Raw genomic sequence first — 102,306 nt, 5'->3', positions numbered from 1 at the left:
CCTCTCTCCGGCCTGTCTGCGGCGCGTGCCATAGGAACTGAAAACAAAGTTTGTAAAGCACGTTTGAGACTGCGACTAAGTCCACATCGTCATCGCGAGCGCAGCGTGGCGATCCATTGCTGCCAAAAAGTGAACTACAGAGTGCCACACATGGATTGCCGCGGCGCTAAAAGACGCGCCTCGCAATGACAGTGCACGGGTTTGTTTTACCTTTTCATATCTGAAGATGGCACGGACTTGGGGCCCCTGCGTAGAGCCGAGCACCGTAGTGCTGGAGGGGGAAGACGGCCATGGACGGCCGGCTTAGCCTTGTTGCGCCAGGGACGGCGCATCAAGGCGACCCCGGAAGCGCGAGGAGCGCAGGGAACCGGAAAGCGTTTTTTGCTTTCCGGCGCGGAGGTGGGGCTGGGCTTGATGAACAGGGATGTTCGAATGCCGCGGGCACATGGATGTGCAGGAGCGGCCTTTTGGTTACTCACGTGTGCCCGCTGTATCGGTATTTCTTTGCCCAAACAAAGAAAAGTGACTCGCCCGGCAAAGCGAAAAGGGCAGCTGAAATTCACCACGGCAATTAACGATCCTTCCTGCTTTACGGCAACCCATACCTCGCCAGCCCAACAAAAAGACAAAAAAATACCCGCACAAGGCGGGTATTTTTTGTTCCGAAGAAACTCAGGCTTATTCAGCCGGAGCCTCCTGGTTGCCGGCAGCGTCCTGCGCTTCTTCCGCCAGAGCTTCCTTGATGGAGAGCTTGATGCGGCCGCGCTGGTCCACGTCCAGGCACTTAACACGCACAACCTGACCCTCTTTCAGATAGTCAGTCACGTTGTTTACGCGCTCTTCAGCGATCTGGGAGATGTGTACCAGACCGTCCTTGCCAGGCAGGAAGTTAACGAATGCACCGAAGTCCACAATGCGCACTACGGTACCTTCGTAGATCTCGCCGATCTCGGCTTCGGCAGTGATCTCGCCGATGCGGGCCAGTGCAGCCTGCAGGGACTCGGTGCTCTCGCCGTAGATCTTCACAGTGCCATCATCGTCGATGTCGATGGAAGCGCCGGTCTCTTCGGTGATGGAACGGATAGTCGCACCGCCCTTACCGATGATGTCGCGGATCTTGTCAGGATGAACCTTGATGGTTTCAAACTGGGGTGCGGTATCGGCAACGGTGTCACGAGACTTGTCGATGATCTTGTTCATCTCGGCCAGGATGTGCAGACGGGCGTGCAGGGCCTGCTCCAGGGCGATTTCCATGATCTCTTCGGTGATACCTTCGATCTTGATGTCCATCTGCAGCGCGGTGATACCGTCGGAGGTACCGGCTACCTTGAAGTCCATGTCGCCGAGGTGATCTTCGTCACCGAGGATGTCGGTCAGTACCGCAAAGCCGTTCTCTTCTTTTACCAGACCCATAGCGATACCAGCCACAGGAGCTTTCAGCGGAACACCCGCATCCATCAGCGCCAGGGAGGAACCACACACGGAAGCCATGGAGGAAGAGCCGTTGGACTCGGTAATTTCACTCACTACACGGATGGAGTAAGGGAACTCGTCTTCTTTCGGCAGCACAGCCGCTACACCGCGGCGGGCCAGACGACCGTGGCCGATCTCACGACGGCCAGTGCCACCCATACGACCGGCTTCACCTACAGAGTAGGGAGGGAAGTTGTAGTGCAGCATAAACGGATCGCGACGGGAGCCTTCCAGCGCATCGATCATCTGTGCGTCGCGGGCAGAGCCCAGGGTCGCAACCACGATGGCCTGGGTTTCACCGCGGGTAAACAGTGCGGAACCGTGGGTCTTGGCCAGTACGCCAACTTCCACCTGGATAGGACGTACGGTCTTGGTGTCACGACCATCGATGCGCGGCTCACCGGCAACAACGCTCTGACGTACGGTTTTCTTCTCCAGGTCCTTGAAGGCGCCCTTGATTTCGTCAGCGGCCAGGGTCTCGGTCGCCAGCTGAGCAACCGCCTGGTCACGCAGCTCGCCAAGACGGTTGTAACGGGCCATCTTGTCGGTGATGCGGTAGGCTTCTTTAACAGATTCGCCAAAACCACTGCTCAGAGCCTGGGTCAGCTCAACATTCTCGGCTTCAGGAGTCCACTCCCAGGCTGGCTTGCCGGCATCGCGTGCCAGTTCGTTAACAGCCTGTACAACAGCCTGCAGCTCCTGGTGAGCAAACAGTACCGCTCCCAGCATGATATCTTCCGGCAGCTCTTTCGCTTCGGATTCCACCATCAGTACGGCGTCCTGGGTACCGGCTACCACCATGTCCAGCTCGGACGTTTGCAGCGCGCTGTAACCCGGGTTCAGCAGGTAGCCGTCGGCCTCAGTGTAACCCACACGGGCGGCACCGATCGGGCCGTTGAACGGAATACCGGAGATGGCCAGTGCCGCGGAAGTACCAATCATGGCACAGATATCCGGATCAACGTCTTTGTTGGCGGACATCACGGTACAAACCACCTGCACTTCGTTCATGTAACCGTTAGGGAACAGGGGACGAATAGGACGGTCGATCAGACGGGAAGTCAGGGTCTCTTTTTCACTTGGGCGGCCTTCACGCTTGAAAAAACCACCGGGGATCTTGCCGGCGGCATAGGCCTTCTCAATGTAGTGTACGGACAGCGGGAAGAAGTCCTGATCGGCTTTGGCACTCTTGGCGCCCACCACGGTACACAGCACTTTGGTATCGCCCACAGAAGCCATGACAGCGCCAGTTGCCTGACGAGCGATACGACCTGTTTCCAGGGTTACGGTATCTTTACCGTATTGAAAGGTTTTAATGACGGGATTCACGACATTTTCCTTATTAGCTTTTTGCTTTTGCTTACGTTTACTTTCGATTAAATAGATTCAGATCTGGATTTCCCAGTCGCCTGCCCTTGCAGGACGATCTGCTGAAATAGACGGCCCAAAGGCCCCATTTCCTGAATTTTCCTGAATTATTGCTACGCCAGAGTCCTGCGGGCCTGTGCGATCTGTACTTACGGACAGCCCTCTTTACCTGCTGCCCCTGACCGCTGGTTCGCGCCCTCTCTGCTGGCGGCTTGAGAAAAAAAAGTGCCCGCATACGCGGGCACTGGGTATCGCTTAGCGACGCAGACCCAACTTCTGGATCAGGGCGGTGTAGCGACTGGCGTCCTTACGCTTCAGGTAGTCCAGCAGCTTACGACGCTGGTTTACCATGCGGATCAGGCCGCGGCGTGAGTGGTGATCCTGCTTGTGGTCCGCAAAGTGGCCCTGCAGCTTGTTGATGTTAAAGGTCAACAGAGCTACCTGAACCTCAGGGGAACCGGTATCACCTTCCGCTTGTTGAAAATCTTTTACGATTTCAGCTTTTTGAGCAGCACTCAGTGCCATAGTCTTTTCCTCAAATTAATATGCCTTGAAACATCCAGCCGGGCCCGTGCATATTTACAGGCCGGCTAGTATTGGGGTTTTGGCGGCAAAAGCCTCCATTTCCACCAATTCTGTCGTGGTCAGCTAGCTGCTGACCACCAGACGTTTGGGCGCCACACGACCTTCATCGTCCAGTACCCCAACGCCCAAAAAATCACCACTTTCGGCGAAGACACGCACCATATCACCTTCCTGCCCCAGGCGGTAGACCTGCGGGTCCATTACCGGATTGCCCTGGCGGAAGTAATAAGCCGAGTCCTCCAGCAGCGTCAGTGCCGGCAGCTCCTGCACCGGGGTATCCACCGGCAACAGGTGATGATCCAATACCTCCGCCAGCTGCTCACCGCGCTCCTCGCGCAGGTCATCCAGCTCCAGCATATCCGCCTCGGTGAAGGCGCCGGCCTGGGTGCGATGCAGCTTAACGACATGAGCGCCAACCCCCAGGGCCTTGCCCAGGTCTTCCGCAATGGAGCGGATGTAGGTGCCCTTGCTGCAGTGGATATCCAGATCCACCTGCGCCTGCTCGCCGCCACGGAAATCCAGCAGCTCGATGCTGTAGACCGTGACCGGGCGCGCTTCGCGCTCAATCTCTATACCCTGGCGGGCCAGCTTGTAGAGTGGCTCGCCGTTGTGCTTCAGCGCCGAATACATGGGTGGCACCTGCAGGATATCGCCGATAAACGGCTGCAGTGCCTGCCACACCTGCTCGCGGGTTACACCTGCGGCACTGACCGCGTCCAGCAACTCACCATCGGCATCGCCGGTGGTGGAGAAGGCTCCCAATTGATAGGTGGTGCGGTAGCGCTTGTCCGCGTCCAGCAGGAACTGGGAGAACTTGGTCGCTTCGCCGAAGCAGAGGGGCAGCACGCCGGTCGCCAGGGGATCGAGGGCACCGGTGTGCCCCGCCTTGGCAGCAAACAGCAGGCGCTTGGCCTGCTGCAACGCATCGTTGGACGTCATACCGGTCGGTTTGTTCACTACCAGCACCCCGTTAACGGGGCGACCGCGGGCTTTTCTGCGTGCCACCAGCTACCTCTCCGGCCGACTCAGTCAGCCGCGCTGTCGTCGTCACGATCGCCGGAAGCGGCGCGATCTTCACGCATCGCCTTGTCGATCAGGTTGGAGAGCTTCTGGCCACGCACGGAGGTGGTGTCGTAGATAAAGTGGAGACGCGGGGTGGTGCGGATATCCAGCTCCTTGGCCAACTGGCTGCGCAGGAAACCCGCCGCCTTGTTGAGGGCTTCTTCCGCCTCGGCACACTCCTCGTCCGACTCCTTACCGACAAAGGTAACGTAGATCCGGGCTATGGACAGATCGCGACTGACACTGACGTCATTGATATTCACCATACCAATGCGGGGGTCACGCACCTCGAACTGCAGCAGCTGGGCAAGGATGCGCTGAATCGCATCCCCCAGCCGGTCAGTACGCTTGAAATCACGGGCCATAACAACGCTTACCTCAGGGACGCGCGCTTACAGCTCGCGCGCCACCTCTTTCACGTCGAAGACTTCGATCTGGTCGCCGACTTTTACGTCGTAGTCTTTCACGCCGATACCACACTCAACACCGTTACGGACTTCATTGACGTCATCCTTGAAGCGACGCAGGGACTCCAGCTCGCCTTCGTAGATCACAATGTTGTCACGCAGTACACGGATAGGCTTGCTGCGGTAGACAGTACCCTCGATCACCATACAGCCGGCCACCTGGCCAAACTTCGGTGAACGGAATACTTCGCGTACTTCGGCAATACCGACAATCTCTTCCACACGCTCGGGCTCGAGCATACCGGAGAGAGCGCCTTTCACTTCATCGATCAGCTGATAGATGATGCTGTAGTAGCGAATCTCGACCTCTTCCGCCTCGGCCAGCTTACGGGCGCTGTTGTCAGCACGTACGTTAAAGCCGATAACAATGGCGCCGGAGGTCAGGGCCAGGTTGATGTCGTTCTCGGTAATACCACCGACACCGGTAACCACCAGGTTGACCTGCACCTCTTCGTTGCCCAGATCGATCAGCGCCGCCTGGATAGCTTCCAGGGAGCCGCGTACGTCGGTCTTCAGAATAACCGGCAGCACCTTCTTCTCGTTGGCGCCCATGTTGGCGAACATGTTCTCCAGCTTGGCGGCCTGCTGACGCTGCTGGCGCTGCTCACGGGCTTTTTCAGCGCGGTATTCGGCCACTTCACGAGCCTTACGCTCGTTGGGCACGATTACAAACTCTTCACCGGCTTCCGGCGGATTATCCAGACCCAGCAGCTCCACAGGAGTGGATGGACCGGCCTCTTTCACGGACTTGCCGCGTTCGTCGGTCATGGCACGCACACGGCCATAGCTTTCGCCGGCCAGCATGATATCGCCACGCTGCAGCTCACCAGCCTGCACCAGTACCGTGGCAACAACACCGCGGCCTTTGTCCATGCGGGATTCCACCACCACACCGCGGGCAGGAATGCCCACAGGCGCTTGCAGCTCCAGCAGTTCGGCCTGCAGGGATACCGCTTCCAGCAGCTCGTCGATGCCCTGGCCGGTGTGTGCAGAGACGTTTACAAACTGCACATCACCGCCCCACTCTTCGGGGATAACATCTTTGGCTGCCAGTTCGTTTTTAACACGATCCGGATCCGCCGCTTCCTTGTCGCACTTGTTCACGGCAACAACAATCGGCACACCGGCGGCACGGGCATGCTGCACGGCTTCTTCGGTCTGTGGCATAACACCGTCATCGGCGGCCACCACCAGGATTACCACATCGGTACACTGGGCACCGCGGGCACGCATGGCGGTAAACGCGGCGTGGCCGGGGGTGTCGAGGAAGGCGATCTCGCCCTTGTCGGTTTTCACCCGGTAGGCACCAATGTGCTGGGTAATACCACCGGCCTCACCGCTCACCACTTTGGTGTTGCGGATGTAATCCAGCAGCGAGGTCTTACCGTGGTCAACGTGACCCATAACGGTAACCACCGGCGCACGGGGCTGCATTTCACCTTCGCTGACGATGGTTTCGGCCAGCGCCTCTTCCACTTCGTTGCCAGTGACGAGAACTACCTTGTGACCCATCTCTTCCACCACGAGCGTCGCGGTTTCCTGATCGAGGATCTGGTTCATGGTGGCCATGGTGCCCATCTTCATGAGGGTCTTAACCACTTCGCCTGCTTTGACTTTCATGCGTTGGGCCAGTTCAGCCACGCTGATATTTTCTGGGATCTGTACTTCGTGCACCATCTTCGCCGTCGGGCGCTTGAACCCGTGTCTGTTAGAGAGTTTCAGCGACGGACGTGAGGACTTGCGGGATTGACCATCGTCACCCTCTTCCTCATCCAGGTCATGCAACAGTGCCGCCTTGTTAGTTTTCTTGGAACCGGTTTTCTTGGGAGACTTAGGTCCCTTCTTGCGCTGCACACTGTCGTCATCGTCTTCGGTCTCGACAACGAGCTTCTCTTTCTTCTTACCGTGCTTGCCTTTCTCTTCTTCCTGCTGGGCTTTCAGTGCGCGGGCTTCGGCCTCGGCGCGCAGCTCGGCGTCGGTGAGGTTCTCTTCCTCGGCCTTGGCCTTGGCTTTTTCTTCCGCCTGCTGACGTTTCAGTTCGCGGGCTTCTTCCTCAGCCTTGCGGCGCGCTTCCATGGCAGCAACGCGAATGGCTTCAGCGTCATCCACAAAGGTCGGCGCGTCGGCAGCAACAGTCTCTTCGACTACCGGCTCAACCACAGGCTCAACAGCCGCGGCCACAGGCTCTGGCTGTGCCGGTGCTTCGACCAGGGTCTCTTCAGCCACAACTTCAGCATCCGCTGATGCGGTTTCAGTCTTGACGTAAGTGCGCTTCTTGCGCACTTCGACATTTACAGTCTTGCGTGCAGCACCACTACCGGTTTTCAGGGTCGTGGTGGTTTTGCGCTTGAGGGTAATTTTCTTCGGCGCACCAGCCGCTTCACCGTGGCTGGTTTTCAAAAAGGCCAGCAGTGTCTGCTTCTCTTCATCGGATACCAAAGCATCCGCTGAGCTGTGCTTGAGGCCGGCTTCTGCCATTTGTTTCAGCAGGCGATCCTCTGTGGTGCCTACCGATTTAGCGAGTTCGCTAACGGTTACTTCTGCCATGATCTGTCCTCAATCCTCGTGTTACTCAGCAGCGTCGCTCTGCTCATCTGCAAACCACGGTTCGCGAGCTTTCATGATCAATGCGGCGGCACGTGTTTCATCCATACCTTCAATGTCCAGCAGGTCATCCACGGCCTGCTCGGCGAGATCGTCCATAGTGGCGATACCGCGGCTGGCCAGCAGATAAGCGAGGTGCTTATCCATGCCTTCCATTGTCAGCAGGTCTTCTGCCGGCTCTGCGTTGTCCAGCTGCTCTTCTGACGCCAGTGCCTGGGTCAGCAGTGCATCCTTGGCCCGTGAGCGCAGTTCTTCTGCGATATCCTCATCGAAGCCATCGATGCTCAGCATCTCTTCCATCGGTACGTAGGCGATCTCCTCCAAGGAGGTAAAGCCTTCGTCCACCAACACACCGGCAATATCTTCATCCACGTCGAGCGCATCCATGAAGGTCTGCATGTAGCTGCCGGTTTCCTCTTCCTGCTTGGACTGCCAGTCGTCAACGCTCATGACGTTGATTTCCCAGCCGGACAGCTCACTGGCCAGACGCACGTTCTGGCCGCTGCGGCCAATGGCCTGGGCCAGGTTGTCCGGCTGTACTGCCACATCCATGGAACCGGTATCTTCATCCACCACAATGGATTCGATCTCGGCGGGCGCCATGGCGTTAATCACAAACTGGGCAGGGTTGTCGTTCCACAGGATGATATCGATACGCTCGCCACCCAACTCGTTGGAAACCGCCTGCACACGGGAGCCGCGCATACCCACACAGGCACCGACCGGGTCAATACGACCGTCGTTGGTGTGTACGGCAATCTTGGCGCGGGAACCGGGGTCGCGGGCAGCGGCACGCAATTCGATCACCTGCTCGGAGATCTCCGGCACTTCAATCTTGAACAGTTCGATCAGCATCTCCGGGCAGGAGCGGCTCAGGTAGAGCTGCGGGCCACGGCTGTCTGGACGCACATCCAGCAGCAGGGCGCGCACGCGGTCGCCCATGCGGAACACTTCGCGGCCCACCAGCTGGTCGCGGGGCAGCAAGCCTTCGGCATTGTTGCCGAGGTCCACAATAATGCTGTCGCGGGTAACTTTCTTCACGGTGCCGCTGACCAGCTCACCGAGACGATCGCGGTACTGCTCAACAATCTGCTGACGCTCGGCGTCGCGCACTTTCTGCACGATCACCTGCTTGGCGGTCTGCGCAGCGATGCGGCCGAACTCAACGTTCTCCACCACCTCTTCGTAGACATCGCCTACCTGCAGGGACGGATCTTTCTCTGCCGCCTCTTCGGTGGTGAACTGGGTTCCCAGCAGAGCCAGGGTGTCATCATCAACCACTTCCCAACGACGGGTGGTAACGTAATCACCGGTCTTGCGATCAATCAATACCTGAATGTCGGCATCTTCGTCGTAGCGCTTTTTGGTGGCTGCAGCCAGCGCCTGCTCGATGGCTTCAAAGATGATGCCGCGATCGACACCCTTCTCGTTCGAAACCGCCTCTGCAACCAACAGAATTTCTTTGCCCATGTGTAAGCCTCGTTCACCTGAAGCGAGCCAATTGGCTCTTAACTGATCGCAGCCTGCTCCGGCCGCTACTTCATTACTGCGAACAAACCCCTGTCGTCCTTAAAAACGGGGGATTATGTTTGCCTTGTCAATCAACTCGATGGGGAGCATGTATTCATGATCCTCCACCACTACCAGCACTTCGTCTTCTTCGACGCCGCGCAGGATACCTTTGAATTTTCTCCGCCCTTCAAACGCCGAACGCAGCTTGATCTCCACCTGCTCTCCGGCAAAGCGTGCAAACTGCTCCAGGGTATAAAGCGGACGGTCCATGCCCGGGGAAGAGACCTCAAGGGTGTATTCACCCGCGATCGGATCTTCCACGTCGAGTACACTGCTCACCTGGCGACTGACGGACTCGCACTCTTCCAGGCCTACGCCAATTTCAGGGCGGTCAATGTACAGGCGCAGGGTACTGTGGCGCCCCTGGGTGAAGTACTCCAGCCCCCACAGCTCACAGCCCAGTGACTCAACCACCGGGGTCAGCAGTTCAACCAACTGATCGTGCTTAGATGCCATGCGTTCAACCCTGTGTGCACAAACAAAAAATGGGCACGAAGCCCATCCAATACTGCGATCACAGCTCCGCTGGGATCATTGCAAGCTCCTTCGCAAGAGCCTCCACCGGCTGACGGCAGATACGAAAAAGCCCCTGAAAAGGGGCCTGTTCGAAGCACCCGATCCGCCTGGACCGAGCGCAGAATGTGGTAGCGGGGGCAGGATTTGAACCTACGACCTTCGGGTTATGAGCCCGACGAGCTACCAGACTGCTCCACCCCGCATCAACAACTTAGCGAGGTATATCTCCTCAACCAAGGCCGCAAATTATAGAGACCAACCCCAGAGTGGTCAACCCCTAAATCCTTAAAACTACAGTGTTTTTACATTTTCGGCGGCACCAACCACGGCATCACCGGGGCGAGCGCCCGGAGCGACTGCGTGCAGGGCAGGCAGCCGCTCCCGCAGCTAATTACAGGTGGCGCACGGAGTCGATTTCGTACTCCACTTCGCCACCCGGGGTGATGATCACCGCAACGTCACCCTCTTCCTTGCCAATCAGGCCACGGGCGATGGGGGAGTTGATGGAAATCTTGTTGGATTTCACGTCCGCCTCGTCGTCGCCAACGATCTGGTAGGTCTTCTCTTCTTCCGTATCCACGTTGATGATCACCACGGTAGTACCGAAGATCACCTTGCCGGATTCCGGAATCTGGGAGATATCGATCACCTGGGCATTGGAGAGCTTGCCTTCAATCTCCTGGATACGCCCCTCACAGAAACCCTGCTGTTCGCGGGCCGCGTGGTACTCAGCATTCTCTTTCAGGTCACCGTGCTCACGGGCCTCGGCGATAGCCTGCACAATACGCGGGCGATCAACTTTCTTCAGGCGTTCCAGCTCGGTGCGCAGGGCGTCCGCGCCCTGCTTGGTCATTGGAATCTTGCTCATCCTTTTACTCTCCCGTGCAGCTCCTGCAGGCTACGCACCTTGTGCTGCTGGCCGGAACGAATGGCCATGCACACAGCCGCCGCACCGGCGATAGTAGTTGTAAAGTAGACACTGTGGTTCTCGGCGCTGCGACGGATAGAAGCGGAGTCGCGGATCGCCTGCTTGCCTTCAGTGGTATTAATGACGATATCGATCTCGTCATTCTTGATCATGTCGACGATGTGAGGGCGCCCCTCCATCACCTTGTTGACCATTTGTACCGGCAAGCCCTGCTCACCCAGATACTTGGCGGTGCCACGGGTGGCGACCAACTGATAGCCGAGATCCACCAGCTCTTTGGCCACCGGCAGCAACTCTTCCTTATCGAAGTCTCGCACACTGACAAAGACCTTGCCGGATACCGGAATTGGGTCGCCGGCACCCAGCTGGGCTTTGGAGTAAGCCTCGGCAAAGGTATCACCCACACCCATCACCTCACCGGTGGACTTCATCTCGGGACCAAGAATCGGGTCAACCGCAGGGAACTTGTTGAAGGGGAATACCGCCTCTTTGACGCTGAAGTAATCCGGCACCACTTCCTGGGTGAAGCCCTGCTCTTCCAGGGATTTGCCGGCCTGCACCAGCGCTGCCACTTTTGCCAGCGAAGTGCCAATGCACTTGGAGACAAACGGCACGGTACGGGAGGCGCGCGGGTTCACTTCGATTACGTAGATCTCACCGTCCTGATAGGCCAGCTGCACGTTCATCAGACCGATAACGCCCAGCTCTACCGCCATCTTGCGCACCTGCTCGCGCATCTCGTCCTGCACATCTGCAGGCAGGGAGTAAGGTGGCAGGGAACAGGCGGAGTCACCGGAGTGCACACCACACTGCTCAATGTGCTGCATGATGGCACCGATGACGACGGTCTTGCCGTCAGACACTGCATCAATATCCACCTCGATGGCGTTATTGAGGAAGTGATCCAGCAGCACCGGCGCATCGTCGGACACCTGTACAGCCGTACGCATATAGTGGCGCAGCTCGTCTTCCTTGTAGACGATCTCCATGGCACGACCACCCAGTACATAGGAAGGACGCACCACCAGCGGGTAACCCACCTGCACCGCCATGCGCACCGCTTCTTCGGTGGAACGCACGATGGCGTTGGATGGCTGCTTCAGATCCAGGCGCATCAGCATCTGCTGGAAGCGCTCACGGTCTTCGGCGCGGTCGATCGCCTCAGGCGAGGTACCGATAATCGGCACACCTTCGGCCTCCAGAGCACGAGCCAGTTTCAGCGGCGTCTGGCCACCGAACTGTACGATCACACCCTTGGGTTTCTCTTTACGCACGATCTCCAGCACATCTTCCAGGGTCACCGGCTCAAAGTAGAGACGGTCGGAAGTGTCGTAGTCGGTGGAAACTGTCTCGGGGTTACAGTTGACCATGATGGTTTCGAAACCATCTTCGCGACAGGCCAGGGCGGCATGCACACAGCAGTAGTCAAACTCGATACCCTGACCAATACGGTTGGGACCGCCACCCAGCACCATGATCTTGTCACGGTCGGACGGGTTGGACTCACACTCTTCTTCGTAGGTGGAATACATGTAAGCGGTGGAGGTTGCGAACTCGGCTGCACAGGTGTCCACGCGCTTGTAGACCGGGTGGATACCCAGCTTGGTGCGGTGTGCACGCACGGTTTTTTCGCTAACACCCAGCAGGGTCGCCAGGCGCTTATCGGAGAAGCCCTTGCGCTTGATGCGGAACATCATGTCAGCAGTGATATCACCCAGTGGCATGGCCGCCAGGCGCTGCTCTTCCTTCATCAGGTCTTCGATCTGCACCAGGAACCAGGGGTCGATAGCAGAGACTTCGAACGCCTCTTCCACACTCATACCAGCACGGAAGGCGTCCGCCACAAACCAGATACGCTCGGCGCCGGGAGTGGAGAGATCGCGACGGATCTGCGCCATGGCGTCGTCGGAACTCAGGTCAACCTTGGGCTCAAAGCCGGCAGAGCCCACTTCCAGGCCGCGCAGGGCTTTCTGCAGGGACTCCTGGAAAGTGCGACCGATGGCCATCACCTCACCCACAGACTTCATCTGGGTGGTCAGGCGGGCATCGGCATCGCCGAATTTTTCAAAGGTGAAACGCGGCACCTTGGTAACCACGTAGTCGATGGAGGGCTCGAACGAGGCCGGGGTCGCACCGCCGGTGATGTCGTTCTGCAGCTCATCCAGGGTGTAACCCACCGCCAGCTTGGCCGCCACCTTGGCAATGGGGAAGCCGGTAGCCTTGGAAGCCAGCGCCGAAGAGCGGCTCACGCGGGGGTTCATCTCGATCACCACCAGACGGCCGTTTTCGGGATTCACCGCGAACTGCACGTTGGAGCCACCGGTTTCCACACCGATTTCACGCAGCACCGCCAGTGAGGCGTTACGCATGATCTGCAGCTCTTTATCGGTCAGGGTCTGGGCCGGTGCCACGGTGATGGAGTCACCGGTGTGCACACCCATGGGGTCAAAGTTCTCGATGGAACAGACGATGATGCAGTTGTCGTTCTTATCACGCACAACCTCCATCTCGTACTCTTTCCAGCCCAGCAGCGATTCGTCGATCAGCAGCTCGTTGGTGGGCGACAGATCGAAACCGCGGTTACAGATCTCTTCGAACTCTTCCCAGTTGTAGGCGATACCACCACCGGAACCACCCATGGTGAAGGAGGGGCGGATAATGACCGGGAAGCCGTACTTCTTCGGTACTTCCAGTGCCTCTTCCATGGTGTGCACGATGTCGGCGCGGGCACACTCAAGGCCGATCTTCTTCATCGCCTTGTCAAACAGGTTGCGGTCTTCCGCCTTGTGGATGGCTTCCTGGGTGGCACCGATCAGTTCAACGTCGTACTTCTCCAGTACACCGTTGTCGTGCAGCGCCAGCGCACAGTTGAGTGCAGTCTGGCCGCCCATGGTAGGCAGGATGGCGTCGGGACGCTCTTTCTCGATGATCTTCTCTACCGTGCGCCATTCGATGGGCTCGATGTAGGTGGCATCGGCCATGGTCGGATCGGTCATGATGGTGGCCGGGTTGGAGTTCACCAGAATGACCCGGTAACCCTCCTCGCGCAGTGCCTTACAGGCCTGGGCGCCGGAATAGTCGAATTCACAGGCCTGCCCGATCACAATCGGACCAGCTCCCAGAATCAGAATGCTTTGGATATCAGTTCTTTTTGGCATTGTGCTCTCGCTTGACGCTGAGTGTGGAGCCCGCAGCGGGCGTCAGCTCCACAAAAGTATTCTCTGTAACCCTTGTTGTTGCCCGATCCGCGCTTAGCGGCGGGCTGCCATCAGCTCGATAAAGTGATCGAACAGCGGCGCCGCATCGTGCGGACCGGGGCTGGCCTCAGGGTGGCCCTGGAAGCTGAAAGCCGCCTTGTCGGTGCGATGAATGCCCTGCAGGGTGCCATCGAACAGCGACTTGTGGGTGGCTTTCAAGGTGGCTGGCAGAGACGCCTCATCCACCGCAAAACCGTGGTTCTGCGCGGTGATCATCACGGTACCGTCTTCCAGGCTCTGCACCGGGTGGTTACCACCGTGGTGGCCATGACCCATCTTCACGGTTTTGGCACCGGAGGCCAGGGCCAGCAGCTGGTGACCGAGACAGATACCGAATACCGGCACGTCGGTCTCCAGGAGTTCAGTGATCGCGGTGATGGCGTAGTCACAGGGCTCCGGGTCACCAGGACCATTGGAGAGGAAGACGCCATCGGGGTTCATGGCCAGCACTTCGGCGGCGGTGGTTTTAGCCGGCACAACCGTCAGGTCACAACCGCGATCCACCAGCATGCGCAGGATGTTGCGCTTCACACCATAATCGTAGGCCACAACCTTGTAGGGCAGTTGCTCGGGAGTCACAAAACCCTTACCCAGCTGCCAGCTGCCCTCTTTCCAGTCATAGGCTTCAGCGGTGGTCACTTCCTTGGCCAGGTCCAGGCCCTTGAGGCCACCGAACTCTTTCGCCGCCTTGAGCGCCGCCGCCTCATCGAGGTCGCCGGCCATGATGCAGCCGTTCTGGGAGCCCTTGTCGCGCAGGATACGGGTCAGGCGACGGGTATCGATATCGGCAATGCCGAGGATATTGTGCTGCTGCAGGTAGGCATCCAGGGTCTGCTGGGAGCGGAAGTTGCTGGCCAGCAGGGGCAGGTCGCGAATCACCAGACCGCGGGCCCAGATCTGACCACACTCCTCGTCCTCACTGTTAGCACCGACATTACCGATATGGGGGTAGGTCAGGGTCACAATTTGCTGGGCATAGGATGGGTCGGTGAGGATCTCCTGATAACCGGTCATGGCGGTGTTGAACACCACCTCGCCGGTTGCCAGGCCGTCAGCGCCGATGGCGCTGCCGCGAAATACACTACCGTCTTCAAGCACCAGAATGGCGGGTCTTTGGGCACCAGTGGTCAAGTCAGCCTCCTAGGGAATGACAAGCGTGTTGCTGCGTTAAAAGCCCCTAGTGGCGGGCTCTTACGCATGTTTAATTCTGTTTCTTCAGACCGAGAGCTGCTGCCGCGCGAGTTCGCACGGGTCCGGGCAATATCTGCCATATCAATTAACTGAAAGTTGGAATTTCCCGGCGTCAAGTTGCAAAAAAGCGAGATGAAACCGCTGGCTTCACCTCGCTTAGGGCATTTTGCGTCTTACTACCAGAAGACCGGTGTCTCCGCTGCACCGATCAGACTCGCTTAAGCGACTTGGCCAAGATCGATCTGAGGCGCGATTGTACGCGATACGGACAGCCACTGTCCAATCCGGAATCCCCCTGAATGCCCCAAAACCGACCCCCGAAAAACCCCACAAAGTGAGTGCTTACCCGGGGGCAGGAGTACGCCTTCGCCTCAGGGGGCCATCAGGCACCGGCCCGGCACAGCGACAACCCGGAAGACGGCCTGCCGCAGCGCGCAAGGAGAGGGTTACAGGCCCAGCACGTCCTGCATGGAGTAGAGACCTGCGGGGCGATCCGCCAGCCAGCTGGCGGCACGTACTGCACCACGGGCAAATGACATGCGGCTGGAGGCCTTATGGGTAATCTCCACCCGTTCACCGTCGGCCATAAACATCACCGTGTGATCCCCCACCACATCACCACCGCGGACGGTGGCAAAACCGATGGTTTCACGCTGGCGGGCACCGGTCTGGCCTTCTCGACCGTAAACCGCCACTTCGCGCAGGTTACGGCGCACACCGGCCGCTACCGCTTCACCCATGGCCAGCGCAGTACCGGAGGGAGCATCCACCTTGTGACGGTGGTGCGCTTCGTAGATCTCGATGTCGTAGTCGTCACCGAGGATTTCTGCCGCCTGGCGCAGCAGCTTCAGGGTCACATTCACACCGGTGGAGAAATTGGCGGCCTTGCACAGTGCCGTGGCGGCCTGGTTGGCCAGCAACTCCTGCTCCTGCTCCGGGGTGAAGCCGGTGGTACCAATGACGATCTTCTTGCCCGCTGCCGCACAGGCAGCAGCGTTGGCCAGGGTCGCCGCCGGCGCGGTGAAATCGATCAGCACGTCAAAGTCATTAATAACGGCATTGATGTCGCCAGCGATGGTGACGCCGTTTTTGCCCAGGCCGGCCAGCTCGCCGGCATCCGCTCCCACCAGGGAGCTGTCGGGACGCTCCAGTGCCGCGGTCAACTCGGCACCATCTGCCAGCGCTACCGCCTCAATCAGGGTCTTGCCCATACGACCGGCGGCGCCGGTCACTGCAATTCTTACCATCGCTTGTTCTCTTTCTGTTCAAGGCGCACCCCCACCCGGGCTGCGACGACAATAATGGCCTTCAGAAACGACAAAGGCGCACACAGGGCGGAAGTTTACACGAAGTAAGCCCCCGGTTGTGTACGCCTTGCCAGATCCCTTGCGGATAAGGGTGTTACAGCTTCATATCGCCGAAGAAGTTTTTCATGCCCTCAAACCAGCTGTTCTGCTTGGGGGAGTTCTTGTCACCCTCCATAGAGGCCTTGAACTCCTTCAGCAGATCCTTTTGCTTGTTGCTGAGGTTGACCGGCGTCTCCACCATCACCCGGCACAGCAGGTCACCCGGGGCACCACCGCGCACCGAGGTCACACCCTTGTTGCGCAGGCGGAACAGCTTGCCGGTCTGGGTCTCGGCCGGCACCTTGAGTTTGACCCGTCCGTCCAGGGTGGGCACATCAATCTCGCCACCCAGGGCGGCATCCACAAAGTTGACCGGCACCTCGCAGTAGAGGTTGCGACCATCCCGCTGGAAGATCTCATGCTCTTTGACCGACACCTGCACATAGAGGTCGCCGGTGGGGCCACCGTCCACACCTGCCTCACCTTCGCCGGAAAGACGAATACGATCGCCGGTATCCACACCTGCAGGCACTTTCACCGACAGGGTCTTGGTCTCTTCGACCCGGCCGTGGCCATGACAATCGCCACAGGGGTCCGTAATGATGGTGCCTTTGCCGCGGCAGTTGGGGCAGGTCTGCTGCACCGAAAAGAAGCCCTGCTGCATGCGCACCTGACCGATACCGCCACAGGTGGTACAGGTCATCGGCTTGCTGCCGGACTTGGCACCGCTGCCATCACAGGTCTTACAGCTGACCAGGGCCGGCACCCGGATCTTGACGGTGGTGCCGCGCACGGCATCCTCCAGGTCCAGCTCCAGGTTGTAACGCAGGTCGGAACCACGAGCCGGGCCACCGCGACCAGCACGGCCGCCGCCCCCACCACCAAAGATGTCGCCGAAGACGTCACCAAAGATGTCACTGAAGCTGCCGGCACCACCACCAAAGCCGCCACCACCAAAGCCACCGGCCTGCTGGTCGACTCCCGCGTGACCGTACTGGTCGTAGAGCGCACGCTTCTGGGAATCCCCCAGCACCTCGTAGGCTTCGGTGGCCTCCTTGAATTTCTCCTCGGCCTCTTTGTCATCCGGGTTGCGGTCCGGGTGGAACTTCATGGCCACCCGGCGATAGGCCTTCTTCAGGTCCTTCTCGGATACCTCACGGTCAACTCCAAGTACTTCGTAGTAATCGCGCTTCGACATAGATCAGTTACTTCAGGGCAAATGGTTTAACGTTCTTCTGGTCAGCGGCGCATGCTCAACACAAACGGCAGCCACTGACACGGCGACGGGAGACCGGGTTTCCGGCCGCAGCCGGACGCCCTGCGCCTCCCGTTTAGCTCATCAGATGAGCGGGTTTTGCTGACCGCGCTTACTTGTCGTCTTTGACTTCTTCGAACTCAGCGTCGACCACACCGTCATCAGCCGCACCGGCATCCGCCTGGGCAGCACCCTCGGCCTGGGCTGCCTGTTCGGCATACATCTTCTGTGCCACAGGGCCGGTCGCCTCGGTCAGTTTGGTGCTGGCAGCTTCCATCGCCTCCTTGTCGCTACCCTTCACCGCCTCTTCGGCTTCGGCCAGGGCAGCCTCAATGGCAGACTTCTCGTCGGCAGTCACCTTGTCGCCAGCCTCTTCCAGTGTCTTTTTGGTGGCACTGATCAGGCCGTCGAGGGTGTTGCGGGCGGTTACCAGCTCCTCGAACTTCTTGTCCGCCTCGGCGTTGGCCTCGGCGTCCTGCACCATGGCTTCGATCTCCTCGTCGCTCAGGCCGGAGGAGGCCTTGATGACGATGGACTGCTCTTTGCCGGTAGCCTTGTCTTTGGCGCTTACGTTGAGAATACCGTTAGCGTCGATATCGAAGGTCACTTCAATCTGTGGCATGCCACGGGGTGCCGGAGGAATGTCTGCCAGGTCAAAACGGCCCAGGGATTTGTTCTGTGCCGCCTGCTTGCGCTCACCCTGCACCACGTGAATGGTTACCGCGGTCTGGTTGTCGTCAGCAGTAGAGAACACCTGCGACTTCTTGGTCGGGATGGTGGTGTTCTTCTCGATCAGCGGAGTAGCCACACCGCCCATGGTCTCGATACCCAGGCTCAGCGGGGTTACGTCCAGCAGCAGTACGTCTTTTACGTCACCGGCCAGTACCGCACCCTGGATAGCAGCACCCATGGCAACCGCTTCGTCAGGGTTCACGTCACGGCGCGCTTCCTTGCCGAAGAACTCGGCAACCTTCTGCTGCACCATTGGCATGCGGGTCTGACCACCCACCAGGATAACGTCATCAATGTCGCTGACAGAGAGGCCGGCATCGGCGATCGCCTGCTTCACAGGACCCATGGAGCGGATCACCAGCTCTTCCACCAGGGACTCCAGCTTGGCGCGGGTCAGCTTCACCACCAGGTGCTTGGGACCAGTGGCATCCGCAGTAATGTAAGGCAGGTTCACTTCGGTCTGCTGGGAAGAAGAGAGCTCGATCTTGGCCTTCTCGGCCGCTTCCTTCAGGCGCTGCAGGGCCAGCGGATCGTTGTGCAGGTCGATGCTATTGCTCTTCTTGAACTCAGCCGCCAGGTACTCGATCAGGCGCAGGTCGAAGTCTTCACCGCCAAGGAAGGTGTCACCGTTGGTGGCCAGCACTTCGAACTGGTGCTCACCATCAACGTCGGCAATTTCAATCACGGAGATATCGAAGGTACCACCACCCAGGTCGTAGACGGCGATGGTGTGGTCACCCTTGGCCTTGTCCATACCGTAGGCCAGCGCCGCAGCGGTTGGCTCGTTGATGATACGCTTCACTTCCAGACCGGCAATCTTGCCGGCGTCCTTGGTGGCCTGACGCTGTGAGTCGTTGAAGTAAGCCGGTACGGTGATGACAGCCTCGGTGACTTTTTCACCCAGGTAGTCCTCAGCGGTCTTCTTCATTTTCTTCAGCACTTCGGCAGAGATCTGTGGTGGCGCTTTCTTCTCGCCCTTCACCTCAACCCAGGCGTCACCGTTGTCAGCCTGGGCGATACCGTAAGGCACCATGGAGATGTCTTTCTGCACCACGTCATCGGTGAACTTGCGACCGATCAGGCGCTTCACCGCGAACAGGGTGTTGGTAGGGTTGGTTACGGCCTGACGCTTGGCGCTCTGACCTACCAGGATTTCGTTGTCGTCAGTAAAAGCGACAATGGAAGGCGTAGTGCGATCGCCCTCTGCGTTTTCGATCACCTTGGGCTTGCCACCCTCCAGTACAGATACACAGGAGTTGGTGGTACCCAGGTCGATGCCGATGATTTTGCCCATTTCGATATTCTCCGGAAATGTTCGCGGTAATCTGCGTGGCGGGTGGCGGGCCTCTGCCCGGGCCTCTCCGCCGGTTGTCTTCTATATAAGTGCGGTGCCGGCTATTTCAACCCCCACCACACAAAGGTTACGGTTATTTTTCAGTGCAGCCTGTGGTTACAGAATCAGTCAGCTGCTTTGGCTACCACCACCATGGCCGGGCGCACCAGGCGACCGTGCAGGGTGTAGCCTTTCTGGAACACATTGATCACGGTGTTGGGCTCTGCGTCCGGCGCCGGCACCATGGCCATAGCCTGGTGCAGCTGTGGATCGAACGGCTCTCCCACCGGATTCACTGCCTCAACCTTGTGACGCGCCAGGGTGTCCTGGAAGGACTTCAGGGTCAGCTCAACACCTTCCACCACCGGCTTCAGCGCTTCATCCACTTCAGCCATGGCCTCCAGGGCGCGTTCCAGGTTGTCGACAATGGGCAACAGGTCGTTCACCAGCTTCTCCTGGCCGAACTTGTGCGCTTTCTCGATATCCTGCTCGGCACGACGGCGGGCGTTTTGCGCCTCAGCCTGCGCCCGCAGGGCCTGCTCCTGGGCCTCTGCCAGCTGTGCTGCCAGGGTCTCCACTTCAGATACTTCGCCCTCTGCCGGGGCCTGCTCTTCCGCAGCCGCAGCCGCTACTTCTTCCACTTCAGGGGTGGTCTGCTCTTGATCTGACACCTTGCTCTCCGTCTTTACCTGAATGAGTCATGAGATCTGACGCCTGATATGGGGACAGTTACGCACCTTTCAAGCCCTGCAGTGACGATTGCATACACAGAAAAAATACTGTACATATAAACACTGTATATTAAACCACTACTTTGCTGTCCTCACGGATACTTTGCCCGCCCTCACGGAAGGAGCCCGCCATGCTGACTCACCTCAGCGTACAGAACTTCACCCTGGTCGACCTGCTGGAGCTGGAACTGCAGCAGGGCATGACCGTCATCACCGGCGAGACCGGTGCCGGCAAGTCCATCCTGCTGGATGCGCTGGGGCTCACCCTCGGCGACCGGGCAGAATCCGACCGGGTGCGACAGGGCCGGGAGCGGGCAGACATCTGTGCCACCTTTAACGTCAGCGACATCCCCGCAGCCCAGGCATGGCTTGATCGCCACGACCTGGACAGTGGCGAAGAGTGCCTGCTGCGCCGCGTGGTGACCCGCGACGGCCGCTCCCGCGGTTACATCAATGGCCAGCCGGTGCCGCTGGCACAGCTGAAAGAGCTGGGGGAGAAGCTGATCGACATCCACGGCCAGCACGCCCACCAATCCCTGCTGCGGAAAGACAATCACCGCCACCTGCTGGACGACTACGCCGCTCACCCGCAACTGCTGCAGACCACCCGTGAGCGCTACCAGGTGTGGCAGAAGGCACAGCAGGCGTTTGAGCAGTGGCGCGACAACGCCGAAGAGATCACTGCCCGCACCCAGTTACTGCGCTACCAGCTGGACGAGCTGGAAGCCCTGGCGCTGGAGCCCGGTGAGCTGGAGAAACTGGAACAGGAACAGCGGGAGCTGGCCTCCGCCGAGACCATCCTGCAGGCAGGCCAGGGCGTGGTGCAGATGTGCGAAGACGACGAGGCGGGCCTCACCAGCGCCATCAGCCGCGCCCTGCAGCAACTGCACCGCCTGCGCGACAAGCCCGACGCCCTGCAAATTGCCGAGGATCTGCTGCAGAGCGCCCAGATTCAGATTCAGGAGGCCCAGCACGAGCTGACCCTTTACATAGACAGCTTCGAAATGGACCCCCAGCGGCTGGCCTGGATCGATGAACGCCTCGGCAGCTGCTACGACATTGCCCGCAAACACCGCATCGATACCGGTGAACTGCTGGCCCTGCAGCAGTCCCTGACCGAGGAGCTGCAACAGCTGGGTGGCGACGAGCAGCAACTGGACCAGCTGGAAGAGGCCGCCCGCCAGGCCCGCGCCAGCTACCTGGAGAGCGCGGAAAAGCTCTCCGGCAAACGCCGCCTGGCGGCGGAGCGACTGCAGAAAGCCATCAACAACCAGCTGCAGGCGCTGGCCATGAAGAATGCCGTGCTGGCCATCAGCCTGCAGAGTAACGCCGGTCAGCCAGGCAGCCACGGCATTGATGACATCGAATTCCTGATCAGCACCAACCCCGGCCAGAAGCCCAAGGCATTGGCGAAAGTGGCCTCCGGCGGTGAACTCTCCCGCATCAGCCTCGCCATTCAGGTGGTAACCGCGCAAAGCTCCACCACCCCCACACTGGTGTTTGACGAAGTGGATGTGGGTATTGGTGGCGCCACCGCCGATGTGGTGGGCGAGCTGCTGCGTACGCTGGGGGAACAGGGCCAGGTGCTGTGTGTAACTCACCTGCCGCAAGTGGCCAGCAAGGGCCATCAGCACCTGCAGGTACGCAAGGAGTCAGATCAGGCGTCGGCACAATCCACCCTCACAGCGCTGGAGGGGGATGAGAAGATTATGGAGATTGCCCGCATGATGGGCGGCCTGCAGATGACCAAACAGACCATTGCCCACGCCCGGGAGATGCTGGAGCTGGCGGGCTGAGGCGCCGCCAGCCGGGGATCAGGCTCAGCCTGCGGCTTGATCCTGCTCTGCCGAATCCGGTGTCACAGCGGCCGCTTCCTGATCGCGACGGGGGTACTGCTCCGGATCGATAAACATCAGTTTCAGGGTGAGCTGGTTTTTGGTACCGCGCTCGATACCCAGCACCATGACATTAAACTGCTCGCCAATGCGTACCACGCCAGGCTGATGCACCAGCAGGGTGTTCTGCTGCTGGTTGGACATAATATTAAGGTCACGACGGGCACGCATGGTGTTGCCGATCTGGTTGAGCATCCCCTGCAGGGCCGCCCGAAACGCCGGGAAACCAAAGCCCGGGCCACGGAACTCGGAGTAATCCAGCTCCAGTGACAACGGCATCTCCATCACCGGCTGCTCGGCACCCTCGGCATCTTTGCGGTTGAGGTTCATGGCGCCGACCGAAATACGCTTGCCGGACTTGAGATCCTTTAACAGCGTCTTGGCCTTGGCCTCTGGCTGCTGGAAAAAGCCCTGATGCAGAATACGGCAGGCCAGATCCAGAACCTGGACCAGATTGATGTTGATAGCGGGCTGGGATTGGGCTTGAGCCTGTTCACTCATGGTGGGGATACCTCGGTACATCGCATAATTATTATTGTGAGTTGCACCTGCGCCGCAAGGCACAGGTCAAAATCAGTCAGGCCTTACTGTAACGGGCTTTTTCGGGTGAGAAAAGGGATTTTGCGACGCTGACGATGCCTCAATCGCACACTACAGGGAGTGGCGCGCCAACCCCGGGGGCCGACGCCGGCGGACATCAATAAGGCAGGTTACTTCCTGGGTTTAACGTAGAGAACAAGGCTGTGGCCGCTGATCTCGTAGCCGTGCTCGGCCGCGATCTGCTCCTGCAGGGCCTCGATTTTTTCGTTGTGGAACTCGATTACCCGGCCAGTCTCCACACACACCATGTGGTCGTGGTGATCACCGCGCTCCAGCTCAAAGACAGAGTGGCCATCGTCAAAGTTGTGGCGCACCACCAGCCCGGCGGACTCAAACTGGGTCAGAACCCGGTAAACAGTAGCCAGGCCCACGTCCTCATCGGCCTCCATCAGCTGCTTGTACACATCTTCAGCACTCAGGTGACGCTGCTCGGACTCCTCCAGCATCTGGAGAATCTTTACCCGCGGTAAGGTTACTTTCAAGCCGGCTTTGCGCAGCTCCTGGTTCTGGTCTGACATGTATTCCCCTGCTGTCGGTTATTTTTCCCGAAGTTCCAGGCTGGATCCCGGATTTTCCCGTGACCCTTCTCAGTCGAAAGGCAATTCAGGTATTATCCCCTCTCATTTTCGCTTGTGGAACCCCTGCCATGCAAAAACACGCAGTACGACTCCTGTTCGCCATGTCATTGATATTGCTGGCCGGATGTCAGTACTTCCAGTTCCCAGGCGTGTACCGGATCGATATTCAGCAGGGCAACATCATTACCCAGGAAATGATTGATCAGCTGAAGCCCGGCATGACCCGCCGCCAGGTGCGCTATGTCATGGGCAACCCCATGATTGAGGATACGTTCAATCCCAATCGCTGGGATTATTTCTACACCATGACCCCGGCCAAGGGTGAAACCACCAAGGAACACCTCTCCATCTTCTTTGATGGCGATGTCATGACCCACTTCAGCGGCGACTTTGTGCCCGGCAAGGCCAGTACCCAGAGCGCCTCCAGCGAAGGCGCTAACTAAGCACCACCGAGCCCTGAGCGCTTACTCGGCTTTGGCAGCGCGCTTGCGACGCGCCTCTTTCGGGTCAGACTGCAGCGGACGGTAGATCTCTACCCTGTCCCCCTCCTGCAGCTCGTGCTCATTGGCCTTCTTCAGGCCTTTGGTACCCAGCGCCTGGCCGAAGATACCCATCTTGGCGGTATCGTAGTCGATCTCCGGAAACTCCTTCTCCAGCCCGGAGCGGCGTGCAGCCTGCAGCGCGGTGGTACCCGGCTCCACCAGCAGGGCGACGATCTTCTGCTTGTGAGGCAGCGCATAGGCCACTTCGACTGCAATCATTTCAATATCGGACATAAGAATTACCTCTGGCCGGCCGCCGGCCCGTAAACCCATTTGGCACGCTGACACAGACCATCCACCAGGTCATTGGCCACCGCATCCAGCCAGCGCCCTGCGGCCTTCGCCACCAGGCCGCCGCTGAGCTCAAACTCCAGCTTCAATGAGACCTTGCAGGCCCCTTCGGTGAGGGAGAGAAATGACCAGTTGCCGGTCAGGCGCCGGAACGGCCCCTCCACCAGCTGCATCTCCATCAACACAGGCGGGGTCAGCTGATTGCGGGTGGTGAAGCTGTAGCGCATGCCCAGCTTGTTCAGGTCCAGCCGTGCCACCAGGGTGTTTTCATCCCGTTCCAGCACCTCAGCGCCGATACAGCCGTCCATATACTGCGGGTAGGCTTCGATGTCGTTGACCAGTTCAAACATCTGCTGGTCGGAGAACGCCACCAGGGCGCTGCGCTGAATCTGTGTCACTCGCTCATGCTCAATTGCCATTCTGGCGGTGGATTGTAGTGACTCCCCCCTGAGCTGCCAAGCGCCTCCGGCTCCTGAACTGGCACTGCAGGGCGCATCGTTGCTAGTATCAGGGGAGTGATTCGGGGGAATAAAGAGAACAACAATGACAGCAACTCGTGAACATTTCGGCTCTCGTCTGGGCTTTATCCTGGCCGCCGCCGGCTCCGCGGTGGGCATCGGCAACCTGGTGGGCTTTCCGGTCAATGCGGTAAAGAACGGGGGCGCAGCCTTCCTCTTTATCTACGCCCTGTTTGTGGTGGGCATCTGCCTGCCAGTCATGCTGGCGGAACTGGCCGCCGGGCGCGCCAGCCAGCGCAACCCGCTGGGCGCCTTCCGCCACTTTGCCGGCCACAGCCTGTTTGCCACCGTCGGCGGCTGGCTCTCCCTGATCACCCCCTACATGATTGCCGTGTTCTACTCTGTGATCACGCTGTGGGTGCTGGGCTACCTGGTGGCCATTGTCAGCGGCGACCTGCAGCAACTCAGCGACCCAGCCTATTTCGGCCAGTTCATCAACTCGCCGCAGGTGTTCCTGTTTATGGCCCTGATCGCGCTGATTGTCGGCGTCATCCTGCACTTTGGTGTCAAACAGGGGATTGAACGTGCCGCCAAGGTGATGATGCCCATGCTGTTTGTGATGCTGGTGGGCATGGTGATCTTTGTGCTCACCCTGGACAACGCCATGGCCGGGGTGAAGTACTACCTGATACCGGACTTCTCCAAGATCAACGCACAGGTGATCAACGGGGCCATGGGGCAGGCGTTCTTTTCCCTCTCTCTCGGCATGGGCATCCTGATTACCTACGGCTCTTATATGGAGCGCAACAACAGCATTCCCGGTTCCGCCAAGATGGTGGCCCTCACCGATACTGCCGTGGCCTTTACCGCCGGCCTGCTGGTGATCCCCGCCATCTTCTCCTTCGACCCCGGCACCAACGCCGAAGAGCTCTCCACCTCCAGCGTGGCACTGGTCTTCACCTTCCTGCCCAAGATCTTCCTCGCCATGCAGTCCAGCGTCGGCTACTTCGGGGCCAGCGTGGCCGCCGCGGTGTTCTTCCTGCTGGTGCTGTTTGCCGCCCTCACCTCGCTGGTTTCCATTATCGAGGTGTCACTGGCCGGGGCCATGGACCAGAACTCCATCAGTCGCAACAAGGCCCTGGCCTGGGTGGGCGGCTCCATGGTGGTGGTGTCGATCGCCTGCGCCGTCTCCTTCGGTATGGTGCCGTTTTTCACCGGCTTCACCCACTACGCCGGCATCGACAAATCCTTCTTTGATGTGGTGGTGGATGTCTTCTACGACACCATCCTGCCACTCAACGGCTTGATGGTTTGCCTGCTGGTGATCTACCGCTGGCGCAAGGAAAACTTCAACCGCGAACTGGAAGTCGGGGAAACCAAATACAAGGGCACCCTGCTGGAGCGTTATACCGACCTGGCCCTGGGCACCTTTATTCCGGTGATCCTGCTGCTGGTGTTTATCAACACTGTGCTGGCCAAATTCTTTGCCATCCACATAATCTGATGCCTTGCGCCACCCGCCCGCCGCGGGTGGCAAACAACTGTATCCCGCGCCCCGCCTTGCCGCTATAATCCGCCGCCATGTCGAAGAAGAAAGCCAAAAAGCCTACGGGCACCACCATCGTTCTCAACAAGAAAGCGCGTTTTGATTACGAGCTGTCGGACCGCTATGAGGCCGGCATTGTGCTGATGGGTTGGGAAGTGAAAAGTCTGCGTGAAGGCAAGGTCAACATTGTCGACACCCACGTGCACTTCAAAAACGGGGAAGCCTGGCTGCTGAATGCGCTGATTACCCCACTCAATACCGTCTCCACCCATTTCGTGATCGAGCCCAATCGGCCGCGCAAGCTGCTGCTGCACGATAAAGAGATCGTCAAACTGCAGCAAGCCGTAGAGCAGAAAGACTACACCTGTGTGGTCACCGCCATGTACTGGAAGGGCCATCTGGTGAAGTGCGAAATTGCCCTGGCCAAGGGCAAGAAGATGCACGACAAACGCGAGACCGAAAAGCAGCGCGACTGGAATCGCGAGAAACAGCGCCTGTTCCAGAAGCAGACCTGACCGCGCATCGCGGCCGGCCTGCCCGGTCGCACCCTCCCCGTTACCACAGCACCCGCAACGCCACTGCCACCAGCAGCAAGGCAAACACCCTCTGCAACAAGCCTCCATGGGCACGCAGTCCATCCAGTACCCGCGGCCGCGACACCAGCATCACCACCACCACGTACCAACCGGCATCCACACCCGCCGAGACCGACGCCATGGTCAGCTTCTGCAACAGCGGCATTTGGGCTGTAAGGAACTGGGTGTAGACCGCCAGAAAGAACAGCGCCAGCTTGGGATTGAGAAACGCCGTCAGGAATCCGGTTAAGGCCCCGCGCCGGCGACTCAGTGTGGCCTCCCCCGCCTGCCCATAGTCCACTGGCGCCCGCCAGCTCTGCCACGCCAACCACAACAGGAAACCGGCACCGATCCAGCGCAGGCCGTCGTACAACCAGGGCGTCTGTGTCACCAGCAACGCCAGCCCAACCGCCGCCAGCAGGGCGTACACCCCCACCCCGACACCGTGGGCGATGGCGGCCACCAGGCCCTGCGCCTTACCGCCCTGCAGCGTCTGGCCGATGATTACCGCCAGGCTCGGCCCGGGGCTTGCGGCTCCCAGCCAGCAGAGGCCGGCCAGGGTCAGCCACTCTATCCAGGACATACCAATGATTTCTCCAAAAAATTGCCGCCCTGAATGGCCGGCAGAAGATTGTCTTGTACAGGCGTCGCCGTGCCTGAACCTGCTTTGGGTGGATGGTAAACCTTGATCGCAGAAGCGACGTAGGGCAACAGATCGCCCGGGGGACCGGGCTCCTACAATGGTGCGACACCACGGCGTAGGAGCGCAGTGGCCCAGACCATCCTCTCTTCCTGCGGTGCAGGAATTCACCTTATCCTCTGCGCGATCTTTTATATCCCTTGAAGCAAGTCCTTTAACCCTGCATCGGGATCTATCTACCAATCCGCACAACCCACAAAAAAGGGGCCCGCAGGCCCCTTTCGCTTGCCGCTTCTGTATCAGAAGCTCTTGCGTACCGTTACACCCAAGGTACGCGGCTGATTGGTAGCGAAAGCCAAGCGTGCACTGCCACCACGTTCACGATCCAAGGAGAGATCCGCATTCTCGTCCGTGACGTTGTTCATGTACACCGACATTTCCAACGTATCGTAGATCAGACCCATGTTCAGGTTCAGGATCGCGTAGGCGTCCAACTCAAGATCCAGGCTGGTTACTTCGTCACCGGTTGCTCCGCCATAAGGTAATTCAGACGTGAAATCACCTGCACCACTCACCTGATCTCCTGGCTGGGTTATACGATCACCCACATACTGCACAGAAGCAGATACCCAGGAGTCATCAGCGCGCAGGATTGGCTTCAGGAAGGTGTAGGTACCCGAGAGAGATAGCTGCACTTCTGGCACAGATGCCAAACGATTGCCATCTTCGATACCACCTAAAACGTTGCCGTTAACGTCCCGGACCGTGGAGTCAAATTCCGCTTCCAGCACGCTACCGGAGAATGCCAGGTAGAGCGCGTCGGTCAGCTGCGAACCTAGCTCGAATTCAATACCCGCAGTGTGCGCATCCGGAACGTTTACTGAAACCCGTGAAGAGCAGGATCCCGCATCCAAAGTCGCTTGCAGATCAGAAATATCAGCATAGAAAGCAGCAACATTGAGCGAGAAGTCGCCCCAGTTACCCTTCATCCCGACCTCGTAGTTCCACATGGTTTCGTCGTCATAGGTGGGATTGCCACCATAAGTGGCCAAATCCTCAGGTTCACACAACGGGGCGTTCAACGGATCATTTACCCCGCCAAGTCGAAAGCCCTGTGCCACCTGCGCATTCAAAACAACTTCATCATTCAAATCGTAGCTAGCCAACACCCTCGGGGTGAAGCCATCAGAAGTAGTGTCATCGACCTGATCATTCTGATTCGAGAAAATACCTCCAGTCGTGAAACGGCGGGACTCCTCAAAGTCATACCAGCGCCCACCCACCGTCATATGCAATCGTTCGGTGATATCAAAATTCACCTCCCCAAAGACGGCAAACTGCTCAAGATCAAACGGATAATCTGCATTATAAGGCGAGTCCGCAGGAAAACCGTTCGCAACGCTGGCCGAAGTGTTCGCACCCAATTTGGCATCCACGAATGCATCGTAGCCTGGGGTTGGCAGTCGCTGAGAATACTCTCGAGTGGTATCAGAATAGAACACACCAACCAACCACTGGAAAGCCCCATCATAATCGGAGCTTAAACGGATCTCCTGCGTGAACTGTTCAAGGTCTGTAGTGTCGAGCAGGTTGGAGGGCAACAGCACGGAGGCAACGTCTAAATCCAAGGGCCTGATGCTAATGCTTCCGGTCAAGGCGCTGGCATCACGACTTACCAGAATCTCTCGCTCGGTATAGCTGGAGATGGAGGTAATATCCACCGAACCAAGACTCCACTCCATCACCACATCAGCAATCATGGTTTCATCTTCGAATGCCTCGTCCAGCAGCAAATACTGCTCACGCTCATCAAAGGTAATGGCCGGGCGGGTGGTGGTGTAGGGGTTGGCGTAGAGGTTGTACACCTCCTGACGGTTGAAGCCATCCATCTCGATCTTCTGGTACACCACGCGCGGGGTGATGGAGAAGTTATCGGTTGGCTCCCAGGTCAGGGCGATACGACCGCCACTGCGGTTACCGTCGTTGACATCCTCTTTCTTGCTGCCGTTTTCACCCAGTGCATCGATAAAGCCGGCGTACTCGGTGGTGTAGCCCACCACGCGCAGGGCCAGGGTCTCGGTCAGCGGCAGGTTGTACATGCCTTTCAGGTGGCCACCCTCTTCACCGTCGGTGACCGTATTCAGGTTGGCTTCGATCATGCCCTCAGGGCCGTCAAAGCTCGGCTGGTTGGTGATGTAACGTACGGTACCGCCCATGGAACCGGAACCAAACAGGGTGCCCTGTGGGCCGCGCAGGGTTTCCACACGGTTGAGGTCAAACAGGTCCAGGTCGGGGGTGAACAGTGACAGGGAGATCACGCTCTCGTCCAGGTAGACACCCACCTGCTCTTTCACACCCGGCTGGTCGCGCACGATCTGGCCGGCAGAGACACCACGGATCGCCACCTGGCTCTGGCCGGGGCCCAGGTTCTGGATGGTCAGGCCGGCAACATTGCGGGACAGGTCTTCCAGGCTAGTGGAGCCGGAACGCTGGATATCTTCCTGGGTCTGGGCGTTGATCGAGAAAGGCAGATCCTGAATGGTAGCCTCGCGCTTGGTGGCCGTTACCGTCACCTCCTCCAGAGCAGGACGGTAGGGACGAACGGTGGTTTCGTCCTGGGCAACGGCACTGCTTGCCACTGCGGCGATACAGGCAGGCAACACCGCTTTACGAAAACAAGGCATCTGCAAACCACTCAAGGCTTTACGAGATTGGGACATGGGTCTCTCCGCTGGTTATACGCTCTCCCCTGACGGCCGCTGTTATAGGATGCTTGTTACGGCTGCGGACAGTAGCAGAGCTGTTTTTATGTCGGGTTGTAACACCTGAAGCCTAGACCAATACCGGAGAATTGATCACAGGGACGGCAGCCCCCACCACAAAAACAGCTCTTCCCCCCGCCCGGGGCGAAAAAAGGCGGCATTAAAACGAACAATGCGCCAAAATAAAAATAACTGTTCGTTATATCAAACACCCAAATCCATATCTGAAATTAAAGACTTGAACCACCCCCGACTCTCAAAGCACAATATTCAACCGCTCGGCGGCATCCGCCTCATCGTCTGACTTTGCTGGAGCTCATGGCTCAACAGCTCCAACGAACAGAATTTTTTACATGGCATCCAGAGAACAGTTTTCCTCCCGTACCGGCTTTGTGATGGCCGCTGCCGGTTCCGCCATCGGCCTTGGCAACATCTGGGGTTTTCCCACCCAAACCGCCAGCAATGGCGGCGCCGCCTTTGTGCTTGTCTACCTGCTGATGGCCTTTTGCCTGGCCTACCCGGCACTGATGGCAGAGCTGATTATCGGCCGCCACGCCCGCGCCAACATCGTTACCGCCCTACGCTACATCGCCCCCAACAAAGCCACCCGCTGGCTCGGCACCTTTGTCGGCGGCTGCGGCGTGGTGGTGGCCAGCCTGATCCTCAGCTTCTACACCATTGTGGCCGGCTGGATGCTCGCCTACCTGGGACAATCCATCACCGGGCTGCTGAGCTGGCAAAGCGCCAGCGACTGGCTGGTGACCTTCAGTTTTCCCCGTAACCTGGCGACCGGCGGCCTGTTTATGATCCTTACCATCGCCATTGTGGGTAAGGGTGTAAGCGGGGGTATCGAGAAGTGGTCCACCCGCCTGATGCCCATGCTGCTGGCGATCATGGTGCTGCTGATTGTCTATGTGATGACCCAGCCCGGCGCCATGGCCGGCCTGCGACTCTACCTGCTGCCGGACCTCAGCCACCTTGAGCCCAGCCTGATCGTGGACGCCCTCGGGCAGGCGTTTTTCTCCCTCTCCCTGGGTGTGGGCACCATGCTGGTGTACGGCTCCTACCTGAGTGAAAAAGAGAACCTGCCGTCGCTGGGTGCGACCGTGACGCTGGTGGATTCCGGGGTGGCGTTTATTGCCGGACTGCTGATCCTGCCGGCGATCTATGTGGCCCAGGCACACGGCGCCGACATCTTCGATGCGCAGGGCAATCTCTACGCTGGCCCCAACCTCATCTTCCAGGTGCTGCCCGCTCTGTTCGATTCCATGGGCACCATCGGCCTGGGGGTTGCCCTGGCCTTTTTCACGCTGATGTCCATCGCCGCGCTCACCTCTTCCATCTCCATGCTGGAGGTGCCGGTATCGCTGGCCGCCGAAGAGACCGACCTCGGTCGCCCCAAAGCCACCCTGCTGATTGGCGGGCTGGTGTTTGTGGTGTCGGTGCTGATCATGCTCAACTTCGACACCCTGTTCGACTTTGTCATCACCCTTACCACGGTCTACAGCCAGCCCATACTGGGACTGATGCTGTGCATCTTCGTAGGCTGGATCTGGCACCGCGACAACCTGCTGAAAGAGATCAAGGCCGGACACCCGGAGATCGAAGGCACCTGGTTCTGGCGCATCTGGCCCTTCTACGTCAAAGCCTTCTGCCCGGTGCTGATTCTCGCCATCGTGATACCGAGCTTTACCTGATATCACCCATACAAAACTCCGGCAGCCTGCAACAGACTGCCGGAGTTATTCCAGAGCACGAATCCAATCAGAGTTTAGCCGCGAATGACGACGGCGAGCGACAGTTACAGCGCCGGCGCGTGCAGACAGACTGCCTCGCCACCCTGGCAAAACGCCACCCGCCCACCAAAACGCCCTTCGATAAAGTCGCAGAAACTGGCCAGCAGTTCCGGGTCGTAACGCTCGCTGGTGTCCACCAGAATCTGCAACGCCTCAGAACTGGAAACGCCCTTGTGATAGGGACGATCCATAGTGACCGCGTCGTACACATCCCACAGCCGCATGATGCGGGCATAAAAGGGAATATCGTCGCCTTTGCGCTTCTCCGGGTAGCCGGTGCCATCAAAGTTTTCGTGATGGTAACGGACGATGCCGGTAATCCGCGGGTCCAGGTTCAGGGGTGCCAGCAGCTGATAGCCCAGCTCCGGATGCTGGCGAACCAGCTCCATCTCGGTGGCAGTCAGCCGTGCCGGCTTGTTAAGAATATGTTCGTTGATGGAGAGCTTGCCCAGATCATGAATACTGGCCCCAATGCGCAGTATCTGACGCTCTTCCCCGGTACAGCCAATGTGCTCGGCAAATTCACTGATACCTGCCGCCACCCGCTGGTGGTGCTCATTCAGCACCGGGTCACGACCTTCCACAATCCCACTGATAAAGACGGATATACTCTCGAGCACTACCTCTGCCCCCCAAATTCATCCGACATCCCTATCGCACTGTCATAGAACTACAGGCGGCATAAAGCCATACCTGCTATATGCGTTTATCTTATAGAAGACCCCCAAATCGGGTTTTGATCCAGCGCATGGAAGCTCTTTTTTTGGCGCCGAAATAGACCAAAGTCGGGGATGCCATCATCCGCCCGCTGTGTTGTCGCGTACTTCCCACACTCCCGCCCGTTACTGCCCACACGGAGAAGCCTCCATGACCCGACTGCTGCTGCACACCCTCACCCACCAGCGCCAACTGCAGCTGGTGCTGGAATCCTTCGAAGGCTGCATCTACCAGGCCTACCTGAAGCGCGACATCGGCGAACAGCTGATCTGGACCGACCCCCACACCCCGCTCAAAGCCCGCTCCCTCACCGACCTGCGTGAACGCCTGCAGGGGCTGGACATTGCCAGCCTGCAACTGCGCCAGCGCAGCGCCTACGACGAGATGGTGGGACAACCGCCCAAGGGCGATAACACTCTGCTGATCCCCCTCAGTCTGCAGCAGTGGGAACCCGTCCCGGCCAGAACTGTCTGAGCAGCAGGCAAAGCGGTTGAAATCCGCCCAGCCGCCCCAATATTTGGGGAAGAGACTGTTTAGAGGTGACGATAAAGCCTATAATCCGCTCTCTTGAGAATTCGGGGCCGATTTGGATTCGACGCCGGTAACAAAACCTCAGGTGCATGTCGTGATGGCAACCAATCACGTTAATCCAAAGTTGCACATTATTAGTTGCCAACGATGACAACTACGGTGCTCAACTGGCTGCGTAAGTAGCCCTTTGAAACACCATCTAGTGGTTCGCCGCTAGCGGTCCTTAACAAGGTGCCTGTACCGCGTTACTGACTGTCATATAGAACAGGATCGCCGTGAAGCCTGCCTGGGGTGGATCAGCTAAATTCTTATCAGGATCGCCTGCTACGTCTTGGCCACTGGGCTGTAGCGGGTTAAACCAAATAGTGGAACTAAGCATGTAGACCCTAAGGCGGAGTGCTGACGGACGGGGGTTCAAATCCCCCCGGCTCCACCAAATGAATAAGGCCACCCTCGCGGTGGCCTTTTTTATTTGGCCGTGCCCGGTGGGTGAATAATCCCCCGGGTTCAGCCGCAGCAGGTGCAACCTGCGGAGACGACGCCCGCAGGGCGCCCCGAAGGGGTGGCACGCACAGCGTGTCATCCAATCCCCCGACGCACTAACCGTTGGCACTTACTCTCCAGTAACAACCCGTCGCGGTGGCCTTTTTTATTTCGCCGTGCCCGGTGCGTGAAGAACCCCCTCGGGTTCAGCCGCAGCGGGTGCAACCCGCGAAGACGACGCCCGCAGGGCGCCCCGAAGGGGTGGCACGCACAGCGTGTCATCCAATCCCCCGACGCACTAACCGTTGGCACTTACTCTCCAGTAACAACCCGTCGCGGTGGCCTTTTTTATTTCGCCGTGCCCGGTGCGTGAAGAACCCCCTCGGGTTCAGCCGCAGCGGGTGCAACCCGCGAAGACGACGCCCGCAGGGCGCCCCGAAGGGGTGGCACGCACAGCGCGTCATCCCCCCCCAACACACTGCGCACCTGCACCATCTCAAATTAGAACTTCCGGTGTCCTTTTTGATTGACTGTGCCCGGTTGGTGAGTGCCCCCCCCCGCAGAAACGACGCCCAGGAGACACCCCGTAGGAGCGCAGTCCCCTGCGCGATCTTTTTTAATCACCGCACGCCGCCTCCGCCCCCCGCCAACCAAACACCTCAACATCCATTAAGTTTGGTGGAGCCGGGGGGAGTTGAACCCAGGCCCCAATAAAGGTGGCCTTGCCGGAACGACAATTGCCAATAGCGAGCGATTTCTTCAGGCATCCCGCACAGGCGGAAAACAGGCATCACCCCACAGCGTGGGCTTACTCTCCATCATGATTTGCAGCATCTCAACCACGAACTTCTCCAGAAACGCCACACAATCTCGTATCTGCTCCCGATTCATGGCACTGTCCCAAGTGGCGCCACCGTGCACCAGCTGATTACGCAGCACATAGATCCGGGAAAAGATAATGGCCAGGGTGTCCGGCGTATTCTGCGCAGCCAGGGATGCATTAGCGGCCCGTTTGGTGCCTGCCGCTCGCTTTTGCCACGTATCGCGGTCGATATTACCGCGCTGGAACTCCCAGAAATCGGCGTTGACATAGGGGTTGTCCAGCAACACACGGATACTTTTGGGGAACTCGCTCCACACCAGTGTGGAAAGCCGCTTATCCTCGTCCAGGTCGCACAGCTTTTTGAAGAAGTCTCCGAATATGGCCCGTTCGCTGGTACCGCGCTGGGTGTCGACAATCTCGGTGGCATAAGCCGCATTAAAGGCGATCCAGAGAAAGATAAAACGGCCATCGGCGTCGTCGCACTGCTCTGCCCGGTTGAGCCAGCTAAGCGCCCGGTGTATACGCAGGCTAAGATTCAGGTGTTGCTGATCACGGATGCTGCGGTGGAGCTCCTTTAAAGTGCTGTACATTCCCAAGACACATTTTCTCCCTGTTATGTAATGCAATGCCGGCCTAACCCGCCGTCAGCCCCTGTGCTAATTGGGTATCCCGGTGGTAAGTAACCATCAGGTTTTGGGTGGCACGGGTAAAGCCCACATACAAACGGTACCCGCTATTTACCGTGCCCTTGCATCATCAGCAGAAGGTTTACTACTCTTGCCGCCGGACACCAGGAATCGGGCAGACTCTACTAAAGCATACTCATTGGCTCTGGCAGCGGCTTTGCGCTTCTCTTTTTCCCGCAAATAGCGTTCCTGCTGATGCAGCACAAACTCAAGCACGAGCCCCAGGCCGGCCGCTATCAGGCCTGTTTCCTCCAGCGCCAACCAGGCGCCCTCGACCAGCAATATTCGTAAGAGGTTGTTTAACCAGCTGTAGGAGAACAAGCGAGCTTTCAAAAGCAGCCTGCCAGATCATCCCCGGTCACAGTATCTGCGGCTACTACTGCATCACTCAGATCAATCTTGTTACTGAGCAGGCTGTTTAGCTGCAAATCGAACGACTTCACCTCCGGGTGCAGAGCCATCGGAATGTAGACGTTAACTGGCTTGGTCTGGCCAATTCGATACACTCGATCAGTAGCTTGCGCCTCTTTTGCGGGGTTCCAGTGCCGTTCCAGGTGGATAACGTTGTTGGCCCCCACCACCGTAAGGCCAACACCCGCAGCAATTGGCGACATGACAATAGCTCCAAACCCTGGCTGTGATTGAAAACGATCAATAATCGATTTACGCGTTTCGTTATCCTTTTTGGTAGGAACAGCCTTGGTTTCTCCATTGATAATTTCAACAGGAACCTTGAACAAGGTAGATACCAACGTACAAACATAGGCCTGAACTGATTTTGTGGTCGCAAAGATCAGTACTTTCTCCTCTCTCTCCTTAATTTCATGCAGGAGTTTGACCATCGCCGAAATCTTTGAGGATATCTCTGCCTGTTGCAGAAGCTCTTTTACGGAGCCGGCCGGGCGGAAACTGCCAGAAATATCCGGGTGAATACTGGTGATCTTGAGATTGTGCAGGCTGGGCAGGATAAGACCACGCTTGTCATCTGCTGTGCTGGATTTCACGGCCTGAACGATATCGTCATAACACGACAGTTGCCTTCCGTTCATCACACCGGCCAGGCGATCCATGTATTGTTCATTTACCGCAGCCTTGTCTCCGGAAAATACCCGTTTCTCAGGCAACCCTTTCAGTTTCTCGGCTTTCGTTCTTCTCAGCATGTAGTCGCCAACGGCGGCACGCAGCGACTTGCCAACGTCGATCTTAACTCCAGAGCCATCACCTTCAGATGCATCCAAAATCGGCTGAATATAGGTCTCCCGAAAGCTCTTCCAGGATCCAAGCAACCCGGGTTCCGCTGTATCAAACAAACACCAGAAATCCTTCAGTGAATTCTCCACGGGAGTCCCCGTAGCCAGTAATTTAAAGTCCGCCTTAAGGCCCTTTGCAGCTCTGGTTGCCAGCGTGTTCGGATTCTTGATGTTTTGGGCTTCATCGAATGCCACTATGCCCCAATCAACCCGACTGAGGGAAAACTGGTAGTCTCGAAGGGTCTGGTAGGTCGTTAGCACCAATCGACCAGGCATATCGAGCCGGTCAGAACCGTATACACTCCCAATTTTCAACGAATAGCGAATTGAGTCCTGGTCTTCAATCCGGTCTCCCGCACTAAACTCCTGCTGGGTTTCCCTACCCGCTCCGGTGACTCGAAATTTGCTCATATCTCCGCCGGACTGCAGTACCACAATGTCGGCAAACGGCGATTTATTAAAGGTCTCGTCCACTTCGACCTGCCAGTTCTCCAGCAGGCTAAGTGGGGCAACAATCAGGGTTGGCTTTTCCGGCAAGCCCGAACTGCGTTTGCGCCTATTCCATTCGGCAACAGACACTAGGGTCATAAATGTTTTTCCGAGGCCCATATCATCAGCCAGCAAAGCGCCACTGCTTTCACCACGCTCCTCGACTATGCCAAGATGCGCCAGCAGCCACTGAATACCCTCCTCCTGATGAGGAAAAGGCGTTCGTTTCAGATTGCCTATTTCAAAAGATTGAGCGGCCAAATCAAGTCCCATCACCCGGGCATCTTTCTGAAACTCAATATCTTCGTCATTGGTGTCGATGGCCACTACGGCCTGCTCAGTTTCCGCCCTGCCCGGGCCCGGTTTATCACCCTCAGGCTCATCCTCCGGATAGTCGTCTCGATCCTGACCCGGTTTATCGATAATTCCGGATTTGATTTTGTCGATCGCGCCCTTGACTCGGACGCCATCAGAGATATCGAACTGCTTGCCATCAAAGTCTATAATTTCAGCCCCTTTTGCTTGGGCATCTTCAATGAGCCTCTCAAGCTCAGCCAGGCTCTCATCAGAATCAATGAGCGGCGCAATACTTTCTATAGGCTCCGGTTCGCCACTATTGGCCGAAAACCAGTCAACACCCGATTTTTCCACATCGCCAAAGTACCGATGAACAAATCGCTCAGCCCCATGAACCCTTAACGAAAAGCCAGTATCAAGGTCAATCAGGGCTGCATTCAGGTAAGCGGTGGGTGATCTTAGAAAGTTTGCGACCTGTGATTTCGGGATTCGTCGATTGGTGAGAATTTCCTGTGCCGCATTCAACCGGGCCTCATTCAACAGTACAAATCGGTTCTTCACTCTGAGAATGCAGTGATCTTCACCGGGCTGCATTTGCCCCAGCCGAGATTGAATATCCGCAATATTGATACCGGAACCAAACGTTGGAGTTAACAAAACATCGCCATTCGGCAGTTCTTCGAGGGACACACCAACAGATTCCGGGCTGCTCAATTCGAGATTGTTAAAATGCGCCAGATCGATAGGCATGCCCGATTTTTTCGCGACCTGAAGCTGCAGAATCAGCCAGTTATTTTCATATTCCCCGCGCTTTTCCGGCGGTAACTTGCCGTGGTTCTCTACCGCGTTCAGAGCGCGATACTCTGCCGCCGACAGTCGGTAGACCTCACCTTCGGCCACCTTCAGAAACGGGCCAAATAGAGCCGCAGAAGGAATATGACCACCGTCGCCAAGCGTTAATTCGACATTGACAGAAAAGTCCGCATTGGCTGTGTTGCCTCGAATATCTGCCTTGAACTTACCTTTACTGAATGCGGGAAGCTCAAACAGCGTGAAAAAATCATCTTCCAATTCGGGCACAGTCGCGGAAGGAATGGTAAAGCCGTTAGAGTTTCTGTCAGCCAAATTCTGCTCTACCAACGCCTTAAGGTAGGCGAACTGCATACCGAACAACGGGTTAGTCATGGCATGACTTTCTGGATCGGAGATAACCTTTGAAGGAATTAAGAAGTCGAGACCTTCATAAGGATCTATCGACCAAGAGATCAGTTCATGGATAGCCGGGGATTTAAACCTCTGAATAAACTCTCTAATACGCATACTAACTTGCTCCAAACTTAGACTTGTATGTCCGATACTTAGATGGAGCAATTAGTTTCCCTACGTCCAACTTCAAATTAAACTTTGCCAAATGACTAATCACTTTATTCTGCCAAGTTAAGTCTGGGTTATGAGCTGTTTCCATCAATCCTCCATCACGCTGAAACTGCCACAGATAGAACTCTGCCAAACCAACGCCTAAGTCTCTCGAGTTAAAGACATCAATAGAGTAATCCGTGATTCCTGGCTTCTCAGGCAGCTTATTCATCACCCTTATTGAAAAGCTGTGAGTCCCTTCAACCATATGTAGGCCATTTTTAAGCTGTAAGTAAATTACAGACGCCTGCCCCCCCTTTACAAGGGCGTATGATGGAAGCTTTTCTTTCTTGTAGTTTTTCTTTAAATAGCTTTCAGCTGAACTCGTGAGAAAAAGGCGAGACTCATAAACGGCTTCCTGTTCGACCAATCCCTCCATAAAGGTTTTTCTTGGAGCAAACATTCTCTCCATAGCATCATTTCTATCATCTTTGGCACTTTGCTCCAAAACCCCAAGAAAAAGAGCAAGATCAAACCGGCTCAACCATCCTCGCATCAATGCAATGCGCTTATCACCGATAATAGACCACCACTGCTGGTAGCTGGCGCTCGACTTGGGCACCCTGGGGTCGCCAGCAATCGTCAGGATGGCGTTTTGCCATGCTTGACTGATAACCTTACCTGCCGATCGATCAATCAGAATTTCAATGATCGAGTGGCCCAGCAACTTTCCCTCAGCCGCAGGAGCATTCACCACGTCAGACTTAACCACTTCCTTGAGTACCGGGTGATTCTCACCAACCTCCATAGTTCTCAAGGTTTCCAGATAATATTGATAGCGACAAAGTTTGATATACCGCCCGTCAGCAAAGCCGTTAAGGCCCAATTTTCTCAAGGCCGCATCGAAATCAATTCCGTTTTCCCTGGCAAAATTGACCACTTTGGAAGGTCCGGACACAGAGAAAATAATCTCCGAGAAACGTGAATAGCGGACCAGATCACTGGTATTGTTATCGCCTCCAAGACCAGCCAGCTGTTCGCGTAAAAAATCACACCAGTCACCCAAGGCCCTTCCTTCAGCCAACAGATCAAATCGCTCCAGAAACGCCCTTATCAGCTGCATCAGGGAAAGCTTGGTCATCGGCCGTCTTGGCATCAACAGGCGACCCAACAGGTTACGGTCTACCCTCGCCAGCTGGCAAAAGTCATCTGAACTGACTAGCAGAAAGGTGCATGCCCGAACATCAACAGGTGTTGTTATCTCCTCAAGCCAATCGGTTCCGGCTCCAGCCATAACCATGGCTAACAAACGCCGGCAGGCGACCTGAAAAGTATCAGAGTTCATTCCCGCACCTTTCGCAATAGCCACAACCACTTTTTCAGCCGCAACGATCTTGTCAAAATCCGTCTCTTTCCATTCAGAAAGCTTGATATCAAGGAATGGCAGTTTAATAGGCACTTAGCTTTTCTCTTATATCTACAGATTTCGCTAACTTCACAGTAAACCTGATATCAATACGCCGATTCATTTTGAGAGACTCAAGACTATCGATTCTACCGCGCGGACAAACATCTTGATTGTCTACATCAGGGCTTGCATTCGAGCAAGAAACAGGACGAGTTTCTGCATAACCACTGACAGAAAATAGCTTTTTCCCTACGTGATTTTTCAACTCATCAAGCCTGGAGCCCTCAGGCATTTCACTATTCCAATAATCCCAAACAGATATAGCTCGAAAGGTTGATAGCCCCCAATTCCCTTTAATTGCCTGATTACTGTAGGGAGCACGATCCGTATGACCTTCAACAAATACCGTATCTAAATACTTCCACCTATTCTCTTTTCTAATACTCTTATATATTACCTCTCCTATTGCCAACGCATTCGCCAAAGACCTTTTGTCGTCCGGAAGGTTGAAGCTTCGCTGCCGAAACGACAGAACATCATTGGGTATGCGAATGACCGTATCGTTTTCACTGAGCTTAACAGGTATTTTCATGCTATTAAGTTCGCCAACAATATCCTTAAGAATATCTCGTCGAACCTGTTCGGCCCTCGCGAGCTCGCTCATATCCTCCTGAATTTTCTCTTTTAATTGAGTCAACTCAAGCACCAGTGCAATAGCCGCCAGGACAAAAATCACCAGCAGTCCCGCCATAATGTCAGAGAAAGAGATCCAGTATGGATTCTCCTCGTCCACCTGATGACTGCTGTAACGACTACCCAGGTTTCTCATGACGGACTACCAACTCTATGCGATGAAACCTTACTGTCCATTTCATCCACAACACTGCTCAATGTGCGTACAGCATCGGTCATTGACGAGATATAGCTATTGGTCTGCTCATTCCAGGTGTTTAGTCTATTGACTGTTTGCGATTGAACTCTGTCTGCATAGTCAGACAATAGATCCGCAACCTGTTTTTCAAGCGCCGCCACATGATTTTGCAACGATTTCCCGAGCGCATCGAAATGGCTGTTGACTGCAGAAAATCCGTGTTCTGCTTTAGTCGCCGCGTCGCCAAGTCTGCTTGAAGCTTGTCCGATCTGCTCGCCAGTGCCTCTCAGCTCACTGACGACCTCATCGAACAGGGCCGCAGTCTCGGCATTTTCCTTGGTAATCGTGTCGGCACTGTCTATGGCCTGGGCAAGCTGATCACCCAATGTATCTATAGCAGTTTTAATATTGCTGGAAAGCAGCCCCAACTGTACCGATCCCGCCTTCAGCTCTGAGGCAGCACCCTGCATGGCGCTGGTGGCTGTTTCGTGACTGGAAGCAAGCCTCTGGAACCTGTCTGTCAGCGCCGACAGCCCCGATAGCAATTCGGTATTCTGTGCTTTTTGTGCGCTCAAGATATCCTCTATTCCCTGAGTCACGCGCGCCTGGTCCTCCTGAAAGCCTTTCAGCTGGCCCTGCAAGAGCTCTTGACGGGCAATTTCCCGGGCTTGCTGTTGTTCCAGCTGTCCAGTCAACTCGCCCTGAACGGCTTTGAGAGTCTCTGCGTTCTGCTGAGCAAGCAGGTTCAGCTGTCCCTTGAGCCCGCTCATAAACTCCTGCAGGTTACTGGTCATTTGAGCCTGGCGCTCTGCTTCTCTTTGATTCTGAGTATCCAGTTGCGCCTGTATCGTGCTATTTACCTGAGACAGCGCATCTGCATTCTGGGTCATCATGCTACTGATCTGGGATTCCATACTATCGGCAAAGCTTTGCATGCGCTTTGCCATCTCACCGGAAGCCGATGCCATATCCTGGCTTGCCTGCTCCATCATAGCTTTCTGGGCATCACCCGCAGAGCCAACCCCCTGCAGAAAGCGATCCAATAACGACTCCAAAGCCTTTTCCGAGCCAGAGTGGGCATTGTTTACCAACTGCTCTACCGCTGGCCCAAGAATCGTATTCAGACTTTGAGCAAGGCTATCGCTGATAACTCCTGATGCCTCGCGCATCGCCTCCTGCATCTTGTTACCAATTTTTTCATCCAACTCAGCCAATCTGTCATTGCTCTGCCGGGTGAAATCTTCAATATGAGCAAGACTTTGTTCTGCGGTAATTCTGGGGTACAGATAATCGACGTCGTTCTGAAAGGAGGCGATAGACGACCGAATATTCCTCTCTAAAAACTTTTCGAAGAAGTTAAAAGCCACACTGGTGAACACGCCCCACACAGATGTCATAAAGGCAATAGAAGCCCCGCCTATCATCCCGAAAATACCGTGAGTGAGCTCGTCAACCTTGGCTTGTTCAGGATCAAGGTCACCAAGTGGGCCAAGACCCAACTGCAAACCAGCGAAAGTACCAATAACACCAATAGCAGTTAGAAAGCCCGGTACCGCCGCCAGCAGTCGGTTCTCAGTCAACCCCCGCGCTAACGTGTGGGTATTGAAAAAATGTGCGGCATCCAACGTATTACACAGGCGCTGCTTTTGAGGGATATGGACCAGAGATTCATCAAATTCCCGCCAAAGCCGTCCATATCCAGGATGCTTCATGGCAGCATTGGAAAGGTCTCTTCGTTTCTCCAGCAGCTGGTCAAGAGTCAATCCTTTAATCAGATTCTGGTAAAACCTGAGGTGAGATCGAGCCCTGAAGTAGTTAATAAGCGACAAACTAACAAAGGAAAGCGCCATTACAAACAACAGAGCAACGAACAGCGCGCTAAGGCCTTCTGGTGACGTTATATCCCCGTTCATCAACCGGGAGAACTCCGGCCACAGATTTATCAAACTGTACGATGTGGAACTCATTAAACTATCCTTACTACACAAAAATCGCTTAGCGGCCTTTCAACGTGCCTGTCATACAGGATCGCATAGTGGCCGGTTATTTTTTATTGGTTGACCTGAAGAAAGAAAACAACCAGATACTGTTCCTGCCGACCTATTCGTTACCATTCAAAAATTTGTTCAAGCGTTGGGCAATCAACTGCCGCCGTTCGTGCATAAACTGCAGGTAAGCATCCTTTTGCAGCAATTCCGGGGCCAGTGGCACACACTGAGCGTCAAACATCGCAGGGCCGTGCTCCTTGCTCAGAGTAAGCAAGTAATCGTCCGGAGCCTTATCCCGAATGCGGCGGTTGGTTTTACCACCGATAAAGCTGAGGTTGGCTATATCGTTGATTTGCTTGTTCTCATAGCTTCCCTTTAAGTAGGCCTGCGGAAAGATATGGTGAAACTGGAGTTTGTGGCTGCTGCCCTGATGTTTGAAATCGATGGCGAGTCTGGAGTGCCAGTCGCGGGCACCATCGTGACGAAACGCCAGAAACATGGTTTTGAAATAACCGCTGCGCTGGGAGCGGCTTACCAGATCATCCGCTTCGATCTCTACGCGGCCAAACTGTTGCTTCAGGTTATCAATCAGGCCCGCAACACCCAGACCGCGGCGGAGCGCACCCAGATCCTGATCGAGCATGCTTTCTGATGAACCCCGGCTGTAGCGTCCTTTGGCGTTGGCTGCCAGGAACCAGCGGCGTAATCCGGCTTCTGTCTCACCATCCATCTCGTAGCCGTGCTGCTCGCCATAAACTGCCAACAGAATCAGAAAGTAAGGCGATGACAGCAGCGTTGAGGAATCCACCCCGATATTGCTGCGCAGGTAGTTGATGGCGTATTCAAGGCCGCTTTTGGCTCTTTCCCATCCGTCCTGCAGCCTTTCCAGGCTGAGACTGTTTACTGTCAAAAACCGGCTTTGCCCGGTTGCAAAGCAGACCAGAGTTCTGACAAAGGTACCGATCTCTGAATCAAAGCCCCGATCGGCACACCCTGCCTGAAAGCTTTCGAAGATTTTGAGGGAGTCACGCCATTTCGCCGTTATCTGGGCCAGCGCCAAGTCTGAGCCACGCAGTTTGGCACCCAGCGAGTTTACCCGTACAAAGATCTCGGTTACCTCTTCGTAGGAGAGGGTGCGCTCCAGAATATCGAGCCGGTATTCGTAATTGACGATGCTCTTCAACTGGCGCAAGCGGGTCTGGTATTTCTCCAGACGCGGATCATCAAAGCTGGTTATGCCCACCTGTTTGAGAATTTCGGTTTCCGATTCGCTCTTGAACACCTCGGTCACAGACACCCAGTGCGGCAAGCTGGCGATCTTCTTGCTGCCCACCACAAAGGTCATCTGATCCAGTCTTTTCTGGATCTCATCATCGGATGCGTCGTGCTCGTCTTCCAGCAGCTCGTCATCCCCCTCGCCTTCATCCACCTCAGTGACCAGCGTTAGTTTGTCCGGGTGCTCCAGATTGAACAGAATATCGATAGGTTTCTTGCGGCCGCGCACAGAAACCGGCTCCCCCCGAATCACAGACGAGAGACTGGTCAAACGCTGCTGACCGTCGAGTAGCAGCTTGTTGGTGGCGTAAGGGCTGGACTGCTGGGTGACCGAGAAGTCCCGCTCGGGCACTTCCATATCGGTTTCCCACAACAGGATGGCTCCGCTGGGATAACCCCGGTAGAGACTATCTAACAGATCCCGCACCCGCGGTGCACGCCACACATAGCGGCGCTGCATTTCCGGTAAACGAATTTCGCCGCGCTCGATCATGCCGACGAGCTCGCTGACTTTTGCCTGAGACTTGGCCACCTGTGCTTCCTTCTATCTGCAATCTGTTCTGGTGTTAATCACACAGTGTTATCGGTTGAACACCACGTTAAAGTAACCATCCACACTTTTCTGAATCCTGAGCTCGTCGCCCGCTTGCGGCTGATGCATTCGGTAGAACTCCCGCACCGCACTGCGGTTTCTGAGTATGCGTTTGGACCCATCGATATCGCTGAGCACCGAGCTTTCGAGGCCGTGGAATTGCCACTGCACTTGTTCACCGGCTTCGTGTTTGTTTTTGCCACCCCAGACAGATTCCGGGAATAGCTCTGTGTGACGCGGGATGTAGAAGTGGGCGTTGTTGATGTTGCCCTGGGTCAGGGCTATACGCAGTTCTTTGGTGGCACTGCCCCTCTCTTCAATCATTGCGTCGCTTTTGCCGTTCACACTATTGTTACCGCGGTTTTCCGGCTCGTTTTTCATACGTTTGAAGGCATCGGCAGACTGCTCGACTTTATCAACGGCTTTAGCACGCTCCATCGTCATTTGAGTGAGCGAGTCGCCGGCACTGACGGGTATGCCTTCAAGTTGCTTTTGAATACCTTCGATAGCGGCCTGATCCAGCTGCACCCAGGTCACAGCGCCGCTTTTGTGTGCATAGGGCACTGACTTTGGCAGCGGTTGAATCTCGCTCAGCTCCCAGGCGTACCACCATTTGTAATCTGGTCGAGTAAAGAGACTCGAGCCGACGCAGTGTTTGTGCACCGTATCGGCCAGACCAGCCATATCGTAGGGGCCGGAGACGCCGGTTAAATTGGCCACACCCACTACCTGACCACTGCCTTTGCGAATCAGGGCAAAGGCACCGCGATGGGAGGTGTGCTTGGAGCGCATCTCCCAGACTTTTTCGCCATTGAGGATCTTGCTGATCCATGGCTCGTCGATAATTAGCGCTTTTGTTATTTGCATGGGTGCTGTCCATTTCATTTTATTCAAGGGTCATTTTGATCAGCTGGTAATTTCGGGGTTTATAGGTTGGACTTCTCTGCCCTCCCCTATCAATCTTCCCACATAAAAATCAATGACTCCGACCCCATTGATATCCCATTGATCCTGACCCCATTGATCCCATAAAAATCAGTGACTCTGATCCCAATCATCCAGCGCATGAGAAAAGGCCTTTTGACTAATGGACTCAAAACTATCACTACCCATGCTTATTGAAGTAAAATTCCTTTCACATAACCGCTCATACTTTTGATAGATATACGAGAATTTCAGCTGGCGATCTAACGGTGGCATCGGAATTTTCAATGATTTTAACTTTTCAGCAGTTAAGTGTGAAAATGTGACTTCTGAAACAGAATCCGAAAGACCACCAAGCCTAGCCATCCAAAAGAAATACTCCTGAACATATTCAGAGGTTAATACTTTTGAATTCGGCCGAATTCTATGTAAAGCTTTTTGGAAGTAGCAATCGTTAATATTATCCCTCCAGATAGCACACCTCCCCACCTCGCCGCCCTCGCAAACGAGAAGATCTCCATTTTTCAGGTTAAACTTCTTTACTTCATCGGTGTTGAAATCCATTTCTAGAAGGTCATTAAGATCAAAACTCCGCCACCTGACATTTGCGTTACGCAGGTATTTTTTAGGCGACCTTCCCTCTTTGGCTTTTTGGGATAGCATTTTTCCCAGCTGTGATTCAACAACCTCTCCTAACCTTTTAACTTCCCACCCTTTCGGATTAGTCACCGGATCACCAAACATATGCAGAAACACGGCGCGGAGGAATTCGTCGGCGAGCTGGATGGCTTGCTGGCGTTTGCGGCGGATGGCGTCGGCTTTGTCGAGGGTGGCGGCGATGCGTTTTTGTTCGGTTAGGGGTGGGAGGGGGATTTCTAACCCTCGAAGTACATCTAAAGTAATACCTTTAACTGTCGCTCCCTTACCCTGCTTCCCAATAAATTCGGACTTCGACTCCAAGAAACGAAGCAGATAAGGCTTAGAAAGCTCACTTTCATCTTTGACGATTAATGCCTTTAGATCCTGGTTGATCGCCATATCCACTTTGTTTACGGCCACTTTCCCAAGAGCCATACGAGTTGGAACAATGATATTTCCAGCAGGAATGACATTGGTCGCAGATTTTTTTACACCGACGTCAGTTATGTAATCAGCAGTTGTGTGTAATTCGCTAGATTTAAAATCTTTTACCGATGCCCAAGGAATCGTCCCTCCCCAAAACTCAGGATTATCTTTACTTGGTGTTCCACCACCAACAATTTCAACCAGCTCCCCCAGCTGCTTTTTCACAGCATCCCCTCCAACTCATTCAGGTCAGCCAGAATCTCGCTTTCCAATGCCTTGAGCTTTTTCAGGATTGCCTTGGGGTCTTCATACTGCTCCTCGTCGTACACCACCTCTTTGTAGCGGTTGATGGAGAGATCGTACTTGTTGACGGCAATATCTTTGGCATCAACAACGAAGGCCTTTTGGGTTTTGTCTTCCCATGGCAGAAATGGATTCCCGCCTGCGCGGGAATGACTGAGGTATTCATCGACCGCCTTGCGGTATTGCTTCCACTGGGCAATGGCATCCGGCAGGTCGTTGCTGCCCTCCCCTTTTAAGGGGGTGCGCTTATCATCCAATGAGTAGCCATCAGCCTGCAGGTCGTAGAACCAGACCCGCTCGGTGGTGCCGCCTTTGGTAAACATCAAAATCGCGGTACTGACCCCGGCATAGGGTTTAAATACCCCACTGGGCAGGCTGACGATGCCTTCCAGCTGGTTGTTTTCGATCAGCTCCTGGCGCAGTTGCTGGTGGGCTTTGGAGGAGCCGAACAGCACCCCATCGGGCACGATCACGGCGGCGCGGCCGCCAAGCTTGAGCGCACGCAGAATATGGGCCACAAACAGCAGTTCAGTTTTTTTGGTTTTGACCAGCCCCAGTACATCGGGGTTGGTGTTGGTCTCGTCCAGGCTGCCCTTGAAAGGCGGGTTGGCCAGGATCACATCGAAGAAGTCCTGCTCCTGCTGTGGGTAGTGCTCTTTGATGGATTTGCTCAAGCTGTCCTGATAGAGGATGTTGGCGCCGTTCACACCGTGCAGGGCCATGTTCATACTACTCACTCTGAGCATGGTGGTATCGAAATCGAAGCCCCAGAACATCTGTTTGTTGATGTGGTCGCGGTAGGGTTCCAGCAGGTCGCCGCTGTAGTGGGTGTTGCCGTCTTCGTCTTGCCAGGTGCCGCCTTCGGCCTCGGAGCTGGAGTAAACCCGGTTGAGGTACTCCATGGTGCGGGCGAGGAAGCCGGCGGTGCCACAGGCGGGGTCGCACACGGTTTCGGTAGGCTGCGGGTCGGCCAGTTCGATCATGGCGTCGATGATGTGGCGCGGGGTGCGAAACTGGCCGTTGATACCGGCGGTAGTGAGTTTACTGAGCAGGTATTCGTAGATATCGCCCTTTACATCGCTCTGAGTGAGGGGCAATTCGTCCACCATCTCCAGCGCTGACACCAGTACGGATTCGTTTTTGATCTCCAGGTCGGCATCCTGCATGTATTCGCCGATGTGGCCCAGCGCTTCAATGGCGGTGCCCTCTTCGCCCAGACCATCCTGATCATCGGACTTCTGCCCCAGCGTGGCGAAAAACGGGTAGACCTCGCTCTTCAGGTGCTTGTGCAGCTCCTTGCCGCTGAGGTTTTTAAAGTTCTTCCAGCGCAGCAGCTGGCCTTGCGGCGTATCGGGGAAGATGCGATCCACCGCCTTGCCAGTACGGGCCGCCTTGCGCTCGGCCACCTCCTCCTGCATGTCGAGCATGCGGGCAAACATCAGGTAGCTGATCTGCTCGATCACGGTTAAGGGGTTGGTGATACCGCCGGTCCAGAATTTTTCCCAGAGTTTGTCGATATCGTTGCGGATTTGGCCTGTTAGCATTTTGTCTCTCTAAGTTACCGGGTGCAGCTGTGGCTGCACCTTGTTGTATTTGGTGATTTCGCCCCTCAAGGGCGGGGTTCGTTCTTTAAAAAGGGTTTAAGCACTGCAATCAATTCACCCACATCGTCGGGGGTGAAGACGCCATCAATCCCCTCCGGCGAGACACTGTTAAACGGTGCCTCGTAGAGTTTGTCCACCACGATGGAGCCGTTCTGGGCGATGAAGTTTTTCAGCAGGTTCATAAAACGCACCTGTTGGGCGGTGAGGCCGGGGTGGGCGTGCAGGAACCCTTTGAAGTGGTCCTCGATGGCTTGCGGGTCGAGGCCGATGAGCTCGCGCACGGTGAGGTGCAGTTGATCGGCGGTGCGGCCGTAGAATTCGTTGAGGGTCTCCAGGCTGACGCCCGGATGGCTGGTGAGTATGGCGGAGGTGAGGGTTTTCAGCTCCGCCTCGGCTATGGCCTCTCCCTTGCGGATCTTTTGCAGGGTGGGGTTGGCGGCCACCATGTTGTCCAGAATCTCTTTCAGGCGGCGGCGGTAGAGCATGGCCTCGTTGGCGCCGGCAATGACTACCTTGCGCTCGGTTTCCTGAATGCCAGTGTCACCGGTACGGGTGGCTGGCATATCGTATAGACCACCGCCGCCAGACTGGCGATATTTCATGATGCCGCGCAGCTCTTTGCGGGTGTGTTCCAGCTTGTCGATGGTGGCGTTGTGCCAGAAGTCGGCGCTGCGCACTTCGGCAATGGTGGCATCTTTCTGGCGTACGGCCTGAATATTGATCGCCAGTTTATCCAGCTCCGCCAGCAGCTGATCACGCCCATCCTCGAAGCAGCTTGCCTGCTCCACCAGACAGCGCTGGATACTGGCCATGAGCTTATCCAGCTGGGTGGCGTGCTTGTCACTCAGTACCCGGGCTGACATCAGCGGCGCAATGGTGTTGGCCAGCAGGTGCTGGGTCTTGGCGTCCAGCTTTTTCAGCAGGTCGGTTTGCTGCAGCTGATGGACCGAACGCAGCTGGCGACGGACGGCGATGCTGTTTTCGGGCAAATCGTTGATATCCGCCCGCAGCAGCTCAATGGCGGCATCGAAAGCCTGGGCGTGATTGTGCTTGAGTGCGGCCTGCGCCATCTCCAGGCGGGCTTCGAAGGTAGTTTGTAGCAGGGATTTACCGCTGGTGTCTTCGGGCTCCTTGTATTCCTGCTCGAAGAAGTCGAAGTTGCCGTAGTGATCGAAGATGAGGAATTCGGTTTTGGGCTTGCCCGGGCCAAACAGGTTGGGACGCAGGCGCGTACCGCGACCGATCATCTGCCAGAACTTGACCCAGGACTTCACCGGCTTGGCGAACACCAGGTTGACCACCTCAGGCACGTCGATACCGGTATCGAGCATGTCCACCGAGATGGCAATGCGGAAGTCGTTATCGGGCTTTTTGAACTCCTTTATCAGGCTCTCCACATGGGGAATGGCGTTATGGATGACCTTGCACACCTTGGTGCCATACTGGGGATAGAGCTTGCAGAACAGCTTTTCCAGATGCTCGGCGTGATCCTGCCGCTGGGCAAAGACAATGGTTTTGCCCACCAGGGAGCCGGTTTCATCCTTGATACCGTTGTTGATCAGGTTTTCGAGGATGATGCGGTCGGTATCTTCGCTGAAGATTTTGCGGCCGATGTCCTTTCCGGCAATGGTGGTATTTTTGGCCTCGTCTTCCCCCAGATCCTCTTCCAGCTGCTTCTTTTGCTCGTCCGACAGCTGACTGTAGTGAATGCCGTCGCGCAGAAAGTCGGTGGTGAGGTCCTTCACCCGGAATGGCACCAGGTAAGGGGGATCGTTGTTGATGGCGGCGTCCAGCCCAAACTCGAACGTGGGATCGGTGGTTTCGCAATCGAACATATCGAATGTGTTGCGGCTGATGAACTTGACCGGGGTAGCGGTCAGGCCTACCTGCAGGGCATCGAAGTAGTCGAACAGGTCGCGGTACTTGTTGTAGATACTGCGGTGCGATTCATCGGCGACGATCAGGTCGAAAAAGCCCACATCCAGTTGGGTAAAGCGGTTCATCATGCCCGGGTAGGTAGCGATGTAGACACGGGCGGTCTGGTCGATCTTGTTGGTTTCACCAATGACACAGCGTGGCTCGGAGGGCAGATTCTGCTTGAAGGCGTCATCGGCCTGCACCCGCAGCTCTTTGCGGTCACAGAGGAACAGCACCCGCTTGGACCAGCCGGTGCGCAACAGCAGCTCGGCCAGGGCAATGGCAACCCGGGTCTTGCCGGTACCGGTGGCCTGAATGATCAGTGCCTTGCGGCGCTGCCCCTGGAAATGTGCGGCCACCGTCTTGATGGCTTCGATCTGGTAGGGGCGATCGGCAATGCTCAGTTCCGGATTGAAGCGCTCCAACTCGGGCTTGCGGTAGCTGCGCTGGTAAATGACGTATTCGAGGCTGTCCTTGCTGTAGAAGCCATAGACCGGACGATAGGTGTTGTACTGCTTGTCATCCCAGATAAAGGTTTCGTAACCGTTGGTGTAGAAGATTACCGGCCGTTGATAGCCCATGTTCTCCAGAGCATCGGCGTAAAGGCGCGCCTGCTCCCGACCGGCCTGCAGATTGGTATTGCCGGACTTTTTCGCCTCCACCACTGCCAACGGCTGGCCGTTGTCGCCCCAGAGGACATAGTCCACATAGCCCTTGCCGGAGCGGTTATTTGGGAAGGTAACTTCCACCTCTTGCCCAACCTGTTCGGCATCAGCGATATCCCATCCAGCCTGCAGTAGCATGGCGTCGATCAGTAGGGCACGGGTCTTGGCCTCGTTCCACTGCAGGCTGTCGGCCACCTTCTGGCTTTGCTGCTGGCGCTTCTGCTGGTCGGGTTTGGCGGGTGCATCCAGCTTATCGAGATTTCTGGTGCGTTCCCGCTCCAGCTGCTCCATCACCCTTTCGAGCTCGTCCTGCTGTTGCTTCAGCTCTCGCTCGTAGCTGGAAACGGACTTTTGCAGTTGAGCCAGCTGGGCAGAGGGGTCTTTTACCTCCTGAAAGGCAGGGATATCCGCTTTGCCCTTGCTGTAGTACTTAATGGCCATGTACATGGCCAGCTGGTGCGCGGTACCCAATGCCACCTGGGCATTGCGCAGCTCACCCTCGGCACCATGAGCCGCATCGTTACCCTGAATGCGCAGGAAGTTGATCTGGTGAATGAGCGACGTGCTGACACAATCCTGGAACACCGGACTTTTGACCAGCTCGTAGAAGCTGGATTCCGGCAGGCGTGGCAGCACTTCTTCCTTATAGATGGATTTGGTCAGTTCTTCCGCGAAGCTGCGCAGGCGGGTCAGGGCGCTGCCCGGATCGATGTGCAGGACGGCCTCGGCCAGACCTCCCAGGTTGGCCAGGATGTCGTTCTCGGGGCGGAGAAACTCAAAATTGGTCGATTGCATAAAAATAATTCTGTCCATGACAGCCCTATAGCGAAGGCTGTGCCAGTTTTACTGGTCGTCGCTGGTGATTCCCAGTTTTTCCATTTGATTGCTGAGCGTCTGATAATTGCCGAACCCCAACAATTCCGCTGCTCTGGTCTTTTTGCCCTTCGCAAATACCAGCGCCTGGCGGATATATTTACGCCTTAAATCATCACAAATCTCTTGCAAATCAATACCCTGAGACCAATCTATCGGAGTATCGGTTGCAGATTGCTCGGGCATGGCGATCAGCGCCGAACGGATATCCTCTGCACTGATGTTTTCCCCCTCGCTCCAGATGGCAGCCCGAAAGATGGTGGAGTGAAGCTCACGCATATTGCCCACCCAAGGGCGCGAAAGGATAATATTTCTTGCTTCTACAGAAAACTTTTTACCCTCAAGGCTGGTGTCATCCTTCTGCAGGGAGTCCAGAACGGCATCCATCAGCAAGGTCAGATCTCCCTCCCTCTGTCTCAAGGGCGGCAAGTGCAAGACGCCTACTGCGACCCGGTAGAAGAGATCCTCACGAAAACGCCCTTCGGCCACCTCGGCCATCAGATCTTTATTGGTCGCACAGATGATCCGCACATCGACCGCCTGCTCATCTGCGGCTCCGACAGGCGTTATCACTCCCTCCTGCAAAGCTCGCAGCAAACGCACCTGTACGGACGGCTCCAGCTCACCGAACTCATCCAGAAACAGAGTCCCGCCATCAGCCTTCTTAAACACCCCCTGACGATCCTGATGCGCGCCGGTAAAAGCCCCTTTCTTATGGCCAAAGAGCACGGAATCCACCAGCTCCGACGGGATAGCGCCGCAGTTGAGCGCGACAAAAGGACTGGCAGACCTGGAGCTGGCATTGTGAATAGCCCTGGCAAAGAGCTCCTTCCCGGTACCGGACTCCCCATATATCAATACCGGTACCGCCTTGGTGGCCAATAGCGACGCTTGGCTGATCAAACGCTGCATCACCGGGGTTTGTGTAACAATGTCATCAAAAGCGGCATCAGCAGGCGCCCTGGATAAAGACAAATCCCACAGGCCTTTGGACGAAATTTGATCAGCAGCAGGCCGGTACTCAGCAGAAATATGAAAGGGAATATGGACTTGCTCGACCCCGGCCTCTTTTGAGCTCTGCCAGAGGGTCGCTTGCGGGAATTGGGTTTTGCATAGCAACACCCAAACGGCGTGCATAACCGGAGTGCCAGGGCTGAGCAGGACGTGGATTTCATCCCCGCGTTCATCCATCCGGCCCAGCTGACTTTTCGCGGCGCGATAGATATCACCGTAGTGGACGGGAGAGGAGAGCTGAACCGGGGTATAGGTTACGGGCAGACCTGATTGCTCACTGAGCCACTTTACGTAAGGAGCCGCAGGCAAGCTTCGCTCATCAATCAGCAACTCAACCCGCTCAAATGACTCGGCCAGAAGAGTAGACAATATTGGCCCTGCCGATTCTGCTCCCGGCTCCATACCGTCCAAATCGCGCCTACCAACCCAGGCTGTTATCGCCTTGGCCACCCTGCCCCCTCAAATTCCACAATTATCGTAATGCTTTAGACTTAAGCCGTTAAAGATAACAAGCGGGGTGCCAACGCGCTAATAATGGATAGTTTAGTGATGTTAAGGATCTATTCCGCACAACAGGCAGCCATTCACGAACAGATGAAAACGCAATCAGGTTATGCAAAAGCGGCACACATAGCTCAACAATCAACCAGCCATTTGATCAATCAAACGCTAGCCGATTTACCAATCGAAGTAGACTAGCTGGTGCTTCGGGCAGGAAGGTTCAGGCAACCCAAATAGCCAACCGCTTTTAATAGGGGGCACTTTTGGGGGCATAAATCTAGATTGAAAACTATTTATACTGATAAATCATATAGTTACAAATAGTATTCAGTAGACCCCGGCCACCACTCCAAAGTACGAATAGCTATGGTCTTCCTTGTAGTGATTCAGGAGAGGCTCCCGCTGCAGACAAAATCAGCATCTCCAATTTGCAGGTCAGTAGAATCCCCATTAGATTCTTCATTAACCAATGTTTACGGCCATTGATTCAAAGGGTTACAGAAAAACAGTGCCCAGTCCTCTCCTTGGCGCCATCACTTCTAGGCGAGTGAAGGCGTAGCGCTTTCACCGCCCTCTCACTCCCAACCGCTTCATCAACCGCAACAAATTACTCCGGTCCACCCCCAACTCCCGTGCCGCGGCCGCCACATTAAAACCGGTTCTCCGCAACGCGGCTTCAATCACCTGCGCCTGGAAGGCGTGGGTCTGGCTGGTCAGCGAGCCACCACCGCTCGCAACGGGTGCGGGCGCACTCTCCTCAAGACTCTCAGCCGACACATCACTCAAGTCCAGATGCCGCGCGCCGATCTGCACCAACCCGCCAGCAGTCGGCGTACGACTGGCCTTGAGGGCAGCACGGCTGAGCAGGTGCTCCAGCTCGCGCACGTTGCCGGGCCAGCTGCAGCTGAGCAGTGCACGGCGCGCGGCATCGTCCAGCAACAACTTGGGAATATTGAGGCGGTGCTGGTCACGCTCCAGAAAGTACTCTGCCAGCTGGAGTACGTCATCGCCGCGTTCGCGCAGTGCCGGTACCCGCAACGGGAATACACTTAGCCGATGGTAGAGGTCGGCGCGGAAGCGCCCTGCTTCCACCTCTGCTTCCAGATTACGATTGGTGGCAGCAATGATACGCACATCCACCTTGATGGCGTGGTCGCTGCCCATGCGCTGCACTTCGCCCTCCTGCAGGGCGCGTAGCAGTTTGGCCTGCAGCGCCAGCGGCAGCTCGCCCACTTCGTCGAGAAACAGGGTGCCGCCGTCGGCCAGTTCGAAGCGGCCGGCGCGGGCCTCGGTGGCGCCGGTAAAGGCGCCCTTGGTGTGGCCGAACAGCTCGGCTTCGGCCAGGGTCTCGGGCAGGGCGGCGCAGTTAATCTGTATCAGGGGTTGGTTGATGCGGCTGGATTTCAGGTGCAGGCGGCGGGCGATTAACTCCTTGCCCACCCCGGTCTCACCTTCGATCAGCACCGTCAGCGGGGTGGCCGCCACCACATCCACATCGCCCAGCAGGCGCCTGACCACGGCGCTGCTGCCAATAAACTCCGATGCCCCCAACTCGCGGTTCAGCTCGGCGGTGACCTGATGGCCGTGGCGCAGCTGCTGCTGCAACTGTTCGATACGCTCGGCGGCGGTGATCACCGCCTGGGTAAGGGTGATGGCCATGTCCTGCTGGCGCGGCGCCACATTTTCAAACTGGCCCGGCTGCACGGCGTCGAGGGTAATCACACCCCAGGGCTTGTCGTCGATGTAGATGGAGACTCCCATGCAGTCGTGCACATGCAACTGCTGGTCGGGCACATACATCAGGCCGTCGTAAGGGTCAGGCAGGTCGGAGTCGGCGTCGAAGCGCAGCAACTGGCGACTCTCCAGGATGGCCTGCAGGCGCGGGTGCTGGGTGAGCAGGAAGCGGCGACCGCGGGTCTCCTCCCTCAGGCCGCTGAAGGCCACCGGCCGCAGGACATCACCATCGAGCCGCAACAGGCCGATGGCATCGCAGGGGATGGAGTGGCGAATCGCTTCCAGCAGGCGCCGGTAACGCACCTCGGCGGGCAGGTCGCGACTCAGGTCTTCAATAACGGTGATGTAGTGTTCGAGGCTCATGCGGTCAAAATTACCACATCGATGTCAAAATGACACCTCTCAGCGAGGTGTCATTTTGACATCATAATTTTAAAAACCTAATAATTTCATGGGGTTAATGGTTGGCACAAGAATTGATTTATTACCGCGAAAGGAGTGTCAGAAGCTCCGGGGTCACACCCGGTCGCTGCGCTCCCCACCATAACAACCAGAGGAAGACCCTATGCTCAGTGAAGCCCAGATTGCCATCATCAAAGCCACCGCCCCGGTTGTCGGTGCCCACGCCCGCGACATTACCGAACACTTCTACCCGTTGATGTTCTCCCGCTACCCGGCGGTAAAGGCCTACTTCAACCAGACCCACCAGCAACAGGGTTCGCAGCGCCAGGCGCTGGCCAATGCACTGGTGGCCTACGCCACCCACATCGACAAGCTGGAAGCGCTGGGCGATGCGGTGAGCCTGATTGCCCACAAGCACTGCTCCCTCAACATCCTGCCGGAGCACTACCCCATTGTGGGCGAGTGCCTGATGGAAGCCATCGGCGCCGTGCTGGGCGACGCCGTCACCCCGGAGATTGCCGACGCCTGGGGGACTGCTTATCAACAACTGGCGGATATTCTGATCGGCGTGGAAGAGCAGATCTACCAGAACCACAGTGAGCGCCGCGGCGGCTGGCGCGGTGAGCGGCAGTTCCGCATTCGCGAGATTACCGCCGAGAGCGATGTGATCGGCAGCTTCTACCTGGAGCCCTGCGATGGTGAACAGGTGATCGACTTCCTGCCGGGCCAGTACGTTGGCCTGCTACTGACCATCGACGGCCAGAGTGTGCGCCGCAACTACAGCCTCTCCAACGCCCCGGGTAAGAAGTGGCTGCGCATCAGCGTCAAGCGCGAGGACGACGGCCTGGTCTCCGGCTACCTGCACCAGCACGCCCGCGTGGGTGACGTGGTGACCCTGACCGCCCCCTGCGGTGACTTTGTACTGGACACCTCCAGCAGCGCACCGCGCCGCCCACTGGTGCTGGTGACCGGTGGCGTCGGCATTACCCCAGCCATGAGTATGCTCGACAGCTGTGTGGCCAGCGGTCGCCCCATCGTCTTTGTGCACGCGGCCATCAACAGCAGTCACCACGCTTTTGCCAGCCATGTGGAGCAACTGGCCGCGCAGCACGACAACCTGCGCAGTGTGGTGATTTATGAAAAGCCGCTCCCCGGCGACCAGCCCGACGCCGTGGGCTTTATCAACACCCATCTGCTGGCGGAGCTGTTGCCGGAGGATCGCAACGTGGATCTCTACTTCCTCGGTCCCAAGCCGTTTATGGCCTGTGTTAACCAGATCGCCGGCGACTTGCAGATCCCTGCGGAGCAGCGTCACTATGAGTTCTTTGGCCCTGCGGCTGAACTGAGTGTGCAGGAAGCCGAGGGCGCTATTGCCTGAACCCGGAGTCGCCATGACAGACACCGCCAACCGCGCTAACACCACCAGCACTGTGCCAGTCCCGTTTCTGCGGCTGGCGTTCCGGCCGCTGTTCTGGCTCGGCGCGCTGTTCAGTGTGGTGGCGGTCGCGCTCTGGTCGCTCCACATCGCCCTGGGTATGCCACTGACGCCCTACGGCGGCAGTTACTTCTGGCACACCCATGAGATGCTGTTCGGTTTCGTGGCGGCGATCATGGCGGGCTTTCTGCTGACGGCGGTACAGAACTGGACCGGGGTGCGCAGTCTCAACGGCAAGCCATTGGCGGCACTGGTGCTGATCTGGCTGCTGGGACGGGTGGTGATGCTGGCGCCAGTGGCCATGCCGCAGGCGCTGGCCATTGCCATCGACCTGCTGTTCCTGCCGTTAGCGGCGCTCTGGCTCACCCGCCCCATCATCAAGACAAAGCAATGGCACAACATCCAGTTTGTGCCGATCCTGCTGCTGATGGCGGTGCTCAACGGCCTCTCCCACCTGTCTCTGCTGCAGCCTGCCAGCAGCAATTTGCTGAACTCGGGTTTTGTGGGGATTGCCCACAGCATGATTCTGCTGGTGGCGCTGGTGATGGTGATTATGGGCGGCCGGGTGTTCCCGATGTTTACCGCCAACGGTACCGGCACACCGCGGGTGGCGCCCCTGCCCTGGCTGGAACGACTGGCCATCGCATCGATACTGGCCAGCGTGGTCGTCAGCCTGCTGCCCGCCGATACCTGGGCAGCACTGCAGGGCACACTCTTTTTGCTTGCCGGCCTCAGCAACATTGCGCGCGCCTTGCGCTGGCGTCCGCAGGTAACGCTGCGGGTACCGCTGGTGTGGTCGCTGCACCTCAGCTACCTGGCCATGTGCCTGGGGTTGATACTGTTGGGCCTGGTGGCGTTCGGCATACTGCAGCAGGCCTCCATCGCCTACCACGCCATCACTGTAGGCGGCATGGGACTGATGATCCTGTCGATGATCTCGCGGGTCTCCCTCGGCCACAGCGGCCGCCCCATTGTTGCCAACCGTGCCGTCACCCTGTCACTGCTGCTGATGGCGGCGGCCTTTATTACCCGCGTCACTGGGCCCCTGCTGGCCACGCATTATGAGTGGGTAATCCTGCTCACGGGAGCGCTGTGGGTAGCCGCCTACGGCCTGTTTACCATCACCTATTCCAGGTTGTTGTTTTCGGCGCGGGCGGACGGCGTTACCCACTCCTGACGTCCGGCATGAAAACCAGCGAATACTCCTACCTACTCGCACTAACCACGGGCTTACCCGCCTGGCGCGGACGCTTGCGCTGCACCAGCAAGGCATTCTTCAGCTCTGGAGGATAAGCCTCCACAGCGGCCTTCAGCAGCGCTTTCAGCGGCTCCAGAAATGGGTAGCGAGGGTTCAACTCGTAATTCCTGACCTTGCCGATGAGCTGGCTAACCACCACGCCGTCAGCCTCCAGCCGTGCCAGTTGTTTCTGCACAGGATTGGTGGCAGCGCCGTAAAAGTCGGCTATCGCCTTGCTGTAACCACTGCCACGCAAAAGCAGGTAAATCAGGACACTCTCCTGGCTCTCTGCGCGCAGAATCCCTTTCAGTATGAACATAACACCTCCATACCACTTAGTGGCCAACATGTACCATATTATGATTTATATAAACCAAATTATGGTACATAAAGAAAGACTCCTACAGTAAGGCTTCTTTGATCCGGATAATCTGCAATACTCAGTTAACCACCCTAACCACCGCCAACACCGGCGAGGATCGGCAATGCGCTACAGACGCTGGCCACTGTTAGCCCTGATACTGCTGTTGCTGGCCGGCTGCAGCAGCACCACCTTTATCTACAACCGCCTCGACTTTTTTATCCCTTGGTACCTGGGGCGTTACGTCGACCTCAATCACGAGCAGGACCAACATCTCGACGAGCTGCTGGACCCGTTCCTGGTGTGGCACCGGGACGAGGAGCTGCCCGCCTACCTGGAGTGGCTGGATCGAGCCGGGGAGCAGTTGAAGCAGGAGATTACCGCGGCACAGCTGGCCGAACTGGGCGGTGAAATCCAGCAAGCCTGGGGCCGCATCGAAAGCCGCGGGCTGGAGTGGATGATCACGCTGGGAGAGACGCTCAGCGACCAGCAGATGGCGGAGTTTATGGCCGAGCTGCGACAGCAACAGGTGGAGTACGCGGAGGATTTCGACCGCAACGACGAGGATTACCGCGAGAATGTGCGGGAAAACCTGGAAGGGTCCATGGAGAAATTTCTCGGCCAGTTGAACGGCGCCCAGGAGCAGATGCTGGACCGGGCTGTGGCCCAACTGCAGCGCTCCGACCAGGTATGGCTGGCGGAGCGGGCGCGCTGGCTGGATCTGCTGGATCGCATACTGCAACGCCAGCCCGGCTGGCAGGATGAACTGCGCCACGCCGTCGCCACGCAAGGGGAGTTCTATTCAGCGGAATACCGGGCCGTCTATCAATACAATTCAGAGGTGCTTTACGGGGTGATTGCGGAGGTGCTCAACAGCCGTAGCGACAAACAGGAGCGGCACCTGCAGCGCAGTCTTAAGAAGCTGCGCAAGGACCTGCTTGCACTGCAGGAGAAATGACCGCCCCACTGCCGTCCGTTACATGCCAAACAGGCTCTGCAGCACCGCCTCATTGCGTTGCACCGCCGCCTTGTCTTCCGCCGGGGTATCGGCGATGGACTTCAGGGTGGCCAGGCTCTGCTGCAGTATCGCTTCCATGGCCGCCTTCTGCTCCGGGGGGATGGCGTTGCTGTCGAGCATCGCCTCCAGCTGCCGGATCTGTGGCTCCATGTCTCCCTCGGTGTGGTTGGCCAGGAACGCCTTGAAGATACGATCGCCCACCACGGCCCACTGCTGCGGGTCGCTGTAGCCGTTGCTCTTCACCACCCCCGCCAGCTCCTGGTAGTAACCCTGGGCCTTGGCCTGCATCATCATCTGCCCAAAGATGTCGTTTTGCTGGATGGATTTCTGGCCGGCGGCGAAGTCCTGCTGGATCGAGGTTTTGTTGGCCCAGGCCATCACCGCCTGATAGGTGTTGGCCCACTGACGGATATCCGCGTCAGACAGCGGGGCCGCCTGCAGTGAGGCACAAAACAGCAGCAGCAACAATGAGAGCGGGGCGTTGAGACAGTGTCGCATGGTATCGATCCTTGATGGGCTGAGGGGCACAGCTTTGCATTATCCACCGTCACTGGCAATGGCAGTGGGCGACACAACGGTCCCGACCCAGCTACTGCAGGGCCGGGGCCTGTCACAGAGTTCTACCCCCGTCGCAATCCGGGCAAATCGCCGGCAAAATCCGCCGCTGGCGCTGGCTTCTACACAGCAAAACCAAAATAATAGCGCCAACCGCGACCGCCGGCCCGGAGCACCGTCGCATGCTCCTGCCAATTCATTGACCCTGTGTCGCGCGCAATCACATCCGTATTTATCGGGGGAACCATGAAGAAATTGATGTTTACCGTACTGCTCCTGACCGGCTGCCAGACCGCAGGCCAGCTGGGCACCATGTCCCAATCCGGCATGGCAGGGCTCTCCTGCGACCAGATCGGCGCCGCTTTCCGCGCCTACGAGGCCGACCGCTACTCCATGGATGCCTGGGTGCAGCTGGTGAAGCTGGTCAACCCTGAGCTGGACGCCCGTGCCGCCGCCGCCAACACCACCGCCGACCAGCGCTATCAGGAAGCCAAGACCTACGCCAATATCGCCATGGCGGTACAGGGCTGTCAGCCGCTCTGATCCCCGGGGAGCCCAGCTCCCATGGGTATCACTGGTGAGCGGACGGGAAACACCTGTCTGCTTACCTGATACCGGGCAACGCTTGCTGCCCTACCTCGCTCTCACCACTATCCCCTGCTCCGCCCTGCCGGCGACTCAACGCGCACCCTCTGCCGCCAATCGCTGCCGCTCCGCAATCAACCGATCCTGCTCCGCCTGTACCCGGGCAATTTCACGCCGGTAACGGTTCTGCGCCGCCTGTATCTCTTCATCCAGTTTGTAGTCGGTTACCGACATCACCAGGTAACGGCCGGCATCCGAGCGTCGACTCTCCAGCTCGGCCAGCTCCCGGTCGCGCTCCTTCGCCAGCACATCCAGCTCATAGCCCTTGTCGCGGATAGCAGCATCCAGCTCCCGCAGGTGACGGTTGTGGGTCAGGGTGCTGGTGACCGCTTCGTCTACCGGCTGGGTCTCCAGGGCGTTGGGGGTCTCAATGGTGACGGTTTCGGCATGGCCGTCACAGGGGTGCTGGCTGAAGCGCGGGTTGCCATTGCTGTCGATGCACTTGTAGATCTCCTCCCCCATGGCCAGTGGAGCCATCAAAAGTAGTATCCAGAGTGGCGCTCTCATCACTTCTCCACGACAGGTCAGGTTTAAAGGTCCGGGGCCCGGCTCACAGCACCTTGCGGATGGCCCGCTTCAGGCGCCAGGAAGTGGGGGAGGTAAAGTTGGAGTAGTGCTCCACCACATTGCCCTGGCGGTCCACCAGGTACTTGTGGAAATTCCACTTGGGCGCGCCCTCTGCCTCACCGAGATGGGCGAACACCGGATGGACCTCATCGCCTTTTACATGCACTGGCGTGGTCATCAGGAAAGTGACGCCGTAGTTGTAGCGGCACACCTTGGCGGTCTCGGCCTCGTCGGCCGCCTCCTGGTTAAAATCGTTGGAGGGAAAACCGATCACCACCAGCCCCTGGCCACCAAACTCCTTGGCCAGCTCCTCCAGCCCTTCGAACTGGGGCGTAAAGCCGCAGTGGCTGGCGGTGTTGACGATCAGCACCGCCTTACCGGCGGTGGCTTCGCAGAGGTTGATCTGTTCGTTACTGTGCAGCGCCTTGATGGAGTGGTTGAGCCAGGAACTGCAGGCAGGTGACTCGTCACTTGCCGTCACGGGCACTGCCAGTGACAGCAGCAGTACACTGCCAGCCAGCAATATGGCTAAAGCGCGCAGGAGTGCAAAACGTTGGTGAGCCTGGAGGGTGAGGGTTCGGGTCACAATCGGGTCCTTCAGCAGCGGTCCGCGGGAGCGAACCGGGTGGAATCGGCACTTGTCGTCCAATGTAGCACAAAGCGGCCATTGCAACGGCGTCTGCACATGCAGATACTACGTGCGCTGCCGGCACAGGGATCATGCTGCCCCTCGGGCGAGAATGCCGGCGGCGTATATACTGGAGTCAGTTACCCCGATCGGACTATAAGGAGCGTTCCATGATCACCTACCTCTACTGGGCACTTGTTTTCGCGGCAGCCATTCTGCTTTTGGTGCTGTTTGGCAAAAAGGACATGTGGAAGCCGGCGTTGATCAGCTGTGTCTCGGTGCTTATTGTCGGCACCCTCGCCTACTACTTCCACTTCCAGCAGATATTCGTCAAACACTACGGCGGCGTGATGTCACTGTCGGTGCCCGAGGGCCAGCAACACATTACCGCCACCTGGAAAGACGACAACCTGTGGGTGGAGAACTACGACCCGGCCACCAACACCTGCCACTTTAACGAGTACTCCAAGGGCAATGTGCTGCAGGGCAAGGTGACCATCAAGAACTGCTCACCCGTAGCCGCACAACCATTCAACACCAGCATACCGGCAAAGTAGTCCCCCCGGACACCTCCAGCCAACTCCCCGCTGCCATTACCGGATGGCTTGACCATCCGGTAATCACACCTGAAGTCCATTCACCGGATGGCGATGCCCATCAAAGCAACGCTGTTTGATCCAGCGCATTTGACTTAATCAAGTGATTAACTAATCTTCTGACTATGCACACCTCCACCCCCGCTTCGGAACGCGGTGATGTCAGTCGCAAGGCGTTGATCGAAGCCGCGCTGATTGAGTTCGCCAGCCACAGCTATCACGCCGCCAGCAATCGTGACATTGCCGATCGCGCCGGCGTTAACCAGGCGTTGATTGCCTATCACTTTGGCGGCAAGGAGGGGCTTTATCTGGCGGTGTTTGAGAACATCTGCGAGCGCATCCAGGAACGCCTGCAACCAGCATTGCAGGCCATCGGTGATGCCTTGACCGCTGGTGCAACGCAGGCGTCACACGAACAGAAGCTTGAGCTTTTACTGCAACTGCTGGAGCGAGTGGTGCGACTGTTTGCCGACCCCGGTCTGAAGACATCAGCACAGCTGGTGCTGCAGGAGCAGCAGCAACCCACCCGCGCCTTCGATATTCTCTACCGCAGTTTTATGCAGGAGGCGCTGCAGCGGGTGACCGACCTGGTGCAGTTGCTGCGACCGGACAAGAGCCGCGACGAAGTGTCGCTGCTGGTGATTACCCTGCTGGGACAGGCGCTGGTGTTTCGCGCGGCCCGCACCACAGTGCTGCGGCATTTACAGTGGGACGACATCAAGCCGGCGCAGCTGCAGGCCATCATTCATCAAGTGCGGGCCAATGTGCTCGCCATTTTATCCTCACAGGATTGATTCATGAGTCGCAGGCAGTTTGTACTCCCCCTGATTGTGATTGTGGCACTGGCGGCAGCGGCCGCCGGCTGGCACCTGCGGCCGGGCAACGGCAATGGCACAGTGGTGCTCTACGGCAACGTCGACATCCGTGAAGCGGAGCTGGCGTTCCGGCAGGCCGGGCGCATGGACGCCTTGTATGTGGACGAAGGCGATAAGGTCACCGCCGGCACCCTGCTGGCGGAGCTGGATGCCACCCCCTACGCCGCCGCCCTGGCGCTGGCGCAGGCCAACCGCGCCCAGGCACAGGCCAACGTCTCCAAGTTGACCCGCGGCTTTCGCACCCAGGAGGTCTCCCAGGCGGAAGCGGCCGTAAGGCAGGCAAAGGCCGCACTGGAGGAGGCGGAGCTCACCCTCAATCGTCAGATCGATCTCTCCAAAACCGGCTCCACCAGTCGCAGTGCCCTGGACCAGGCCCGCACCGGCCGCGACCAGGCCCGCGCCGCGCTGGACAGCGCCCGCCAGAACCTGGCGCTGCTGCAGGAGGGCTATCGCAGTGAGGATATCGCCGCGGCGCAGGCGGCACTGGCGGCAGCCGACGCCCAACTGACGCTGGCGCAATCCAACCTGGACGACACCCGCCTGCTGGCGCCGGCGGACGGACTGATCTCGGCACGACTGCGAGAGGCCGGCAGCATGGTTAACGCCAGCACCCCGGTCTTTACCCTGTCGCTGCAGGACCCGGTCTACATTCGCGCCTATGTGAGCGAACCGCAGCTGGCGCAGGTGCAGCCCGGCAGCGCCGTGACCATCACCATCGACGGCAGCGACCGGCAGTTCGATGGCAGCGTCGGTTTTATCTCACCGCGGGCGGAGTTCACCCCCAAATCGGTGGAGACCACCGACCTGCGTACCGACCTGGTCTACCGGGTGCGGATCCTGGTGCCCGGCGCTGCTGATGCCTTGCGTCAGGGAATGCCGGTCACTGTCCATATCAACGGCGGTTCCTGAGAGCGGCTATGGCTGAGTCGCAGCCCGGGGGCATTGAACTGCAGGGGGTGGTAAAACGCTTCCCCCAGGTGACGGCTCTGGACGGCATCAGTGCCACCATCCGGGCCGGCCAACTCACCGGCCTGGTGGGGCCCGATGGCGCCGGCAAAACCACTCTCATGCGCCTGATGGCAGGGTTGCTGCGTCCCGATGCCGGCCACATTACCGTCGCCGGTGCCGATACAGTGCAGCAACAGCACCTGATCGCCACCGGCGTTGGTTATATGCCCCAGCGCTTCGGTCTCTATGAGGATCTCTCGGTGCTGGAGAACCTCTCCCTCTACGCCCAACTGCGGCAACTGCCGGCCGCCGAGCAGAAACGCACCTGGGAACGGCTGCTGGAGTTCACCCGGCTGGCCCCCTTCAGCAAGCGGCTGGCCGGCAAACTCTCCGGCGGCATGAAACAGAAACTGGGCCTCGCCTGCGCCCTGATGGGCCGCCCCCAGGTGCTGCTGCTGGACGAACCCAGCGTGGGTGTAGACCCGGTCAGCCGGCAGGAGCTGTGGCGCATGGTGGGGGAACTGACCGACTCCGGCATGGCGGTGGTCTGGTCCACCGCCTACCTGGATGAAGCAGAGCAGTGCCGCCATGTGCTGCTGCTCAATCAGGGACAACTCGCCTTCGACGGCCCGCCGGGTGCGCTCACCGGCCGCCTGCAGGGGCGCAGCTTCCGCCTCCCCAATCCCCGCGGCGACCGCCGCCACCTGCTGCAGCGGGCGCTGGACCTGCCAGCCGTCAGCGATGGCGTCATTCAGGGTCACGCCGTACGACTGGTGGCCGAAGCCGATGCCGACCTGCAGCCGCTGCAGGTGCTGGCTGCCAGTGCCGGTTCGCAGCTGGAAGCAGTCGCGCCCCGCTTTGAGGACGCCTTTGTGAGTCTGCTGGGTGGTGGGCCCGGCGGCACCTCGGTGATTGCCGAGCTGATGGAGCCGGTGAGTCTGGAGAGCGATATCGCCGTTGCCTGCAGCAACCTGACCCGCCGCTTCGGCGATTTTGTCGCCACCGACGATGTCAGTTTTGAAGTGCGCCAGGGGGAAATTTTCGGCCTGCTGGGCCCCAACGGCGCCGGCAAATCCACCACCTTCAAAATGCTCTGCGGCCTGCTCAAGCCCAGCACCGGACAGGCACAGGTGGTGGGGCTGGACCTGGCCCGCGCCGCCAGCGAGGCGAAGAACCGCCTTGGCTATATGGCGCAGAAGTTTTCCCTCTACGGGCTCTTGTCGGTGCGCCAGAACCTGGAGTTTGCCGCCGGGGTTTACGGCCTGACGGGCGCCTGTAAGCAGCAGCGTATCGACGAAATGGTGGACGTCTTCGAGCTGCGCCCGCTGCTGGATTCCGCCCCCGACGATCTGTCGCTGGGCTACAAACAGCGGCTGGCGCTGGCCTGCTCACTAATGCACCGGCCACCGGTGCTGTTTCTAGATGAGCCCACCTCCGGCGTCGATCCCATTACCCGGCGCGAGTTCTGGACCCACATCAACGGTCTCGTGCGCAAAGGGGTTACGGTGATGGTGACCACCCATTTTATGGATGAAGCGGAGTACTGTGACCGGGTGGCACTGATGTATCGTTCGCGCCTGATTGCCCTGGATACCCCCGACGGTCTCAAGCGCGAAGCGGCGCATCACGGCGACGAAGAGCTCACCATGGAGGAGGCGTTTATCCGCCTGATCGAGCGTGCCGATTTAAGTGAGCTTCCCGTATGAACCCGCATATGAGTCAGCGTTTCAGTATGCAGCGGCTGCTGGCCATCACCCGCAAGGAGACGCTGCAGGTGTTCCGCGACCCCTCCACCCTGCTGGTGGCCTTTGTGCTGCCACTGGTGCTGCTGTTGCTGTTTGCCTACGCTGTCTCCCTCGACACCCGCAACGTGCGCATCGGCGTGGTGCTGGAGAGCGACACCGAAGCGGCCCAGTCGCTGGCCGCCGCCTTTGCCGGCAGCCGCTACTTTGCGGTCACTCCCACCCGGGACCGGCGCGAGGCAGCGCCCCTGCTCACCGCCGGCAAGTTGCGCGGCTATGTGGTGATCCCGCAGGATTTTGATCGTCGCCTGCAGCAGTTCCCACCGCAATCGGTGGTGCAGGTCATTACCGACGGTACCCAGCCCAACACCGCCACCTTTGTCGCTAACTACGCCCGCGGCACGGTGCAGCAGTGGCTGCAGGATCGCGGCGTCATGCCCACCCAGCCGGTGGCCCTGCAGCAGCGCTTCTGGTTTAACCCGGAGATGGAGACCCGCCGCGCGCTGGTGCCAGGTGCGCTGGCCATCATCATGACCATGATCGGCACCCTGCTCACCGCATTGGTGGTAGCGCGGGAGTGGGAGCGCGGCACCATGGAGGGCCTGTTTGCCACACCGGCCACGCCGCTGGAGATTCTCACCGGCAAGCTGGTACCCTACTTCGTGCTGGGCCTGCTGGCCACCGCACTGACCACCGCCATGGCGGTGTGGGTGTTCGGTATTCCGCTGCGCGGCTCGGTGTTTACGCTGCTGTTTTTGTCGGCGGTGTTCCTGTTGCCGGCACTGGGCCAGGGGCTGCTGATCTCCACCCTCGCCCGCAACCAGTTTATCGCCTCGCAGGTGGCACTGCTGGCAGGCTTCCTGCCCGCCTTCCTGCTATCGGGCTTTCTGTTTGAGATCAGCTCCATGCCGCTGCCGCTGCAACTGCTGACCCATTTGGTTCCGGCACGCTATTTCAACTCGGCACTGCAGACGGTGTTTCTCGCCGGTGATGTGTGGCCACTGTTGTGGCCCGCCATTGGCGCCATGTTCCTGCTGGGTGTGATCCTCATGGCGCTGGTGGCCAGGAACACCCGCAAGAGTCTGGAGCGCTGACCATGGGCGCCCGTTATACCCGCATCCGCGCGCAGGTGGTGAAAGAGATGCTGAGTATCCTGCGTGATCCCAAGAGCCGTTTCATCCTGCTGGGCCCGCCGCTGATGCAGCTGTTTATCTTCTCCTTCGCCATGACGCTGGAGGTGAGCAACATTGATGTGGCACTGCTCAATCGCGACAGTGGTGCCGCGTCGGTGGAATTTATACAGCAACTGGAGGCCTCTGACCTGGTGCGCCGCACTCACCGGGTGGCCAATGAAAAAGAGCTGGCCCGCCTGGTCGACACCCAGCAGGTGATTGCCGGCATTGTCATTGCCGACAACTTCAGTGCGCGGGTGGCCAGCGGCGAAGGGGGCGAACTGCAGGTGATCCTCGACGGCCGCAAGGCCAACACCTCGCAGATCACCCTGGGTTACCTGCAGACCATTGCCGGTAATGTCTCCGCCACCATCCAGTCCCACGGCAGCCGTGGCGCCAGTGATCCCGCCACGGTGCGCCACTGGTTCAACCCCAATCTCACCTACCGCTGGTTTGTGGTACCGAGCCTCACCGGCATTCTGGTGATGCTGATGGCACTGATGGTGACCGCACTCTCTATCGCCCGCGAACGGGAGCTGGGGACCTTCGACCAGCTGCTGGTCTCCCCCTGCACACCCACCGAGATTATTATCGCCAAGACGATTCCGGCGTTTCTGGTAGGCCTGGTGCTGGGCTGTGTGATGATGGCCGCGGCCATATTCCTCTTTGGCGTGCCCTTTACCGGCTCACTGTGGCTGCTATTGGTCTGCATGATGCTGTTTATTCTGTCGGTGGTGGGTATCGGCCTGATGATCTCTTCCGTCTGCTCCACCCAGCAGCAGGCAATCCTCGGCATCTTCGCCATTGTGGTGCCGGTGGTGATCATGTCCGGCTTTGCCACCCCGATTGAGAATATGCCCAGGGTGCTGCAGTGGATAGCGGAGGCCATTCCCCTGAAACATTTCCTGATTATCCTGCAGGGCAGCTTCCTCAAATCCCTGCCGCCGCAGCAGGTGTTTGCCAACGCCTGGCCATTGGCGGTGATCGCGCTGGTGACACTGACGCTGGCGACGCGCATGGTGCGCAGCAAGTTGCAGTAAACTTGCCTGTCGCCAGTGCGGTATTACACTACCCCTTTTTGACCAGGCACGAGCCCGGGCCACCGGATGAAATACAAAACAGTCGCTACAATCGTCCCGCTGCTGGCCCTGCTGTCAGCGGCAGCCGCAGGGGCGGACACCCCTCGCAAGGTTAACGCCGGTGTCCTCCCTTACGCCTGCACGGACCAGGGTGCCCGCTACCTCTTGGCCTTCGACCCGGCCCTTGGCCGCCGCGCCTGGGCCGCGTTTGGCGGTGGCCCCAAGGGTAACGAAACCGCCGACGCCACCGCCCGGCGCGAGTTTTATGAAGAGACCAACTGCAGTTTCAACCTGAAGGAAATCGCACTGGTGGGCCCCTCGGTCGCCCACGGCTTTTACGCCTTTGTAGCGCGGGTACCCTACATCGATACGACCACCATCAGCACCCCTCGCCAGTGTCAGGATGTGGAACGCTCAAGGTGGATCTGGGTGGAGCACAAGGTATTGCTGTCCGCACTAGACAGCCCGCAGCCGAAACCGACCGTCACAGCCATTGGCCAGGGCGCCACCGCATACCCGCTGTGGAGTAAATCCCTGCGCGCCATGCGCCAGCAGCTGCAGGATGGACTGCTGAGTGAACAGGATCCTTGCCTGAAATAAGGGAGCCACCCGCAGAAAGCGTACGAGCTCCCGCAGGTGGTCAACAAACTTCGGGAGAGATTAACTGCGCCGCTTTTCCGGCAGCAGCCACGCACACAACAACGCCAGCGGTAACACCCACCACACCATGGCAAAGCCCGCCTCATAGGAACCAAACCGGTCGTACAGGTAACCGCCCAGCGGACCGGGGATAATCAGGAAGACGGTCATCGCCAGGGTCATAATGCCTTTCACCCGGCCAAATGCCGCCGGCCCGAAGTGCAACGCAATCAGGGTCGCCCACAACGGGGTCATGCCACCTACCGCAAAGCCCACCAGGGCAGCCGAGGCCATCAGCGCCGCGGTGTTTTGCCACACCACCATACATAGCCAGCCCAGGGCCCCCACCAGCTGAATCAACACCATGATCTTGCGGCGGGAGAAGTGATCGCCCACCCAGCCCAGCAGAAACTTGCCCACCACCGCCGAGCCGGCATAGAGAGAGATCAGCAGCGCGCTGGTGTCACTGCTCAGTCCGGCGACCCGAGCGTAGGGCACCATAAAGGTCACCATCATGATGCTGCAGAGAGACAGCAAACCGATGCAGCCGGTCAGCAACCAGAAAGTTTTCTGCATGACGATGGCTTTGGCGGTCAGGGCTGCCACTGCTGGCTGTTCTGAAGAACGGTCAAAGTTTTCTGTGCCGGCCTCACTGGCAGAGTCCGGCGTGTCGCCATCCGCAAATTGCCCCACGTCCGCCGGCCGCCCCACCACCAGCGCCCAGCTCAGGGGCAACAGGAACGCCGCCACAAACAGTCCCAGCACCAACAGGCTGGTGCGCCAACCCAGCGCGTCGATCAGACCATTGGCAATGGGCGGCATAACGAAACCACCCAGCGAAATACCGATCGCCGCAATGCCCACAGCAAAACTCTGGCGCCGCTCAAACCACTGCACCAGCAGCGTGGCGCAGGGCAGAACCCCGAGCATGCAGGCCCCCGGCGCCAACAGGAAGGTGCACACCAGAGCGGCCTGCCAGAGGCTGCTCACCAGGGACATCAGCACAAAGCCGAGGGCAAATACCAACGCCCCCAGCGTCAGCACCAGCCGGGCGTGGCCTTTATCAACCCAGCTGCCTACCAGTGGCCCCATGGCCGAACTTATCAGGTAAAAGATGCCCATGCCCCAACCCAGTGTGCCGGGGGAGACATTGAACTCTGTGGCCAGGGGCTGAATGTACAATCCAAGGATGTAGATACTGAACCCCATGGCAATAAACTGGCTGATGGTGGAAAACCCGACCAGCCTCCAGCCATGGAAGTGGGGCTGTACGGCGAAACGACGCAGACTCATAGATTCACTGTTTTATTGTTATGGGCATGAAGTCTACAAGCGTAATGGAAATGGCAGTGGAGAGCCACGCGACGGCGCGAGGTAAACAAATCCTTACGCTTTACCCTGCGCAGCGTCACTCGCAGGGGTAGCCATCACCATTGTACCGGGTCGAGCTGATAATAGAGGCGCAGCTGTTCGTACAGATCGCCGTGGCGCTGTTGCAGTTGTTGCGGCTTTTCGAAGAAGACTTCTGTCACCACGGCAAAAAACTCGGCGGCATTTTCGGCACCGTAACTGTCGATAACCAGGTCGCCGTGACGGCAGAGCTGTTCGTACTCAGCACTGAAAATCCGCGCCCAGTCTTTGTATTGGCCGCTGCTGCGCAACAGCGGCAGCCCAGGGCCGGTGCCGTTCTCCTCATCCAGCTTATGGGCAAACTCGTGCATCACCACATTGTGGCCATCGCGCTCGTGCAGGGCGCCGCGCCACACCTGGTCCCAGGCCAGCACCACCGGCCCCCGGTGCCAGGACTCACCGGCGCGGGTGTCGACATGGTCAGAGCGCAGGTAGCCCTCCTGCCGCTGCACAGGCGCCGCGTAGCTGGAGGGGTAGACCAGAATGCTTTCAAAGGTGGGGTAGTAATCATTGCCGTTGTTGAGGATCAGCAGGCAAGCCTGCGCGGCGATCAACAGGCGCACTTCATCGGTAACCACAAAGCCGTCGCAGCCCACAAAGACCTTCTCTGCCATAAACACCTGCATATGCCCCTGCAGCTTTTGCTGCAGATCGGCAGGCAGGCGACGATACAGCGGGAAATCACTCTGTAACAGTGCCAGCCACCCGGGGGCCAGTGGTGTGGACCGCAATAGTTGCCGGCGCCGCTCGCGGCGTTGGTGCAGGAGGTTGATGATCAGCCGATAAAACAGGTAGGCGACCAAAGGACCGAGCAATACCAGATAAAGCATAAGAAGACCCGATTATTGTTATTCACGGGACAGAAACTCCGGTTGGCCCCGGATAAACGCCGTCTCTGCCGTGACACAAATACCGTCATTCCCCGGGGGTGACTTTTGATGAGTTGGAGAGCTACGGTTCTCCTCCAATGGACCCCCGCCTTCGCGGGGGTGACAGCAGGGGAGACTGGTCCGGGCTGCCAACGTTTACAGTACTGTGTTCGAAAAATGGCTTAGCTCAGGCAACAGCCGCCAGTCCCTGCAGCAACCGGATCTCGTCCGGCCATATGGATTCATCAATGGTCTCCAGCACCAGCGGGATACCATCAAAACGCTTGTCGGTCATGATGAACTCAAACACGCTCATACCCAGGTTACCGTCACCCAGGCTGTGGTGACGGTCCACATGACTGTTAAAGGCGGACTTGGAGCCGTTGAGGTGCATGCCACAGAGATAATCAAAACCCACCACCCGCTCAAACTCGGCAAAGGTCTGCTCACAGGCCTCCGGTGTGCGCAGGTCGTAGCCGGCAGCAAAGCTGTGACAGGTGTCGAGGCAGACTCCAATGCGGCCCTTGTCCTCCACCTGCTCGATGATCGCTGCCAGGTGTTCGAAACGGTGCCCCAGGTTACTCCCCTGCCCGGCGGTGTTTTCGATAACAGCAGTAACTCCTGCCGTGGAGTCCAGGGCGATATTGAGCGACTCGGCAATGCGGCTGAGACAGTCCGCCTCGTCGATCTTCTTCAGATGCGAGCCTGGGTGAAAATTGAGATAGACCAACCCCAGCTGCTGGCAGCGCTCCATCTCGTCGATAAACGCCGCGCGGGATTTTTCCAGCGGCTCCGACTCCGGGTGACCGAGGTTAATCAGGTAGCTGTCGTGTGGCAGTATCTGTTCCGGTGTGTATCCGTATTTTTTGCAGTTCTGTTTAAACGCAGTAATGCTTTCTTCCGTGAGCGGTTTGGCCTGCCATTGGCGCTGGTTTTTGGTGAACAGCGCGAAGGCGGTGGCGCCGATCTTGTGGGCATTGATGGGGGCGTTCTCCACCCCGCCAGAGGCGCTGACGTGGGCACCGATGTATTTCATCTTATGTGTTTCCAGCAATAATTCCGATGGCGTACAGTCTATCACGGAGAGAACCCCAAAAAGTTCGCAGGGCGATCTTTTTACCGCGTAGAAAAACGGCGACATATTGCTATGTCGCCGTTTCGTTTACATCACCCGGTTCCGGTCAGGCCGGCACCGCAACCGCATCAGATATCGAAGCGATCAGACTGCATCACCTTGACCCAGGCCGCGACAAAGTCGTCAACGAACCTCTCTTTGGCTGAGTCTACCGCGTAGGCTTCAGCCACCGCACGCAGCTCGGAGTTGGAACCGAAGATGAGGTCCACAGGAGTGGCGGTCCACTTCACCGCACCGCTGTCGCGATCACGACCTTCGTACAAGCCCATGCCCTTGTCAGACTTGGTCCACACGGTGGACATGTCCAGCAGGTTAACGAAGAAATCGTTGCTCAGGGTACCTGGCTTGCTGGTGAAAACACCGTTAGAGGAGCCGTCGGCGTTGGCATTGAGGGTACGCATACCGCCCACCAGCGCGGCCATCTCCGGCACACTCAGGCCCAGCAGGTCGGCACGATCCACCAGCATCTCTGCGGGTGACAATGCCGCCTCTTTACCGTAGTAGTTACGGAAACCGTCAGCCCTGGGCTCCAGGTATCCAAAAGAGACGACATCGGTCTGTGCCTGGGAGGCGTCAGTACGACCTGGCGCAAAAGGCACTTCCACATCGTAACCGGCATCTTTTGCCGCTTTCTCGATCGCTGCCGCACCGCCCAACACAATCAGGTCAGCCACGGAGACCTTGGTGTTGCCCCACTTGCCTTCGTTGAACTCCTTCTGGATGGACTCCAGCTTGGCCACAACCTTCTTAACTTCCGCCGGATTATTCACCGCCCAGTCTTTCTGCGGCGCCAGACGCAGGCGTGCACCATTGGCACCACCACGCTTGTCGGTATCGCGGAAGGTAGAAGCCGAAGCCCAGGCCGTGCGCACCAGCTCGGGTACAGTCAGGCCGGATTCCAGGATCTTGCCCTTCAGTTTCTTGACGTCACCTTTGCTGATCATCTTGTAATCGGCGGCGGGCACAGGATCCTGCCACACCAGCTCTTCAGCTGGCACCAGGCTGCCCAGGTAACGGGCGCGCGGCCCCATATCACGATGGGTTAACTTGAACCAGGCCTTGGCAAACGCCAGTTCAAACTCTTGCGGATTCTCCTGGAAGCGCTTGGCGATCTTGCGATACTCGGGATCCATCTTCAGCGACAGGTCAGTGGTAAACATGATCGGGGTATTGAACTTGCCTTTCACATGGGCGTCGGGAACGAATTTGGCCTGATCCGCATTCTTGGGGACCCACTGGATGGCGCCGGCCGGACTCTTCGACTTCACCCACTCAAAAGCAAACAGGTTATCCAGGTACTGGGTAGTCCAGGCCGTTGGGTTGGCAGACCAGGCACCTTCCAGGCCACTGGTGAAGGTGTCGGCGCCTTTACCGGTACCACACTTGTTTTTCCAGCCAAAGCCCTGCTCTTCGATATCGGCGGCAGCGGGCTCAGCGCCCACACAGTCAGCCTTCACCGCACCGTGCGCTTTACCAAAGGTATGACCACCGGCGATCAGCGCCACGGTCTCTTCGTCGTTCATGGCCATACGGCCAAAGGTGTCACGGATATCCTTGGCTGCAGCCAACGGATCGGGATTATGGTTGGGCCCTTCGGGGTTAACGTAAATCAGGCCCATCTGTACGGCTGCCAGCGGACGTTCCAGTTTTTTCTCACCCTTGCCGCGATCACCTTTGCCCTCGTAGCGGTGGGCATCATCCAGCCAGGTTTTTTCTGCACCCCAATAAACATGGTCCGCCTCCCAGTCGTCAGCACGACCACCAGCGTAGCCAAAGGTTTTGAAGCCCATGGACTCCATGGCCACGGTGCCTGCCAGCACCATCAGGTCAGCCCAGGAGATGTTTTCACCATACTTCTGCTTGATCGGCCACAGCAGCCGACGGGCCTTATCGAGGCTGACGTTATCAGGCCAGCTGTTGAGTGATTCAAAACGCTGCTGACCGCCACCGGCGCCACCGCGACCATCAAATACCCGATAGGTACCGGCACTGTGCCAGGCCATGCGAATAAACAGCGGACCATAGTGACCCCAGTCCGCTGGCCACCAGTCCTGGGAAGTGGTCATCAGGGTTTTCAGGTCAGCCTTGACTGCTTCCAGGTCGAGCGAGTTGAAGGCCGCCGCATAATCAAAATCAGCACCCAGAGGATTGGACGCAGCGCCCTGATCGCGCAGCTGGCTCAGGTCCAGTTGATCAGGCCACCACTGCATGTTGGTGGTTCCCTTATCGCCGGCAAATGCCGGGGCGGATGAGATCGCGACTGCCAGGGCAGCGGCGATGGGCAACGTTTTCTTGAACATAGGTTGGTCTCTCTGTGTTGTTTAGCGCCAACAGCATTGGCAGATTTTTTTGTTGTTAGCAGGCACCAAAATTTATATATCAACCAAACTGTCTAAAAATAATAGAAATGCCCTATCGTTATTTTAAGTACTATCAATTGTTAATTTACGGGCAACGGGCTTGCGATGCAGACCACTTTAAAAAATTACCCTTTACCTTTAGTTCATCCCGGACAAATATCAAGTTGCCATCCGGGCGGAATCAAACCCGTTAACGAAAACGACGCCCATAACATCGCTGCAAGCCGCAACACAGCATGCCACGCCCGTGCTATTGGATTTTTTTATGGCCTCAATTTAAAGAATCTAACTCCTGCTTACGTTTATGAAAGTTTTCGCAAACACCTCTTCTTACAACCAGCAAACGCCGCAGGCATGATTCAAGCCGACCTGTCGGTCGCAACACTTTGCTGACCTGCAGAGAAGCAATGTCGACGCATCAGGAAAGAACTCCGCGCCAGAACTCACGTTTTGCGTGTCAGAAAAAATACGGCCGGCGCAATAGCATCGCTACCGACGGAGCCACGTCGGTGCCATACTGAATACATCACACCCGCATAACCCCTTACACGACACAGCGAATCCAATGCATGAACTGGATCGAAAACGAAGGCTTCTGGCGACTGCTGATTTTTATTGCAGTCTTCATGCTTATGTATCTTCTGGAACGGCTGCGGCCACGACGTCACAATGACAGCGGCATACGTGCTTCACGCTGGCTGGGCAACCTGTCACTGGCGCTGATCAACACACTGGCCATAAGAGTGCTGTTCCCGGCTGCCGCAGTGGGCACCGCGCTGCTGGCGCAGCAACAGCAGTGGGGGCTGTTCAATCAAGCTGGCTGGCAGTCAGAGCACACACCGATATGGCAGTGGATCCTGTTGCTGGTACTACTGGACCTGGTGATATGGGCACAACACCTGCTGTTCCACAAAGTGCCCTGGCTGTGGCGTCTGCACCGTGTACACCACACGGATACCGAACTGGATGTGAGCAGTGCCCTGCGTTTTCACCCACTGGAAATACTGCTCTCCATGCTGATCAAGGCAGTCGTTATTGTGAGCCTGGGAATACCAGCGCAAGTGGTGCTGCTGTTTGAGATTATTCTCAATGGGTTGGCCATGTTTAATCACGCCAACATCGAGCTGCCTCCACCGTTGGAGAAACGACTGCGCTGGTTACTGGTAACGCCGGACATGCATCGCGTACACCACTCCTGGTACCAACAGGAGACTGATTCCAACTACGGTTTTAACCTGAGCTGTTGGGATCGCCTGTTTGGCACCTACGTGGCACAACCCCGTGACGGTCATCAACAGATGGCCATAGGGCTACTGCAGTTTCGTTCGGCCAAGAATCGTTCGCTGTTACGGCTGCTGATGCAGCCGCTGCGTCGCAGTGAATGGGAGCCCTGATCCGGCCCCGCAAGATTGGCCCCCTGTCAGGGCTTGATAAACTTCAGCGTCATGCGATCGCTCTCACCGATCGCAAGCCATTTGTCGCGCTGCTCATCACCGCCGCGCAGGGTGGGAGGCAGACTCCAGACCCCGTTGGGATGATCGGCGTTATCGTTGGGGTTGGCGTTGATTTCCGAGCTGGCCACCAGCTTGAATCCGGCTCGCTCCGCCATGGCGATCACAAACGATTGGTGCATATAACCGCTGGCTTCCATATCTGCAGCGGGGCGCGACTCCGGCAGGCGATGATCAACAACCCCCAGCATACCGCCGGGCTTCAGGGCTTTGAAAAACGCACTGAAGGCAGCCAGCACTTTCTCTTCACCGCCACCGCGCATATACCAGTTATGCACATTGCGGAAGGTGAGTACCCGGTCCGCCGTGCCGGCAGGTGCAATCTCCAACAGAGCTGGGGGACTGAAGGTAGTCACCTGCACCTGATCGTAGAGCCAGGGTGCAGCATTGAGCTTATCCCTGAAGGCTTCCACACTACGCTGGTAATAGCCCGGTACGCTGACATCAAACTGGGCGGCGTAGAAGGTGCCCTCATTACGCAACCAGGGCGCCAGTATCTCGGTGTACCAGCCACCGGACCCGGGCCAGATCTCCACCACGGTCATCTCTGGCTGCACCTCGAAGAACGCCAGCGTCTCCGCCGGATGACGGTAGCCATCGCGAGCCGACGACGCCTGCCGATGCTGGGCACCCAGTACCGACTGCAACGCTGTAGCGGCGTCCGAGGAAGACGCCGATACCGGCGTACTGATCACGCAGCTGGCGGCAAGGGCCAGCAGAAATTGTCTGAGCATGGAAAACTCCTGTTGTTTTTAGTGTGTCTGTCTACTACCGCCCCGACCGGATCAGGCCAGCACAACGTCCATTACAACCACTGCAGGTCTGCCGGCTCATCAATATCCCGCAGTGCCGGCCATTCGTAACAGCTCAGCCCCGCCGCCGCCATTCTCTGCCGGGTGAGATCTGCCACCTGCGCCGTGCTCCAGGGCATCGCGCTGAACAAATCGGCCTGCCAGCGGGCCAGGCCCAATAATACATAGCCGCCATCCAGCGCCGGAATCAGGCAACAGTCATACTCTGCCAATGACGCCGCAGCGTCCCGTAACAGTTCTCCGGTCAGCTGCGGGCAATCAGTGCCAATCAGCAACACAGGGTCACCGCCGGACAGCGCCCGTTGGGCAGCCCGTCCCATGCGCATGCCCAGGTCACCCTCGCCCTGGTCACTCCACTGCAGGCGGGTTGGCAGCGGCAGCTGTCGCCAGAGAGGATGATGGCGGGATGGCGCCGCGCACAACTCCACAGGGCCCACATTCGCCGCCAAGGCTTTCTGCAATGTCTGCAGCAACTGCTCTGTGGCCAACGCCGCCGCCCCTTCCTCGCCAAGCACGGTAACAAGACGGGTTTTTACCGCGCCAGGCAAGGGTGCCTTGGCAAACACCAGGATGCGCACCGGCATCATTCATACTCCCGCGCCAACGCCGACGCTGGCACCCCACGCCAGTAGCGCCAGCGCAGTCGCCACATCAAGCAGATGGTGCTGCAGACACCGCCCTGTTGCCAGCGGCGCCCGGAGGTCATCACCCGGCTGCGCAGGCAGCGGGGTGGCAACCTTTGCCGCAAGCGCCGACAGAGTTCGACATCTTCCATCAGCGGCTGCTGCGGAAAACCTCCCACCTCATCAAACAGTTCCCGGCTGATAAACAACGCCTGGTCACCGGTGGCGATACCGCTCACTCTTGAGCGTTGATTCATACACCAGGCTACCAGCCGCAACAGCGGTGAGCCTCCGCTGATCTGCACATCGAAACGTCCCCAGCCACAACCCTCCTGCAACGCCTGCAAAACTTCCTCATCCGCATTGTCCGGCAGTCGGGTATCGGCGTGCAGAAACAACAGCGCAGAGCCGTGACTGAAGGCGGCGCCCCGGTTCATCTGCAGGGAGCGACCCCGCTTGCTGCGGATTACCGGCCAACCCTCTGCCTGTGTCATCTGCAGTGAACCGTCACTGCTGCCACCGTCCACCAGCAGAATCTCACAGCCACGGCTTTGCCAGTGCCGCAGGTGAGACAACAGCGTCGGCAACTCATGCCGTTCGTTCAGCATGGGCACGACGATGGAGAGTTGGGGTTGCCGGGCCTCCTCACTGCCGTGTGCCTGTGCCGGTATCATCACCGCTCCCCTTCCTGTCGGGTGAAGCCGCTGCCACGACACCAGCTGTGATAGCGTTGTAACCAGGGCATCAACCATTGTGGGGCGTGTGCCCGGCTCCACTCGCCGGCGGCGTACTTGTTGGCTTCTGCCCAGGTGGGATAAACATGAATGGTGGCGAGGATTTTCTTCAACCCCAGCCCATATTTCATCGCCAGCACAAACTCTGCCAGCAGGTCACCGGCACGCTCCCCGACAATGGTGACACCGAGGATGCGATCACTGCCCGGCTCTGTCAGCACCTTGATAAAACCACGGGTGCTGCTGTCGGTAATGGCGCGATCCAGTTCAGCAAGACTATAGCGGGTCACCTCGAAGGGCTGCCCCTGCTCTCTGGCTTCCCTCTCACACAGCCCCACCCGTGCCACCTCCGGATCCACGAAGGTGGTCCAGGGAATAAGCCGGTAATCCACCCTGAACATCTTCAGCTGGCCGAACAGCGCATTGACCGCGGCGTACCACGCCTGATGCGCCGCCACATGGGTAAACTGAAAGGGACCGGCCACATCACCAGCGGCGTAAATGTTGGGCAGCAGGGTCTGCAACCAGGCATTGGTCTGCAGGCTTTTGTCGCAGGCTATGCCCAGCCCCTCCAGCCCAAAACCGGTCAGCCGGGCTTCGCGGCCGACCGCACAGAGCAGCAGGTCAAAAGCGATGGAGTACTGATCCCCCTCGCGCTCCACCATCAACCGCTGGCCGTCGGTTATCGTCTCGCAACGCAGGGCGCGGCAGTGGGTCAGCACCTTGACACCATCGGCCTGCAGGGACTCCTCCACCAGCGCCGACACCTCGCTATCCTCGCGCATCATCAATCGCGGTGCAGATTGCACCAGGGTGACCGACGAACCCAGGCGAGCGAAACATTGTGCCAACTCGCAACCAATAGGGCCGCCACCCAGCACCAGCAGCCGTGCCGGCGGCTCATCCATCTGCGCCAGCCGTGACCACAGGGTATCGCTGGTGACGTAATCACTCTCCGCCAGGCCGGGCAGATCCGGCAGCGCTGCCTTTGCACCAGTGGCCAGCACAATGGCCCGGCTGGTGAGTTGCTGCAGGGACCCATCCGGGCGTGTAATTTCCACCGTCCACGGATCCTGCAGACGCGCGTAGCCCTCCACTACATCAACACCCAGACCGCGATAGCGCTCGGCACTGTCATGTGGCTCGATGCGCTGAATAATGGACTGCACACGTTCCATCACCTTGCGAAACCCGAAGCGGGGTTCGATCGGCTCCAACCCATAACGCTCACCCTGACGCATACGCTGCAACTGCCGCGCCGTCTGTATCAGCGCCTTGCTGGGCACACAGCCGGTGTTGAGGCAGTCCCCGCCCATACTGCCCGCCTCTACCAGCGTCACTTTGGCCTTTACCAGCGCGGAGATGTAGGCCGTCACCAGGCCACCGGCGCCGCCGCCGATAACAATCAGGTTGCGATCGAAACGCCGGGGACGACGAAAGCCGGCATAGACCCGACGCCCCTGCAACCAGTTGAGCAGCCGTCGCGCCAGCAGCGGAAACAGGCCCAGCAGAACAAACGAGAACAACAACGCCGGCGAGAGAATACCGCCGAGGCTTTGCAACTGTGCCAACTGGGTGCCGGCGTTCACATAAACCAGGGTGCCAGCCAGCATACCCAGCTGGCTGACCCAGTAGAATGTGCGCGCCCGAATGGGCGTGAGACCCATGAGCAGGTTGATCAGAAAAAACGGGAACAGCGGCACCAGCCGCATGGCGAACAGGTAAAAGGCGCCGTCGCTGCGGACACCGTCGTTGATGGCCGACAGGCGCTTGCCAAAACGCTGCTGTACCAGGTCACGTAACAGGTAGCGTGACACCAGGAACGCCAGCGTCGCACCAATACTGCTGGCAAACGAAACCAGCAGCGTGCCCCACAGCAGCCCGAACAGGGCTCCGGCAGCAACGGTCATTACCGCCGCCCCCGGCAGCGACAACGCCGTAACGGCGATATAGAAGAGCAGGAAAAGCCCACCCACCAGCAATGGACGCTCCTGCCACCAGCGATCGAACTCCCCCAGCCCCTGCTGCAATCCCTCCAGGGTCAGCAGGCGCTGCAGGTCAAACCAGAAGAAGGCGGCCACCAGCACCAGCAACAGTGCCAACAGCAGCAGCTTCGGCGCTTTCATTTACAGCGCCCCGCCGCAGCTGCTGCCCTGACCGGCGGCACAGCCATAACAGTGGTCGCCGACACACACATCGTTGCCTTGCAGGTCCGCGGTTAACAGGTCCCGCAGATGCAGGGGCCGCGGAGCCGGCAGTGGCAATCCCAGCTGTTGATTGAAATCGCAGTCGTAGAGATAACCCTGCCAGTCCACACTGACCAGGGAGCGACACATCACCTGCTGCAGGTTGGCACTGCAAAAGTTCTCTTTCAGCAACGTCATGTAAGCCGAGAACTGACCGCGGGAGATCAGGGTGGAACCGAAACGGTTGATGGGCATGTTGGTGAGGGCAAAGAGCTGATTGAACTCAACACCAAAATGACTGCGCAGTTCACGGCGATAATCTGCCTCCAGTGCCAGCTGCGCCGGTGGCAGGGAGGGTCCCTGGGGGTTGTAAACCAGGTTCAGGAGCAGACCGCTGCCCTCATGGCCATAACCCAGGTGGTTCAATTGCTGCAGCCCGGCAATGCTGCGTGCGAATACTCCATCGCCCCGCTGGGCGTCGACATTGGTGGCCGAGTAACAAGGCAGCGACGCCACCACCTCTACCCTTCGGGAAGCTAGAAAGCTGGCCAGCTCCTCCTGCCCGGGCTCCGACAGGATGGTGAGATTGCAGCGATCCATCACCCGCACACCGGCTGCACAGGCGTCGTCTACCAGTTGGCAAAATCCCGTGTGCAGCTCCGGCGCGCCACCGGTGAGATCCAGCGTGGCAATTCCCCTTGCCTGCAATACCGGCACTATCTGGGCCAGCGTCTCCGCGCTCATCATCTCCGTACGGGTGGGACCGGCATTGACGTGGCAGTGGAGGCAGCGCTGATTGCAGCGGTAACCGAGATTGACCTGCAGTGTGTCAATCTTCTCTCGCTGCAGCGGCGGGAAATCGGTGATTTCCAGCAGCGGTAGTGTGTCGTGCATACCTTCCTCCCTGCCCACAATCCGCAGACGCTTGCCCCTGCGGACCGCCAACATTGACTGGCTTTGACATTCTGTTGGTCGTCCCTGAAAGAACCATCTTACACAGCACCGCAGCCACAGGGATAGCGTCACCAAAATCCGCCATGCAAAAAAATTATAGTCGCGCTGTAAGAAACCCCAACCTTCCGGCGACTATCAGGTACAACGCCGGTAACGCCCCGCCCCCGGGGACTGCGCAGGCATTGGCCAACAATTTTGTTGATACCCCGATAAGGAGATTGTTATGAAGAAACCACTGATCACCACCCTGGCCCTCAGCTCCACCGTTGCTCTGGCCGCTCTCTCTACCCAGGTCAGCGCCACCGGCAACCCGTTTGTGGCCGACCCGCTGCCCAGCGGCTACCAGCTTGCGGGTGACAAACCCATGGAAGGCAAGTGCGGCGAAGGTAAATGCGGCGAGAAAAAAGCCAAAACAGCGGCAGAAGGCAAATGTGGCGACAAAGGCAAAGCCGAAGGCAAGTGCGGAGCCAAAGAGAAAGCCGGCGAAGGCAAGTGCGGCGGCAAGGAAAAAACCACCGAGGGCAAGTGCGGCGGCAAGAGCTGATACTTTCCCTCTCAGCAGTGGCAGCCGGCCACTACCGGCCCGGCTGCCCGGCTTTTATCTGCCATAACGTTAGGGGGTTTGTACCCATGACATTACAGAAGCGTGTAAACGCTGCGCTGGATTACAGTCGTCGCGCCGACTGGCTGGGACCACTGGCGCTGCGCATTTACCTGGCGCCGATTTTTATTCTCGCCGGCTGGCACAAGCTCACCGCACTGGAGCCCACTGCCGCCTGGTTTGACTATCTAGGTTTGCCACTACCTATGACCCTGGCACTGCTGGCCGGGCTGACGGAGTTCATCGGTGGCTTGTCGCTGCTGCTGGGACTGGGACTGCGCCTGCTGGCAGTACCGATGATGGTGACCATGCTGGTGGCAGCGGTTACAGCCCACTGGGAAAATGGCTGGCACGTTCTCCCGGAATCGACACTCACGGTGCCCTGGGAGTGGCGCGGCGACCTCATCGCCGAGGCCCAGAGCCGTCGCGAGACTGCCCGCGAGTTGCTGCAGGAGTACGGCAATTACCAGTGGTTGACCGAGGCCGGCAGCATCACCATTTTAAAGAATGGTATCGAGTTTGCGGCCACCTACTTCATCATGCTGCTTATGCTGTTCTTCAGCGGTGCCGGCCGTTTCATCAGCGTTGATTACTGGTTAACCCGGCACTGGAACTGCGAGACACACGCACCGGAACCCCGGACCGCGTCCACTGCCGACGCCCAATAACGGTCACTCAAGCCCGGACCATCAATCTTCCCCGTCTGCCTTGCTGGCGGTATCGCCTGCCGCGTCCGGCTGGCGGGAGAAGTGGCGGGCGAAGTCCCGCAGGGCAACCACCTGGCGGGAGAAGTTGCGGCAACTGCCACACATCAGCAGGTGAGTACGCAAGGCCATTTTCTCGGCCGCTGTGAGCGGACGCTCCAGGGCATCGGACATCAGGCGGGTTGCACCCCGGCACTTCTTCATCACCGCTCACCCTCCTGAAACCAGCGCTTATCCAGACATTCACGCAACCGCAGGCGGGCACGGAACAGCATCACATGCAGGTTGCTGGTACTCACTTCAAGCGAATTACAGATCTCGTCACTTTCCAGCTCAAGGAATTCGCGCATCATAAACAAGCGCGCCTGTTTCACCGGCAGGCCATCAAGGCACACCTCGAACACGCGCCAGAAGTGTTCGCTTTTTACCGCCGTATCCGGCTCGGCCCAGCGATTGGGGCGATCCTCCTTATTCCAGTGCCCGCTCTGGTCAAACAGCCGCTCACCGGGGTCATCATCCTCCCCCGGCAAACTGACACCTTCCGCCATGCGCGCCCGCTGGCGGATGATATCGACAATCTTGTTTTTGAGGATAGCAAACACCCAGGTCTTTACCGCCGCACGGCGGGCAAAGGAGCCTGCGTTCTGCAGCGCACCGATCAATGCCTCCTGCACCGCGTCTTCTGCCAGCGACTCGTCCTGCAGCTGCATGCGGGCAAACTGCACCATCTGCCGCCGCAACTGACCGAGAAACTGCTCGTCCAACAGGTCGTTGTCAGTTACGTTGAGCGCCCCTCCCTGACCACTCATGTTTTTTTGCTCCCTTTCCTCACTGCTGCGTCCTTCCCCTTTATCACGGCTATTTATCCCCGCTTATCCCTGCGGATTTCATTACGGGCCGCACTGAAGGTGGCCACACAGTAAGGCACCAGATAATTGAGCAGGAATTGCGACCAGATAACACCGGCGCCCTGCCACAGTTGCTGGCCCTGATTGATCAAATTCAGCAACGTGCCCACCACCAGCGACACCTGCAGCGCGTTACGAATGATGGGCCACTGCATGGCCGCCCGACAAAACTCTCTCACCATCCCGGTCGCCTCCCGCCGCTATCGCGCTGCAGTGAACACTTATGCGCTATCCCGCCGCCTACTCGAAAATACCCGCCAGCTCCGCCAGGTGCGCCTGCAGGTAATTCAGGAACGCCTGCATCGCCGGTGTCGGGTGCTTGCCCTTGGGATAGACCGCACACCAGCTGCGGCGGATGGGGAAACCCTCCAGCTCCAGCGGCTTGATCAGGCCCAGTTTCAGCTCAGCAAGGATGCTCAACCGCGGCAGCACCGCCACCCCCAGGCCCGCCAGCACCCCGTGTTTGATGGTGTCGTTGGAACCCAGTTCCATTTTCGGTGCCAGCGTCAATCGCTGCTGCTGACAGAAAAGCTCCAGCGCCAGCCGACTGCCGGAGCCCGCTTCGCGCAACAACAAGCCGGAATCGAGAAACTGCTGCACCGTGAGATTCTTGCGGCTGTGCACCGGATGGTCCGGCGCCGCCACCGGCAGCAACTCGTTATCGAGAAACGGCAGCGACGCCAGTGGCCGGTTTTCGGGCACGATGCCCATCACCACAATGTGGTCCTGGTTTTCACCCAGGCGCCGCAGCGCCTCGGCGCGATTGACCACGCGGATATTGATATCCACATCCGGATGTTCCTGCAGGAAGCCTTTCAACAGGTAGGGCACCACATACTGGGCGGTACTTACCGCCACCAGGTTCAATTGCCCTGCCACCTGCCCCTGCATGGCTGCCAGGTCTGTCTGCAAGCTGCGCAGCTCGGCAAAGATCACGTCAATGCTGGCCGCCAGCTTCTCACCGGCAGCGGTGCAGAACAGCTTGCGGCCGATGTATTCAAACACCGGCACCTCAAGGGCTGCCTCCAGCTGGCGCATCTGGCTGCTGACTGCAGGCTGGGTCAAACCCAGCAGCTCACCGGCGCGGGAGTAACTGCCGGTTTTATACACCGCCAGGAATACCTGCAGCTGGCGAAACGTTATTCGGCTAACCAGTTTTTGTACGGTCAGAGGCATCTCGATCCACCCTTGCAAACAAAGGCATAAGTTATCACTTATGGAAAACCCAACAAATATGAATTTTACTTTATAGGCGCAGAACCTATCCTCTGTCTACTGATCGTTATTCGGACAGGGGGTCCCCCTACATGCTGAAAAAAATCCTCATTGCCAACCGCGGCGAGATCGCAGTGCGCATTATCCGCGCCTGTGCCGAAATGGGCATCCGCTCGGTGGCCATCTACACCGAGCCCGACCGCTACGGCCTGCACGTCAAACGCGCCGACGAGTCCTACTCGCTGGGCGAGGACCCCATTGCCGGCTACCTGGATCCCCAGCGCATCGTCAGTCTCGCCAAACAGGTGGGCTGTGACGCCATCCACCCGGGTTACGGCTTCCTCTCCGAAAACGCCGAGTTTGCCCGCCTCTGTGAACAGCAGGGCATCCGCTTTATCGGCCCCAAATCCGACGTCATCCACAAGATGGGTGACAAGACCCAGGCCCGCGACAGCATGCGCGCCGCCGGGGTACCGGTCACTCCCGGCTCCGAGGGCAACCTGAAGGATCTGGATGAGGCGCTGACACTGGCGGAAGAGATCGGCTACCCGGTGATGCTGAAAGCCACCTCCGGCGGTGGCGGTCGCGGCATCCGCCGCTGCGACTCCGCCGCCGAGCTGCGCACCCAGTACCCGCGGGTGATCAGCGAGGCCACCAAGGCCTTCGGCAGCGCCGAGGTGTTCCTGGAAAAGTGCATCGTCAACCCCAAGCATATCGAAGTGCAGGTACTGGCGGACAGCCACGGCAATGTGGTGCACCTGTTCGAGCGCGACTGCTCCATCCAGCGCCGCAACCAGAAGCTGATCGAGATCGCCCCCAGCCCGCAACTCACGCCCGAGCAGCGCAACTACATCGGCCAGCTGGCGGTGCGCGCCGCGCAGGCGGTGGGCTATGAAAATGCCGGCACGGTGGAGTTCCTGCTCACCGGCAACCAGGTCTACTTCATGGAGATGAACACCCGGGTGCAGGTGGAACACACCATCACCGAGCAGATTACCGGAGTGGACATTGTGCGCGAGCAGATTCGAGTCGCCTCCGACCTGCCCCTGAGCTACCGCCAGGAAGATATCAGCTACCGCGGCTTTGCCCTGCAGTTCCGTATCAACGCCGAGGACCCGAAGAACGATTTCCTCCCCAGCTTCGGCCGCATCACCCACTACTACGCCCCCGGTGGTCCCGGTGTGCGGGTGGATACCGCCATCTACACCGGTTACGAAATCCCACCCTACTACGACTCCATGTGCCTGAAGCTGGTGGTGTGGGCGCTGGACTGGCAGGACGTAATCGATCGCGGCCGCCGGGCGCTGGACGACATGCGCCTGCAGGGCATCCGCACCACCGCCACCTACTACCAGCAGATCCTTAACCATGCGGATTTCCGTGGGGCGGAGTTCAACACCAGCTTTGTGCCCGAGCACCCGGAACTGCTGCAGTACTCGGAAAAACGCCACCCCAGAGAGCTGGCGCTGGCCATAGCCACTGCCATCGCCGCCCACGCCGGCCTGTAACTGACTGTCGCACCCAGGGAATTCAGAGGACTTACCATGACCACTGCCAAGAAAATCGAAGTCACCGACGTTATCCTTCGCGACGCCCACCAGTCGCTGATCGCTACCCGCATGCGTACCGAAGACATGCTGCCCATCTGCGCCAAACTGGATCAGGTGGGCTATTGGTCGCTGGAAGTGTGGGGCGGTGCCACCTTTGATGCCTGTGTCCGCTTCCTCAAGGAAGACCCCTGGGAGCGCCTGCGCCAGCTGAAAGCGGCCCTGCCCAATACCCGCCTGCAGATGCTGCTGCGCGGCCAGAACCTGCTGGGCTACCGTCACTACGCCGACGATGTGGTGGAAGCCTTCGTGCAAAAGTCTGCCGATAACGGTATTGATGTGTTCCGTGTCTTCGACGCCCTCAATGACGTGCGCAACCTGGAAACCGCCATGCGCGCGGTGAAGAAAGCCGGCAAGCACGCCCAGGGCACCCTCTGCTACACCACCAGTCCCGTGCACACCCCGGCCACTTTTGTGGAGCTGGCGAAAAAACTGCGCGACATGGGCGCCGACTCCATCGCCATCAAGGACATGGCCGGCCTGCTCACCCCTTACGCCACCTATGAGCTGGTGAAAGCGCTGAAAGCGGAGGTCGACCTGCCACTGGCGCTGCACAGCCATGCCACCGCCGGTCTGGCACAATTGTGTCAGCTGAAAGCCGTGGAAGCTGGCGTAGATCGTATCGACACCGCCATCTCCTCCTTTGCCAGCGGCACCAGCCACCCCGCCACTGAGTCCCAGGTCGCGGCCCTGAAAGACACGCCCTATGACACAGGGCTGGACCTGACCCTGCTGAGCGAGATCGCCGACTACTTCCGCGACGTTCGCAAGAAGTACCACCAATTCGAGAGCGAATTTACCCGCGAGGATGTGTCGGTACAGATCAACCAGGTACCGGGCGGCATGATGTCCAACCTCGCCAACCAATTGAAAGAGCAGAACGCCCTGGACCGTATACGCGCGGTGTTCGACGAGATCCCCCGCGTGCGCGCCGACCTCGGTTACCCGCCGCTGGTCACCCCCACCTCACAGATCGTGGGTACCCAGGCGGTCTACAACGTACTCAGCGGCGAGCGCTACAAAACCATCACCAACGAAGTAAAGCGCTACCTGCAGGGTGGCTACGGCCAGGCACCGGCCGCGGTGGATGCCACTTTGCAGAAACGCGCTATTGGTAATGAAGCGGTGATTGACGGCCGCCCGGCCGACCTGCTGTCGGCGGAGATGGACAAGCTCACCAAAGAGATCGGTGAACTGGCCCTGAGCGCCGAGGACGTGCTCACCTACGCCATGTTCCCGGATCTGGGTCGGGAGTTCCTGCAGCAGCGTCAGGACGGCACCCTGCAGCCGGAAGCGCTGGCACCACCGTCTGACGGCAAAGCCAGCGGCGCCACCGCCACCGAATTCAAGATCGACGTCCACGGTGAAACCTACGAAGTGGCTATCACCGGTATCGGTGACGCCGGCAGCGGCAAGCGCAAGATCTATCTGTCGATGGACGGCATGCCGGAAGAGATCGTGTTCGAATCCCTCAACGAGTATCAGGCCGAAGGCGGCAGCAAGCGCCGCAAGGCTACCGAACCCGGCCACGTCACCGCCGCCATGCCCGGCAATGTGGTGGACGTGCTGGTGAAGGAGGGCGACGAAGTCACTGCCGGCCAGGGCATCCTGGTGACCGAAGCCATGAAGATGGAGAACGAGATCCAGGCCAATATCAGCGGTACCGTGAAAGCGGTCTACGTGGCCAAGGGCGATCGCGTTACGCCCGGTGAAGTTCTGGTGGAAATTGGCTGAAACCCAATTGGCTGAACCCGGTGAACTGGTGTCGCGTATAAAAGCGGCATCAGCCACATTTGCGGATTACAATCCGCCTCTGAATACCTGAACCTGCATACCTGAAATTGAAAGACTGAAACTGAAAGACTGAACCTGAGAGAAAAGAAAAAGGACCAGCCATGGAAAATATCGTCAAGGGCGTGCTGCACTTCCGCCAGAATGTCTACCCGGAACACAAGGACCTGTTCGGCACCCTCGCCACCGGCCAGAACCCGGACATCCTGTTCGTCACCTGCTCCGACTCGCGCATTGACCCCAACCTGCTCACCGGCACCAACCCCGGCGACCTGTTTATCTGTCGCAACGCCGGCAACATCATCCCGCCCCACAGCAACGAGACCGGCGGCATGACCGCCTCCATCGAGTATGCGGTGGCAGTGTTGAAAGTGCGCCACATCATCATCTGCGGCCACAGCGACTGCGGCGCCATCAAGGGCGCGCTGGACATGAGTTCCGTGGAAGGCCTGCCGCACGTGAAGGAGTGGCTGGGTCACTGCCGCTCTGCCATGGAGATTGTGCGCGAGCGCAACGATATCGAAGCCGGCTGCGCCATTGGCCACGATCACCTCAACGAAGCGATTGAAGAGAACGTACTGCAGCAGGTGCAGCACATCCGCACCCACCCAACAGTCGCCGCCAAGCTGGCCACCGGCAAGGTGCAGATCCACGGCTGGGTCTACAACATCAAGACCGGTGGTATCCGTTGCTGTGACCAGAACGATACCAACTTTACCGGGTTTGACGAGTTTTACGCGGACATTATTAAGGGGCTGTAACCCCAACCGCCCCAAAAGATCGCGCGGGGGACCGCGCTCCTACGATGTGTCGCTGCCCTTGTGGGAGCCCGGTGGCCCAGACCATCTCCTCTCCCGGCTGCGCCGAAATTCACCTTATCCCCCGGGCGATCTTTTCACACTGCCCGCCGCGATGACTAAGGAGTCGTATCGGCGGGCCGTGCCACTACTTGCCGCTTGCCCTCAGTAGCTTCCGCCAACTCCCGCAGCCCATCCGCGTCAAAGGCATCCACCCGGATCACGTCATAGAGCGCCCGCAGCGCCTCCAGCAGCCCTTCCCGCTCCTCCGGTTTCACCACGCCCCGGGCACAACCCCACTCCACCAGTTCGGCATATTGATGACCCAGTAGCATATCAATCGCTTCCGGCTCATCGTGCTCGCGCTCGCGAATGGCAGTGTGTAAACGCTCGCGCAGTGGGCGGGTCTCGTTGGCAAGGCGGTAGGCATTCAAGACTCGACCAAGGGCGTCATCCGGTTCGGTATTGAGGTAGCAACCACGCGCCACCCGTAAACGCAGTGGCGTGTCGCGCACAATACTGGCCGCCACTTCGCCACCCAGCTTGTCACCTGGACCCTTGTGACCAACGGCGCCCAGCGGAAACAGCAACAACCGCAGTGGCCAGCGCAGGCTTTTTACCGGGAAGTTGAGGATCAGGCGGTGCATGGCCAGCTGCAGATCCCGCAGGCAGCTCTGCAGGCACCACTCCACCAGCGGTCGCTGCTCCGCGGCATAGCCCTCTTCGTGCCACTGCTTGATCACCGCGCTGGCGTAGTAGAGCTGCACCAGGCAATCCGCCATCCGTCCTGACAGCCGCTGCCGTGCCTTCAGCGCCCCGCCGAGAGTCAGCAGTGACACATCCGTCAGCAGGGCAAACGCCGCCGAAAAGCGGCTCAACTGGCGGTAATAACGCTCAATGCCACCCGCCGCCGGCACCGCCTCCAGGCGCCCGCTGGTCAGCGCCCCCAGCCACGCCCGCAGACCATTGCGGGCAGTGTGGGCAAGGTGCCGGTAGAAGACACCGTCGAGTGCCGCCACCGCCTGGTCGCGATTCTCCAGACCAGCGGCCTCAATCTCCTGCACAATAAACGGGTGACAGCGAATGGCCCCCTGCCCGAACACCATCAGGCTGCGGGTGAGAATATTGGCCCCCTCCACGGTGATACCAATGGGCACCGCCTGGTAGCCGCTGGCGAGGAAGTTGCGCGGCCCGCTGATCACCGCACGGCCGGCCACCACATCCATGGCGTGATTGATCACCACCCGCATAAGGTCGGTGTTGCGGAATTTCAGCAGCGCCGACGGCACCGAGGGTTTTACACCGCGATCCAGCATTCCCACGGTCAGCAGGCGGGCGGCGTCCATCATAAAGGTGTACCCGGCGATGGGTTCCAGGGCTTCCTGCACCCCTTCGAACTGGCTGATGGTACGGCCGAACTGCTCCCGCACCAGCGCGTAGGAGCCGGTTGCCAGGCCCGCCAGCTTACCGGCACCGGTGCCCAACGCCGGCAGCGACACCGAGCGACCGATGGAGAGACACTCCAGCAGCATGGTCCAGCCCTTGCCCAGCATCGCCTGGCCACCGATCACCTGGGACATGGGGATAAACACCTCGTTGCCCCATGTAGGCCCGTTCATAAACACGGTATTCATGGGCAGGTGGCGGGCACCGACATTCACCCCTGCAGTCTCCCGCGGCACCAGCACACAGGTAACCCCGATATCCACCCCGCCGCCCAGCAACTTGTCCGGGTCGTAGACCTTGATGGCCAACCCGATCAACGTGGCAACAGGCGCAAGGGTGATGTAGCGCTTGTTCCAGGTGACCTTGAGACCCAGCACCTCCTCACCCTGCCACTGCCCCCGGCACACCACCCCCAGGTCGGGAATGGCACCGGCGTCGGAGCCTGCCACCGGTGAGGTCAATGCAAAACAGGGGATCTCTTCGCCACCGGCCAGACGCGGCAGGTAGTGCTGTTGCTGCTCGTCAGTACCGTAGTGCATCAGCAACTCACCGGGACCGAGAGAGTTGGGCACCATCACCGTCACCGCCGCCGACACACTGCGGGTGGAGAGTTTCATGACGATCTCGGAATGAGCGGTGTGGGAAAAGCCCTTGCCACCCTGCTCTTTGGGAATCAGCAGCCCGAAGAAACCGTTATCGCGGATAAACTGCCACACCGGCTGCGGCAGGTCGTAGTGTTCCTGGGTGATGGCCCAGTCGTCGAGCATCCCGCACAGGGCTTCCACCGGGCCATCGAGGAATGCCTGCTCTTCGCTGCTGAGGGTGGCCGGCGCGGTATCCAGCAGCCGCTGCCAATCCGGCTGGCCGGAGAAGAGCTCACCGTCCCAATCCACCGTGCCAGCCTTGAGTGCCTCGCTCTCGGTTGCGGACAGTTTGGGCAGTCGCCCACGTACAAACCCAAGCATAGGGCGGCTGACCAGCTCCCTCCGCCAGCGCCCCGGCAACACCAACACCAGGCTCAGCCCAAGCAAGGCACCGCCACACACCAGGCTGATAAGCCCGAAACCATCCAGCGCCCAACCCGCCAGCGCGGCGACCACCAGCACCGCAGCGGCGGTGGACCCCGCAGCTCCCAGATAAATCAGCACCAGCGCGCTGATAAGCAACAAAAGCACACTCACCGCATCACCCTCCCTATTGCCCGCAATTGCATGGTTGCAGCTATAACCTTGGGTGATGGAACAGAGGCTTGCAAGTTGCCCGCTGGGGACAACACGACAACAGCCAGTCATCCTGAGGGCCATCCGGCAGCATCGCAACGGCGGTTTACGGCGCGCTGTCAGGGGGTACAAGGGCCACCAGAGCCTTACCGGCTCGCAGGCCTTCAGGTGGCGTCCGGACTTTTGTGATCCCGCAGCCGCACCAGGCAGATCGCCCCTGACACTCCCACCAGCACCAGCGCACAGTAGACCGGCACCATGGTGTCGCCAAAGTTCAGCGCCAGCAGACCCGCCACAATAGTGGCTCCGGTAGCCTGCCCCACCATACGTGAGGTGGTGACCACGCTGCCGGCGGAGGCCGAGCGTTTGGTAGGCGCCGAGGCGATGATCAGGCGTGCATTGGGGGAGAAAAACATGCCGAACCCGGCACCGGTGATCCACAACCGCCACACCATATCGAAGCGCGATGCATCCGCCGGCAACAGGGCGATGGTGACCAGCCCAATGGCAGCCACGCACATGCCCGCACTGCAGAGATAGACCACCGGGATGCGGTCAGAGAGGTATCCGGAGGTGGGGGCAATCATCACACTGGCCGCGGCGTATCCCGCCACCACACCGCCCACCTCCGCCGGCGACAGTCCATAGCTGTGCTGCAACATAAACGGCAGGAACAGCAGCACAGTCATGGAGGCCAGCACAGCACTGAAGTTGGAGAGCAACGCCAGCGCCATGGGCAGGCGAGCCAACAGATCCACCGGCAGCACCGGCTGCGGTACGCTCAGTTCGTGTTTCACAAACCACCAGGCCACCGCACCGCCCGTTGCCAGTACTGCAACCGCCAGCCACAGACTGGGCCCGTGAGTCGTCAGCTCCAGGCCGCCGATCAGCAGCCCGAAGGTGAGCGCACAGAGCGCCGCACCGAGCAGGTCAAAGGGCTCCATGTGGGGGTCAGGGTCGGGCATGGCACGACTGAGCAGCAGCGCCAGCATGGAAAACGGAATGGCAGCAGCGAACACCCAGGGCCAATCCGCCACCGACAACACCAGACCACCCACCACCGGTGCCAGCGCCGAACCACTGGCATTGGCAATGGTGTTAATGGCCAGCCCTTTCCCCAGCTGCTCCGGTGGGTAGATGGTGCGCACCAGCCCAAAGGCGACGCTCATGGCCGCGGCGGTGCCTATGCCCTGCAGGGAGCGGGCCATCACTAACGAGAGGAGGGAGTCGGCGCTGAAACAGAGCAGCGCCGCGAGGCTGTGCAACACCAGGCCGCCGCAGTAGAGGCGCCGGTAACCGATGCGGGTGCCCAGCGCCGCCAGTGGCATCAGCGCCATGGCCAGCACCAGCTGGTAGGCCGTCACCACCATCACCGCTTTGGAGCTTTCGATGCCCAGCTCCCGGGCAATGGTGGGCAGTGCGATATTTGCAATATTGGCGTCAATCATCAGCATCAGGCCGCCGCTGCAAACCCCGAACGCCGCTACTGCGCGGCGCGGCATGGGCAAACCCCGATGTAATTCTGTCACGCTCTTCTCCCCGAACACTGGCACCTGACACAACAAACGCCCGGCAAAAATGAGCACTATTCTTCAGAAATTCTGTCGTATTTCAAACCGCAGTCTTTCTGCAACCCGATTTTGCTATGCTAGCGCGAAGCCCTGCGCTCTGCCCGCAAGCCGTCATTCACGGAGTACTACCATCACCGACACCGCACTGCTCAACCGTCTGCACGGCCTGCACAGCATCACCTCGCCGCACCTGCGGGTCAGCAAGCTGGCCGATGTGGAACACCAGGGCCAGACCTACCCGATCCACGCCATGGCGCTGGGCTCGGAGTCGGAGGATGTGCCCTGCCTGGCGTTTGTCGGTGGCGTACATGGCCTGGAGCGGGTGGGGGCCGAAGTGGTGGTGGCGTTTATGGAGACCCTGGTACAGCGACTGAGCTGGGACGATTCACTGATCTCCGGACTGGAGCGGTTGCGGGTGCTGTTTATCCCGCTGCTCAACCCGGTGGGTTACGCCCGCGGCACCCGCAGTAACGGCAACCATGTGGACCTGATGCGCAACGCGCCCATCGACGCCGAAGTGCGCCCGCCGTTTCCGGTGGGCGGGCAACGGGTGTCCCGTCGCATTCCCTGGTACCGGGGCAAAAAGAACGCCCCCATGGAGAAAGAGGCGCAGGTGCTGTGTGAATTTGTGCAGCGCGAACTGTTCCCCGCCCCCTTCAGCCTGGTACTGGATTGCCACTCCGGCTTCGGCTTTGAAGACCGTATCTGGTTTCCCTACGCCTGCAGCCGCGAGCCCATTCCGCACCTCGGCGAGACCTACGCCCTGAAACAGTTGCTGGAGCAGACCTACCCCCACCTCAACTATGTGTTTGAGCCCCAGGCGCTACACTACACCAGCCACGGTGATCTGTGGGACTATCTCTACAGGCAGTCGCTGGCGACCGGCAACCCATTCCTGCCGCTGACCCTGGAGATGGGTTCCTGGCGCTGGGTGAAAAAGAACCCCCGCCAGCTGGCCAATATCGACGGGCTCTTCAACCCGGTGGCACCCCACCGCCTGCGACGCGCCCTGCGCGGCCACATCGTTTTAATGGAGTTTCTGATTCGCGCTGTACGCGCGCACAACAAGTGGCTGCCTGCTGACGAGCGCGCCCGGCAACTGCAACAGGAAGCCCGGAAGTTTTGGTATGAACAGTAACTCTGGTATGCACACCAATAGTCAACAACCCCTGCTGCCCGTGCGCCACGGGCGCCGTTGGGTGCTGCTGCGCGGACTCGGTCGCGACAGTCGCCACTGGGGAGAGTTTATCGGCATCATGGCGGAGGCCTTCCCCCATGACGACTTTATCTGTGTCGACCTGCCCGGCTTCGGCCGGGCGCGTAACTTCCCCGCACCGGACAACATCGCTGCGATTGTGGAGTTTGTGCGCAAGCAGAGTGAAGAGCTGCTGGTGGATGGACCGGTCAACCTGCTGGCCATCTCCCTCGGTGGCATGGTGGCCGCCGACTGGATGGCCCGCTACCCCGATGAAATCAGCCGTGCCGTGCTGATCAACACCAGCAGTACCCTGAGCCCGCTGTCGCAACGCATCGCCAAACCGGCTCTGCTGCAGTTGCTGGGCAGCGCCATGCTGGCGCGCCTGCTGCGCCGTCCGGAGTTACTGGAGAAGCGGGTAGCCCAATGGGTTATCAATCGCGAGGAGAAAAGGTCGCTGATCGCTGAGCGCTGGGCCTCGTTTTACGGCGATAGCAGGATCAACCTGCGCGGTCTGCTGCGGCAACTGCAGGCGGCGTCGGCCTTCCAGCCCGCCATGGTTACCCAGCCGGTACTGCTGCTGCGAGCACTGGGTGACCGCCTGGTGAGCCCTGCCTGCAGCACCGCGCTCTATGTCCACTGGCGCAGCAGCAACCCGGCCACGGAGATGCACGCCCACCCCGGCGGCGGTCACGACCTGCCGGAGGACGCGCCGGCGTGGATCGCGCAACAGATCCGGCAGTGGCTGCACGCCGGACAATCCTTCAGCGCCGATAATGAGACAGCAGCGAGCGAGCCATATCGCGGGCCGTGAGGGCCGCATCCGCATTCCCCCCCGCCTGGGCGGAGACAATAGCGCCATCCATCAACAGCGCCAGCCGCTCCGCCAGACCAGCACGACTGACCTCCGGCACGGTTGGCAACCATTGCTCCAGTAGCTGGCGCACACTGGCCTTGTGCTGACGGGTGCAGGCCAGGATGGCCGGGCTCTCCTGCGCGTACTCGGCACTGGCATTGATAAAGTTGCAGCCGTGAAAGTCCCCGCTGTGAAACCACTGGTGCAACAGGTCAAACACCTGCAGCACCGGCTCTCCTTCAGCCGCCTGCAGGTGTCGCTCCATGGCCTGCAGAAACTGATCATGACGGCGTCGCAATACCGCCAATACCAACTCCTCCTTGCTGGCAAAATGCTTGTACAGCGTTGCCTTGGACACCCCGGACTCCGCCAGGATGCGGTCGATACCGGTAGCGTGATACCCCTCTGCACTGAACAGGCGCTGGGCGGTATCCAGCAACAGTTCGCGACGCGGCTGCGCAGCCATGAGACCTCCCCACTTCATCACTTTGGCGTCAGTATAGCCCTCCTTCCTTGACATAGACAGATCTGTTCACCTAACCTTGCCAGGAAGGGTGTACAGATCTGTACACCCCCAACGCCCAGGCGTCAGCCATGACACCACTCATCACACACAACAAAGGGATTTGCCCTATGTCCGCCATCACCCAGGGTCTACACCACCTCGGCCTTACCGTTTCCAACTGCCGCCGCACAGCCGACTTTTTCTGCCAGCAACTGGGGTTCCGGGAAGTGGGAGAGAAGCCCGATTACCCAGCCGTTTTTGTCAGTGATGGCAGCGTGATGCTGACCCTCTGGCAGGCGCGGGATACCGGCCCGACGACAGCTTTCGATCGACACCACAACATCGGCCTGCACCACTTTGCCCTGCGGGTGGCAAATATCCCCGACCTGCACGACCTGCACCAGCGCCTGAGCGAGTTGCCGGAAGTCAGCATTGAGTTTGCACCGGAAGCGCTGGCCGGCGGGCCAGCAGCCCATATGATGTGCCTGATTCCGGACGGCCTGCGGGTTGAATTCATTGCCGTGCCGGGGTGAGACAGGTGAGCACTTCAGATCTGCCCTGGCACCCGGGCGAACTGCGACTGCAACAACAGCACGGCAGTCTGGAAGTGATGGCAGAGCTGGGCCCCCGGGTGGTGAGGCAGTACATGCCCGAACAGCACCAGCGTTTTTTTCGAGCCCTGCCGCTGCTGCTGTTTGCGGCACGGGCCAACGATGGTCAACTGTACGCCAGTGCGCTGTTCGGCGAGCCGGGTTTTATCCGCACGCCAGACCAGCAACACCTGTCGATCAGCACGGACGGGGCACACCCGTCGGATCCAGCCGTGATCGCCCTGCAACAGGGGGCGCCCATCGGTCTGCTCGGTATCGAGTTTCACAGCCGGCGACGCAATCGCTTCAACGGCGTTGTGACAGAGCACATCGCCGGGCGGCTGACCGTGGGCTGCCAGCAAAGCTTTGGCAACTGCCCCAAATACATTACCCGCCGCCAGCGCCTGCCCAATCCCGCCTACGGCGCATTTGCGCAGCAGGCCTTCCACCACCCCGACGCCGACACACTGGCGTTTGTGCAACAGGCGGACACCCTGTTTATCGCCAGCGGCTTTGACGACGGCCAGCGGCTGTACAATCGCGGACTGGACCTGTCCCATCGCGGTGGCGTACCAGGTTTCATCAAAGTGGATGAACAAAATCGCCTGCTGTTTGAGGACTACCCTGGCAACGGCTTCTTCTGCACCCTGGGCAACCTGCTGCAAAACCCGCAGGCGGGGCTGCTATTGATGGACTTTACGCGGGGACACCTGCTGCAATTGCAGGTGCATACAGAGATTATTGCAACGGCGTCTGCGCCGCGGCTGCTGCGCTGCGCCATCACCTGCGGCCGCTGGCTGCTGAACGCCAGTCCCTGGCTGTGGCAGCCCCTGCCGGATACTCCTCCGGCAGGGGCGCCGTCATCCTGACAGCATCAATCGCGCAGGATTTTGCAGGTCGCAGTGGCGTGGGCGTAGAGCTTACCCGACTCATCCTTCAGCGACGCCTCGGAAATGGCAATAGTCCTGGAGAGATGCAGCAGGTTACCCTCGGCCAACAGGGTGCGCCGCTGCGGTACCGGCCGCACCATCTTCACATTCAGGTCCACCGTGGCAAAACCAGTGCCCGCCTCCAGCGCCGAGTGCACCGCACTGCCGGTAGCGGAGTCCAGCACGGTGGCGGCAAAACCACCGTGCACGCCGCCCATGGGGTTGAGGTGACGCTCGTCGGCGCTGGCTTCGAATACCACTTTGCCATGTTCAGCAGAGCGAATGCCCATGGGTATGCCCTGCGCAATGGAGGGCGGTGGTATGTGGCCGTTGATAATGGCGTGAATCAGTTCCAGTCCGGAAAGTTCTGCGGCTGACATGGGCTTCCCTCCGCTCACGCTGACGGCAGCAGCGTCGGCTGCGATGCCAGTTTATCCAACAAGCGCTGCACCGACGGGCGGGCAGCAAACGCCTTGTACCAGCGCGTCAGGTGCGGATACTCACTGATGTCCATGCTGGTGCTCTCCTGCACCCGGAAATAGGGAAAGGCGGTGGTATCGGCCAGGGTCACCTCGTCACCGCAGAGAAATTCGGTATCGGAGAGGAAGGCGTCCAGGGCCGGCAGCACACTGCCCAGTAACAACTTCGCCCCGTCTACCATGGCGGTATCCGTCGGCTCCTTGAAGAAACCGGGTCGGATCACCTCCTGCCAGAAATGGGTGCCGGCCTGCGGCCCCACATGGCAGATCAACATATCCATCACACCATCAATATGAGCCGCCTGCAGCGGGTCGGTGGCATAGAGCCGGTGGTCATGCAGGCGGGAGAGGTAGCGGCTGATGGCCGCGCTTTCGATGATGAAGTTGCCGTCGTGCTCCAGCACCGGCACCTTGCCCAGCGGGTGCCGCGCCAGGTGTTCGGGGCTTTTGTGCTCCTGCCGGCCCAGCTCCACTTTTACATAGCGGTAGTCGATACCCAGCTCTTCCGCTGCGAGCATCGCCTTTTCCGGGTTGAAGGTGTTGTAGCCGTAGATGGTGAACATGTGAGTCTCCTTGCTTTCAGGTACGCGGGGTTTTCAGGTGCCGCTGGATTCCGGTGTCTTGTGTGTCAGCTTTTCGTGTTTTCAACTTCAATGGTTTCAGTTTCAGTGGCTTCAGGTGCAATTGGATTTGGATGCCAATGCACCTATACTTGCATAATGCAACCAAACTAGACCCATGACTTGCATAATGCAAGTTAAAATTTCCTGACCATTTAACCCGAAACCGTTACTGCGATCATGGTTACCAAAAACGAACACCTGTCACGCTCCCACTGCCCCCTGGCCCACTGCCTGGATATTGTCGGCGATCACTGGACACTGCTGATCGTGCGCGACCTGCTGCTGGGCAAGCACGAGTTCCAGGAGTTCCAGTCAAGTCCCGAGGGGATCTCCAGCAACATTCTCAGTAACCGCCTGAAAAAGCTGCAGGAGCAGGATGTGATCCGCTGGATCACCCACCCGGAGAACAAAAAGCGCAAGCTGTACTACCTCACCACCAAGGGCAAGGAGCTGCTCTATGTGATTGGCGGTCTGATGCGCTGGTCACTGAAATACATGCCAGGTGACAAACCTGTGCCGGGCTTTGTCGCCGACATTGCGGACAACCCGGCGCAGGCCAGGCAGGAGATATTGCAAACATTGCAGGCGTGGGAAACGGAGTACAACATCGAGAACGGTTGATAGTGAAGCTTATCAACCGGCACAAAAAAAGCAGACGACCGGATACAGTCGTCTGCTTTTTCTGAAGCCAATTCCGGTGTTACCGGATCAGGCTGACAGTGCGGCCTCCACAGCCTGCAACAGAATCGGGTTGTCGGCATTCACATCCGGGGCAAAGTGCCCGACCACCTTGCCATCACGGCCCACCAGGAACTTCTCGAAGTTCCAGGCCACGGCGTCATCTTCTACCGGAATGCCGTAGCCCTTGAGTTTGTCCAGGAAACCGGATTCAGGATCCAGGGTGCGCTCCGGCAGCTGGGAAAACAGCTCCTGGTAGAGCGGGTGACGCTCGTCACCATTGACGCAGATCTTGCTGAACATGGGGAAGTCGACGCCGTAGGTGCTGCGGCAGAACTCGATGATCTCCTCGTTGCTGCCGGGCTCCTGGCCGCGGAATTCGTTGCTGGGGAAACCCAGGATTTCCAGACCGTCATCCTTGCGCGCCTTGTAGAGTGCTTCCAGTTGTTCGTACTGGGGGGTAAGACCGCACTTGGAGGCCACATTCACAATCAGCAACACCTTGCCGGCGTAGTCGCCGATGCTGATGTCGCGACCGTCGATGGTGGTGACGTTAATGTCTGACAACTGACTCATATCCGAGACTCCTGTTTATCTGTTCTGGTTGTTGTTCTGGCTCTGATTTTTTCGACCTGGGTCGTGGCTCACTCAACACCGGCTGCGCAGCTGCGGCGACCGGCAGGCCGCTACTGTAACGCGCACGTGAGCAAATGTCCTGTGCGCAAGCGCCGACTCAGCGATCGCTGCCGGGAATACCGCCAGCGGTGAGCAGCGCCGGATCCAGCAGTGTTTGCAGCCGCTCTTCCGGCAGGCCGGTCTCCTCCCGCGCCACCTCCAGGATGGGACGGTTTTCGGCGTAGGCGCGCTTGGCAATCGCCGCCGCCTTCAGGTAACCCACCTCGGCATTGAGCGCCGTGACCAGCACAGGGTTACGGGTCAGCGCCTGTTCCAGATTAGCGTGGTTGACGGTGAAACCATCGATGGCCTGCCGGGCCAGAGATACCGCCGCATTGCTCAGCAGATCAATACCCTGCAACAGATTGTTTGCCACCAGTGGCAACATCACATTGAGCTGGAAGTTACCGGACTGCGCCGCCACCGTAATGGCAGCGTCATAGCCGATCACTTGCGCTGCCGACATGCAGACCGCTTCCGGAATCACCGGATTGACCTTGCCAGGCATGATGGAGGAGCCCGGCTGCAGCGCCGGCAGGGCAATCTCGCCCAGCCCCGCCAGCGGACCGGAGTTCATCCAGCGCAGGTCATTGGCGATTTTTATCAGTGCTGCCGCCAGGGTTTTCAGCTGCCCTGAAACCAGCAGCGCCCGCTCCTGTCCCGCCAGCAACGCAAAGCGGTTGTCGCCCGGATGGAAACCCAGGCCGGTGGTCTGTTGCAATCGGGCACACAGGCGGGAGGCCAATTCGGGATGGGCGTTGATACCGGTACCCACGGCAGTGCCACCCTGGGCCAGGGCCAGCAACTGCTGCTGGCCGGACTGCAGGGTCTCGCGGCAGAAGGCAATTTGCGACTGCCAGGCCTGCAGCTCCTGGGCCATGGTAAGGGGCATGGCGTCCATCAGGTGGGTGCGGCCGGTTTTCACCACCGATTGCAGGTCGGCGGCCCTGGCAGCGATGGTCTGCTGCAACTCCTCCAGCGCCGGCAACAACCGCTCCTGCAGGGCGATGGCCGCACTGACATGGATGGCGGAGGGAATAACGTCGTTGCTGCTCTGCCCCATATTGACGTGGTCATTGGGGCTGACAGCCACACCGGCGCTGTCACTGGCCAGTCGCGCCAGCACTTCATTGACGTTCATATTGGTGCTGGTGCCGGAGCCGGTCTGGTAGACGTCCACCGGAAACTGATCGGCGAACTCGCCATCGGCCACCCGCTGTGCGGCGGTTTCGATGGCCTGCGCCAGCCCTGCCGGCAGCAGTCCCAGTTCACGGTTGGCGCCGGCAGCGGCCTGCTTGATCAGCGCCACGGCGCGGATAAAGGCTTGGGGCAACGGCTGGCCACTGAAGTGGAAGTTGTCCACCGCACGCTGTGTCTGCGCGCCATAGAGGGCATCGCCGGGCACCTGTACATCGCCCATGCTGTCACGTTCAATTCGATAGCTCACATCCCCTCCCTCTCCCGCCAGCAGCGGGTCTGTGCATCAATGACGCCCCCGCAGTGGCAGGGGCCGCCATCACCTGAGTGTAGTCAAAAGCACCGCGGACCTGGCGGTCATCCCATCAGGCCGGGATAACCGACGTCGGCGCTTCCGTCACTTCCGCAGCCGCCCCACGACGGCTCCAGACCTTCTCGTGGAAGTAGTAGGCCACGGTGTTACAGGCTGGCTCCACCAACGCCATGGTGCCACCCACCACCACGTCTCCGGTCATGACGTAGCCGACGGAGAAGGCCACGGTCATGTGTACCGATGCAAAACTGATTGTCTTCTTCATACGCCACCTCCGGCTGAATGCAGTGGACTGGATGTCCTCTCTGGCATCCATAGTGGCAAAGCCCGGCTCTGTATAAAAATCGGCTGTGCAAGCCGTTCTGATAGGTAATGCCTATCACAGAAACGACAAGGGGCGACCCATGGCCGCCCCCTGCTTTCTGATTTTGCCGTTACCGGTGG

Annotated in this window: 88 protein-coding genes, 1 tRNA gene and 1 other RNA gene; 30 read left to right on the top strand and 60 right to left on the bottom strand. The window is 58.6% G+C overall.

Going from position 1 to position 102,306, the window contains the following annotated elements:
* Positions 1-678: 678 nt before the first annotated feature.
* The 15 genes from pnp to grpE all read right to left on the bottom strand — a co-directional run bounded on the left by pnp (position 679) and on the right by grpE (position 20,360).
* On the bottom strand, positions 679-2,802 hold the full coding sequence (gene pnp / locus GSF27_RS14155) for a polyribonucleotide nucleotidyltransferase (RefSeq protein WP_160970228.1): 2,124 nt from the start codon (positions 2,800-2,802) through the stop codon (positions 679-681).
* Between the two features lie 294 nt (positions 2,803-3,096).
* Complete coding sequence (gene rpsO / locus GSF27_RS14150; protein WP_160970226.1) at positions 3,097-3,366, bottom strand: 30S ribosomal protein S15; 270 nt, start codon at positions 3,364-3,366, stop codon at positions 3,097-3,099.
* 123 nt (positions 3,367-3,489) lie between these two features.
* The gene (gene truB / locus GSF27_RS14145) at positions 3,490-4,431 is read right to left on the bottom strand and encodes a tRNA pseudouridine(55) synthase TruB (RefSeq protein ID WP_160970224.1); all 942 of its coding nucleotides are present in this window, start codon (positions 4,429-4,431) and stop codon (positions 3,490-3,492) included.
* Positions 4,432-4,451: 20 nt separating this feature from the next.
* The gene (rbfA, locus tag GSF27_RS14140; protein WP_160970222.1) at positions 4,452-4,853 is read right to left on the bottom strand and encodes a 30S ribosome-binding factor RbfA; all 402 of its coding nucleotides are present in this window, start codon (positions 4,851-4,853) and stop codon (positions 4,452-4,454) included.
* Positions 4,854-4,880: 27 nt separating this feature from the next.
* Positions 4,881-7,502, bottom strand: a complete 2,622-nt coding sequence (gene infB / locus GSF27_RS14135; protein ID WP_160970220.1) for a translation initiation factor IF-2 — start codon at positions 7,500-7,502, stop codon at positions 4,881-4,883.
* Positions 7,503-7,523: 21 nt separating this feature from the next.
* Positions 7,524-9,029: a transcription termination factor NusA gene (gene nusA / locus GSF27_RS14130; protein ID WP_160970218.1), complete on the bottom strand. Its 1,506-nt coding sequence runs from the start codon at positions 9,027-9,029 to the stop codon at positions 7,524-7,526.
* Between the two features lie 99 nt (positions 9,030-9,128).
* On the bottom strand, positions 9,129-9,587 hold the full coding sequence (rimP, locus tag GSF27_RS14125; protein ID WP_160970216.1) for a ribosome maturation factor RimP: 459 nt from the start codon (positions 9,585-9,587) through the stop codon (positions 9,129-9,131).
* A 186-nt stretch (positions 9,588-9,773) separates the two neighbouring features.
* Positions 9,774-9,850, bottom strand: a tRNA-Met gene (locus GSF27_RS14120).
* Positions 9,851-10,038: 188 nt separating this feature from the next.
* Positions 10,039-10,515 (bottom strand): transcription elongation factor GreA, encoded by a 477-nt coding sequence (gene greA / locus GSF27_RS14115; RefSeq protein ID WP_160970214.1) that lies wholly within the window; start codon positions 10,513-10,515, stop codon positions 10,039-10,041.
* On the bottom strand, positions 10,512-13,733 hold the full coding sequence (gene carB / locus GSF27_RS14110; RefSeq protein ID WP_160970212.1) for a carbamoyl-phosphate synthase large subunit: 3,222 nt from the start codon (positions 13,731-13,733) through the stop codon (positions 10,512-10,514). Before carB ends, greA begins: the two co-directional genes overlap by 4 nt.
* Positions 13,734-13,826: 93 nt before the next feature.
* Positions 13,827-14,963, bottom strand: a complete 1,137-nt coding sequence (gene carA, locus GSF27_RS14105) for a glutamine-hydrolyzing carbamoyl-phosphate synthase small subunit (protein ID WP_160970202.1) — start codon at positions 14,961-14,963, stop codon at positions 13,827-13,829.
* 506 nt (positions 14,964-15,469) lie between these two features.
* A complete protein-coding gene (dapB, locus tag GSF27_RS14100) occupies positions 15,470-16,270 on the bottom strand; it encodes a 4-hydroxy-tetrahydrodipicolinate reductase (RefSeq protein ID WP_160970200.1) in 801 nt (266 codons plus the stop codon).
* Between the two features lie 154 nt (positions 16,271-16,424).
* Positions 16,425-17,567 (bottom strand): molecular chaperone DnaJ, encoded by a 1,143-nt coding sequence (gene dnaJ / locus GSF27_RS14095; RefSeq protein ID WP_160970198.1) that lies wholly within the window; start codon positions 17,565-17,567, stop codon positions 16,425-16,427.
* 169 nt (positions 17,568-17,736) lie between these two features.
* On the bottom strand, positions 17,737-19,650 hold the full coding sequence (gene dnaK, locus GSF27_RS14090) for a molecular chaperone DnaK (protein ID WP_160970196.1): 1,914 nt from the start codon (positions 19,648-19,650) through the stop codon (positions 17,737-17,739).
* 164 nt (positions 19,651-19,814) lie between these two features.
* Entirely contained in the window at positions 19,815-20,360 is a 546-nt protein-coding gene (grpE, locus tag GSF27_RS14085; protein ID WP_160970194.1) for a nucleotide exchange factor GrpE, read from the bottom strand.
* 191 nt (positions 20,361-20,551) lie between these two features.
* Here grpE and recN point away from each other — a divergent pair, with 191 nt between their 5' ends.
* Positions 20,552-22,216, top strand: coding sequence for a DNA repair protein RecN (gene recN / locus GSF27_RS14080; protein ID WP_160970192.1), 1,665 nt, complete (start codon positions 20,552-20,554; stop codon positions 22,214-22,216).
* 24 nt (positions 22,217-22,240) lie between these two features.
* On the opposite strand, the gene GSF27_RS14075 is transcribed toward recN, so the two are convergent.
* Together GSF27_RS14075 and fur are read right to left on the bottom strand one after the other, a co-directional pair.
* Complete coding sequence (locus tag GSF27_RS14075) at positions 22,241-22,816, bottom strand: hypothetical protein (RefSeq protein WP_160970190.1); 576 nt, start codon at positions 22,814-22,816, stop codon at positions 22,241-22,243.
* 209 nt (positions 22,817-23,025) lie between these two features.
* Complete coding sequence (gene fur / locus GSF27_RS14070) at positions 23,026-23,433, bottom strand: ferric iron uptake transcriptional regulator (RefSeq protein WP_160970187.1); 408 nt, start codon at positions 23,431-23,433, stop codon at positions 23,026-23,028.
* Positions 23,434-23,561: 128 nt separating this feature from the next.
* Between fur and GSF27_RS14065 the strand changes: the two genes are divergently transcribed.
* A complete protein-coding gene (locus tag GSF27_RS14065; protein WP_160970185.1) occupies positions 23,562-23,936 on the top strand; it encodes an outer membrane protein assembly factor BamE in 375 nt (124 codons plus the stop codon).
* A gap of 21 nt (positions 23,937-23,957) precedes the next feature.
* Here GSF27_RS14065 and GSF27_RS14060 read toward each other — a convergent pair whose 3' ends face one another.
* A complete protein-coding gene (locus GSF27_RS14060; protein WP_160970183.1) occupies positions 23,958-24,269 on the bottom strand; it encodes an RnfH family protein in 312 nt (103 codons plus the stop codon).
* A 5-nt stretch (positions 24,270-24,274) separates the two neighbouring features.
* Positions 24,275-24,724, bottom strand: a complete 450-nt coding sequence (locus GSF27_RS14055; RefSeq protein WP_160970181.1) for a type II toxin-antitoxin system RatA family toxin — start codon at positions 24,722-24,724, stop codon at positions 24,275-24,277.
* A 145-nt stretch (positions 24,725-24,869) separates the two neighbouring features.
* Between GSF27_RS14055 and GSF27_RS14050 the strand changes: the two genes are divergently transcribed.
* Positions 24,870-26,288, top strand: a complete 1,419-nt coding sequence (locus tag GSF27_RS14050; RefSeq protein WP_160970179.1) for a sodium-dependent transporter — start codon at positions 24,870-24,872, stop codon at positions 26,286-26,288.
* A gap of 77 nt (positions 26,289-26,365) precedes the next feature.
* Positions 26,366-26,845: an SsrA-binding protein SmpB gene (gene smpB / locus GSF27_RS14045; RefSeq protein WP_160970177.1), complete on the top strand. Its 480-nt coding sequence runs from the start codon at positions 26,366-26,368 to the stop codon at positions 26,843-26,845.
* A 40-nt stretch (positions 26,846-26,885) separates the two neighbouring features.
* On the opposite strand, the gene GSF27_RS14040 is transcribed toward smpB, so the two are convergent.
* Entirely contained in the window at positions 26,886-27,488 is a 603-nt protein-coding gene (locus GSF27_RS14040) for a LysE family translocator (RefSeq protein WP_160970175.1), read from the bottom strand.
* Positions 27,489-27,844: 356 nt separating this feature from the next.
* The gene (locus GSF27_RS14035) at positions 27,845-30,265 is read right to left on the bottom strand and encodes a TonB-dependent receptor (protein ID WP_160970173.1); all 2,421 of its coding nucleotides are present in this window, start codon (positions 30,263-30,265) and stop codon (positions 27,845-27,847) included.
* 395 nt (positions 30,266-30,660) lie between these two features.
* Between GSF27_RS14035 and GSF27_RS14030 the strand changes: the two genes are divergently transcribed.
* Entirely contained in the window at positions 30,661-32,004 is a 1,344-nt protein-coding gene (locus GSF27_RS14030) for a sodium-dependent transporter (protein ID WP_160970171.1), read from the top strand.
* 104 nt (positions 32,005-32,108) lie between these two features.
* Here GSF27_RS14030 and GSF27_RS14025 read toward each other — a convergent pair whose 3' ends face one another.
* The gene (locus GSF27_RS14025) at positions 32,109-32,723 is read right to left on the bottom strand and encodes an HD domain-containing phosphohydrolase (RefSeq protein ID WP_202410454.1); all 615 of its coding nucleotides are present in this window, start codon (positions 32,721-32,723) and stop codon (positions 32,109-32,111) included.
* Positions 32,724-32,970: 247 nt separating this feature from the next.
* Between GSF27_RS14025 and GSF27_RS14020 the strand changes: the two genes are divergently transcribed.
* Positions 32,971-33,294: a DUF6482 family protein gene (locus GSF27_RS14020; RefSeq protein ID WP_160970169.1), complete on the top strand. Its 324-nt coding sequence runs from the start codon at positions 32,971-32,973 to the stop codon at positions 33,292-33,294.
* A gap of 103 nt (positions 33,295-33,397) precedes the next feature.
* Positions 33,398-33,787, top strand: a transfer-messenger RNA (tmRNA) gene (gene ssrA / locus GSF27_RS14015).
* An 806-nt stretch (positions 33,788-34,593) separates the two neighbouring features.
* On the opposite strand, the gene GSF27_RS14010 is transcribed toward ssrA, so the two are convergent.
* The 13 genes from GSF27_RS14010 to norR all read right to left on the bottom strand — a co-directional run bounded on the left by GSF27_RS14010 (position 34,594) and on the right by norR (position 55,832).
* Positions 34,594-35,247: a HEPN domain-containing protein gene (locus GSF27_RS14010; RefSeq protein ID WP_160970167.1), complete on the bottom strand. Its 654-nt coding sequence runs from the start codon at positions 35,245-35,247 to the stop codon at positions 34,594-34,596.
* Between the two features lie 147 nt (positions 35,248-35,394).
* The gene (locus GSF27_RS14005; RefSeq protein WP_160970165.1) at positions 35,395-35,676 is read right to left on the bottom strand and encodes a hypothetical protein; all 282 of its coding nucleotides are present in this window, start codon (positions 35,674-35,676) and stop codon (positions 35,395-35,397) included.
* Positions 35,673-38,699, bottom strand: a complete 3,027-nt coding sequence (locus tag GSF27_RS14000; RefSeq protein WP_160970163.1) for a DEAD/DEAH box helicase — start codon at positions 38,697-38,699, stop codon at positions 35,673-35,675. The genes GSF27_RS14005 and GSF27_RS14000 overlap by 4 nt, the downstream gene beginning before the upstream one ends.
* 1 nt (position 38,700) lies before the next feature.
* Positions 38,701-40,194, bottom strand: coding sequence for an EH signature domain-containing protein (locus tag GSF27_RS13995; RefSeq protein WP_370462612.1), 1,494 nt, complete (start codon positions 40,192-40,194; stop codon positions 38,701-38,703).
* The gene (locus tag GSF27_RS13990; RefSeq protein ID WP_370462611.1) at positions 40,184-40,936 is read right to left on the bottom strand and encodes a flagellar motor protein MotB; all 753 of its coding nucleotides are present in this window, start codon (positions 40,934-40,936) and stop codon (positions 40,184-40,186) included. The genes GSF27_RS13995 and GSF27_RS13990 overlap by 11 nt, the downstream gene beginning before the upstream one ends.
* Before the next feature lie 32 nt (positions 40,937-40,968).
* The gene (gene zorA / locus GSF27_RS13985; protein ID WP_160970159.1) at positions 40,969-42,981 is read right to left on the bottom strand and encodes an anti-phage ZorAB system protein ZorA; all 2,013 of its coding nucleotides are present in this window, start codon (positions 42,979-42,981) and stop codon (positions 40,969-40,971) included.
* Between the two features lie 133 nt (positions 42,982-43,114).
* Entirely contained in the window at positions 43,115-44,809 is a 1,695-nt protein-coding gene (locus GSF27_RS13980; RefSeq protein ID WP_160970157.1) for a DUF262 domain-containing protein, read from the bottom strand.
* 48 nt (positions 44,810-44,857) lie between these two features.
* Entirely contained in the window at positions 44,858-45,736 is an 879-nt protein-coding gene (locus tag GSF27_RS13975; protein ID WP_160970155.1) for an ASCH domain-containing protein, read from the bottom strand.
* Between the two features lie 168 nt (positions 45,737-45,904).
* Positions 45,905-47,083 (bottom strand): restriction endonuclease subunit S, encoded by a 1,179-nt coding sequence (locus tag GSF27_RS13970; RefSeq protein ID WP_160970153.1) that lies wholly within the window; start codon positions 47,081-47,083, stop codon positions 45,905-45,907.
* Positions 47,080-48,705, bottom strand: coding sequence for a class I SAM-dependent DNA methyltransferase (locus tag GSF27_RS13965; protein ID WP_160970151.1), 1,626 nt, complete (start codon positions 48,703-48,705; stop codon positions 47,080-47,082). The genes GSF27_RS13970 and GSF27_RS13965 overlap by 4 nt, the downstream gene beginning before the upstream one ends.
* A 65-nt stretch (positions 48,706-48,770) precedes the next feature.
* The gene (locus GSF27_RS13960) at positions 48,771-52,142 is read right to left on the bottom strand and encodes a DEAD/DEAH box helicase family protein (protein ID WP_160970149.1); all 3,372 of its coding nucleotides are present in this window, start codon (positions 52,140-52,142) and stop codon (positions 48,771-48,773) included.
* 48 nt (positions 52,143-52,190) lie between these two features.
* Positions 52,191-53,603, bottom strand: a complete 1,413-nt coding sequence (locus tag GSF27_RS13955) for a sigma-54-dependent Fis family transcriptional regulator (protein ID WP_237457562.1) — start codon at positions 53,601-53,603, stop codon at positions 52,191-52,193.
* A gap of 696 nt (positions 53,604-54,299) precedes the next feature.
* On the bottom strand, positions 54,300-55,832 hold the full coding sequence (gene norR / locus GSF27_RS13950; RefSeq protein WP_160970145.1) for a nitric oxide reductase transcriptional regulator NorR: 1,533 nt from the start codon (positions 55,830-55,832) through the stop codon (positions 54,300-54,302).
* A gap of 202 nt (positions 55,833-56,034) precedes the next feature.
* Between norR and hmpA the strand changes: the two genes are divergently transcribed.
* Both hmpA and GSF27_RS13940 read left to right on the top strand, forming a co-directional pair.
* On the top strand, positions 56,035-57,249 hold the full coding sequence (gene hmpA / locus GSF27_RS13945; RefSeq protein WP_160970143.1) for an NO-inducible flavohemoprotein: 1,215 nt from the start codon (positions 56,035-56,037) through the stop codon (positions 57,247-57,249).
* 13 nt (positions 57,250-57,262) lie between these two features.
* Positions 57,263-58,483, top strand: coding sequence for an NnrS family protein (locus GSF27_RS13940; RefSeq protein ID WP_160970141.1), 1,221 nt, complete (start codon positions 57,263-57,265; stop codon positions 58,481-58,483).
* A 28-nt stretch (positions 58,484-58,511) separates the two neighbouring features.
* On the opposite strand, the gene GSF27_RS13935 is transcribed toward GSF27_RS13940, so the two are convergent.
* Positions 58,512-58,862: a winged helix-turn-helix domain-containing protein gene (locus GSF27_RS13935; RefSeq protein WP_160970139.1), complete on the bottom strand. Its 351-nt coding sequence runs from the start codon at positions 58,860-58,862 to the stop codon at positions 58,512-58,514.
* Between the two features lie 166 nt (positions 58,863-59,028).
* Between GSF27_RS13935 and GSF27_RS13930 the strand changes: the two genes are divergently transcribed.
* Positions 59,029-59,862: a DUF6279 family lipoprotein gene (locus tag GSF27_RS13930; protein WP_160970137.1), complete on the top strand. Its 834-nt coding sequence runs from the start codon at positions 59,029-59,031 to the stop codon at positions 59,860-59,862.
* An 18-nt stretch (positions 59,863-59,880) separates the two neighbouring features.
* On the opposite strand, the gene GSF27_RS13925 is transcribed toward GSF27_RS13930, so the two are convergent.
* On the bottom strand, positions 59,881-60,420 hold the full coding sequence (locus GSF27_RS13925; RefSeq protein ID WP_160970135.1) for a hypothetical protein: 540 nt from the start codon (positions 60,418-60,420) through the stop codon (positions 59,881-59,883).
* Between the two features lie 303 nt (positions 60,421-60,723).
* Here GSF27_RS13925 and GSF27_RS13920 point away from each other — a divergent pair, with 303 nt between their 5' ends.
* On the top strand, positions 60,724-61,020 hold the full coding sequence (locus tag GSF27_RS13920) for a hypothetical protein (RefSeq protein WP_160970134.1): 297 nt from the start codon (positions 60,724-60,726) through the stop codon (positions 61,018-61,020).
* Positions 61,021-61,155: 135 nt separating this feature from the next.
* Here the strand turns inward: GSF27_RS13920 and GSF27_RS13915 are convergent, their stop codons facing one another.
* On the bottom strand, positions 61,156-61,599 hold the full coding sequence (locus tag GSF27_RS13915) for a DUF4124 domain-containing protein (RefSeq protein ID WP_237457572.1): 444 nt from the start codon (positions 61,597-61,599) through the stop codon (positions 61,156-61,158).
* A gap of 73 nt (positions 61,600-61,672) precedes the next feature.
* Positions 61,673-62,275, bottom strand: coding sequence for a glutathione peroxidase (locus GSF27_RS13910; protein ID WP_370462610.1), 603 nt, complete (start codon positions 62,273-62,275; stop codon positions 61,673-61,675).
* Between the two features lie 212 nt (positions 62,276-62,487).
* Between GSF27_RS13910 and GSF27_RS13905 the strand changes: the two genes are divergently transcribed.
* The 7 genes from GSF27_RS13905 to GSF27_RS13875 all read left to right on the top strand — a co-directional run bounded on the left by GSF27_RS13905 (position 62,488) and on the right by GSF27_RS13875 (position 69,329).
* Entirely contained in the window at positions 62,488-62,874 is a 387-nt protein-coding gene (locus GSF27_RS13905) for a hypothetical protein (RefSeq protein WP_160970130.1), read from the top strand.
* Between the two features lie 164 nt (positions 62,875-63,038).
* Positions 63,039-63,707: a CerR family C-terminal domain-containing protein gene (locus GSF27_RS13900; RefSeq protein ID WP_160970128.1), complete on the top strand. Its 669-nt coding sequence runs from the start codon at positions 63,039-63,041 to the stop codon at positions 63,705-63,707.
* A 3-nt stretch (positions 63,708-63,710) separates the two neighbouring features.
* Positions 63,711-64,697, top strand: a complete 987-nt coding sequence (gene hlyD / locus GSF27_RS13895) for a secretion protein HlyD (protein WP_160970126.1) — start codon at positions 63,711-63,713, stop codon at positions 64,695-64,697.
* An 8-nt stretch (positions 64,698-64,705) separates the two neighbouring features.
* Positions 64,706-66,442 carry an ATP-binding cassette domain-containing protein gene (locus tag GSF27_RS13890; protein WP_160970124.1) on the top strand — a complete coding sequence of 579 codons (1,737 nt, stop codon included), beginning with the start codon at positions 64,706-64,708 and terminating at the stop codon, positions 66,440-66,442.
* On the top strand, positions 66,439-67,572 hold the full coding sequence (locus tag GSF27_RS13885; protein ID WP_160970122.1) for an ABC transporter permease: 1,134 nt from the start codon (positions 66,439-66,441) through the stop codon (positions 67,570-67,572). The genes GSF27_RS13890 and GSF27_RS13885 overlap by 4 nt, the downstream gene beginning before the upstream one ends.
* A gap of 2 nt (positions 67,573-67,574) precedes the next feature.
* Complete coding sequence (locus GSF27_RS13880) at positions 67,575-68,690, top strand: ABC transporter permease (protein ID WP_160970120.1); 1,116 nt, start codon at positions 67,575-67,577, stop codon at positions 68,688-68,690.
* Positions 68,691-68,756: 66 nt separating this feature from the next.
* Positions 68,757-69,329, top strand: coding sequence for an NUDIX hydrolase (locus GSF27_RS13875; RefSeq protein WP_160970118.1), 573 nt, complete (start codon positions 68,757-68,759; stop codon positions 69,327-69,329).
* A 60-nt stretch (positions 69,330-69,389) separates the two neighbouring features.
* On the opposite strand, the gene GSF27_RS13870 is transcribed toward GSF27_RS13875, so the two are convergent.
* The 4 genes from GSF27_RS13870 to katG all read right to left on the bottom strand — a co-directional run bounded on the left by GSF27_RS13870 (position 69,390) and on the right by katG (position 75,082).
* Positions 69,390-70,661 carry an MFS transporter gene (locus tag GSF27_RS13870; RefSeq protein ID WP_160970116.1) on the bottom strand — a complete coding sequence of 424 codons (1,272 nt, stop codon included), beginning with the start codon at positions 70,659-70,661 and terminating at the stop codon, positions 69,390-69,392.
* Positions 70,662-70,795: 134 nt separating this feature from the next.
* Positions 70,796-71,608, bottom strand: coding sequence for a zinc-dependent peptidase (locus tag GSF27_RS13865; protein WP_160970114.1), 813 nt, complete (start codon positions 71,606-71,608; stop codon positions 70,796-70,798).
* A 226-nt stretch (positions 71,609-71,834) separates the two neighbouring features.
* Positions 71,835-72,683, bottom strand: a complete 849-nt coding sequence (gene nfo, locus GSF27_RS13860; protein ID WP_160970112.1) for a deoxyribonuclease IV — start codon at positions 72,681-72,683, stop codon at positions 71,835-71,837.
* A 167-nt stretch (positions 72,684-72,850) separates the two neighbouring features.
* Positions 72,851-75,082 carry a catalase/peroxidase HPI gene (gene katG, locus GSF27_RS13855; RefSeq protein WP_160970110.1) on the bottom strand — a complete coding sequence of 744 codons (2,232 nt, stop codon included), beginning with the start codon at positions 75,080-75,082 and terminating at the stop codon, positions 72,851-72,853.
* A 165-nt stretch (positions 75,083-75,247) separates the two neighbouring features.
* Between katG and GSF27_RS13850 the strand changes: the two genes are divergently transcribed.
* Complete coding sequence (locus GSF27_RS13850; RefSeq protein WP_160970108.1) at positions 75,248-75,535, top strand: hypothetical protein; 288 nt, start codon at positions 75,248-75,250, stop codon at positions 75,533-75,535.
* 176 nt (positions 75,536-75,711) lie between these two features.
* Positions 75,712-76,536: a sterol desaturase family protein gene (locus GSF27_RS13845; RefSeq protein ID WP_160970106.1), complete on the top strand. Its 825-nt coding sequence runs from the start codon at positions 75,712-75,714 to the stop codon at positions 76,534-76,536.
* A 26-nt stretch (positions 76,537-76,562) separates the two neighbouring features.
* Here the strand turns inward: GSF27_RS13845 and GSF27_RS13840 are convergent, their stop codons facing one another.
* From GSF27_RS13840 to arsS, 5 genes are all read right to left on the bottom strand, one after another.
* The gene (locus GSF27_RS13840) at positions 76,563-77,387 is read right to left on the bottom strand and encodes a class I SAM-dependent methyltransferase (protein ID WP_160970104.1); all 825 of its coding nucleotides are present in this window, start codon (positions 77,385-77,387) and stop codon (positions 76,563-76,565) included.
* Between the two features lie 71 nt (positions 77,388-77,458).
* A complete protein-coding gene (locus GSF27_RS13835; RefSeq protein ID WP_160970102.1) occupies positions 77,459-78,052 on the bottom strand; it encodes a TIGR04282 family arsenosugar biosynthesis glycosyltransferase in 594 nt (197 codons plus the stop codon).
* The gene (locus tag GSF27_RS13830; protein ID WP_160970100.1) at positions 78,049-78,762 is read right to left on the bottom strand and encodes a TIGR04283 family arsenosugar biosynthesis glycosyltransferase; all 714 of its coding nucleotides are present in this window, start codon (positions 78,760-78,762) and stop codon (positions 78,049-78,051) included. Before GSF27_RS13830 ends, GSF27_RS13835 begins: the two co-directional genes overlap by 4 nt.
* Positions 78,762-80,948: an FAD-dependent oxidoreductase gene (locus GSF27_RS13825; protein WP_160970098.1), complete on the bottom strand. Its 2,187-nt coding sequence runs from the start codon at positions 80,946-80,948 to the stop codon at positions 78,762-78,764. Before GSF27_RS13825 ends, GSF27_RS13830 begins: the two co-directional genes overlap by 1 nt.
* Positions 80,949-81,902: an arsenosugar biosynthesis radical SAM (seleno)protein ArsS gene (arsS, locus tag GSF27_RS13820; protein ID WP_160970096.1), complete on the bottom strand. Its 954-nt coding sequence runs from the start codon at positions 81,900-81,902 to the stop codon at positions 80,949-80,951.
* 283 nt (positions 81,903-82,185) lie between these two features.
* On the opposite strand from arsS, the gene GSF27_RS13815 reads away from it, so the two are divergent.
* Entirely contained in the window at positions 82,186-82,506 is a 321-nt protein-coding gene (locus GSF27_RS13815; RefSeq protein WP_160970094.1) for a hypothetical protein, read from the top strand.
* Positions 82,507-82,592: 86 nt separating this feature from the next.
* Positions 82,593-83,231: a DoxX family protein gene (locus GSF27_RS13810; RefSeq protein WP_160970092.1), complete on the top strand. Its 639-nt coding sequence runs from the start codon at positions 82,593-82,595 to the stop codon at positions 83,229-83,231.
* Between the two features lie 21 nt (positions 83,232-83,252).
* On the opposite strand, the gene GSF27_RS13805 is transcribed toward GSF27_RS13810, so the two are convergent.
* Genes GSF27_RS13805 through GSF27_RS13790 form a run of 4 tightly spaced genes read right to left on the bottom strand, consistent with a single transcriptional unit; the run spans position 83,253 to position 85,351 of the window.
* The gene (locus GSF27_RS13805) at positions 83,253-83,471 is read right to left on the bottom strand and encodes a zf-HC2 domain-containing protein (RefSeq protein ID WP_160970090.1); all 219 of its coding nucleotides are present in this window, start codon (positions 83,469-83,471) and stop codon (positions 83,253-83,255) included.
* The gene (locus GSF27_RS13800; RefSeq protein ID WP_160970088.1) at positions 83,471-84,076 is read right to left on the bottom strand and encodes an RNA polymerase factor sigma-70; all 606 of its coding nucleotides are present in this window, start codon (positions 84,074-84,076) and stop codon (positions 83,471-83,473) included. The genes GSF27_RS13805 and GSF27_RS13800 overlap by 1 nt, the downstream gene beginning before the upstream one ends.
* 53 nt (positions 84,077-84,129) lie before the next feature.
* Positions 84,130-84,357, bottom strand: coding sequence for a nitrate/nitrite transporter NrtS (nrtS, locus tag GSF27_RS13795; RefSeq protein WP_237457561.1), 228 nt, complete (start codon positions 84,355-84,357; stop codon positions 84,130-84,132).
* Between the two features lie 58 nt (positions 84,358-84,415).
* Positions 84,416-85,351, bottom strand: coding sequence for a LysR family transcriptional regulator (locus GSF27_RS13790; protein ID WP_160970086.1), 936 nt, complete (start codon positions 85,349-85,351; stop codon positions 84,416-84,418).
* 131 nt (positions 85,352-85,482) lie between these two features.
* On the opposite strand from GSF27_RS13790, the gene GSF27_RS13785 reads away from it, so the two are divergent.
* From GSF27_RS13785 to GSF27_RS13775, 3 genes are all read left to right on the top strand, one after another.
* The gene (locus tag GSF27_RS13785) at positions 85,483-86,898 is read left to right on the top strand and encodes an acetyl-CoA carboxylase biotin carboxylase subunit (protein WP_160970084.1); all 1,416 of its coding nucleotides are present in this window, start codon (positions 85,483-85,485) and stop codon (positions 86,896-86,898) included.
* 36 nt (positions 86,899-86,934) lie between these two features.
* Positions 86,935-88,731, top strand: coding sequence for a sodium-extruding oxaloacetate decarboxylase subunit alpha (gene oadA / locus GSF27_RS13780; RefSeq protein WP_160970082.1), 1,797 nt, complete (start codon positions 86,935-86,937; stop codon positions 88,729-88,731).
* A gap of 161 nt (positions 88,732-88,892) precedes the next feature.
* Positions 88,893-89,549, top strand: a complete 657-nt coding sequence (locus GSF27_RS13775; RefSeq protein ID WP_160970080.1) for a carbonic anhydrase — start codon at positions 88,893-88,895, stop codon at positions 89,547-89,549.
* A gap of 155 nt (positions 89,550-89,704) precedes the next feature.
* Here the strand turns inward: GSF27_RS13775 and GSF27_RS13770 are convergent, their stop codons facing one another.
* Both GSF27_RS13770 and GSF27_RS13765 read right to left on the bottom strand, forming a co-directional pair.
* Positions 89,705-92,212, bottom strand: coding sequence for an acyl-CoA dehydrogenase (locus tag GSF27_RS13770; protein ID WP_160970078.1), 2,508 nt, complete (start codon positions 92,210-92,212; stop codon positions 89,705-89,707).
* A gap of 203 nt (positions 92,213-92,415) precedes the next feature.
* Positions 92,416-93,780, bottom strand: coding sequence for an MFS transporter (locus GSF27_RS13765; RefSeq protein WP_160970076.1), 1,365 nt, complete (start codon positions 93,778-93,780; stop codon positions 92,416-92,418).
* 49 nt (positions 93,781-93,829) lie between these two features.
* Between GSF27_RS13765 and GSF27_RS13760 the strand changes: the two genes are divergently transcribed.
* Positions 93,830-94,960, top strand: a complete 1,131-nt coding sequence (locus GSF27_RS13760) for a DUF2817 domain-containing protein (RefSeq protein ID WP_160970074.1) — start codon at positions 93,830-93,832, stop codon at positions 94,958-94,960.
* Positions 94,950-95,831 carry an alpha/beta fold hydrolase gene (locus tag GSF27_RS13755; protein ID WP_160970072.1) on the top strand — a complete coding sequence of 294 codons (882 nt, stop codon included), beginning with the start codon at positions 94,950-94,952 and terminating at the stop codon, positions 95,829-95,831. The genes GSF27_RS13760 and GSF27_RS13755 overlap by 11 nt, the downstream gene beginning before the upstream one ends.
* On the opposite strand, the gene GSF27_RS13750 is transcribed toward GSF27_RS13755, so the two are convergent.
* Positions 95,782-96,339: a TetR/AcrR family transcriptional regulator gene (locus tag GSF27_RS13750; RefSeq protein WP_160970070.1), complete on the bottom strand. Its 558-nt coding sequence runs from the start codon at positions 96,337-96,339 to the stop codon at positions 95,782-95,784. The two genes, GSF27_RS13755 and GSF27_RS13750, sit on opposite strands and share 50 nt — an antisense overlap.
* Positions 96,340-96,506: 167 nt before the next feature.
* On the opposite strand from GSF27_RS13750, the gene GSF27_RS13745 reads away from it, so the two are divergent.
* Both GSF27_RS13745 and GSF27_RS13740 read left to right on the top strand, forming a co-directional pair.
* Positions 96,507-96,911 carry a VOC family protein gene (locus tag GSF27_RS13745; RefSeq protein ID WP_160970068.1) on the top strand — a complete coding sequence of 135 codons (405 nt, stop codon included), beginning with the start codon at positions 96,507-96,509 and terminating at the stop codon, positions 96,909-96,911.
* A gap of 5 nt (positions 96,912-96,916) precedes the next feature.
* Positions 96,917-97,837, top strand: a complete 921-nt coding sequence (locus GSF27_RS13740; RefSeq protein WP_160970066.1) for a flavin-nucleotide-binding protein — start codon at positions 96,917-96,919, stop codon at positions 97,835-97,837.
* A gap of 5 nt (positions 97,838-97,842) precedes the next feature.
* On the opposite strand, the gene GSF27_RS13735 is transcribed toward GSF27_RS13740, so the two are convergent.
* A complete protein-coding gene (locus GSF27_RS13735) occupies positions 97,843-98,277 on the bottom strand; it encodes a PaaI family thioesterase (RefSeq protein ID WP_160970064.1) in 435 nt (144 codons plus the stop codon).
* A gap of 14 nt (positions 98,278-98,291) precedes the next feature.
* Complete coding sequence (locus GSF27_RS13730; protein ID WP_160970062.1) at positions 98,292-98,939, bottom strand: glutathione S-transferase family protein; 648 nt, start codon at positions 98,937-98,939, stop codon at positions 98,292-98,294.
* A gap of 237 nt (positions 98,940-99,176) precedes the next feature.
* Here GSF27_RS13730 and GSF27_RS13725 point away from each other — a divergent pair, with 237 nt between their 5' ends.
* The gene (locus tag GSF27_RS13725; RefSeq protein WP_160970059.1) at positions 99,177-99,620 is read left to right on the top strand and encodes a helix-turn-helix domain-containing protein; all 444 of its coding nucleotides are present in this window, start codon (positions 99,177-99,179) and stop codon (positions 99,618-99,620) included.
* Positions 99,621-99,707: 87 nt separating this feature from the next.
* Here the strand turns inward: GSF27_RS13725 and GSF27_RS13720 are convergent, their stop codons facing one another.
* From GSF27_RS13720 to GSF27_RS13710, 3 genes are all read right to left on the bottom strand, one after another.
* The gene (locus GSF27_RS13720; protein ID WP_160970057.1) at positions 99,708-100,253 is read right to left on the bottom strand and encodes a glutathione peroxidase; all 546 of its coding nucleotides are present in this window, start codon (positions 100,251-100,253) and stop codon (positions 99,708-99,710) included.
* A gap of 157 nt (positions 100,254-100,410) precedes the next feature.
* Complete coding sequence (locus GSF27_RS13715) at positions 100,411-101,772, bottom strand: lyase family protein (RefSeq protein ID WP_160970242.1); 1,362 nt, start codon at positions 101,770-101,772, stop codon at positions 100,411-100,413.
* Positions 101,773-101,914: 142 nt separating this feature from the next.
* Positions 101,915-102,127 carry a DUF2061 domain-containing protein gene (locus GSF27_RS13710; RefSeq protein ID WP_160970055.1) on the bottom strand — a complete coding sequence of 71 codons (213 nt, stop codon included), beginning with the start codon at positions 102,125-102,127 and terminating at the stop codon, positions 101,915-101,917.
* Between the last annotated feature and the right edge of the window lie 179 nt (positions 102,128-102,306).

It is taken from the genome of Pseudomaricurvus sp. HS19 (assembly GCF_009857815.1).
GTDB lineage: Bacteria > Pseudomonadota > Gammaproteobacteria > Pseudomonadales > Cellvibrionaceae > Pseudomaricurvus.
This window is presented reverse-complemented; position numbering and strand designations above follow the sequence as displayed.

What these genes read in the sequence shown, in the direction of transcription:
- GSF27_RS13815 (WP_160970094.1), top strand. Translation starts at nt 82,186, where the DNA reads ATGAAGAAACCACTGATCACCACCCTGGCCCTCAGCTCCACCGTTGCT.
- hlyD (WP_160970126.1), top strand. Translation starts at nt 63,711, where the DNA reads ATGAGTCGCAGGCAGTTTGTACTCCCCCTGATTGTGATTGTGGCACTG.
- GSF27_RS13905 (WP_160970130.1), top strand. Translation starts at nt 62,488, where the DNA reads ATGATCACCTACCTCTACTGGGCACTTGTTTTCGCGGCAGCCATTCTG.
- GSF27_RS13920 (WP_160970134.1), top strand. Translation starts at nt 60,724, where the DNA reads ATGAAGAAATTGATGTTTACCGTACTGCTCCTGACCGGCTGCCAGACC.
- GSF27_RS13710 (WP_160970055.1), bottom strand. Translation starts at nt 102,127, where the DNA reads ATGAAGAAGACAATCAGTTTTGCATCGGTACACATGACCGTGGCCTTC.
- GSF27_RS13735 (WP_160970064.1), bottom strand. Translation starts at nt 98,277, where the DNA reads ATGTCAGCCGCAGAACTTTCCGGACTGGAACTGATTCACGCCATTATC.
- GSF27_RS13975 (WP_160970155.1), bottom strand. Translation starts at nt 45,736, where the DNA reads ATGCAAATAACAAAAGCGCTAATTATCGACGAGCCATGGATCAGCAAG.
- GSF27_RS13790 (WP_160970086.1), bottom strand. Translation starts at nt 85,351, where the DNA reads ATGCCTCTGACCGTACAAAAACTGGTTAGCCGAATAACGTTTCGCCAG.
- GSF27_RS13925 (WP_160970135.1), bottom strand. Translation starts at nt 60,420, where the DNA reads ATGCGACACTGTCTCAACGCCCCGCTCTCATTGTTGCTGCTGCTGTTT.
- GSF27_RS13730 (WP_160970062.1), bottom strand. Translation starts at nt 98,939, where the DNA reads ATGTTCACCATCTACGGCTACAACACCTTCAACCCGGAAAAGGCGATG.
- fur (WP_160970187.1), bottom strand. Translation starts at nt 23,433, where the DNA reads ATGTCAGACCAGAACCAGGAGCTGCGCAAAGCCGGCTTGAAAGTAACC.
- GSF27_RS13720 (WP_160970057.1), bottom strand. Translation starts at nt 100,253, where the DNA reads ATGAGTCAGTTGTCAGACATTAACGTCACCACCATCGACGGTCGCGAC.
- GSF27_RS13875 (WP_160970118.1), top strand. Translation starts at nt 68,757, where the DNA reads ATGAAATACAAAACAGTCGCTACAATCGTCCCGCTGCTGGCCCTGCTG.
- dnaK (WP_160970196.1), bottom strand. Translation starts at nt 19,650, where the DNA reads ATGGGCAAAATCATCGGCATCGACCTGGGTACCACCAACTCCTGTGTA.
- GSF27_RS13725 (WP_160970059.1), top strand. Translation starts at nt 99,177, where the DNA reads ATGGTTACCAAAAACGAACACCTGTCACGCTCCCACTGCCCCCTGGCC.
- dnaJ (WP_160970198.1), bottom strand. Translation starts at nt 17,567, where the DNA reads ATGTCGAAGCGCGATTACTACGAAGTACTTGGAGTTGACCGTGAGGTA.
- GSF27_RS14030 (WP_160970171.1), top strand. Translation starts at nt 30,661, where the DNA reads ATGGCATCCAGAGAACAGTTTTCCTCCCGTACCGGCTTTGTGATGGCC.
- GSF27_RS13745 (WP_160970068.1), top strand. Translation starts at nt 96,507, where the DNA reads ATGTCCGCCATCACCCAGGGTCTACACCACCTCGGCCTTACCGTTTCC.
- GSF27_RS13890 (WP_160970124.1), top strand. Translation starts at nt 64,706, where the DNA reads ATGGCTGAGTCGCAGCCCGGGGGCATTGAACTGCAGGGGGTGGTAAAA.
- GSF27_RS14075 (WP_160970190.1), bottom strand. Translation starts at nt 22,816, where the DNA reads ATGAGTGAACAGGCTCAAGCCCAATCCCAGCCCGCTATCAACATCAAT.
- GSF27_RS14050 (WP_160970179.1), top strand. Translation starts at nt 24,870, where the DNA reads ATGACAGCAACTCGTGAACATTTCGGCTCTCGTCTGGGCTTTATCCTG.
- GSF27_RS13775 (WP_160970080.1), top strand. Translation starts at nt 88,893, where the DNA reads ATGGAAAATATCGTCAAGGGCGTGCTGCACTTCCGCCAGAATGTCTAC.
- nrtS (WP_237457561.1), bottom strand. Translation starts at nt 84,357, where the DNA reads ATGGTGAGAGAGTTTTGTCGGGCGGCCATGCAGTGGCCCATCATTCGT.
- recN (WP_160970192.1), top strand. Translation starts at nt 20,552, where the DNA reads ATGCTGACTCACCTCAGCGTACAGAACTTCACCCTGGTCGACCTGCTG.
- rpsO (WP_160970226.1), bottom strand. Translation starts at nt 3,366, where the DNA reads ATGGCACTGAGTGCTGCTCAAAAAGCTGAAATCGTAAAAGATTTTCAA.
- nusA (WP_160970218.1), bottom strand. Translation starts at nt 9,029, where the DNA reads ATGGGCAAAGAAATTCTGTTGGTTGCAGAGGCGGTTTCGAACGAGAAG.
- rbfA (WP_160970222.1), bottom strand. Translation starts at nt 4,853, where the DNA reads ATGGCCCGTGATTTCAAGCGTACTGACCGGCTGGGGGATGCGATTCAG.
- carB (WP_160970212.1), bottom strand. Translation starts at nt 13,733, where the DNA reads ATGCCAAAAAGAACTGATATCCAAAGCATTCTGATTCTGGGAGCTGGT.
- arsS (WP_160970096.1), bottom strand. Translation starts at nt 81,902, where the DNA reads ATGCACGACACACTACCGCTGCTGGAAATCACCGATTTCCCGCCGCTG.
- norR (WP_160970145.1), bottom strand. Translation starts at nt 55,832, where the DNA reads ATGAGCCTCGAACACTACATCACCGTTATTGAAGACCTGAGTCGCGAC.
- GSF27_RS13785 (WP_160970084.1), top strand. Translation starts at nt 85,483, where the DNA reads ATGCTGAAAAAAATCCTCATTGCCAACCGCGGCGAGATCGCAGTGCGC.
- GSF27_RS13760 (WP_160970074.1), top strand. Translation starts at nt 93,830, where the DNA reads ATGAGCACTATTCTTCAGAAATTCTGTCGTATTTCAAACCGCAGTCTT.
- GSF27_RS13915 (WP_237457572.1), bottom strand. Translation starts at nt 61,599, where the DNA reads ATGGCTCCACTGGCCATGGGGGAGGAGATCTACAAGTGCATCGACAGC.
- GSF27_RS13830 (WP_160970100.1), bottom strand. Translation starts at nt 78,762, where the DNA reads ATGATACCGGCACAGGCACACGGCAGTGAGGAGGCCCGGCAACCCCAA.
- GSF27_RS14060 (WP_160970183.1), bottom strand. Translation starts at nt 24,269, where the DNA reads ATGTCCGATATTGAAATGATTGCAGTCGAAGTGGCCTATGCGCTGCCT.
- GSF27_RS14035 (WP_160970173.1), bottom strand. Translation starts at nt 30,265, where the DNA reads ATGTCCCAATCTCGTAAAGCCTTGAGTGGTTTGCAGATGCCTTGTTTT.
- GSF27_RS14000 (WP_160970163.1), bottom strand. Translation starts at nt 38,699, where the DNA reads ATGCGTATTAGAGAGTTTATTCAGAGGTTTAAATCCCCGGCTATCCAT.
- GSF27_RS13840 (WP_160970104.1), bottom strand. Translation starts at nt 77,387, where the DNA reads ATGCTCAGACAATTTCTGCTGGCCCTTGCCGCCAGCTGCGTGATCAGT.
- dapB (WP_160970200.1), bottom strand. Translation starts at nt 16,270, where the DNA reads ATGGTAAGAATTGCAGTGACCGGCGCCGCCGGTCGTATGGGCAAGACC.
- GSF27_RS13940 (WP_160970141.1), top strand. Translation starts at nt 57,263, where the DNA reads ATGACAGACACCGCCAACCGCGCTAACACCACCAGCACTGTGCCAGTC.
- infB (WP_160970220.1), bottom strand. Translation starts at nt 7,502, where the DNA reads ATGGCAGAAGTAACCGTTAGCGAACTCGCTAAATCGGTAGGCACCACA.
- GSF27_RS13900 (WP_160970128.1), top strand. Translation starts at nt 63,039, where the DNA reads ATGCACACCTCCACCCCCGCTTCGGAACGCGGTGATGTCAGTCGCAAG.
- GSF27_RS13880 (WP_160970120.1), top strand. Translation starts at nt 67,575, where the DNA reads ATGGGCGCCCGTTATACCCGCATCCGCGCGCAGGTGGTGAAAGAGATG.
- GSF27_RS13965 (WP_160970151.1), bottom strand. Translation starts at nt 48,705, where the DNA reads ATGCTAACAGGCCAAATCCGCAACGATATCGACAAACTCTGGGAAAAA.
- katG (WP_160970110.1), bottom strand. Translation starts at nt 75,082, where the DNA reads ATGTTCAAGAAAACGTTGCCCATCGCCGCTGCCCTGGCAGTCGCGATC.
- nfo (WP_160970112.1), bottom strand. Translation starts at nt 72,683, where the DNA reads ATGAAATACATCGGTGCCCACGTCAGCGCCTCTGGCGGGGTGGAGAAC.
- rimP (WP_160970216.1), bottom strand. Translation starts at nt 9,587, where the DNA reads ATGGCATCTAAGCACGATCAGTTGGTTGAACTGCTGACCCCGGTGGTT.
- GSF27_RS13810 (WP_160970092.1), top strand. Translation starts at nt 82,593, where the DNA reads ATGACATTACAGAAGCGTGTAAACGCTGCGCTGGATTACAGTCGTCGC.
- GSF27_RS13825 (WP_160970098.1), bottom strand. Translation starts at nt 80,948, where the DNA reads ATGAAAGCGCCGAAGCTGCTGCTGTTGGCACTGTTGCTGGTGCTGGTG.
- GSF27_RS13845 (WP_160970106.1), top strand. Translation starts at nt 75,712, where the DNA reads ATGAACTGGATCGAAAACGAAGGCTTCTGGCGACTGCTGATTTTTATT.
- greA (WP_160970214.1), bottom strand. Translation starts at nt 10,515, where the DNA reads ATGAGCAAGATTCCAATGACCAAGCAGGGCGCGGACGCCCTGCGCACC.
- GSF27_RS14010 (WP_160970167.1), bottom strand. Translation starts at nt 35,247, where the DNA reads ATGTACAGCACTTTAAAGGAGCTCCACCGCAGCATCCGTGATCAGCAA.
- GSF27_RS13885 (WP_160970122.1), top strand. Translation starts at nt 66,439, where the DNA reads ATGAACCCGCATATGAGTCAGCGTTTCAGTATGCAGCGGCTGCTGGCC.
- GSF27_RS13850 (WP_160970108.1), top strand. Translation starts at nt 75,248, where the DNA reads ATGCAGACCACTTTAAAAAATTACCCTTTACCTTTAGTTCATCCCGGA.
- GSF27_RS13755 (WP_160970072.1), top strand. Translation starts at nt 94,950, where the DNA reads ATGAACAGTAACTCTGGTATGCACACCAATAGTCAACAACCCCTGCTG.
- GSF27_RS13870 (WP_160970116.1), bottom strand. Translation starts at nt 70,661, where the DNA reads ATGAGTCTGCGTCGTTTCGCCGTACAGCCCCACTTCCATGGCTGGAGG.
- GSF27_RS13865 (WP_160970114.1), bottom strand. Translation starts at nt 71,608, where the DNA reads ATGCTTTATCTGGTATTGCTCGGTCCTTTGGTCGCCTACCTGTTTTAT.
- zorA (WP_160970159.1), bottom strand. Translation starts at nt 42,981, where the DNA reads ATGAGTTCCACATCGTACAGTTTGATAAATCTGTGGCCGGAGTTCTCC.
- GSF27_RS14020 (WP_160970169.1), top strand. Translation starts at nt 32,971, where the DNA reads ATGACCCGACTGCTGCTGCACACCCTCACCCACCAGCGCCAACTGCAG.
- GSF27_RS13750 (WP_160970070.1), bottom strand. Translation starts at nt 96,339, where the DNA reads ATGGCTGCGCAGCCGCGTCGCGAACTGTTGCTGGATACCGCCCAGCGC.
- smpB (WP_160970177.1), top strand. Translation starts at nt 26,366, where the DNA reads ATGTCGAAGAAGAAAGCCAAAAAGCCTACGGGCACCACCATCGTTCTC.
- GSF27_RS13935 (WP_160970139.1), bottom strand. Translation starts at nt 58,862, where the DNA reads ATGTTCATACTGAAAGGGATTCTGCGCGCAGAGAGCCAGGAGAGTGTC.
- hmpA (WP_160970143.1), top strand. Translation starts at nt 56,035, where the DNA reads ATGCTCAGTGAAGCCCAGATTGCCATCATCAAAGCCACCGCCCCGGTT.
- GSF27_RS13930 (WP_160970137.1), top strand. Translation starts at nt 59,029, where the DNA reads ATGCGCTACAGACGCTGGCCACTGTTAGCCCTGATACTGCTGTTGCTG.
- GSF27_RS13800 (WP_160970088.1), bottom strand. Translation starts at nt 84,076, where the DNA reads ATGAGTGGTCAGGGAGGGGCGCTCAACGTAACTGACAACGACCTGTTG.
- GSF27_RS13835 (WP_160970102.1), bottom strand. Translation starts at nt 78,052, where the DNA reads ATGATGCCGGTGCGCATCCTGGTGTTTGCCAAGGCACCCTTGCCTGGC.
- GSF27_RS14065 (WP_160970185.1), top strand. Translation starts at nt 23,562, where the DNA reads ATGCAAAAACACGCAGTACGACTCCTGTTCGCCATGTCATTGATATTG.
- oadA (WP_160970082.1), top strand. Translation starts at nt 86,935, where the DNA reads ATGACCACTGCCAAGAAAATCGAAGTCACCGACGTTATCCTTCGCGAC.
- GSF27_RS13715 (WP_160970242.1), bottom strand. Translation starts at nt 101,772, where the DNA reads ATGGGCGATGTACAGGTGCCCGGCGATGCCCTCTATGGCGCGCAGACA.
- GSF27_RS13960 (WP_160970149.1), bottom strand. Translation starts at nt 52,142, where the DNA reads ATGCAATCGACCAATTTTGAGTTTCTCCGCCCCGAGAACGACATCCTG.
- GSF27_RS14040 (WP_160970175.1), bottom strand. Translation starts at nt 27,488, where the DNA reads ATGTCCTGGATAGAGTGGCTGACCCTGGCCGGCCTCTGCTGGCTGGGA.
- GSF27_RS13805 (WP_160970090.1), bottom strand. Translation starts at nt 83,471, where the DNA reads ATGAAGAAGTGCCGGGGTGCAACCCGCCTGATGTCCGATGCCCTGGAG.